The sequence below is a fragment of the Leptolyngbya sp. UWPOB_LEPTO1 genome, from assembly GCF_017302695.1.
GTDB lineage: Bacteria > Cyanobacteriota > Cyanobacteriia > Leptolyngbyales > Leptolyngbyaceae > Leptolyngbya > Leptolyngbya boryana.
The window spans coordinates 1-115,343 of sequence record NZ_JAFLCJ010000008.1; the positions used below are offsets into that span (position 1 = coordinate 1).

Genomic DNA, 115,343 nt, shown 5'->3' on the forward strand with positions numbered 1-115,343 from the left:
CAGCAAGGTGGGGATCATCAATACGCCGAACCAGCCTACATACAGGCGGTTTTCGGTGGAGGTGACCCAGTTGCAGAACTGCGCCCACAGGTTTGCGCTTTCGCGTCTCTGTAAGGTCGTTGTCATGGTTTGATAATTACGTTTGAGAAGATATATGAAGTGGTTGTGTTAACCACACTTTACATATTAAGGGGAAGATTGAGATTTGTAAAGAGTGTTAACAATTATTTCAGAATTTTCTTTCCGAAGGCACGCCGATCGCATGAAAAAACCGCCTGTTTGGGGCTGGAAACCCTGATACAGGCGGAGAATTTGGGGAATGAAATCAGTTTGAAGCGCTCGCTGAAGTGTCGAAACCCTGGCGGTGCAGGTTTGCACGAGTCGATAAGCCCATCTGTTTTAATAGGCGATTAATATGTCGATCGCTAATCGCGACTCCGGTTTCTTGTAACAAATGTTTTCTGAGCCACTGGGCTGTCCAGCGATCGAACGGATAGCCGAACTGTTTTGGGCTATGACTGACTAATTCCTTTAAACGATCTAGATATTGATCATTGATCGTCTTTGGACGACCGACAGGCTGATTAATCCAATCGTCTTGCTCAATTCGCTGCAAACTTTTTGTCATGGAACACACTCCCTAACAGGTTGTTCCGCCTTCATCGACGGAGAGTCAAACTCGATCAACGATCGATATGCGTTAGGTAGATTGCCCTGATGATGATGCTATTTAACAGTGAGTAGATATCAGATGTGAAGTGGTGAAACTACTATTATTTCGTCTGCACTTGTGTCCAAAAAAGCACTTTCTAAATAGGAGGTAATTCTATTCCTGAATATGACGATCTGAAGATCAAACCAGCTTCTAGAGATTCGATCGATATCAGGAAGAATCTTAGCTGATGGATTAAAGTTTTAGCACGAAGCTTTCTCGAAGATGGAAGTCTGCTTCGGTTCCACAGTGCTGAAGTGCCCAATATGTAATATTTTGAGGCGATGTTTCAATGACTGTAGTAATTGAAACATCCAGAGGTTGATCGGGCTGGATGATCGAATTAAGATCAAGTTCAATTGTGAGTGAAACTTGCTTGGCTTTCACATTTATCTCAAAGGGAAGTGATGTAAATTTGAGTTCTTCTTGCATTCCTGTTCGATAATTTTCAAAGCGATAGATATTCCAATCGCCGCTTGGAGAAAGGTTAAATTCCCAATATTGTGGGGAGTTCTGGACACCGAGAAAAAATTCAAAGCAGGTGGTTTGCCATAGATTATTCTGACGGGTTGGCGATTTTGCAGCTGGAATTAACACTTGAGAGCGTTCGTCGAATAGATCGTAAGTCAGGCACAATCGCTTGTTCGATCGAGAAATGCTCCCTGACAGTTTGAGATCCGAGTCTGCATCAAAAGGGTGGAGAGTAAAGTTCTTCATCTCAAGCCCTCCACGATCGCAGAAATGGCTGCTTCTTGAGATTCAATGCTCTCTACTAACTTGAACTGAACCAAGGCACGCACTAAGTTATGGTCTGGATAGTTCACCTTGAAGTAACGATCGCCCATCAGATAGTCGGTGAAGAATCTTAGCCCTAATTCAAATGTGATTAAGCGAATGGCATCAAACAAATAGGCATAGTCCTGTTCTGTGAGAAACGTTTTTGCAATCCTGACATAGCCTCGTAAAATTCCCTCGCATAGATCAGGTTCAAATCTTACCGTCTCCCAGGCTTGGGTTTCTTCGCCGATCGCATTACAGCCTGAGCGCAGACAATCGCCAATATCGTAGTGAATCAAGCCAGGTTTTACAGTGTCGAGGTCAATCACACTCACGGCTTGGTTTGTTTGGGTGTCGAACATGATGTTATTGATCTTAGGATCGCCATGCATCAGTCGCAGTTTTAATTTTCCTGAGTGTTTCGCATTTTCTAAAACCTGTGCCCAAGCTTGGCGATCGCTGACAAATTTCAAACAATAGTTGACTTCTGGCGTGCGAGAAACGGTGGAATTTGATAAGGCTTGATCGTACTGTTGCAAATAAAGCGGCGTGATGTGGAATCCTTCTAGCGTATCTAAGAGCTTTTCAGGAGGTAAATCACTCACCAAGCAATGAAACAGTCCTAAAGCATAACCAATCTCTTCGGCTTGATTGAGATTCTGAATGGTGTCATACGATCGAGAATTTTCAATAAAACTAATGGCTCTCCAAAACGAGTCCTCTTCTAAATAATGATCTTGCTTCTCGTTGGTGAAAATCACTTGTGGCGTTTCCCAACGTCGATCTAGATTCAGCGTGGGAAGTCGATCGCAAATGTGTTGAGTGCAGACACACATATTCTGCATCACCCATTCAGGCTGGCGAAAGACTTGCGTATTCATTCGCTGCAAGACAAATTGCGACGTTTCCAGTGCAACTAAAAAGGTATCGTTAATATTGCCGTTTCCCAATGCTCGAACTTCGCGAATCGATTGCGATGTGAATTTCTGTGCAATCTTGAGCAGATGTTCGGGGGAGTAATGATTTACCATTCTGAGAGCATTGAGAAGATTTCCTCGACATTCTACTATGACGATCGAACCTATAACCGCCCCAGACGTTCACCCGATTCAAGAGGTCTTGAATCAGGTTCATGAGAAGTATCGATCGCTCAATTTAGGAACTCCAGCGACCTATATTCCTGAACTGGCAAAAACAGACCCAAAGTTGTTTGGAATTTGCATTGTCACTGTGGATGGAGAGCAGTTTTCGGTAGGCGATGCCGAGCAATTGTTTACGATTCAATCAATCTCTAAGGTATTTGTGCATGGGCTAGCACTCGAAGATCATGGGAGAGAACAGGTACTTTCTAAAGTTGGAGTAGAACCTACGGGCGATGCTTTTAATGCGATCGTGCTAGATGAACAATCGAAGCGTCCTTACAATCCAATGGTGAATGCAGGCGCGATCGCGACGACGAGTTTGATTAAAGGTCAGGGTGCATCAGAACGTCTCAATCGAATGTTGGCAATGTTTGAGCGCTATATCGGACATGAGAGCTACATCGATATGCCAACGTTTATGTCTGAGCGAACCACGGGATTTCGGAATCGCGCGATGGCTTATCTAATGCGGAACTTTGGCATGATTGACGATCGCATTGATGAGTCTTTGGATCTCTACTTTCAGCAATGCTCTTTGATGGTGAATTGCTGTGATTTAGCTACGATGGCAGCGACTCTAGCAAATCAGGGAAAAAATCCGCGCACTGGAGTTCAAGCTGTGCCGTCTTGCTATGTTCGGGATATGCTCAGCGTGATGTATATGTGTGGAATGTACAACTATTCCGGAGAGTGGGCATATCGAGTTGGATTGCCTGCCAAAAGTGGGGTAAGCGGTGGATTGATGGTGGTCGTTCCGGGGAGGTTAGGGCTTGGGATTTTTTCGCCTCCGTTAGATGAGCGGGGAAATAGTGTGCGGGGAGTTAAGGTGTGTGAGGATCTTTCTGAGCAGTTTGGATTACACTTGTTTGAGTGTGAAGAGAGATCGTAGAGTCTACAGAAAATCTATATGAATTGCCCAGTTGCTACTTTGGAAGGAGATCCAAACAAAGCCTCTAATGAGATCGCTTGTGCAGATTGCATTTGCCCATAGCTAAACACATAGGGAACATCAGATGGTAACTGTAGAATAAAACGATCGAGGACATAAGGACTGCCATAAACTACGATCGCATAAAGTTGATCAGTATTGAGCAAGTAAGTAAACCAATCTTGTGCTGCTTGTGTTAGTCCAGCAATCCCTCGAAATGGATTGCCTCGAATGAAGAGCTGCAAGACAGTTGGACTTGCATCGCGAGTACTTAAATCAATGTACGGCGTATGTCGATCGATAATCTGAGTTTGAGTGAATCCGAACTGAGACGGAACTGCGATCGCGGGAGCTGTTCGACCTAAGAACTCACAATCGAGAATGCTATCTACGACTACAATGTTTTGCCCCACACCCGACAAAGTTACTAATCGCGATGGATTCGGCTGATAGACTCGCATCGAATCTCGAAGTAACTGAGCATTAGTTGCTAGCATCTCAGGCTGAGCAATCTTTTGAGTCAGATCATTCGTCTCTAAAGGCAATGAAGCAAGATTTTCCCAAGCATGACCTTCTTCAGACGGAATCTCTGGGATACAAGCTTTCTGCTTCGCTCGCCAGATCCTTTCAACAGATGCACGAATGCGATCGCGATCAATCCGTCCTGCTTCGACTGCTTCACAAACAGCATCGATCGCTTTTTCTGGCTCTAATGGCATCAGCATAATATCGGCTCCAGCTTCGACGGCTAAAACGCACGCTTCTGCTGTTCCATAGCGATTCGCGATCGCACCCATAACTAAAGCATCTGTGACAATCACACCTTCAAATCCTAAATTCTGCCGCAATTCATCTGTGAGAACTTTGGGCGAAAGTGTAGCAGGATAGTTCGGATCGAGTGCGGGAACCTGTAAGTGAGCACTCATCACAACATCGACACCCGCAGAGATTGCATTCCTAAACGGCGGAAATTCAATTGCTTCTAATCTTGCTCGATCGTGCGGAATCAGTGGCAATTCGAGATGCGAATCAACGGCTGTATCGCCATGTCCGGGAAAATGTTTTGCAGTCGTCAGAATCGGATGTTGATGTGCGCCTCGAATAAATGCTTTTGCTAATTCACTGACAATTTCAGGCGTTTCACCGAATGCCCGCACATTAATCACCGGATTATTCGGATTGTTATTGACATCTACTGTAGGAGATAGCAGCCAATTTAAGCCGATCGCTAAACTTTCCTCTGCAGTGATGCTTCCCATCTGTTCGGCATAGTGACCGGCGAGTGGAAGATCGCGTTTGGCAATTTCAGCGATCGACATGGGGGGCGGAAACCAAGTTGCACCTGAGAATCGCTGTCCGACTCCTTCTTCTACATCGGCACAAATCAGTAATGGCGTTGATGCCCAGTTTTGAAGCTGCTGAGTTCTCAGAGCAATTTCTCCAGCACTCGCACCCAATAAAATCACACCTCCCACACCCAAATCTTTGACCCAATGTTCTAGCATGGCGGCGGGGGGTTCCCAGATTGGATATTGGATTTGGTGATCAAATAGAAATCCGGATGCTCTGACAACTACCATCTGAGCAACTTGCTGAGGCAGGGTAAGTGTGTCGAGATTGGGAAGAAAAGAAGCCATGATTTCGCTCTTTCTGAAAATTCAGCTAGTCACTAAGCTTACAAGAGTTTGCTTCCGTTCTGTCTCAAATGGTTGAGCGCGATCGCAGGGCATTCCTTGATAATCATCCCTGAAGAGTTTGGACTGAATCAAAGCCGAGCGTGTCGATACACATCACTCGCAGCACGATGCACGATCGAATGTCGGTAAACCAAAGCATCCATATCCTCAGCATATCCACCTCCAATCACACAAGCGACCGGATAGCCTCGCCCTACACAAGTCGTTAAGACCTGCATTTCCCGGCGATACAATCCAGAATCCGTCAGGGCTAGCTTGCCTAATCGATCTCCGAAATGCGGATCAACACCTGCATCATAAAAAACTAAATCCGGCTTCACTTCAGAAAGTAAATCAGGAAGATACTGATCCAAAACTTGCAAATATTCGTCATCTTCCATTCCTTCTTTTAGAGGAACATCTAAATCACTCTGCTGCTTCGTTCCAGGAAAATTAATTTCACAATGCATCGAGAACGTAAATACACTCGGATCAGATTGAAAAATAAACGCCGTTCCATCTCCTTGATGCACATCGAGATCAACAATCAGAATTTTTTCAACTAACCCTAATTTCTGCAGAACGCGAGACGCGATCGCTAAATCATTAAAGATACAAAATCCCGATCCATAGCTCGGAAATGCGTGATGAGTTCCCCCCGCCGTATTGCAAGCAAGACCACATTTCAAAGCAAGCTGCGCTGTCAAAATTGTTCCACCGACTGCCGTGCAAGTTCGATTCACCAATTCTGAACTCCAAGGCAAGCCAATTCGTCTTTGAGCCTTTGCATCCAGCGTTCCAGAACAATACGCATTCACATAATCGGCAGTATGAACAAGCTCGATCCAATCTTGAGCAGGACGATCGGGAACATGAAACTGATCGAGATCAGCCACTCGATCGCTTAACAATAGCTCGTAAAGTTTCTTAAATTTCTCCATGGGAAAGCGATGACCCAGTGGAAGAGGTGCAACGTAATTAGGGTGGTAAATTAGCGGCAAATCCATCAATCTTTTAATCTGATTACTGTCTGTAGTTTTGTGAATAAAGGCGCTTGAATATTGCTATTTGTAAGACTTTCTAGAGGATTACACCCCTCATCCTTTAGACTGATTCGAGACTTAAGAAACCCGCTGACATCGCACTATGGCTCATTCCACTTGGCACGAATATCTCAATCTCGCTTCATTCTTCGCAAGTGTTGCTGGACTTTATCTTTTGTTGAATCAGAAAAAGGCGCAGACTCAGCAAGAAGAGAACGAAGTTGCCGATCAAGTTTTGTTTTCGATGGCATTTGCCTACTGGATTGTACATTGCATTGCAGTGGGAGCACAGAAGTGGGTTTGTCCAGATTGGACGACCTGTATGTTAAGCCTCAAATGGACAGCCGTGATTTCTTACCTCCTCACTTTCTCCTGCGCATTAAGCTTGCCCCTGCACCGTATTGCTTCCACTCAGCAGCCTGTTGAGTAATTTAGAAGGCGAATCCGAGCCGATCGAAGTTCGCTGCCTCATTTCAAAAGTTGAGCGATCGCGTTTTCAAGTTGCTCCTGTGCCAGTGTCGTCAGAATAAACACCTCTTGCACGGTTTTGCCTTGACGCGCGATCGCTTTAAATCCACCGCGAATCGGTACAGAAATCTTCAGCTTAAATTTGGGTGAATGAGCGCGCACAGAGCCAATGACTCCGGGCGTAATCGTCTGAATTCCCTCAACTTTAACCAGCTTTTCAAGCAGGGCAATCAGCCCTGGAATATGGGTGGAATGGTTGAGAACCAGTCTTCCCTGCTCATTTTTCATGCTTGCTCCAAGGGAGCCATCGTTAAGCCCTCCATGCCAAGCTGCATGTGATAAAGCTCCGCCTGCTCTAGCGGTCCCGTCCAAACGATCGCCTGTCCCTCAAAATGCACCTGATTCGTCAATTTCCAAGCCAGATCAGCAGTCATCTTCGGAATGTACTGCATCAGACACCGGGCAACATGCTCAAACGTATTGAAATCGTCATCAAGCACAATGACTTTGTAATTCGGGTAGGTTTGGCGGGTTGTCTGACTTGTTTTTTCAGGAGTGGTCACACTTCCAGCCATTGAAATAGCACTGATAGAAACGCGCTTCATGATGCTGGCAAAATCTACAAAATTTCCTAACAAATTCTAATTCACTCTTCGCCAAGTCGGGCAGTTCTCAGTATAGTAATCTTGTACGATAGCATGTAAACGAAGATCTCTGCTTAAATTACGGGTGCAGCACTGAAATTCAGACGATGCGAAGAAAAAACCGCCAAAAACGAGAAGGCAGCAGCGTGTTTAAAAACTTAAGTTTAATGTTGGCGGGGAGTGGATTGCTGCTCGGGGCAGTTCTGCTGGTTGGGTTTGCACGATCGGGCAATCAGTTCTTTGATCACTTGCGATCGCTCATTGCCTCAAACTCACCGGAACCGAAGGTCGAAACGCGCTCGGTTGTCATTCAACAAGTTCGCCAAGCCAGCGAACTGACCACAGCGGTTTTTACAATGGAGGCGGTCGTTCCCACTCAGCAAGATGCTGCGATCGCAGGGGTCGTCATTGGGACAACTAAGCTTTTGTATATTGCGCGGGGAGAAGTGCGAGCAGGCGTCGATCTCAGCACGCTGAAGCCTGACAATGTGCAGATTGTCGGGGATACAATCCGATTGCAACTGCCCGCACCAAAAATTTTAGACAAGAAAATCGATGTGACGCGTTCGAGTGTCTACGACTACAATCGCGGCCCGCTTGGGTTAGGCCCTGATGTTGCACCAAATTTACAGAAACTCGCTCAAGACGAAGCTTTAAAGAAAATTCAACTAGCTGCGTGTTCAGATGGCATTTTAGACAAGGCAAACGATCGAGCAAAACTAGTCGTTACGTCTTTAATTCGGGTATCTGGTATCAAAGACGTAATTGTCGAACCGCAACCCGGAAACCCTCAACAGTGTCTTGCCTCTTAAGCATTTAAGTAATAGAAAGAACGCTGAAACTTGAGAGAAAAATCAAGCGTTCTATTACTAAAGTTGTAAACTCAGCTTCAAAAACTTCGTTTGCCGCCTTCAAATCACAATTTAATTTGAGATTAATTTATAAACAGCGTAAAGTCGTAGGGAGAGGCGGGATCACCCTACGGATAGGTGATCCCCAAGTTGAAGAAATTTAAAATAAAAATGAATTCTGAACACACTCAGCATGTTTGCTGTCCATAATAGAATCAGATTCTTCTCAATGATTTGAGAAATTTAGTAACGGTAGATACAAAATTCCATTAGCGCAATATTTGTTCAGAACTACCTAATGTTCGCTCTTTAAATTGTTTGAATTTAGTGCCAAGATTGAGGATTTTTAAGATGCAAGTTGTTCAAACCGTTCATTGTCCCAATTGCGGTAGCCATGCAGAACGATATCGAATTGAACCAGGAGCCTTGACTCGGACGCAATGCCCGGAATGTGATTATCTAATGATCACCTGCTCAAAGTCTGGTCGTGTCATCGAAGCATATGCGCCTGGAATTTATGTTCGTCGATAATCTGTAGCCGTGTTTTGGCTGCGCTCAACTCAAGGATATCTGTTCTTCAAGTTGAGCGCAGCTTAAAACCAAACTCCACGCTCAACTTCCAGCAAACGATGCGCGCAACTGCCCGCAAGCCGCATCCGCTTCCAATCCGCGCGTCCGCCGCACACTCACCGCGATTCTCCGATCTTTCAACGCCTTCACAAACCCATCAATCCGACGCTGATCTGGTCGTTGATAATCCGCTTCGCTAATCGGATTGTACGGAATCAGATTCACATGGCTCTGGAATCCCCGTAAATGATCTGCAAGCTCGATCGCATGTTCAGCACAATCATTGACTCCAGCCAACAAAATATACTCAAACGTCACTCGCCGTCCCGTCAGACGCACATACTCGCGACATTCTTCTAAAAGTGCTTCTAACGGATATTGACGTGCACTCGGAATTAATTGCTCTCTCACCTGCTGATTCGACGCATGTAAACTTACCGCCAGCGTCGCCTGCAAGTGGTGATCCGCAAGTTTGCGGATTCTCCCAGGAATCCCGACCGTAGAAATAGTGATATAGCGCCGACCAATGCCAATATCTTCATTAATCGATCGCACTGCCTCTAAAACATTTTCCGCGTTCAGCAAGGGTTCGCCCATGCCCATAAACACGATATTGCTAACCCGTTGCTGAAAAACTTCTTGCACTGTTAACACTTGATCCACAATTTCATGGCGTTCCAGATTGCGCTTAAATCCGCCTTTACCCGTCGCACAAAAATCACAAGCCATCGGACAACCGACTTGCGAAGAGACGCAAACCGTTAACCGCTGCTCACTCGGAATTCCAACGGTTTCAACAATTTGACCGTCGCTTAATCGCAACAAGAATTTCACCGTGCCATCTAAAGCGGTCGCTTGGTGATGAATTTCCGATCGCCCAATCGACCAATCCGCTACCTGCGATCGCCATTGCTTCGGAAACACAGAAATTTCAGCTAAAGAGCGGATGCCCCGCTGATAGATCCACTGATGTAATTGTTGTCCCCGGTATGCGGGTTGCTCTTGCGTTTTGACCCATTCCGTTAACTCTGGTAAAGACGCTCCAATTAAGGCTTTCATAAAACACTCGATCGCGAGAAGAAGGAAAAATAATATGTTGCTGGCAAACAACTTCACTCAAACTTTACGGAAATTACAGAGAGCCGATGAATAGAGAGATTAGGTCTGTTGGTTCTGAGGCAACCCGCTCTCTCGTTTTAATTTGTGAAGTTAGAGAGTTCTATCTTAGACTGTTCAGCCAACCAACTGAGATAAAGCCGCATTAAATTACGTACTCTCATTTAGCCATTTGTAAAAATACTTACTTACTTTTAACAAAAAAGAAAATTAGTTGGGACAATGATCCGTAGAAACCCCGCTTTATGTTTTTTAATCCTGGTACAAACTTCTATGAGGATTTCAGAGATTGAACTTTTGTCCAACCTTCTATCGAATTCCACCGCTGGAAATGAAAGATCACTCATTTGGGTGAAACGCTTTTTCAGCGTTCATTTGATTAAATTGCTAAATATTTCCTTTTTGTTTAAATCTTTTTCTTTTCATCATGCGCGTTGTCAACTTAGCACGTCTCACCTCTACTTCATCCAATTTCTTCGCCTGCTAGGACATCAACGATTCACTTCAAAAAGCTTCTATCCTCATCTGTCCATCCGCTTCGATCTGGTAACCTTGTGGAAATGTCGAATCATACACTTCCTGACAAACTCGTACGAATTGGCTCCGTGGAAATCAGCCTGAGTCAATCGGAAGAACTGTTCCGAGCTTATGTCGAAACTGCCAACGATATGGTTTACACCGTTGACTTGACAGGAACTCTGACCTACATGAATTCCTATGGTCAAAAACTGCTGGGATGTCCTAGAGACGAAATCTTAGGACGATCGTATTTAGATTTTGTCTCCCCGCTTTATCGCGAAAAAACAATGCAAGCGTTCGCGAATTTAATGCAGACCGGAGAGTTGAGAGATTTTGAGTTTGTGCTGACGACAGCAGTGGGCACAGAGATTTTTCTAGAAGTAAATGGAAAACTCCTCTGCCGCGATGGCGAACTCATCGGCGGTATAGGAATTGGGCGAGATGTGACGGAAAGAAAGCGGATTGAAAAACAGTTAAAAATCTTTTCTCGCGCAGTTGAATCCGCCTATGACAGTACCGTAATTACGGATTTGAACGGAGAAATTATCTACACAAATTCTGCGGCGAGCCGAATTTTTAACTGGCAAACCGACATGATGATCGGGGCACATGCTGCAATTTTTTACCCCGAGAAAAAGCAGACCGAAGAGTTAATTAAACAAGCAATCTCAGGCGGTTGGAGCGGTGAAGTCATTTGTAATCGTCGCAACGGCGAATCTTTTCCTGCTCTGGTTTCCGTCAGTCCGGTCTTGGATGAACGTAATCGCCCAACCGCAGTTTCAATGATTACCCGTGACATCACGGTGCAGAAACGAACAGAAGACGAACTTGCCACAAAGAACGATGAGTTAGAACGGGCAAGCCAGATGAAGTCGGACTTTTTGGCGAACATGTCACACGAGTTGCGCACTCCACTGACTTCGATTTTGGGCTTTTCGTCGATTTTGCAAAAACAAATCTTCGGCGGTCTGAATTCAAAACAACAGATCTACATTCATCAGATCTATCAAAGCGGTCAGCATTTGCTAGGCTTGATCAATGATGTCTTAGACTTGTCGAAAGTCGAGGCAGGACAGTTGCGCTTAGAACTCGCGCCGCTCGTCGTCGATGAAATTTGCGAGAAAACCTTGGGGTTTGTCAGTGAACAGGCTCGCATAAAAAATTTGACCGTGAACTATGAGATCCAGCCGGATCTAGAACCCTTGATGGCAGACGAATTGCGGCTGCGCCAGATGCTACTGAACTTGCTCTCGAATGCGATTAAGTTCTCGAACGAAGATCATGAAATCGGACTGAGCGTGAAACTCAATGGCGAGTTTCTAGATTTCACCGTTTGGGATCAAGGGATTGGAATTGCAGAAGACAAACAGCATCTCTTGTTCAAACCCTTTCAGCAGGTCGATGGCTCATTGTCTCGTAAGCACGAAGGCACAGGTTTAGGGTTAGCGTTGACCAAGAAACTCGCTGAACTTCACGCTGGAACGGTGCTCATGCACTCGAAGGAAGGAGAAGGAAGTCAGTTTACGATTCGCTTACCGATGAATCTTCAGCATCCGGCAACGGTTGGAACGATTGCGATCGAACCCAATCGTCGCTGATTCAAATATCCGTTCGGCATTCTGCATCTTAATGGTGGAGAGATCGCGCAAACTGTGCGAATCGATGGAACGGAGCAAAACGGTATTCCAAAGTACGAATCGCCCTCAACCAAATGTGATAAAGCTGACAATCAGTTGAGTCTTGAGGGCAAAGTGCATGAGTGGTTTAGGTGGATTGAATAAATCTCCAAAGGGTGTTGTATTGGGACTGGTGCAGCTACAGCTTCCAAATGTTGTCACGCCCGACGATCTTGCGGCTCAGACCGATCGCATTTGCCAAATGGTCAGCAAAGCCCGTCGTAATATGCCCAGTATGGATTTAGTCGTCTTTCCAGAGTATTCCCTACACGGACTCTCGATGGACACAAATCCAAAAATTATGTGCCGAATCGATGGTCCAGAAGTTCAAGCCTTCCAAGCCGCCTGCCGAGAAAATCGCATTTGGGGATGCTTCTCGATCATGGAGTACAACCCACACGGCAATCCCTACAATAGCGGCATCATTATCGACGACCAAGGCGAATTGAAACTCTACTACCGGAAACTGCATCCTTGGGTTCCGGTTGAGCCTTGGGAACCTGGAAATCTGGGAATTCCGGTCTGTGAAGGACCGAATGGCAGCACGCTTGCGTTAATTATCTGCCACGACGGCATGTTCCCAGAAATGGCGCGCGAATGTGCTTACAAGGGTGCGGAAATCATGATTCGTACCGCAGGATATACCGCTCCAATCCGCCACAGTTGGCAAATTACCAACCAGGCGAATGCGTTTTGTAATCTGATCTACACCGCATCTGTGTGTATGTGCGGCACAGATGGCACATTTGACTCGATGGGCGAAGGTATGTTTGTCAATTTCGACGGAATGCCCTTAGTGATGGGCAGCCATCGACCGGATGAAATTATCACAGCCGAATTGCGTCCCGATCTGGTGCGAGAAGCTCGGAGACACTGGAGCGTCGAAAACAATATTTACCAATTTGGGCATCGCGGCTATGTCGCGGTGAAAGGCGGAGCACAGGATTGCCCCTACACCTACATGAAAGACTTGGTGAATGAATCGTATCGCCTGCCTTGGGAAGATGAAGTGATTCACACCGATGGCACAAGCTGCGGATTTGACGCGCCAACGCGATCGTATCAAGGCGAAGAATTACCAACTTCAGTCACCAGAGGTTAAATCATGGGACGGTATGTAGAGGCTGAGCCTTATCAATATCCATTCAATGGCGATTTACGCCCTGAGAATACGGCTCTGATTGTGATTGATATGCAGACAGATTTCTGCGGTAAGGGCGGTTATGTGGACAAGATGGGCTATGACCTGTCTCTGACGCGCGCTCCGATCGAACCGATTCGCAACCTCCTCAAAGTGATGCGAGACTTGAATTACACAATTCTGCACACTCGCGAAGGACATCGCCCGGATCTCTCAGATTTGCCAGAAAATAAACGCTGGCGATCGCAACAAATCGGAGCCGGAATTGGCGATCCGGGACCTTGTGGGCGAATTTTGGTTCGAGGAGAGTCAGGTTGGGAGATTATTCCTGAACTCGCTCCATTACCCGGAGAAGTGATCATTGATAAACCCGGAAAAGGATCATTTTATGCCACTGATCTCGATTTGGTTTTGCACCGTAAAGGCATACAAAACTTGATCCTGTCCGGCATTACCACTGATGTCTGTGTGCATACAACCATGAGAGATGCCAACGATCGAGGATATGAATGTTTGTTACTGTCCGATTGTACGGGTGCAACGGACTATGGCAACCATCTAGCCGCGCTGAACATGGTCAAAATGCAGGGCGGTGTGTTTGGGGCGGTTGCCGATTCGACAGCATTGATTTCTGCGATCGCGTGAGCCTCTGCTCAGGCATCGCAAGATACGTGTTGAACAATACAAAAGCGAGTAGAAAAATCGATTTCAATACGATGGCAATTAACTTCTGTGAGGAGGAACGATGAGCAGTCAGGATTCACCGCGATCGCGCATTTCCCGCCGTCAAGTCATACGCGGATTGTTAGCGACCGGGGCATTTGGTGCAACTTCAAAGCTCTGGGTTGGCTGTACCCCAGCGAACGATTCTTCAACATCTAGTAGCAGCCCCCCCGCAGGCAAAGAACTTGTAATGGGGTTTATCTACGTCGGTCCTAAAGACGATTTTGGCTATAATCAAGCCCACTTCCAGGGAAAAGAAGGTGTCCAAGGTGTGAAAGTCGTCGATCAAGCCAGCGTGCCTGAAACGACCGAAGTACAAGAAGCAATGCGGAACATGATCGAGCAGGACAAAGCAACCGTTCTGTTTCCCACCTCATTCGGCTATTTTGACCCGCATATTCTTAAACTCGCCACCGATTATCCAGAAGTACAATTTTTCCACTGTGGCGCAATGTATGATGCAGCCAAGCATCCCAAGAATGTCGGCAGCTATTTTGGTTACATTGATGAAGCGCAGTATGTTGCAGGCGTGGTTGCCGGGCATATGAGCAAAACCGGAAAGTTAGGTTTTGTGGCAGCAAAACCAATTCCACAAGTGCTTCGCAACATCAATAGTTTTACCCTGGGAGCGCGAAGCGTTAAGCCAACAATTACAACCCAGGTGATTTTTACCGGGGACTGGTCTTTGCCAGTAAAAGAAGCGGAAGCGACCAACAGTTTGATTGACCAAGGGGCAGATGTGATTACTTGCCATGTAGACAGTCCGAAAGTTGTGATAGAAACGGCAGAGAAACGCGGGGCGTTTACATCTGGCTATCACGCCAATCAGGCAGCACTTGCGCCGAAAGGCTATCTGACGGGTGCAGAGTGGGATTGGACGAAGGTGTATTCCGATTACGTCAAGATGATTCAAGAAGGTAAAACCTTGATGAATGGAGGGATTCCGCATTTGCTGCGCGGCGGATATAAGGATGGATTTGTGAAGATTTCGGCATTTGGACCGGCGGTATCTGAGACTGCGAAGAAGGACGCAGAAGCCGCGAGGGACAAAATGAAGGCGGGTTCGCTAGTCATTTACAAAGGCGGACTCAAAGATAATACGGGTAAAGAGGTTGTCCCTGCTGGAAAAGACTATGCGACAACTGCGATCGAGCTTGAATCGATGAACTGGCTCGTAGAAGGGGTCGTTGGTAAAACGGCTTAGCAGTCTCGCTCAAGCTAGAGATTTGTTAGATCTGCGACGTTTCTAGAAAAAATGAGATCCTGATACTAAATTGGTTTGATTTGGTTACAAATCAATTCGGTGTCAGGATTTCGAGTGCAATGGGTGAAGTCGTTTAGAGTGATAAAGACTTTCTTTTTGCAATCCAGAACGATGAGTTGGATGAATTTGGTTTGGCTAGCTGGCGGCTTGGGAATTGGATTTGTGGGGGGTTGGTGGGCGAAGCGATCGTCTAAAGTCGCATCCTCTACTCCCGATCGCACATTGGAATTGGCGTATCAATCCGCACTCGAACTTGCGCAATTCAAGGCAGGATTTTTAGCCCGCACTTCCCACGAGTTACGATCGCCCTTAAGTGGATTAATCGGTTCGCAGCAATTAGTTCTAGGCGATCTCTGCGAATCGCCTGAAGAGGAGCGCGAATTTATTGAACAGGCGAACCTATCCGCTTTAAAGCTCGTGAAATTATTGGATGAAGTCATCCATGTTTCTAAAGTCGAATATGGAACCAGCCCATTAGACTTTCAGTCTGTTTCCGTCAGTGATGTGTTTGACAATGTATTTTCTTTAACGCATCTATTAGCAGAGAACCGGAATTTGCGATTTCAAATCGTGTTACCAGAACCCGATCTGGATGTGTTTGTCGATCGCAAAACGCTAGAGCAGATTTTAGTCAGTTTGATCAGTAGCGCGATCGCAACAATGCAGGAAGGCACGCTCAAGCTCTCAGCTCACATAGAATCCGAATTTGCAGTGATTGAGCTAGAAGATCAGCGACCGATCGAGGTATGGCGAGAAGCGATCGATCTGCTCAAAGCCGAAGCTCCAAAAGATTTAGACCCACCTTCTCTGGGATTTCGCCTGCTGATGAACCAAACTTTGGTCGAGGTGATGAACGGTCGGTTAGAGTTAGGAAAGTTGAACGAAACCGTCACACAACTGCGGTGCGTTCTTCCTCGAAATGCGGTTCAATCTTAGGCATGGATTCACTCATCGGTCAGACAATTTCAAACGGCAAGTACACCCTGCAAGAAGAGATCGGGCGGGGAGGATTTGGCATTACCTTCAAAGCCGTTCATCACTTTTTGGATCAAACCGTCGTGATCAAAACGCTGAATGAAGCTTTGAAGGCAGAGAAAAACTTTGCCGATTTTCAGCGCAAATTCCAAGATGAAGCCCGACGGCTTGCGACTTGTATTCATCCCAATATTGTCCGGGTCAGCGACTTTTTTGTTGAAAACGATCGCGCTTACATGGTGATGGATTACATTCCAGGGCAGACCTTGGAAGACTTAGTCTTTCCTGATCGACCGCTGCCCGAAGCGATCGCAATTCGCTACATCCATCAAATCGGCTCAGCCCTTGAAGTCGTTCACCGCAACGGTCTGCTGCATCGAGATATCAAGCCGCAAAACATCATTTTGCATGAGAAAACTCAAGAAGCAATTCTCATCGACTTTGGAATTGCACGAGAATTTACACCGAATCAAACCCAAACTCACACGCAAATGATGTCGGTCGGATATGCACCAATCGAACAGTATTTTGCTCAAGAAAAACGCAGTCCTGCTAGTGATGTTTACGGTTTAGCAGCAACCCTGTATGCATTAGTCACCGCCAGAATTCCGACGGCATCAATTTTACGCGATCACGAACAGATGCCCGAACCCAGAGAGTTAGAACCTTCGATCAGCCCAGGCGTGAATCAAGCCATCCTGCGCGGAATGGCGATGAATGCCAGCGATCGACCTGCGACGATCGCGCAATGGCTAGAGCTATTGCCCCTGTCTAGCCCAACGGTGACTCAGCTTAGCTCAACGGTGACTCAGCCCCCTAAACCGGGAACTGCTGCAACCGTTGTCGTGCTGCCTGCGCGTGAACCGATGACGACGATCGCGAAACCGGGATTGCGAGTCGTTTGGCTCCTTGCTGCTTTATCAGGATTAACGCTCACTGGAGTCGCGATCGCGATTCTCTGGTGGCAATCCCGCCAAACCCCGGCACCACAACTTACGCTCAATTCCCCAAGCCCCTTGCCCTCGGTTTCTCCTACCCCTTCTGCACCACCGAAACCTACGCCTTCTGAAACACCAAAACCCAAACCGAGCGTTGCTGCATCGCCCACTCCGACACCCGCACCCCAGCCTGTGCGGATCGATCCATCCCTGCCAGCGCCGATTACAGAAGAATCTCCCACTGCCTCTCGAGCCAATCCGAGTCGCGTTCCAGGCTTTGCTGTTGGCACTTCAGAACGAGAGGTGCGAGCCGCACTAGGAGAGCCTGCCCAAACGAAACCGGGCTATTGGCAAAATACTCGCAGCGTTTTGTATGAGGTTGTTCCCGATCGCATTACCTTGGCATATTTATACGATCGCAATAGTAACCAAGTCAGACAAACTGAAGCCTCCTTTGCTCAAGCTGTGGATAATTTGACCATGCAAGTCACAGTCAATGGCATGTTAGGCAGTGAAGCAAATCCAGAAGTGATTGAGGCGTTGAAGCGAGTGTATCGCAGACAGAGCAATCTCCATAATTTCCAACAGGGCAATCTGCAAGGAGTCATTGCCCGGAATGAACAAGATCGGATTTATGTGGGCGTTTGGGAGGCAGGCTTGCATGACTAATATCCGCTTTTGTGAGCAACAGAAAAAATTTGTTCTGCTCTTGCACTCCCGACATACCGCCAGTGCCAAGGTTCAAAGCTCACGCCCTGCTTGTTATTGCGTGGGAAGGAGAGCTCAAATCCATATTGATCAGCCATCGCAGCTAACCATTGATACGCCCGAGTGTTTGCAAAGCTGATTTGTAAATCCGTATCGGGGCGTTGCCGATCAGCAATATCGATTGCATAGCCTGTATGATGTTCGCTGTATCCGGGTGGAGCGCTCCATTTTGCCGCTGCTTGTTTGCTGCCTCGACGGGCAATCTGTTGCTTCCATAATCCAGTCTGCACCGAGACAGACCGAAATCCAGAAATTGGCATCAGCGACACACCTGATTTTCGAGCCGCGATCGCCATCTGCTGAAAAGCTTGAACGGCTTCAACATCCATCGATTCAGACCTCGAAGAGCGGCTACGGACAAACTGACCGACCGTTTTCAATCGCGATGGATCGTCTTCTCGATAAGGAAAGTGTCCGTAGGAAGGTCGCATCGTGCTAGCTGGTACAGTTCGTACCGGAATCTCTAGCGTTTCTGTCTGTGAAACAACGAATTGTGGAATCAGTCCAACAATAGTGCTGGTTGTGAGAGCCGCGATCGCCAAAAATCGCAACAGCTTTAGAGATATCCAAGAGAGTTTCATCCAACGTCCTCGCGCAACCTAAGATCAAGCCTATGGTCTTCTTCGATAGCATCATTCATGGTTTCAGCATAATTTCCGCAAAAAGTAAGAAATGTTCAGCAATCTAGCGGAACGGGTACTTGAAAATACACCCGTCTAAAATTTCAGTTGTCCTTGATGAATGAAGCCTGGAGTTCCGCACACATCTGTTGTGTACCAATCTCCTTTCCGTTCATAAACGTTAATTTCTTGCTTTTCTCGCACGGCACAAAGAATCGCTCCATTCGGCGAAGCTCTGACATTCGAGGGTGGATCAATTACAGTGGCAACGTCTGCTTTGGAGACTGAATCTTGCGGTACTGTTTGACCACAAATGCGCGCTAGCATTTGCTCAGTTGCAGCAGATTGAGGACGATTCACCTGTTGTTCTGGCAAGCTTTTCCAAGTCCCGCTCGCACAGTCGGTTTCTGCTCGAACTTGTTCGGCATCGAGATAGTAAACAAAGCGAATCACCGCAGGATTACTGGCATCGATCGAACAAGTATCTAAGGTCAACGTTTGCGATCTCAATGTTGTTCCTGTTTGCAATCTGCACGATGCGTCGATCGCGGGTACAGGTTTAGCAGGCGGCTCAGGAGGCTTTGCGGGTTGCTCAGGAATTGGAGAAGGCTTTGACTGCGGCGGTTCGCTGGGTAAAGGTGCAGGAGATGGGTCGAGAGATGGCTTCGGAGACGGAGATGCGATCGCGTTCGCGACTGGCGAGTTCGATACGATCGGAGTCGGTCGGCTTGTGAAGTAGGCAATCAGCCCAGCGATGCCCGCTAGAGAAGCCACTGCCACGCCAACAAATGCCCATTGCCAAGTCCAGGGAGATCGTGCCACAGAGGGCGGTTGGGTTAGAGGTGTTGGCGCAATCTGTATCGTATCGTTAGGGATTTGAGAGACAGACGGCAGGATCGTCGAGGGTGGAACTGCACCGGGCGTTAATGCGATCGCCATGTCTTCTGCGCCTGCAAATCGTTGATTGGCGTAGGGCTGAATTGCTCGATCGAGGACTGCTGCAAAGTCAGGACTCCCATTCGGAGCATACTGCTGCCACAATACTTTTCCGGTCATCGGATCATTATCTAGCTGTTGTGGCTGTCTGCCAGTCAGCAGATAGATTGCAGTTAATCCCAAACTATACAAATCACTGGAAAATACGGGACGACCTGCCATCTGTTCCGAGGGTGTATATCCAGGGGTTCCAATCACGATCGAATGGGTTGGATTCCCGCTAGCACTCATTACCGTATTGATCGTTTCTTTGACGGCTCCAAAGTCAATCAGAACGGGTTTTCCGTCCGAATGCCGCAGAATGATGTTGTCGGGTTTGATATCGCGATGGACAATGCCTTGACGATGAATATCTGAAAGCGTGGGTAAGAGATCCAGTAAGAGCGATCGTGCTTGCCTCTCACTAAACACGCCTCGCGATTCGACGCACTGTGTCAAGGTTTCGCCTTCGATCCATTCTTCTACCAGGTAGAACTCTTCTCCTTCGGCAAAGTAAGCATAGAGCCGTGGAATTTGATGGTGATGTTCCCCTAATTGTTCGAGAATTGCGGCTTCTCGTTGAAATCGCTCTTGGACGAGTTGATGAATTTGGAGATTGTCATGAATGGGTTTGAGTTGCTTGAGAACACATTTTCGTCTCGAAGGCATTTGAGTATCTTCGACCAGGTAGGTTTTGCCAAATCCTCCCTCTCCCAAAACATTGAGAATGCGATATCGATTGCTCAGAAGATTGATCGGACTACTCATGCATCAAATTTCTCGAACTGAGGAATATCTCATTTTACAGTCTGAAATTTTGCTTCGTATAGTGCTTACTTTTCTTGCTATTGAACAGCACGAGATTGCATCAAAGCTGAGCTTTAAGTCGGTATCTGGATGTTGTGAATCAGCCCTATCAATTTAAAAAACTCCGAGCTTCTGCAAGCCCGGAGTTCTGGAATATCCCGAAGTTCTGGGATACGTTTAGTAGCGATCGCGGGTACTCGATACATCAGCAGGATCGCGATACGCTGTTGCCGACGATGACGACGAGTACTCATCGCGACTGCTCTTGCGTCCCATCAAACCAAACAGACCCAACAACCCTAACAAGCCCCAATAGCCATTCCGACCTTCTTGATGATAATCAGCATCAACCGCAGTCGTTCCAGTTCCAGTTCCCGGTTCGCCAGGAGTGGTTTGGCTCATCGCTGGCAGAGACAACGGAGCAAGAATCAAAGCAGATACAATTGCAAACTTTGCAGCAAAATTAGACATGATTTATAAACCTCGTTTCACCTTGAACGACTCCAGCGTAGAAATTTTGAACCCCCGTTAAATCTGACTAAAGCTTGAGATCCCCTCTGTTAATAGGGACATTTCGTGGTAAAGAACCCTCTTCACTTAGCAGCATGAATATTTCAAAACCGTTACATTGATTGGGTTTGCGGCGCAACGCGATCCCGTCCGGTGATAGGCTAAGAAACGTAGAAAACAAAAGGATTTATTAAGAGGCTTCTCCATGACGGGTTCTTCGCACCTTCCACTTTTGTTACGGGCAGCACGAGGCGAGGCGTTGGATCGTCCGCCAGTTTGGATGATGCGACAGGCTGGTCGCTATATGAAGGCATATCGGGATTTGCGCGATCGCTATCCGTCATTCCGGGAGCGGTCTGAAATTCCAGAAGTCGCGATCGAAGTCTCGCTGCAACCGTGGCGCGCATTTAAGCCCGATGGAGTGATTTTGTTTTCAGATATTGTGACTCCTTTACCGGGGCTAGGTATCGAAATGGATATCGCTGAAGGAAAAGGACCCATTATCGCGGATCCGATTCGCTCTCAGGCTCAGGTGGACAAGCTCCATCCTTTGGTTCCTGAAGAGACGATGCCGTTTATTAAAACGATTTTGAATTCATTGCGCGAGGAAGTGAAGAACGAGGCAACCGTTCTTGGTTTCGTCGGTGCGCCTTGGACGTTGGCAGCATATGCGGTGGAAGGAAAAGGGTCGAAAACCTATTCGGTGATTAAGAATATGGCGTTTTCTGATCCAGCCATTCTGCATCAGTTGTTGTCGAAATTGGCAGATGCGATCGCAACGTACGCTTGTTATCAAATCGATTGCGGCGCGCAAGTGATTCAGATGTTTGATTCTTGGGCAGGTCAGCTTAGCCCCCAAGATTACGATACGTTTGCATTACCGTATCAGCAACAAGTCTTCCGCAAGATTAAGCAGGTTCATCCGGAGACTCCGTTGATTCTGTTAGTGACCGGAAGCGCAGGTTTGTTAGAGCGGATGTCGAAAGCAGGCGCGGACATTTTGACGATCGATTGGACAGTCGATATGGCAGATGCGCGTGCCAGATTGGGCAAAGATGTGAAAGTGCAAGGAAACCTTGATCCAGGCGTATTGTTTGGCTCGAAGGAATTTATCCGCGATCGCATTCTCGACACGATTCGCAAAGCAGGCAACCGAGGACATATTTTGAACCTGGGTCATGGCATTTTGCCGAATACGCCTGAGGAAAATGCAGCTTACTTCTTTGAGACTGCAAAACAAGTTGATCAACTCCTGAGCGCTGTCTAATCGCTTTGATTCGAGAGTTTAGCCCCCTAAGTCCCCCAATCTGGGGACTTTGAGCAAGAGAAATTATTCTGACTTGAGAAATTTCTACCGTTCAAAGTCCTGCAAATTTGGGAGATTTAGGGGGCTGGATCTGTTTTAAACGTCGCGAAAACACTGACCCTACTGATTCACTGAAAAGACAGGTGAAAGGATCAGAAATAGGCAGAAGCGTTTATTCTGTTTATTCATAGGGATTTCCTCACACGTAATCATGTCTTTCATCCATCATCACCTCCCCCAATGACCAAGCGAATTTTTGTGACAGGTGCAACAGGTTGCATTGGTCACTACCTTGTTGAAACCCTGATCCAAGAGACTGAGCATGAATTATTTTTGCTAGTTCGGGATGCCCGAAAGCTCAAGATCGATGTGACTTTCAGACCGAATGTGACTGTGATTCAATCTGATATGCAGGAGATTGAGCAGCATCGGGATTTGTTACAGACGATCGATTGTGCAATCTTAGCGGCAACCGCTTGGGGTGGAGATGCTGTTTATGACGTGAATGTGGAGCGGAATCTGCAATTGATTTCCATGCTTGATCCCAATCGGGTGGAGCAAATTCTCTATTTTTCGACTGCGAGTATTCTCGATCGTCAAAATCAACTCTTGCCTGAAGCGAAGGAAATGGGCAATGAGTATTTGAAGTCAAAATATCTTTGCTATGAGCAATTAGAGCAGTTAGAGATCTCTAAGAAAATCACCAAACTCTTTCCAACTTTAGTGATTGGCGGTGGAGATCGATATCCTTATTCAGCCATCACTGCCGGGATTCCCGGCGTCGCGAAATGGGCGAAATTAATTCGGCTGTTTAAGGCGGATGGAAGTTTTCACTTTACACATGGACATGATATTGCCCAGGTTGTGCGATACTTGGTCGATCATCCCGCACCGGGACAAAGTTTAGTTTTAGGCAATGCAAAAATTACGGTAAATCAAGCGATCGAGGAATTGTGTGATTACCTGAAATTACGCCCCTTGATGAATATTCCGCTCTTGTGGATGGCGGATATTATCATCTTTCTGTTTCGGATTCAGGTGGGCGAATGGGATCGGTTTTCGATGAAATATCGCCACTTTACACATCTGAATCCAGTGAGTCCGGCATCCTTTGGGATGGCGAATTATTGCTCGACGATGGAGGATGTGTTGAAGTTGAGTGGGGTGAAGAAAAGGTTAGGGAGATAGAGGAGTAGGAACTGGAAAAGTGGAAGATGGGGAGAATCGTGTGCGATGTTTCGCAACAGGCAACAGAAGAAATTGTTTTAACTCTCCCCATTCCCCCATCTTGCCTAGATGAGCTTGATCGAGCGGAAGGCGAGAAATAAGCCATAAGCAACCGCGATCATGCTGCCAACTAATGCAAAGTAAGTGACTACTGCCATAAATTTTGTCTCCTAAGACTCCTAACAAAACTATACAGAATATTGCGATCGCTTGGATCGGAGCTTGTATATCTGATGAGTGCAACGCAATCAAGTGAACTGCTGCCGGAATTAGGTCTGCGATCGTTCGAGTTTCACTCCCGCATAGCAAACCAAGACGATGTGGTTAGTGCTTCCCTCGAAACACTTCAGGAAAAGTAATGTCACTCCACACTTTCATTGACCGGGAAGCGATCGAGTAATTGAATTGCCCGTCCCGCGTTCGCCTTCAAAGCATCGGAAACGTGGGGCGTATGCGGAATCTGCGACAGAAAATCCAACGTCCGCCGCAACAATCTCACTACATCTCCCTCATCCAAGCTCGTATTCTTACACAACTCCAACCAATCGACTCCTAAAGCCCACTGCTCGACCAATCCCACCATTTCATCTTCTAGCCACACCGGAAGCACGACCTGATACCGCCGCTGCACCTGAAACAGTTGCCGTCGCACCCGTCTTAACTCGCTCAACGCTTCTAGCACAGGTTCCGACACATCATAGCGAGTCCAACTATCCGGACGCGAAACCTCGGTTACTAAGGCAGCACAAGCGGTCGCCAAGTGATGCGGATCAAGATGATCCAAATCATGGGACATCAGCGCCAATCCTAACCACAGTTCGTTATCTCCGCGAATTGCAGCCGTCGCTTCTCCAAGAATTGTCGGAGTCAAATCATCCAGACATCCAAACTTCCTGAGTACCTCGATCAGCGCCACAAATTCTTCCCAGTGTCGTTGAGATTGACGATCGAGTTTTTCTTGTCGATCGTCAATCTCACTTTGCAGCATTTCTATCCGCTTCTGCCGCTTGATAATTTGGGGACGATCGCCCCACTGATGCACTGGATGCGCCTCAAGCTGAGCCTGAACAGCATTCAACCTTTGCTTCTGCGCGTAAACTTCCGGCGCATCATCTGGCAATCCGGCGGGGTCGGGAATCATTTGTGCGATCGCTGCACTTTCTTCTGTTCCTCGACGCGCCTGTCCTGGTTTAAATACCAACTCCGGAGGTGGGGTCAACTCATCGACTTCCTGCAATCGCGGAATCTCACCTCGAAGGGCAACCACATCTGCAACGCTTGCCACATACCAGCGATTGTTCTGCCCCAAACATACAAAGTAAGGAAACTGCCCAGAACCAGGAGCCTTCATCACCAAAACGGCTGGAATTAGTGTGGAGCCATCTCCTTTCAGTGTTAAAGCAGTTCCTGCAACGGCAAAAGAAAGTGCGATCGCCCGTTCCCCTGCTTGCATATCATCTGCTTGACTTTGCAACGTTTTCAGCAAGCGCTTCTCTTCTTTGATTCGCCCTTGTAGCTTTTCGTATTGCGTCAAAAGCTTCCAATCAATGTCAGAAACGATCGTTTCAAGTTGTTTTAATTCGAGCTTACAGCGATCGAGCTCTTGCTGTTGCGGGCGTAAATAAAGCGTTGACAAATATTGTCCAAAACTGCGTTCGATCAATTCTTTTACTTCTTCGATCGAATGCGTTTGCAACAAATTCAACACCATCCCATAACTGGGTGTGAACTGGCTGACTAATGGATCGGCTCCAGACGTTGCTAAATACGCCGCTTCTTTTGCCCCTTCAAACGGCGTTTGTACCGTCACAACATAGCCTTGATCGTCCATGCCGCGTCGTCCTGCCCGCCCTGACATTTGCAGAAACTCGGAAGGATTCAGCAATCGATGCCCTGCATCTGTCCGCTTAGAAAGACTGGAAATCACCGTCGTTCTCGCAGGCATGTTAATCCCCGCTGCCAGTGTTTCTGTAGCAAATACGACTTTAATTAAACCCTCTTGGAACAGTTCTTCGACTAGACCTTTCCAAGCCGGGAGAATTCCAGCATGGTGAGCGGCAATGCCGCGATACAGCGGTTCAACTTGTCCTGCCCGTCCGGCTTCAGGATTACGATCGAGAAAATCATCAATCCGTTTTTTTAACCTTGCCGTTTCCACGTCATTCACCAAGGTTAAAGCACCCAGTTCATTGACCGCTTTATCACAACCCCGGCGACTAAAGATGAAATAAATCACCGGGAGCATATTCTTCGCGCTCAGTTGGCTAATCGTAAATGCCAAACTGGGCGGTTCTGGGCGAGTTGCTCCGCGTTGATTTGCCCCTCTTGGACGGTACTGAGCACGCTTCGGCTTCAGTTTTGGACTCATTTTCTTGCCCGTCTCATCCAACAGTGGAAACAGTCCCTTCGGAGTGCAGAATGAGAATTGCAGCGGAACCGGACGAAAATCTGAATAAATTAACTCCGTCTCACCATGAACTTGCGAGATCCAATCGGTTAATTGATCACTATTTGCTACGGTTGCCGAGAGTGCGACGAGTTGGATCTCAGGCGGACAGTAAATAATCGACTCTTCCCAAACTGTGCCGCGCTGGCGATCGTTCATGTAATGACATTCATCAAGCACAACCGCCTCTACGCCAATCATTGAAGTCCCGACTTCCCCGATCGGCGTGCCATACAGCATGTTGCGAAAGATCTCAGTTGTCATCACCACAATCGGTGCGTCTCGATTGATTGAAATATCTCCCGTCAGCAACCCGACATTTTCGGCTCCAAACGTTTCTCGAAAATCCCGTAGCTTTTGGTTTGAGAGGGCTTTGAGCGGCGTGGTGTAAAACACTCGTTTCCCACCAGCGAGCGCACGATGAATCGCATATTCCCCCACTAACGTCTTTCCTGATCCGGTCGGGGCGCAGACGACAACGGATTTTCCGGCATCCAGTGCAGCGATCGCGCTCAATTGAAATTCGTCGAGTTCAAACGGGTAGAGCTTAGAAAGATCAACTCTGGAAGGGGAAGTGTTCACCACGGAAAGCCAAAAGGTAAGGACTAAAAATCAGATAAAAGTCTTAAATGATTTTACGCTCTCATGCTAACGTAAGCGATCGATATTACCGCAGAATGCGGTTTTGATCGAAAAAAAGTTCGCTTGATCGCTTCGAGGCAAAATGCAATAGAGTAGATTATTCTATGCTTTGGTCTGGGGTTCGGAGCGCAACTATGGCGGTAGACAGTTCGATCGATAGAATGTGGTCTGAAGTTCTGGACGTTTTGGCCCTCAAGTTCAGCCGCCCAACGTTTGAGGCGTGGGTGAAAACGGCGATCCCTGAAGAGCTGACAGAAACTTGTTTAACGTTGAGAACCTCGAATCCATTTGCCAAGAACTGGATTCAGAAGTACTACATGAAAACGATTCTCGAAGTCGTTCACCATGTTCTCGGTCGTCCGGTCGAGGTGCAATTTCGGTTTGTGCCTGATCCGGATGCGGTGGTCGAGGAGGATGCCGATTTGTTTTATCCGTTCATGACGGAACCTCCGCCGATTAATAACCAGTTACCTGCTCAGGGTCAAGCGAGCAAGTCTACTGACCTCAACTCGAAATACGTCTTTTCTCGTCTCGTTGTCGGGCCGAATAACCGCATGGCACATGCCGCGTCGCTGGCAGTTGCCGAATCTCCCGGACGAGAATTCAATCCTTTATTCCTCTGCGGTGGGGTCGGACTGGGCAAAACTCATTTGATGCAGGCGATTGGGCATTACCGTCTTGAGATTTCTGCGGATGCGAAAGTGTTCTACGTCTCAACTGAGAAATTTACCAACGATTTGATCACAGCCATTCGTAAAGACGATTTGCAGAGTTTTCGAGATCGCTATCGTGCTGCTGATGTGCTCCTCGTCGATGACATCCAATTTATCGAAGGCAAGGAATACACTCAAGAAGAGTTCTTTCACACCTTCAATACGTTGCATGAAGCAGGCAAACAGGTTGTGCTCGCTTCGGATCGCCCCCCGAATCAGATTCCTCGCCTGCAAGAGCGGCTCTGTTCTCGCTTTTCCATGGGCTTAATCGCCGATATTCAACCGCCTGATCTCGAAACTCGCATGGCAATTTTGCAGAAAAAAGCGGAATACGAGAACATGCGACTGCCGCGGGAAGTGATCGAGTACATCGCCTCTAGCTATACCTCGAATATTCGAGAATTAGAAGGCGCACTGATTCGAGCGGTGGCATATATCTCAATCTCTGGGTTGCCGATGACCGTTGAGAATATTGCTCCGATGCTGAATCCACCGATCGAGAAAGTTGAAGCCTCTCCTGAAGCGGTTTTGAACTCGGTTTCAGAGGCGTTTGGGGTGTCGATCGAAGATCTCAAAGGCAACTCTCGCCGTCGAGAAATCAGCGTTGCTCGACAAGTTGGGATGTATTTAATGCGTCATCACACTGAATTGAGTCTGCCAAAAATCGGTGAAGTGTTTGGGGGCAAGGATCATACGACGGTCATGTACAGTTGCGAAAAAATCGGACAATTAAAAGAGAAAGACTCCAGCATGGCGCAAACCTTACGGCAACTCAGCGATCGTATTCAGCTTGCCAGCCAGGGGCGAAAATAAGGGTATCGAGAATGCCAATGATCCTGTCTTGAAACTGTCCATCACCCATGACAGATCAGAAAAAAGCCACTAGAGTGTAGTGGCACAAACTTTAAGTTCTTGTTTTTTACGTAAAGTGTCTGATGTTCTGACTCAGCTTAGCCACGGGCAATCGCTGATAGTGAATAGCCGTAGACGAAATGGATTAATTATTTATAAGCAGTTTCATGCGGAGTTTGCAGGTCCAGGTGCAGCGGTCGGAAATTTATTCGATCGAGATTGCAAAGGGGTGTTGGCAGTCGGAGATCTGTCATTAGTGTATCCAAAAGCTCACGATGAGCGGCAGAAGGCTTATTTAATTCGTCGGCAATGGATTCGTTTAACGCAGCAGATTACAGATAATGCGCTGCCGTTTCAGCGCGCGCAAATGATTCTGAATCAATTTGAAAATTATTTTGGAGCCGAATTAGTGTCCCGCTTACCGAGTGAAGCGTTTGCGCTAATGGTCGGCGTATTGCCTCAAACGATCGAAATCGTCCGCTACTGCCCTGATCACCCATCCATAAAAGGGCGCAACTAAAACTTCTCCCCTTGCATCCTTACAATGATGTGCAACCTTTAGCTTTGTCCTCAAGGGTCTAGTAATTGGCGAAGAGAAAATTCCAATGAAACAAGGTCTTCTTGAATCGTTTGCCAGATGATAGACAAATTCACTTGAAAGTACTCGTGAATCACGATATTCCGCATTCCGCGCATGTCGTTCCAGGGAATTTCAGGGTGTGAAGCTTCTAAGTCAGGTGGAATGATACGAACTGCTTCACCAATCATGGCAAGGTTATACAAAACGGCACTGATCGTCTTTCGATCGGCTTGGAACTGTTCAAACGTGATCCCGTTTGTAAACTCTCGGATCTCCACGATCGCAGTTAGCACGTCTCTGACTCTATTTTGCCAATCTCTAGAAGGCACGGATCGCCTCCCGAAAAACGGGTTCTCGCAAGTAAGGTTTGAGAGAGTCAGGCGTGCCCAGATCAACCGGGCACTCTAAAATCTCTTCCAGATATCGCTTCAAGCGTACAAACGTGAATAACCCGACCGGACGATCAAACTCTACTAGCAGATCCACATCGCTGTCTGTTCGCCCTTCATCCCGTGCCACTGAACCGAACAGCATGAGAGACTTCACGCCAAAACTCTTCAGCGTTGTTTGATGGTTTGCCAGTACTGCAAGGGCTTCTTGTTGACGCATAATCCAAGCTGTAACGAAAGGAAAACCTACCGAGAATTCTATCTCACCTCCCGATGACTTCTCTACTCGACGACATCCTCCCGCTCAATTTCATGTTCCTCTTGCTGTCGCGCCCGACTTCCCGCCAGCGCGACACTGATCGCATCCAAAACCCGCGACACTGGGATCACTTCCATCCCGACATCTCCATAACTCGCGCCCTTGGGAACGATCGCTTTTTTAAATCCCAATTTCGCCGCCTCCTTCAGTCTTAATTCCGTCTGCGAAACCGGGCGCACCTGCCCCCCCAAACCGACTTCACCGATCAAAACCGTGTAGGGATCAACAATACGATCGCGAAAACTCGCTGCCACCGCGACTGCTACGCCCAAATCCGCCGCAGGTTCCCCAACATTCAACCCACCCGACGACGCAACATAGGCATCTAACTTGGATAACGGAATTCCAACCCGTTTCTCTAGAACTGCCAGAATTTGCAGCAATCGATTGTATTCAATCCCTGTCGTCGATCGACGAGGTGAACTATAACTCGTCGCACTCACCAAAGCCTGCAATTCCACAACGATCGGACGAGTCCCTTCACACGCAACGATTGTAGCTGTTCCGGTCGCCGCTTCGTCTCGACTGCCTAAGAACAATTCCGACGGATTCAGAACTTCTTGCAGCCCTTGATCAACCATTTCAAATACGCCGATTTCATGAGTTGCGCCGAATCGATTCTTCACCGATCGCAATAATCGATGACTTGCAAAGCGATCGCCTTCAAAATACAAAACAGTATCAACCAAGTGTTCTAAGACTTTTGGACCCGCGATCGCGCCTTCTTTGGTCACATGCCCGACGATAAACAGCGTAATATTCTGCCGTTTTGCGACCTGCATCAGCACCGAAGTACACTCACGCACCTGTGAAACTGATCCGGGAGCCGAAGTCAACGCACTGTAATACAACGCCTGAATACTATCGATGATCGCCACTCTTGGCTTCAGCGATTCCAACTCCGCCAGAATCGTATCTAAATCAATCTCTGGCAATAAATGCAGACTGCCTTGCTCCTCAGAAGGCTCTAGCAGTTCAGTTGCTTCTCCCTGCTTGCCAACGCCAAGCCGTTGCGCTCGAAGTTTCACTTGTCGCCCAGATTCTTCCGCACAGACATACAGCGTCCGATATTTTGTCGCTAATCGATTGGCTGTCTGAAGCAGCAGCGTCGATTTTCCGATCCCTGGATCCCCCCCAATCAGCACCAGCGATCCCGGTACGATTCCGCCCCCTAAGACGCGATCGAGTTCCACATATCCTGACCCTAATCGATCCTGCGCCGTATCCGAAATTTCATTTAGTTTCAACGATGCGATCGCGCGGGCGGGAGAGTCAGAGTGCGATCTCCCTTTCGTTGCGCCTCGTAACCGGGTCATCTGAGCCGCTGCAGGTGGGGCAGTTGGACGAGAAACCTGTTCCTCTAACGAATTCCATGTGGAACAGCTCGGACAGCGCCCAAAATGTTGAGAAAATTCAGCCCCACATTCATTGCAAACAAACGTCGATCGTACTTTAGGCATTCGTAAAAATTAATGATAAATTGCGTGTAGACATTAGCAAAGCTTAAGAAAGCTTGAAGCTCAGACATAATCAGGATTTGATGCCCTGAAAATTAAAAAGTGAGCTACTATCTCCATAATAAAAGTTGGAAAAATTAACGACTACGGATTTGACTTAAGGAGTATTACAAATCGTGGAAAGTCATAAAGAAAAAATTCTGGTTGTAGACGATGAAGCAAGCATTCGTCGTATTCTAGAAACTCGGCTCTCAATGATTGGTTACGATGTCGTGACGGCTGCTGATGGGGAAGAAGCCCTTGATACATTCCGCAACGCTGATCCCGATCTCGTCGTTCTCGACGTCATGATGCCAAAGCTGGATGGCTACGGTGTCTGCCAAGAACTCCGTAAAGAATCCGATGTCCCGATCATCATGCTCACTGCTCTGGGTGATGTTGCCGATCGTATTACCGGACTCGAATTGGGTGCAGATGATTATGTCGTCAAGCCATTCTCGCCTAAAGAACTCGAAGCTCGCATTCGTTCGGTGCTGCGTCGGGTAGACAAAACGGGCGTAACCGGAATTCCCAGTTCTGGCGTCATCCACATTAACAGCATTCGTATCGATACCAACAAACGCCAAGTTTACAAAGGGGACGAACGGATTCGCTTAACGGGCATGGAATTCAGCCTGCTCGAACTCTTAGTCAGCCGATCCGGCGAGCCATTTTCGCGATCGGAAATTCTCCAAGAAGTTTGGGGCTATACGCCTGAGCGCCATGTCGATACCCGCGTTGTAGACGTACATATCTCCCGCCTGCGCGCCAAACTGGAAGACGATCCGAGCAATCCAGAACTGATCTTGACGGCTCGTGGAACAGGCTATCTCTTTCAGCGCATTCTCGAACCCGGTGAAGAACTTTAAGTAAAGTGTTGGCGAGGAATGTCCCCGCCCCACTAACGTTAAATCCATGAGCGTGAGACCCATTGACGTGAAACCAACTGATATTCAAACAGTGTGCTGTTAACGAGCTTGGGTCTGCATCGGTTGAACGGGGAGCAATTGATTGAGTAACTGTTGTTTCGGTTGATCGATCGCGACCCAATCATCCTGCAAAATCCCACCTGTATCCTGGCTATTCGGATTCCAACTCCAATACGCGAATCCTAATTGGTTGCGCTTCAAATAATCCACAAATCGGCGCTGCCAAATCCCTTCTTTAGATTTTTCGTCAACTTGCCGACCGCCGAACTCTCCAACAAAGATCGGCGCAATCTTTTGTCGGACAATATAAAAAAATCCTTGCTCCCATCGGGTGGTCAGATTCCGCGGAAAATCGATCGCAGAGAACCAAGGCTGCTGAAAGACCCCTGCACCATATTCATGCGGCGAGTAAACCACGCGATTCTGCACGGCTAAACGAACCGGGAATCGCTTCACCCCTTCAAGATTGCCGCCCATCCAGTGCTTCAGTCTCTGCCCTGGCACATTGTTCTCAACCCCTTCGACCACAATCAGCCAATTGCGATTTACTCTCAAAATGGCATTTCCAGCCCGTTCTGCCGCCAATCGCCAATCTGTTGCTCGATCTCCAGTACCCCAACTTGCTTTGCCATGCGGTTCATTTTTCAAATCAGCCCCAATCACATGCGGCTGATTCTTATATCGCTCTGCCAGCATTGTCCAAGTGGAAATCCAATCCTCTTCTGTAAATCCATCGCCATACCAAAGTTCAGGAATGCGCTGATTATTCAAGCGATGGCTATCCAGCAACACCATCAATCCTTGCCGTCCTGCCTCTTGGATCACTGCATCCATTACCTCGATCGGCTTTTTCCCCTGTAATTCCTGATTGCTCCCGATCGCAAAATTGATCCCGCTTACCTCAGCCGCCCGCAATCCTTGCACCGAATACGGCAATCGAATCACGTTGTATCCCAACCCCTTGATCTGCCCCAACATTTCTTTATAATCACGCGCCCAAAGCCCATGCGGCGAATTCGTCTCTGTCTCCAGTCCGAACCAGTTCACCCCTCGCAGCAACACAGGTTGTCCTGCCGCATCTACAATCTCAGATCCCCGTGTCGAGAGCGGAAGTTGAATCCGCACGGTCATTTGAGCCACAGAAGGCAAAGATTCAGGTGCAATGAAATTGAAAAGAATTGCGGCGATCGCGGCGACAAACAGAATTGGATAGAACGGTTTACGGCTCAAGTGCCGATGCAAAATTGATCGAATCAAGAATTCACGTAGCCTATTTACAAAGCAATCAATTCGCTGATTGAGTCTCATGATTTCGGGAATGTTTGAAAGAGAAACCTGAATAAAGCAGAGGAATCTTGCGCTATTAAACCTGAAGCAGTGATCGCGAAAATGCTCATCTAAAATACTCTTCCATCCTTGACGTAACCCTCAGACAAAAGTCTCATCTTCATTGATGAAACTTTTGTGAATTCCTGAAATCGCGACAAACCTCTGCGATTTCGCCTCTACAGATCTAACCCCTGTTAGCCGTTGAATTTCGTGAATCTTGATAAAAACAACCGCATTTTTACAGAAACTTTTCTGTGATTTGGCGATTCTTCATCAGATTTACACCTGTTTTCCCTCTTAAACAGATTAAGGTTAGTAGCAATAAGTAATCCTTCCGAGTGCCGTCGGTTGTCTTGATTCCGTTTCCATTGTGAATCCTGGCCGCGATCACTCAAAGAAATTACTGCTCTAACCCGGTTTTCTAACCAAGATACTCAGAACAGTCACTTATGTCTTCACTTGCAAAACTCTTTGTGCCTGCTGCCCTCAGTGCTGGAGCGGTCTTCTCAGCCTCTGCTGTCCCTCTTACGCTATATGGTTCTCAGCCGCTCGCGGTTCAATTTAAGGAAGAGCGTATATTTGAGGGACAATTGAGAGAGGTTGCAACTCCTTATCTCGCGATCGCCGGCTTTCTCAGCTTGGGAACTAGCCTAACGATCTGTGCGGCTCTCGGTTGGAGACGTGCTGCCCAAAACTCAGAATTCGCTGAAGCGCAACTTCTAGAAGTAGAAAAGCAGCTGAAGCAGAAAGAAGCTCAGTTGCAGAACACGCTGATGTCTGAAGCTTATCTAGCAGATTCTAACTTGAAGTTTTTCCTCGATGAAGATGTGCCGCTCCCTACTCCTGGCGTTCCTAAGTTGGTCACGCCTCAACCTGCTGTCAGGTCAACTCAAGGGACTCAACCTGTTGCGGCTCAAATTCAAACTGCCGTACCTCTTCATGCAGCCCAACCCTATCTGGGATTTTCACGCTCGACTGCGGTAGCTCAGTCTACTACTGCTCCCAATGAAGCGGATGCGATCGCAAAAATGCAAAAGCTCCAAAGCCAACTTCAGCACATCATGACTGAGATTGAAACGATCCAAAGCACGCTGCGCGTCGAGCCTGCATCAACTTCAACTCCTGTCTCTGATGCTCCTCTGAATCATCTCGCTCAACGCTTTCAAGCACTTGATCCAGCTTGGGTAGTCCAGAAGTAATCAAAAAAGCACTCAAGCTCACCTGCTCAAGTGCCCCATCATTGCTTCAATTCAAAGTCCCGCATTTGGGAGCCTGCAAAATCTATCTTGTGTCAACGCATAAATGCGTTTACAGGAAGTGCAGCATCAATCTGCTCTTTCACATCGTTTACTTTATTGACAGGTTGAACTGAAACTTTCACCACAGTTGTACCGGATTTCTGACTCGCCACTTTCGCAGTTGGCGGCTCGATCGACATCCACTGTTCTGTCTGTAAGTAACTTTTCCCATCTGCAGTGAATTGAACACTGGTTGCTTGATTCTTTTGGGCTTGTGATTGCACTGAGATCGAACTTCGAGTTGGATCAGTCAGTGCTAGAAATCTCACCTGATTATCTGGCTGAAATTTCAAAGCCAATTCTTGATTGCTCTGCTGCCAAGTTTCTAAAGCCCCATTCTGACCAGGTTGCAACAGATTCAGCGAGGTTTGCCATTTGCCTTTCTCAACACTCACTTGAGTCTTTGCCAGGATGGAGTAAGACCGCTCAGCAGCGATTTGTACATCTCGTCCCGGAATTTGCAGCGCTCGGATTGCTTGAACGGTAATCTGAGTCTGTTCTGGCAGATTTGTTTGACCGGAGATTTTGTAAACGCCTGTTTCTCCAGTTGCCTCAACTTGCATGGATAAAGTCGTCGTCTGTTGAGAACTACTCAGAAATGGCATCTGGGTACAGCCTGTGCAGAGAATCAGAAGCGAAATCAGGGTACTACTCGCAAATTTACGGAGAAATTGCTGCAAACTTTTCATAACTCATCACGGGTAGAGGGTAGTCAATTTGTCTAGCGATCGCAAATGTCAGACAACACCCTTATTCATTCCCTGACAGCTGAACTGACTCACATTTCTAATTTTCAAGGACACTTTGCCCACCGTCCAAATAATTGTGTCATTTTTTACCAGGCAAGTTAAAAGAGTAATAACCAGAGAAAATTTGAGGTTTCATTCCGAGATTTCGCGGGAACTCTAGGCATGGGAAATGCTGGCGCAAGTTGTAGTACTGAAATTCAGCTTTCCAGAAGCCGTAGGGTCATCAAATTAAGTATTTAAAAGCACGAGTTAATTCGTGAGATTACTTAGAACAGGCTTCGCAGTTCGTCCAAGTCCAAACAGTAAAAACCTGTCTATCGAGTCAATATGGTGTGGGTGAAGCATGTCAGATGTATCCCGGTTTCCTAAATTTATCTCTCTCATTTCTTGGGTTGCCTTCTCGTCAGTCTTAACAGTCCTGACGACTCAGGCAAGTTTCGGTAATTCAGCCCAAGCAAACCCCTTAAATTCCAAATCTCCTGAAAAGATTGCTGCTGTTTCCCAACCCAGCAACCCAGCTTTGCTGATTGAGAAATCGCAACCCGTGAATCAGAGCGAAGCAGATTTAATTCAACAATTATCCGGTCAAGCGACCTCTGTGCAGCCTGTAACTGCTGCGATGCCCAGTTTCGCTCCGCCTGCTGCTACAGTTCCAATTGCTGCTCAAAGCGTTCAACGTCCTGAGCCAGATTCTCCATCACTAGTCGCTTCTACCCTCTCTGGCAGTGATGTCGGTACGAATCTAGTCCCCACGCCCCGTTTTAAGGCTTCGACTGCATCGATTCGCGGCATTAACCCAGACGCATTCAACTCTACGATCGCACTGCAATCTCCGACAACATCGACAGAAGCTCCATCGATTGCCGCCCAAAATAAAGCGAACTTCTTGGCACAATCCGGACGCGATGCGGAGATGCTAGGAAGACCCAATCGTCCGTTCATGCGAAGTACAGCCTTAACACCTCCAAGTTTGACCTTTCAAGGTGTTTTTCTTTATCAAGGTGATGAAACCTCGGCACGGGCAAGACTTTACGGCATATACCCTCTTAGCCCAAGTGCCTTAGTGGGAGCAACTTTAGATGTCACGACTGGAAAAGGTTTCACAGATACGCCCGACAACGGCTTTAATGTAAACGAGCTGTATTTTGCAACGTCTCCGCGTGACATTCCCAACCTGCGCTTTGTAGTTGGACAAATCGATTTTACGTCCTACTTCGATCGCAATAGTTTCGCAAAAGACGGTGCAACTCACTTCTTCAATCCGATTTTCCAAACGAACCCTGCTCTCAGCGCAACGGGTATTGCATCTCGTCCTGGCGCACTTGTTAATTTCAGCTTGACGGACAACATCGAAGCAAAAGCTGCGGTCTTCTCTTCTTCAAAGGGATTAAGCGACTTTGCCTTAGACGGTTTTGCGGGTGAGTTGGGGATGCGCTACGGAAACTTGATCGTGCGTGGAACCTACGCCACTGATCGAGATTCTGGCTCAAACAGCGGCTTCCAAGAAATTTTCCAGCTGAGCCGGGGCGGAGGTCGTACTGGATTATTAAAAGGCGATCGAGAACAAGCTTATGGTGTCAATGCAGAAGTTTTCATTCCTAACTTGAAGATGGGAATCTTCGGGCGATATGGACGCTATAACAATCTTGATCTAGACGAAAGTGGCGACACCTTCAGTGGGGGCATCACCTTCCTCGATTTATTTAGCCCTGACGATCGTTTAGGACTCGCTTACGGTCGCGCGTTGTCAAATGACAAGCTCAGACGGAACAGTGGCGAAAATGTACCCGATGCTTTGGAGTTGTTCTACGACTTCAAGCTTCTGTCGAACTTGCGTGTGGGCTTCTCAGTCCAACAGCGCAATAATTTCTCGGAAACCATCGCGGGCGTTCGTCTTAGAAGCGAATTTGATGTCACACCCAGAGGAAGACTGGTTCAATAATTCACCTGCATCATGAGTACACGGAAACACCCTGCTAAGATGTCTCGCGTTAAGAAACAGTTCACGCTCTCTCTTTGCCTTGGATGGCTACTTGCCGGAACACCTCTGCTGACTCTTGCAGAGGCACAAATGGCAATCGCTCAAACGCAAAACATCCCTGCGGATGTCCGTCAAGCTTATACGCTACTCGGCAAAGGTTGGGTAGACGATGCAATCCAAGCATTCCAGCGATCGATTCAACGCTATCCAGACTCAGTTGAAGCGAAGCTAGGATTAGCGATCTCGCTGCGTCGAGCAGGTCGTGATTCTGAGGCGTGGCAAGCCTATCAACAAGTGTTGCAGCAAGATCCGAACAATCAATTAGCGCTGAAAACAGTTGGACTTTTAGCAAGCTTTAAGCCGGAGTGGCAGAAGCAAGGGATCGATGCCTTGACGACGCTGCTTCAACTCAACGCAGGGGAAACTGAAGCACGTGCCCAACGTGCCTTGCTGTATGGCTATCAAGGTCGTTTTACCGAGGCACTTGCAGATTATGAGATGGTCTTAGCAACAAATCCAACGCCAGAAGTTCTGTTAGGAGCCGCTCAAATCTATACCTATGCTGGAGATAGCCAGAAAGGACTGGAGTTATTTGAGCGATATCGTTCGCGCACTCGTACTCCAATTACGGGCAATGCAGCGATCGCCTATGCCCGTGCTTTGCGTGCAGCAGGAAACAATACTCAAGCTATTCAAATTTTAGAAGGGCAACTTCCAAAGCAAATGAATGCGTTTGGAATTCAAGTACGCTCTGAACTCTCTCAAGCTTATTTGGCAAATCGGCAGTCGGCGCAGGCACTCGCAATCCTTGATCCATTACGCGATCGCACTGATTCTCGGTTGCCGTTAGCACGTGCATTGAATGAACTGGGCAGACAGGAAAACCGCCCAGAACTTCTAGCACAGGCAGGAGCCTTGTACAGACAGGTCTTAGCATCAACATCGAACCCTTCTCCAACGCTGCTTCGAGAGATTGCAGATGTCTTGGGTGGAATTTCTCAAGAGCGCCAAACGGCTCTACAGATCTATCGTCAACTCGTTCAGCAACAACCGAACAATCAGACTTTAGTCATTCAGCAATTGGCATTAGAGAGCCAGCTTGGCACGCTGAATCAAAGCGAAATTCGGCAACGTTTAAGACCGATTTTACAAAGTTTGCCGAACGAGCCTGCTCAACAATTTGCGATCGCTCAAGCACTGGTTCGATTAGAACCCGATCCTGAGTTCTTCGACATCTATGAGACATTAATCCAGAAAGAAGTCAGTGAACCGTTCTTGAACTTCCGTTACGCGCAGCTTTTGATTGAGCGTAACGAATTTGAAGCGGCAAGAGCGGCTTTATCTCGCTATCAATCTACTCTAGTTGGCGCACGCGACCAAGCTCCAGAACTGCTATTTGCAGAACTCGATCGCCGACAAGGTAACTTAGAAGCTGCCGCAAAACGCTATGAAACTTTAATTGCGAGTGCCTCAGCAAATGATGAGTTGAAAGCAGGGGCAGTTCGTTCTCTCGCAGGCTTGAGACTGTCTCAAAACCGCTTTGACGATGCCTTGAGATTGTACGATCGCTTAATTGCAGACAACCCTGACGATTTACAACTTCAACTCGGTCGCACTTCTGTTGCTTATCAGGCAAAGAAAATTTCAGAGCGTGAAGCAGAAGTTGTGCTGGCTCGATTCTTGCAGTCACGCCCTTCCGAAACACCTGCTGAGTTGTATACCTTAGTTGGGATTTTACCGAGTGATACCAGCCGTGAAGCTTTATACAACGCTCTCATTGAAGCTGATCCCACAAATGTTCCAGTTCAGGTGCGGTTGATTCAACTGTTAGCCAGTCGCGACCCGCTGCAAGCGAGAGCGCAGGCAAATCGGCTGATTGCGAAAGTGCGGCGAACTGCATCAGACGATCGCACTAATCTCTCCCTGTTATTCCTCAAAGCTCAATTAGAGCAAACACTCGGAAATAGTAATCGTGCAGAAGATGCTTATCAAGCAATTTTGAAAGTTGAACCCGAGAATTTAGACGCACTTTCTGGTTTAGGAGGAGTGAAGTTCCAACAGAGACAATTTACATCAGCCGAAAATATCTACACTCAAATCCTGGAAATGAATCCAGACAATTTGATTGCTCAGCGATCGCTGGCTGAACTCTCTGCGGCTCAAGGTCAACCTTTGGCAGCACTAGATCAATTTGAACGGCTGAAAATTCAACAGGCCGAGCAAGGAGCATCAGATTTAGAACTGGAGCAACGAATTCAGAAACTCCAGGAAGGAATGTTGCAACAACGCGGTTTCCAGCCGCCTTGGGAACGTTATTAACTTAACGGTGACTTAACTGTATGCTGCGATTGCTTGTCCCGCTCACGATTATCGGATGCATTAGCATCGGTGGCTTAGTGTCTTGCACCGTTCCACCTCCGCGATCGACATTGGCTTCTAGCGTGGAAGTTTCTGACCATCGTGCCTTACTTGCTGAGAGTTGGACAGCTTATCGAAAGCGATTTATTCAAGCCGATGGTCGCGTGATCGACTGGGAAGCGACGGGTCGCTCGACTTCAGAAGGTCAAGCCTACGCCATGCTTCGAGCCGTGATTGCAGACGATCCCGAAACATTTGAACGAACGCTACGCTGGGCAGAAACCAACCTGCGACGACAAGATCAATCTCAGACTCCGATCGATTCCCTCTGGGCTTGGAAATGGGGACAGGACGCTGGAGGCAAGTGGAGAATCCTCGATCCAAATGTTGCGAGCGATGCTGATATTGATGGAATTACCGCATTAATTTTGGCATCGCGACGATGGCAGCGATCGGACTACCTCACCCTCGCGCGCCGTAAATTAAAAGATCTTTGGGCAAAAGCAACCGTCACGCTTCCAGCCGATCAGAAACGATATCTCCTCCCTGGCGCTGTGAATCTATTTCAGCGCAACGAAAAGCTCAAAGCGAACCCCTCATACCTTGCCCCTTATGCCTTTCGTCTCTTTGCCCAAGTTGATTCAGAGCGAAATTGGCTGAGTCTAGTCGATAGTAGCTATCAGATGTTAGAGCAATCCTCGAAAGTCTCCCCTGTCGGCTTACCGAGCGATTGGATTGCCCTCGATCCGAAAAATGGACAGTACAGTGCATTAGATCCAGGCAGTCCACTGATTACCCAATATGGTTTTGATGCGAGTCGAGTTTGGTGGCGGGTTGCCTTGGATGCGACCTGGTTTAATGAGCCAAGAGCGAAGTCATACCTTCAATCAAATCTGGGACATCTCAAACAGATGTGGCAAGCTCAGCGCAAAATTCCTGCCAAACTCGATTTACAAGGACAGGCTGTTGTGGATTACGAAGCCACCTCGCAATACGGCATGTTATATGCTGCCTTCCGAGTGATTGATCCCGCGATCGCTGAGGAAATTCTCACCGAGAAGCTCCTACCTGCATATCGCAACGGATTCTGGGATAACGATTCCGCTTATTACTCTCAGAATCTCGCCTGGTTTGGACTGCTCCCTCCAAATGTCATGGCGGCTTATCTTACAGATCCTACTCAAGCTGCAACTATATCCCTCCCATGAACAAACGGTTTTCAGATCAGTCCTCTCATTCAGGACATCCACGTCGATTTTCTAAAACACTGCTAAAACGGGCATTAATTCTCTGCTGTGCAGGTTTAGTCACTGGGCTTGCGATCGTGCTGCTGCACGCCCCGCAACCTATCTCAGCTCAAGGTGTTCAAAGACAGGAAGATCAGCTCATTCGGGACTTTAAGCTCCCATCCACGCCAGTTGAGGCACCTGTCTATCGCCCACAAGCCCCTGTCTATCAGCCTGAACCTGCTCCTATCGTTGAAACACCACCAGCAGCAGAGCCTTACTACGAGCCTACACCGTCACAACCTGCGCCTGTAGAATCGGCTATACCCGCACCGTCGCAATCTGCACCCAAAGCCGAGCCAAAGTCTGAGCCAACGAAAGCTGCCAGCGCTGAAGCATTGAGCCGATACGTTTTAGAATTCAACCGGAGTCCAGCGATCGGAAACCGTTTCCGTTTACAGGGAACTTACGCTGAAGCGCGGATTGGCTTCACACGACCCAAAAACTGGACGGTCAAAACGGCAAAAGTTGTCGTTCGATTTCAGCATTCTCCCGCGATCGTGGCAGACAAATCGAATCTGATTGTCCGCGTTAACGATACCAGCATCGGCAGCGTTCCATTGAACTTGAAGAATGCTCAAATCGGTGAAGCAGTGGTGAATATCCCAGCTAATCTGATTCAGGATTACAACGAAGTCACCTTAATCGCTCAGCAATCTAATTCCCCAACTTGTGCAAATCCTGACGATAAAGCCCTCTGGTCAGAAGTTCTGCCTGACTCGAAAGTGGTGCTAGATTATCAGCCTCAGGCACTCGCATTAGATTTCAGTCGCTATCCATTGCCGTTCTTTGACAATCTCGGCTTGGATACAACCCGGTTGAACTATCTTCTGCCTGGACAAGTGAATGAAGCTTGGCTCACTGCTACGAGTCGTTTTCACGCGCATTTCGGACGGTTAGCTGATTTTCGATCGCTAGAAACCAGCCTCGTAAAAGACACGAAGAAGTTTCAGTGGAACGATCGCTTAATCATCATCGGCACACCCAAAGACCAACCAACTCTCAAATCGATGAAGTTGCCTTTGAACATCACGAACGATCAGATCGTAGATGGGAATAAAACGGCACTTCCTGACAATGTCGGTGTATTGATGCTAGCAACGCTCAACAACGGTGGTATTCCGGTTCTCATTGCTTCTGGAAACAGTCCAGAAGCAGTTGCGAAAGCAGTTCAATTCCTGGTGCAACCGAGCAATAGCCAGATTGGGGCAGGGCAAGTTGTCTTAGTTCAGAATGTTGCGGAAGTCGAAAGCCCGAAACCTCGCAGTTGGGAACGCTACTTGCCACTTGAAGATTCATTCCAATTGAGCGCTTTGAAAGGATTGGATAACAAGCCATTTAAGGATGTGACAGTCCGTGGAACTTCTGCGCCACCTGTTCAGTTTCAGTTCCGAGCGTTGCCCGACGATCGCATGTTACGGGGTAGCTCAATGAATTTGAAATATAGCTACAGCGCTCAAGTCAACACCCGCAAGTCTTCGCTCTCTGTACGAATTGATGGCGTTACAGTCGGAAGCAAGAAACTGACTTCTGATAATGGCGCAAGTAATGAAACGTTCAACGTTGATTTGCCGCCCAATTTGATCAAGTCGGATTCTGTAATTGATGTTGCTTTCGATCTCTATCCCAAAGAATCTTTGAAATGCGGTCAGGTCAGCGATCAGCAGCTTTCGGGAACCGTCCACAGTTCAACAGAGTTCAAGATCAACCGTGAAAACTCCGTTGAGTTACCAGACCTGAAACTGCTGACCACGGGTTATCCATTTGCCGCGCCGCAAGATCTTTCCCAAACGGCGATCGTGGTTCCTGACGCTCCGACTGAAGCAGATGTGATGACGCTGCTGAAATTTAGTGAGCGTTTAGGGCGGCTCAGCCAAGCTCAATCCGTCAAGCTCGATGTCTACAAGCCTGGAAGCCTGACTGAAGCAGTGAAAAAAGATCGGCATTTAGTCGGAATTGGGACACGCGATCGCTTCCCCATTCAGGAAATGCTGCAAGCCAATAGCGGTTTTCGTCTGATGGATTCTTTCACAAGAGAATCAGGCAAAGAGAAAATTAACGTCTTACCCGATCAAGGCGGTGTGATCAAGAGCATGATGTCGCCTTGGAATCGCGATCGCGTTCTACTAGCACTGACCGCTCAAACAGATTTCGGCTTGAAGCAAGTTCAAGATGTCTTCAGCAACGACCTTTGGTTCTACCAACTTAAAGAAGACACGGCTCTCATCAGCACGAATCAAACGAATCCTTCACCTTTCGATTCCAACGCTTATCAAATGCAGTTTGTGAGCCAATCGGAGCGCCGTCGAATTGAAGACACAAGCATTGTGAGCAAGGCAAGGCAATTCCTGCAAGAACAGTGGTATCTGCTTCCGGTCGGCATTGTCGGCAGCTCAGTCGTGCTCTATGGCATCAGTCAGCTTTTCTTGAAGCAAGTTGGAGGTTAATTGATCATGGCAAATTCATCTCCAAGACGCTACCAAAGTAAAGGACAAAGAGTTCTAGCTTGGTTTGTCGAACTCATTCCAAATTTCTTCGATCGACTTTTTCAGAGAAATAGCGCTCCTCAGCTTGTCTTCCTGATGGTGCTGCTGCTCGTACTCGCAATTCCTCTCATCATCACTCCGCTTGAAATTTGGCAGCAAGGAATTGTGGCGATCCTTTTAATCGGATTGGGCTGGGGCGTCACAGACATCGAGCACAAGCACGCAAAAGGACAGACGAGCGAGTATCTACACCTTTTCATGGTGTGGCTCAGTCTGATTACAACGTTTCGCTATCTTTACTACCGCACCAACTACACCCTCAATCTGACAAGTGGGTGGCTTGATGCAGTGTGTAGTGTGCTGCTCTTTTTAGCAGAACTATATGCCATCATGACGCTCGCTTTAGCGTTCTTCCAAACCCTAAAGCTCAAAGAGCGCAAGGCTGTTGATCTGGCAACGATTCCCGAGAATCAATGGTTTAAGGTTGATATCTACATTCCAACTTACAGTGAGGATGTGGAGATTGTTCGCAAAACCGCACTCGGAGCATTAGCGATCGACTATCCGGCTGACAAGAAACGAGTTTACATTCTCGATGATGGTCGTGCAGAGAAGTTCCGGGCAAGACGTGAGCAGTTACGGCAAATGTGTGCTGAGCTAGGATGCACGCTGCTCACGCGAGATAACAACGACCATGCGAAAGCTGGAAACATCAATACAGCGCTGCGTCGGACAGGCGGCGACCTTGTTCTCATTCTCGATTGTGATCACATTCCAGTCCGTCACTTTTTGAAAGACACCGTTGGATTCTTCTACAGTCCTAAAGTTTCTCTCGTTCAAACCCCTCACTGGTTCTACAACCCTGATCCCTTTGAACGGAACTTGCAGACAGGCGGAAAAATTCCAGTCGGGAATGAATTGTTCTACAAGGTGCTACAAAAAGGAAATGATTTTTGGAACGCAGCATTTTTCTGCGGTTCTGCGGCAGTTGTCCGAAAATCGCACTTACTAGAAGTGGGTGGAATTGCAGTAGAAACGGTGACGGAAGATTGTCATACCTCGTTGAGATTGCATTCTTTGGGCTATGAGTCGATTTACTATGACAAGATCATGGTAGCTGGACTTGCACCAGAGAAATTTTCAGCTTATGTCGGTCAACAAATTCGATGGGCGCGAGGAATGGCACAAATTCTTCGGATTGAAAACCCTTTGTTCAATCCGAAGTTGAAATTGTCGATCGGGCAAAGAATCTGTTATTTCAGTGCAACGTCTCACTTCTTCTATGGATTTCCTCGATTGATGTATGCGCTTGCGCCTGCACTGTTTCTCGTGTTCGGGATTAATCCAATCCGAGGTTTAGGGTTAGAGACGCTGGCTTACGCACTGCCACACTTCTTTGTGTCAACTTACGCAAACTACATTACTTACAAAAATGTTCGATTCTCGTTCTGGAATGAGATCTATGAGTTTGCCATGTCATTCCACGCTGGAATTGTGACATTCCTCGCATTGGTCAATCCGAAGTTGGGAAGCTTCAACGTCACAGATAAGGGGTTATCGGTGACAAAACGCAGTTTCGATTGGGGTTCAGCAAGAGCGCTAGCGGTCGTCACGTTGCTAGTTATCGCTGCGATCGCGGCAGTTCCGTTCTGGTTGATTTTGCGCCCTCAAGATGCGGAAGCTGTGTTAGTCAACATGGCTTGGAGTATTTTCAACCTGCTGCTGATTGTTTCGGCATTATTGGTTGCATTAGAACAACCCCAGTTGAGACGGGCGCATCGACTCGATCGCAAGTTGCCTGCAACCCTTTACAGCAATGGGGCAGCCGTTCCTGGTTATACTCAGAATGTGAGCGAAACGGGTTGCCAGTTGATTGTTGAGAGTTGGGCAGATTTTCTCGAAGATGCAGAAATCGAACTGGTGGGAGACTACGGTGCGCGCGCGTTTGTAAAAGGTCAGATTATTCGGATCGTCCCGGTCAGTGAAACGCAGTCGATGTTATCGATCGAGTTTATTGATCTCACCCGCGCTCAGCTGGATGCCCTCAGTATTGTGATTTACTCAGATGTGCGGGAATGGTACTCGCAGCAACGGGAAAACGTGGACGATCCGTTGCAGTCTTTCAAGTTCATTGCAGGCAGCTTCTTTCGATCGTTCCAGCAGCGCAATGCTGAGCCAAGCAATGTCACGAGAGTGCGGAAACAGATTCATGCCCATGCTCAACTTTATTGGAGAGGGCAATTCTACTCAGGCATTGCGACTCAAATTAGCAATCGCAGTTTGAGATTAGAAATTCAATCTGACGCGATCGAAGATGTCAGGCTCTTAGAGTACTATCAGCCTTTGGTTGGAGTGCTCTTGAGTCAGACTGCGGATGAATCTTTGCCAAATCGACTGCTTGCAAAGGTAGAACAGGTAGACCTGATCATGGGCGATCGCACAATCGTTGAATTGCAGTTTCCCGAGCAAGTGATGCAACGACAAGAAAGCAAAATTAAGCAGCTTGTCGATACGCTGAACTAGCAATAATCTGGAATTGTGCAAAGAGGGCATATTAGCATGCCCTCTTTTTATTTTTCTAGCTGCCTAGGAAAGCGAGTAGACATAGGATCGAAACTGAGATTGCCTTTCAGGTGTGCGGTTTACAAGTAACCTTTCGCTCTTAGAGTTTTTCTAACTGTCTGCCTCGCCAAGTCCAACCCCAACCCGTCTCGGTTTTAATGATCGAGGTCAAGACGATCGCACAGACCACTAATCCTCCGGCTCCCATCATCCACCAGTTTTGCAGTGGGATAGTAGTAAAGGGCGCGCTCTCGCGTCGAACTCGATATTGCAGAAAAATGCCGATCGCGCTGATGCTCAACGCGATTGCATTCCAAATCGTGAGCGAGGAGAGCGCCAGATCAATCAGTCCACTCACTATCCCAATCCAAGGCAGCGCAAAAATCATGAATGTGACAAATACACAGTACAAGGCGGCTTGATAGTTGCGATTTGACCCCATAAACCAATTTTTCGTCCAACCTTCCCACAAAGCCGAAAAAGATTGATACATCTGCGCTTCAGCCAGATTAGCTCCCAAACCGTACCACAGTTTGAAATGTTGTTGTTTAATGCGACGGCTCAATTCGACATCTTCCACCACTTGATCGTGCACGGCTGCATGTCCGCCGATAGCGTCATAAGCGCTACGACGAAATAGCATGAATGGTCCTGCCGCAAACGCGGTGTCCGAAGTCGGATCATTGACAGGAGCAAAATCAAATCCGACCCCTAGTAAAAGCACAACAATCGGCTGCACTAACCATTCCGACCAATGACGACACAGAATCACAACGGCAAGCGAAAGCAAATCGATTTTTTCCTGTTGAGCATACGCGATCGCCGTTTCAATACTCTTTGGCTTCAATCGCACATCCGCATCGATAAACAAAAGAAACTCGCTTTGAACCTGCTGCACGGCTTGAGTACAGGCCCAATTTTTGCCGACCCAAATCTTCCCTCCTGGGCGGGATTTTCCCGATAAAAGTTTCAATCTGGGATCTAGACGGGAGCCTTGTAGAAGTTCAACGATCGCAGCCGTTTCATCCGTCGATTGATCATCCACAACCCAAACTTCAATCTCTAAATCTGTACTTTCTAAAACAGATATGACACAAGCCTCGATATTTGCAGCTTCGTTATATGCAGGAATGATGACGGATACCGAGAAAGAAGAATCAATTGAATCAGGATCAATTGAAATCTTTGGGGCGCTATTTAAGGCGCGGCTAAGCTTGCCAGAAAAAATAATGATCGCAATGATAGAAACAACTAAACCCAAGACAAGAATTATCACAATGAATGGCTGCCGAGAAGAGACAAATAATGTTCCTTACCTTATCGCATCAACGGCAGCACGCTTCTACTAGACAGAGTATCCTGAGACGGTTAGATACATTTATTTACAAATAAATCACAAAGAATTTAGATTTGAAAAAAAGTCTTTTTTGCTCTATTTTTTCTATGAGACTAACTTTATATATCGAAGGAATTAAGATCCTTGCGTATAATCTGAACAAGGTTCTTAACTATTTTTGAGCCTCGACTTCCGCGATCATTCAACCTCCTTTAGTTAGAAGAGATTTAATCATGCCGCGTATCCTTGTAATCGACGATGATCCTGCGATCGCAGAACTCGTCGCTGTCAATCTAGAAATGGCAGGCTACGATGTGAACCAAGCGTCGGACGGCATTCGTGGACAAGCCCTTGCTCTCCAAATTCAGCCTGACTTAATCATGCTGGATCTCATGCTGCCTCAAGTCGATGGATTCACCATCTGCCAGCGCATTCGCCGAGATGAACGAACGGCTGACATTCCCGTCCTGATGCTGACTGCCTTGGGTCAGACCCAGAATAAAGTGGAAGGCTTTAACGCTGGCGCAGATGACTATTTAACAAAACCGTTTGAAGTTGAAGAAATGTTGGCGCGGGTGCGGGCGTTGCTGAGACGGACGGATCGCATTCCTCAAGCGGCGAAACACTCAGAAATTCTCAGCTATGGACCCCTGACCCTCGTACCTGAGCGGTTTGAGGCGATCTGGTTTGCCAAAACTGTAAAACTGACGCATCTAGAATTTGAGTTGCTCCATTGCTTACTTCAGCGGCATGGACAAACTGTTTCACCGAGCGAAATTCTCAAAGAAGTCTGGGGTTATGATCCTGATGACGATATTGAGACGATTCGCGTTCACGTTCGCCATTTGCGCACCAAGCTTGAACCAGATCCCCGTCATCCTCGCTATATCAAAACCGTCTATGGTGCAGGGTACTGCTTGGAATTGCCGAGTGAAAGTGTTGCGATCGAAGACGTACAAATGGCTGGATAACGGCTCATTTCTCCAACCGCACCGCATACCACTGTAAATACTCGCCCGGCGCCATATCCAACTCGCAGGTCGTATCTAATAGATATCGAATCTGGTTGTCGATTGTGCCTGCTTGTTGAAGGTCTGGGGACAAAGTGTCTTGACGAGTTGCGAGAATTGATCGCAGTTTTTCGCTCAGTTCGGCTGCACTTAGAATTGCTTCAGGCTGGTTGGTTTCAAGAACAACGAAGTGTTCTTCTTCGTACATGGATGCCGCAGACATAAGGTTTTGGAGATTGAAGATCTCTCTCATCTTGCCATTTAAATCTCCCGCAGGTCAGAACCAGATGGCTTCGTAGCCATGATATCCAGAAAGTATCTCTATACCCGAATTGTATGCAAACGGCACATTTGATCTTTAATCCCGTCGCGGGTCAGGGGAACGCTGAACAGGAACTTGCACTGATTCAAAAGCTTCTGAGTCAGAAGTTTGAGTTTGAAACCCATTTCACAACACCTGACATTGGAGCAGACGACTTGGCAAAGCAGGCGGTGCAACAAGGCGTAGATGCGCTTTTTGTATCTGGCGGAGATGGAACGGTTTCGACCGCAGCGACAGCCGTCATTCGGACAGGAATTCCTCTCGGTGTGATTGCCCGTGGGACTGCAAATGCGTTTGCAAATGCGTTAGGGATTCCAACTGGAATCGAGGCTGCCTGTGAAACGATCCTGAAACAGCAAACCAAGATTGTAGATGTCGCATTCTGTAATCGTTTACCGATGGTCTTGCTGGCAGGCATCGGATTTGAGGCAGAAACCGTTCAACTTGCGAGCCGAGAGGCGAAAAATCGATTCGGAATTTTAGCGTACATTTTAGCGGGTCTGCGGAAGTTACAAACGCTAGAACAGTTTGAAGCGGAAGTGGAGACAGACGATCGCGTAATTTCTTTTACGGCATCGGCGTTGACGATCGCCAACGCAGCGCCTGCCACTTCAGTCTTAGCTCAAGGACCTGCCGGATTAGTGATCGATGATGGATTATTGGATTTGACGATCGTGGCTCCCGCCAATCGAACCAGCGCGATCGCGGCAACTTATCATCTGCTTCAGTCCGCCCTCAGCGGCAATCCAGCCGATCGAGATGATGTTGGCTATGTCCGATCCAAACGTTTCAAAGTTACAACCCATCCCCCTCAGAAAGTAGTAGTTGATGGAGAAATGATCGGGACAACCCCGATCGAGGTGGAATGCGTTCCCGCCGGACTCACCGTGTTTTTACAAGATCCAGAAGCCGAAATTCCAACAGAAAAATTGGAAGGATTACCCGACCTAGTCATTGAACCTAAAGATTCCGAGAATTAACGATCGAGGAATTTTTCCATAGACTATAAAAAGAAAAACTGAGAACAGTGTTCTCAGTTGAGGCGTGACCAAAATGTTCGTGATTTTGGCTGTTTTGTCAGCTAAATGTACGAATTACGAATTGTGGAATTGGCAGGCAAAATGGCGGTGAGTCTCGAATGGGTCTTTGGAGGGGCGGCTTTCTTCGCCGCGATCGCAAATGGCGTTGGGTTTTGGTATTATTGGCGATCGTCTCGTGTCGAAAGTTCGGAACAAGAGTTGCAAGCCGCACTTTGGCGGCAATCGATCGCAGTTGAAGCTGCTTTAGATGGAATTGCGATTCTCAGCGATGCCGGAAAATTGCTGTATCTCAATGATGCTCATCTAGAAATGTTTGGCTACAGTCGGACAGAACTGATTGGGAAAAGTTGGAAAACGCTGTACTACCCCGAAGAAAGTCAGCGTATTGAGCGGGAAATTCGCCCGATTCTGCAACAGACAGGACAATGGCGCGGACAGGTGATCGCAAAGCGCAAAGACGGCAGTACTTTCTTTGAAGAAGTTTCCCTGACACAAACTGAAAAAGGGGTCGTTTCCGTCTGTCGAGATATTACTGAAACGAGACAGACTGAGATTCGCCTCAAAGTTCTAGAACGCGCGATTAGTGCGAGCAGTAACGGGATCATTATTACCGACCCAACTCAGTTGGATAATCCGATGATCTACGTCAATCCAGGATTTGAGCGAATGACAGGCTATGCTGCGGTCGATGTTCTTGGCAAAAATAGCCGCTTGCTGCAAGGCGCTGCAACAGAAAAGGATGCGCTCGAGCGGTTACGTCAAGCCTTTAAAGAAAACGAAGACTGTACGGTTACGCTTCGCAACTACCGGAAAGATGGAACCGTGTTTTGGAATGAGTTATCGATTTCACCGATTATGAATGAGCACGGACAGGTGACTCACTATATTGGAATTCAAACTGATGTAACCGAACGTATTCGCACAGAAGAAGCGCTGCAACTTCAGATCCAACGCGCTCATTTATTAAAGCAAATTACGCAAGAGATCCGCCAAAGCCTCGATACACAAGAGATTTTTCAAACCACTGTGACTCAGATTGGCAGAACGTTTGGGGTCGATCGCTGTTTGCTACATGCCTATATCGAGCGTGAAGAAGATGCGATCGCGTCCGGCTTTGCCATGTCTCAGCTCGATACAGTCTTTCCAAAAATTCCAGTGGTGGCGCAATATCTGGAGCGAGGCTGCGATTCCATGCAGGAGGTTGAAGTCCCAATTCAAGGCAATCCTCATACCCAGAAAGTTCTAAACTGCGATCGGGCAATTTCTTCCCCAGATGTGCAACGCGATCCATTGCTTCGCTCTACTCTACCGCTCTGTGAGCGCGCCCGCATCAAATCAATGCTTGCCGTTCGCACCTCTTATCAAGATGTCCCCAATGGGCTGATTTGCTTACATCAATGTGAAGGATTGCGCGCTTGGAAAGACGACGAAATTGAACTGCTCGAAGCCGTTGCCGACCAAGTTGGCATCGCGATCGAACAATCTCGACTCCTTAAACAAGAACGACTGCAACGGGAGCAACTCACGAAACAAAATTTAGCCCTAGAACAAGCGAAACAGATTGCCGAGACCGCAAACCGTGCAAAAAGTGAATTTCTAGCAACGGTGAGCCATGAGATTCGGACTCCGATGAATGCCGTCATTGGCTTGACGGGCTTACTGCTAGAGATGGAACTGACCGAGCAGCAGCGAGATTTTGTGGAAACGATTCGCAACAGTGGCGATTCTCTGCTGACGATTATCAATGACATTCTTGATTTCTCCAAGATCGAATCTGGCAAACTCGATTTTGAGCAACAGCCCTTTGATTTGAAAGCTTGCGTCACCGAATCGATCGACTTGCTGAGTCCTAAAGCGATCGAGAAAAACTTGACTTGCACTTATCAAATTGCACCCGATGTCCCCAAGATGGTCGTGGGAGATGTCACCCGCCTGCGCCAAATTCTCGTCAATCTGCTCAGTAACGCCGTTAAATTTACGCAGCAAGGTGAAATTACCGTTTCAGTCACACTTGCACCCCCTTGTAACATGGCATCTGTCTGCAAGACGACTAGAATCGTTCACTGTGCTCAACTTCCTAGTGAGCAATCGTTGGGATTGCAATTTGCCGTCAGGGATACAGGGATTGGCATTCCACCGGAGCGGATGACACGACTCTTTAAATCATTCAGCCAAGTCGATTCCTCAACCAGTCGTCAATATGGTGGAACGGGCTTAGGATTGGCAATTAGTCGGCGTTTGAGTGAAATGATGGGGGGATGTATCTGGGTCGAAAGCCAAGGTGCGATCGGAGGATGTCCTCCTCAAAACTTTGTTGCCACTCAACATTCATCTCAACCGGGTTCAACATTTTACTTCACGCTTTGCACACGTGCAGCTGACTCCAATGCAACTCAATTGATCGAGCCAATTGCCAATGTCGAATTCACGCAAGAATCTCCGCAGGTCACACCGCGATCTCAACCGCTGAGAATCCTGCTGGCAGAAGATAACGTCGTCAACCAGAAAGTGGCCTTACATTTACTATCCCGATTAGGATATCGCGCAGACGTGGCAGGCAATGGGCTAGAAGTCTTATCTGCTCTGGATCGTCAAGTCTATGATGTCATTCTCATGGATGTGCAAATGCCGGAAATGGACGGCTTAGAAGCGACCCGGAAGATTGTATCGGGTGCATTTCCAGTTCAGCCCTATATCATTGCCATGACTGCAAATGCGATGGAAGGCGATCGCCAACTCTGTCTAGATGCAGGAATGAATGATTATTTAAGCAAACCGATCCGGGTTGATGCGTTAAAATTTGTTCTCAGCAAGTGTATCCCTGTTGCACGATCAGTACTCAAGCGGAGCAATCTCGATTCCACAGAGTCTCCCCCTGCTTCTGTGCCATCTTCTCTCTCAATTGCTCCCTCAGATCCAAACCCTGATCCTGCTGTTCTGCTGTCTCGTGACTTGACCCACGATTCCGGATCGACTCTCTCTTCTGATTTGATCAATCAGTATCTTAGCGATACCCGACTTTGGGTTGCTCGGCTCCAGCAGGCCACTCAATCAACGGATGTGCGAACCCTACATCAGATGGTTCGCCGTTTGCGATCGAGCAGTCTGCGTGTTGGAGCAACGGCAATGGTTGAGCAGTGCGATACGTTGGAATCCTGCCTGAGTCTGGGAACGCTAGAACAGGTCGCTTTTCGAGTCCGCCAATTAGAAGCCGAGTACGATCGTGTCCAGGCTTCGCTACATTTGGAACTTCAGCAATGCCAGAAATGATGCCCTCTTTCCATAATCCCCCGCTAATCTTAGTCGCAGATGATGATAAAACCATGCGGCTCGGTGTGCGTCAAGCGATGGAGCAAGATGGCTATCAAGTAATTGAGGCACACGATGGCAATACCTGTCTGAGTGTGTTCGAGCGGGTTCGCCCGGATGTGGTCTTGCTCGATGCCATTATGCCTGCGATCGATGGCTTTACCTGCTGCCGCCGCATTCAAGAAATGAGTGGAATACGTCGTACTCCGGTTCTGATGATCACAGGACTGGAAGACCAAGATTCAGTGGATAAAGCCTTTTCAGTTGGAGCGGTTGATTACATCACGAAGCCGATTCACTGGGCAGTATTGCGGCAGCGCGTGAAACGATTGATTCAGCAAGTTCGCCTTTATCAACAGCTTGAGACGGCGAATCATGAACTGCAACGATTAGCCGCGATCGATAGCCTGACTCAGGTCGCAAATCGCCGCAGATTTGACGAGTATTTGCAGCAAGAATGGCAGCGAATGTTGCGCGAACAGTTGCCGTTGTCGTTGATTTTGTGCGATATCGATTGCTTTAAGCTCTATAACGATACGTATGGGCATCAAGCGGGCGATGATTGCTTACGCCAAGTCGCACAGGTCATTCAGAATGCGGCAAAAAGAGCGATCGATTTACCTGCCAGATACGGGGGTGAAGAATTTGCCGTCATTTTGCCTAATACGGATCAAGAAGGCGCAATTTTAGTTGCACAGGATATTCAGACCGGGGTGAAGAATTTGCAAATTTCTCACACGGCTTCCAAGGTCTGCGACACGGTGACAGTGAGCCTAGGAGTATCCAACACGATTCCGAGTGTGATTACGTCTCCAGAGTTGTTGATCAATGCAGCAGATAAAGCGTTGTATCAAGCAAAGGCGGAAGGACGCGATCGCTATTGCACGTGTCTGAGCTAGAGCGGAATCAATCGGAACAAATTCAGAGTTAGGCCGGTCTGAAGCTGTATTAGGGTGAAATTTATCTCAATACAGCTGTGGAAGCATGTGCGCATTTTCTAAAAATCTGCGTCTTGTTCGGCTCGACTTCGCTCCATCGTTCAAATTAGGGAACTTGGTGCAGTTAGAGCTGAACTGATTGAAAGCAATACATCTGTGAAAGTCTCGCTCGAAAAGTATACCAATGCAATCAATCTGAGTGTTCTTCTTAGCAGCAGACAGAGCATTCATGAAAAAAGACTACTACAACTTTCCGAAATCACCCGAGTGATGAGCGTAGTTATCTTCAGCCTTTAAGGTTAGGAATCTTCTTCAAACGTACAACTTATGTATGAGGATAACCGAACTTCAACGCTAAATATTTACGCCTATAACTTCTAATAGGAATGCTTTATTCAGTTAAAAACCTGACAGCATTCCTATTTTTTTTGTTCCTTAAAAATTGTCATATTCTATTATGTGACAGTTGAAGAACAGACCATTATTCTAGATAATCTAAGCGCCCTAACGATACAAATTAGATATGAGAAATCGATACGGTTTGTACACGATAACTCACCGTTCCTCTAAAGACAAATCAGCAAATCAACCGCTTGTAAATAAAGACAAAAAGTTGCTGAGTTTCTAGGAACAAAAACACTCTTTCTTACGACTATTAAAGTAAGAAATCTGAGAAAAAAGCTCTCAATCAAATCTTCAGTTACTCTAGGATATAGTCATGAAACTCTCTCTTAAGTCGGTTGCAACTCTCTCTGCCCTTTCCGCACTCGTTCTCTCGCCTTTGTTTGTTGCTGGTGCTGCTTCTGCTCAGCCTGTTCGCTTCGATGGTAGCTACGTTGGTGCAGGGGTTGCAGCAGGTATTACCAATGGTGGACGTGATAATGATGCAGCCACATTCGGAGGTAATATTCAAGGACGATTTGCAGTTCCGAATGCTCCTGTTTCTGTTCGCGGCTCTGTCTTGTTTAATGGCAACAACAGTGTGATCATTCCTTCCTTAACTTACGACCTTCCTGTTGCTAAAAACACAAACGTTTATGCTGGCGCAGGCTACGGTTTCGTTCAGAAAGATGGTCAAGCTTCTCAAATGGGGAACAAAGATGCAGCCGTTCTTTCTGTAGGTGTTGAATCGGAAGTTACGAGAGGCGTAGTTGTCTACAGTGATGCAAAATATGGCATCAATGCTTATCAAGGAAGTGGCGCTGGTTCATTGAGCTTACAGGGTGGCGTTGGGATTAGATTCTAATTGCAATTCTGCAATCTCAATCTGTTTGTCTCTCTGATCTAAAAATTAGCTCCTAGCAATGCTAGGGGCTTTTTTATTAGCCCTAAGAAAGAGGGTGTTTTAAAACTGCTTCGTCAATATAAAGACAGAGATTTGAAAAAGTTTTTAATTAGAGGATGGTATGACTAATTCTGCCAAAGGAAAAATTTCAACAGATTTGCAACAAGCCAAAGAAGTTGGACAACTGCGTGCTGATCGGATTCGGGAAATCATGCGCAACGCGATCGCTCAGGTCATGTCAGAACTGAAATCCGGTACAGGAGATATTCGATCGCTGGTGAAAGACGCCTTCTCCAGTGCTGCAAGCAGCCTGCAAGAAAGCGGAACTCAAGTCAAAGAAGACATTACTGCATCTGTTGAAGGCGTGATTGAAGGGATTAGTCGCACTCGGCAGCAGCAAATTGCAGAAACCGAAGCTCAAGTGAAGCAATTACAATCGCAATTATCCGAGCAAGAAGAGGAACTTGAGCAAGAAGTAGAAGCGGGAATGCATGGACTGAAAGACGCAGCGAAAGATATGTCAGCCGAAGTTCGAGAGCAGATTGAACAAACCATTGAATCGATTCGCAATAGCGAGGAAGCGACTTTGTTGAAGAGACGATATGCTCAGGTTCAAGCGCAATTGGCAATTCTCAGAGCAAACCTGGCAGCGCGGACAGAAGATTATCACGATCGGGCACAAGCTCATCTCGATGAAGCGAGAGAGTGGTACGACAAAGCACGCCCGCAAGCTGAAGCTGCAAAGACTCAAGCTGATCAGAAGATGGCTCAGCTAGACCAAAAAATGGGAGAGGCAGGAATAGCTTTGGCTCAGAAGGAACGGCAAGTCAAGCAGTTGCTGAAAGATCTTCTGAAACAGGCAACGGATATGGTGAAGGATGCGAGTGAATCTCGCAAAGCCCCCAAATCTTCAGAACCAAAATTGCCCCCGACTCAAATCGAAATCGAGGACAGTAAAATTCGTTAGAACCGTTGTGAGATTTAGTTTCGGCTTTACTCAATCCGCGACGCTCTTAGAGTTATAGGTTGAGCGGAGCCGAGACGCATTCTTCCGGTTGCTTGCTGTGATTGATCCAGCACGATCGAGCAGCCCGATCGTGCATTCATTTAAGATCGTCTTGTTTGCTCGATTGCATCTTCTGCACGTTTCGCATCTTCTGCTTTGCCCTGCTCCTCAAACAGTGTTTTAGCGCGTTCAAATGCCTCGATCGCGTCTCTTGGAAAATCACGCGCCTTCAACGCAGTGCCTAACTGGAAATAGGCACTGGCATTATTTGGATCTAGCTTGATGACTTCTCGAAATACCATAATCGACCGCATCGTTTCTTTCTGTTCTAAAGCTGTTTCTGCTAGAGCAAATTGTGCTTCAACAGAATTTGGATCCAAATTGACCGATCGCTGAAACGCGGCTAAAGCTGCTGCATTATTCCCGACTTCCCGAAGAATCTTGCCGATTTGAAGATGCAGCTTTGAATTATTCGGATCTAATCTGACTGCCCGATTGAATGCAGTCAAAGCAGCCGTCGAATCTCCCTTACTTAACAAAGCAATCCCTATACCAATTTGAGTACTGGTTCGTCTTGGGTCAAGCTGAGCTGCCCTTTGAAGTGTAGCGATTCCTTGATCAATCTGCCCTTGTTGAATCTGGATTAGCCCCATTGATTCTTGTGCATCTACATTTCGACTATTGAGCCTTATAGCCTGCTGATAGGCTGCCAAAGCTTGCGACAAATTCCCCTGACGTGCGAGTACCGTTCCCAAACCCAAAAACGCGTTGACATTGCGAGCGTCTAATTCTGTCGCCCGACGATAAGCAGTTGCCGCCGCACTATCATTGCCCAAATTCGCCAGGCTAAATCCCAATGCATAAACAAAATCTGCATTTGCAGGTTCTAGCGTAATTGCCTGCTGATAAGCATCTGCGGCTTCCTGAAACTTTCCTTGCTGAGCGTAAATGTAACCCATGCCAGAAAAGATTCGAGCATTACGATTATCGATCGACGAAGCTCGCTGAAAGGCATCGATCGCCTCAGTCCACTTCTTTTGATCGACTAACTCTCGCCCTTGTTCGAGGAGCTTATCGAGTTCAGTATCTTGAGACTGGGCAAACGCCAACGAAGGCATCAATCCTGCCCAAAGCAAGACAGTCAGTGGCAATATTGATCGACGAATTCGAGTCATTGTGAGCATACGAGAATCTATAAAACAATTACGAGGAACGTCAAGTCGATCAGAAACTAGCGTGTTCAGATGTTCGATGAAACATTGCAATTATTTGCGAGCACTTCTATCAAAGGACAGTCTTCACCTGGATAAATTCTATGATCTTACCTACACCAGATGTGCTTAGAAATCTAGTGATCGGATCATACCTTGCGATTGTCACAGCTGACATCGGGTACGCGATAAATGCGTGAAACACCCTCTTGATGGTATTCAAAGACTGATAGGAAAAGGACTACAAGCTACAAATGCAGATTTGCACAAGAACATCCACCCTAGACAGGTAGAACTTCAGCAGTAGGCAAAACTCTAGCTACACCTGCTGTAATAGGGTATCGAGATGAATACTGAGACGATTAATCTTGTTCAATCTGGCGTTTTTTTTCTGATCACTGCAGTGTGGACTACCGTAAAAATTTGCTGATCCCGCAGAATTTCTTTCTAATGATGGATCAAGGTCATCTCACTCTCGATAGAGTGATTTCCATTGAGCAGCCCATATAGTCTTAGGCAAGCGTAATTTCTTTGCAAATGACTATTTTGTTCGAGGAGCAAATTTACAATGGCATATACTAATCGTCCTGTAACTGAAGCGGCTGTCATTCCTGTAGCAGCTGATTATCATGATCGGGTTCGTTGGGGTCCGATTCTCGCTGGCTTATTTGTCGCGCTGGTTTCGCAGTTGATTTTGAGTGCACTGGGTGCAGCAATTGGGGCAACCTCGATCGCAAATTCGGGCGCACCCCGCTCTGACGCAGGTGGAGTCGGTACAGCAGTTGGCATCTGGGCAACGATTAGCTTACTGATTTCTCTGTTTATTGGAAGCTGGATTATGGCACGGGCTTGCGGTCCGATGACCCGAAGTACAGCTTTGCTGAATGGGGCAATTCTTTGGGCAACGACCCTAGCGTTGAGTGCTTTTCTTTTAGCGAGTGGTGTATCAGGCGCGTTTGGCTTAGCAGCTACAACAGCGGCAAATGTTGCAGGGGCGGCTTTGCCTCAAACTGGAGTGCCGAATGTCGATCCAAATGCAGCGCCCAATATCAGCGCTCAAGATGCCCGAAACATCGCAGGTACGACTGCAACCGCAGGTTGGTCATTTGTGATTGGTTCACTTTTGGGCTTAGCGGCATCTCTTGCAGGCGCAGCAACCGGCACTCGCAGACCGCGGGCTGCTTATGTTGAACCAGGTCGTGTCGCGCAGTAATTGTCGCAACAGCGATCGTTGAAAACCCCTCACAGCAGTTAGGGGTTTTTATTTTGGATTTTGGATAAAAAGTACAAGTCAGAAAATAGAATAGTGTGGAACAGGAAAATTGCCTTTAAAACATTGAAGGGGTGTCTCATCAACACCCCTAAAATATTAAACGGGCTAGGAGGGATTCGAACCCCCGACACCGTGGTCCGTAGCCACGTGCTCTAGTCCACTGAGCTACAAGCCCTTGTCAGCACTTATTCAATATACAACAATCTGCTCCAAATGACAAAAAATTCTGAAAATTCCTCAACACTTTCTCATCTTGATGCTCAAGGACAAGCGCAGATGGTTGATGTATCAGCTAAATCTGCAACGATAAGACAAGCAACAGCGATCGCGCGGGTGCGGATGAAGCCCGAAACTTTACTGGCGATCGAGTCGGGTAATAGTCCGAAAGGGGATGTTCTAAGCACAGCCCGAATCGCCGGAATCATGGCAGCGAAGCAAACATCCAATTTAATTCCACTGTGTCACCCACTCCCGATTCAAAAAGTCGAAGTCAATATTATTGCCGTGCCCGAACTTCCCGGATTTGAGATTCAAGCCACTGTGAAAATCAAAGCAGAGACGGGCGTTGAAATGGAGGCTTTGACAGCAGCCTCTATTGCGGCTTTGACGCTCTATGACATGGCGAAAGCGCTCGAGAAATCCATTACGATCGAACAAATTTGCTTGCTGAGCAAAACGGGAGGAAAATCGGGAGATTATCAGCAATCACCAAACCCGTAATTCCTCTTAAATTTTTTGTAAAGCGGGAACTATTTGAAGGCGTTCCCCGTGAAATTGCTTATACTCAGGAAATGCTCCCTTGACATCGCCCCCTCATTTTTCCATTGGCAAATCCAAGGTGGTATTCCCGCAATGAATGAACCGAACGAATTAGAACTGACTGAATCGCTCTTTAATGCGATCGCACAAGCTTTAGAGGCGTGTTGCCACTCCGGACATTTATCGGCAGATGAATACATCTCACTGCTTGACTCTGTATGGTTTACGCTCGACTTCGGCACGCGTCGTCCGAGATGAATCATCAGCCAGGTTGCGGCTCTGCTCAGCGTGCAATTCTAAAATTTCTGCGAGTTCAGCAAAACCCAAGCCCAGATCTCACGATCAGTTGAATTGAGTTCTCTTATATTAAGGTGGATTTTGGATTGCAGAATTGATAGGGACAGGACGATTGCTGAAGCCGTCCTTCCTCAATCCAAAATTCACCATTAAAAAAGCGCGGCTTAGCCGCGCATATTTGAGATCCTACAATGAGAGATGAGGGAGACACTTTATCTCAGATAACTTGCTTCTGCTTCCAACATCCGCAGCAGAGCTTGATCGCCACGTGCTCTTGCTGCTTCCATGCGGCGTTGTAGATTTCGTTGTAAGTTTTCGCGGTGAACGCGGGTAACTTCGGCTGCGTGAAGACGATTTCTATTCATATGTAGGGTTCCTAGAGGTTAGTTTTTCTTATCACCATGATTTGATATTAGCATTGGCAAATTAAAACGGTAGCTTATGCTACTAAAAATTCATACTTGAGATGTAGTTTTTTGACAAAACAGATGATTGTTACCCTGATGACAGACTTTGGATTAAGTGATGCTTATGTCGGAGTGATGAAAGGTATGATCGCTCAAATTAATCCAAGGCTGCAAACTATTGACCTTACGCATCAAATTCCTCCGCAAGATATTACTTCTGCCCGTTTTCAACTTATGACTGCCTATCCGTATTTTCCGGACGGGACAGTTCATGTTGTCGTGGTTGATCCAAGCGTAGGCAGTTCGCGCAGAGCGATCGCAGTGCAGCTGAAAGCTGGATTTGTGGTTGCGCCAGATAATGGTTTGGTGAGCGGCATCTTAGAACATGCAGTGGCAGCGGTCGAGTTAACGAATCGAAAATATTGGCGATCGCAAACTCCCAGCGCAACATTCCACGGGCGCGATATCTTTGCCCCGGTTGGAGCACACCTTGCAAGTGGCGTTCCCTTGAAAGAGTTAGGGGATGAAATTGATTTGAATTCGATCATCAAATTGCCAATTCCTGATGCGATCGCAACCGAGAATGGCATTCAAGGAGTAATTCAGGCGATCGATCATTTCGGCAATTTGATCACCAATATTCCGGGGGAAAGGTTTTTCAATTGCTCTTGGTCAGTCCAGATTCATCAATCGATTTATGCAGGTCATACAACCTATGCTGATGCGAAAGTTGGCGAGATCATCGGACTGATTGGAAGTCACGGTTGGGTTGAAATTGCGATGAATCATGGCAATGCTCAGAGCTATTTGAAATTGGGGATTGGAACGTCGATCGTGACTGTTATTCAGTCAAATTAGTCCGAAAACTTTAAGACTTCTGAGTTCACCATCCAATCATTGAAAGAACCATGAAGCGTTGAAGGCTTGTAGATTGTTCAAATCACCGCTATTTAAATTTACCGATCGCCCGAACCAACGGCTCAAAAACCTCGATCAACTCTTTGCGACTCACGACTAACGTGGGATATGATCGTGCTCCATAATCTTTCCCAACCTCTAACGGAAAAATCGGGGTTAACTCTAGCGAATACCAAACGGCTCCTGATGCTTGCACGATCGCCCAAACTGCTGCAATATCCCAAATTTTTGGAGTCGCCTCAACTCCGCCCATTGTTGACCCCGCCGCAACGGTCAGCAAATTGTAAGTCGCTACTCCCAACATCCGAATTTTCGCAGGAAACGGCTGCTGCAAAACCGAAGTACTTCTTGCACAGAGATTAAAAAAGTGATTTTTCGTTAAAGCTTCTTGGCTCGATCGAATCGGTTTGCCATTGAGAAAAGCCCCCGACGGCATCTCTAGCCCTGATTCACCCTGCCAATATCCATAAAAAGACTGCCCCAATGGGGGCAAATGTACCAATCCAAAAACCGGAGTGCCCTGATAAAGCAATCCGATCGAGATTCCCCACAGCGGCAACCCTCGTGCAAAATTCGTTGTGCCATCGACTGGATCAATAATCCAGCACCATTCTCGATCGGGAAAAATATGCTCGACTTCTTCGCTCAAAACCCCGTGATCAGGAAAAGCTTGAGCGATCGCGCTCCGAATCCGCTCATCCGCCCATTGATCCGATTGTGTCACCAAACTGCCATCGGCTTTTTCGGCTACCTGAGCTTGTCCAAAATCCTTGAGCAATTGTGCACCAACTTCTGTGGTGATTTGCTGAGCAAAAGAGAGAACCGTATTCCAAAATTCAGACATATCGAAATCCCAAAGCAGTGCGGGAGATAGAGAGCAGGGAGTATTCTTCCATCATCCTGCAAAATGCTCCTGATCTTTTCATCCTGCAAAGTCAGACTCTCACATCTTAGAACAGGCTATCTTCTTAAGCTGCGTTGCCATAAAGGAATCAACGACTGTGCCTGGTCGTAAGCATTCGTGCCGAGTGGAATTCTTTGAGCGATCGCGATCGCGCCCGCCGGATCTACACTCGCTTGTGACATTGCCGTTTGCAGCAATTGCTGACTCAGATCATTCATCAACGTCTGAGCTTCTGGGCGGAGTGGGCTAGCTATGGGTACAGTATCTGCAATCTGAATTCCTTCTGTGACCGAATCAACCGTACCACCATTCGCCGCCGCTCTTGCTTTCTGCAACGTGAGTACAGCATCCCCACCCTGTAGCGGAGTTGCTGAATCAGGGACAGGACTAGACACAGGTTGAGCCAACGCCTGTTCGCGATCGCGAATGGCTTGAAGTTGCTGAGCATACTGACCGCGTTTATCGGCTGCTTCTGCACCGAGCGATCGCCGGGAAGAAATGCGACCCAGCAAATAGATCGCTTGTTGCAACGATCCTGCATCGCCTCGACTCGCAATTTGCTCTGCTTGCTGAATGAGTGGACGATCCTCTTGATTCTGCATTTCACTGGTGACTCGCTGAATCAACTGGCGAGCTTCCCGAGACTTCGGATTAGAACTAGAAACCTGAGATGCAGCGTCAATCGCCGCTTGCAAATCTTCAGGTCGGTTGGATTGCGCAAGCTGCTGTGCTCGATTCAATTGCGCCATATCTCCTTTTTCTGCTTGCCAACGCGCAATTAACCGCTGCGCTTTTCCAAAAGTCGGACGATCTGCACCAATTTTCTGCGCTTGGGCGGTCGCGGCATCATAGTCTTCGGGCAACCCATTGCCGATTCGATTGATCGCACTTGCTAATGTTTCGTAGTCTTCGATCTCTTGCTTCAAATTTGCAGCTTCTGGAATCTGCCGAATAATGTCTAATGCAGCCGTTGTGTCTCTACGATCGAGTGCTGCATCAGCTAACGCCAACATCTTCTTCCCAGCATCGACCAGGGTTTCCTGCGCACCTTGGTAGACATAGCTCTTATTGTTGATGCTAGCCAGCAGTTTGATTGCTTCTTGAAAATTCTGTATCCCGCCGGACTCGATCAAACTTTTTGCTTTCGTAATCTTGCTGATGTCGTCGCGGGTTGCAGCAATGATGCCGCTAATCTCTTGGTATTTTGTAGTTTGCCAGAAGGTATTGTCGATCGACAATAACCGTCCTGCTTCTGTCATTGCTAACCGCCAATTTTGCTGCCGTAGCGCCTCTTCAGCTTTGCGGTAAAGGGTTTCGGCAGATGACCAAATACTCTGCCATTTTTTAATTCGCTCTTCGACTTGAGTATGAGCAGTCCCAACTCTTGGAACCCTTCTTGCTGTTTTAATGGCAGCATCGAGTTTTCCAGCTTGGAATGACTCTTCACTCAAGTCCAAAATCTCTTGTGCCCAAGCTTCAATCAACCGAGTCGCTTCTGCATAAAGCGGATGATCGGAGGGAAGATTTTTGACAAGCTCGATCGCTTCTAATAAATCATTTGGAGTCCGCTTATTTGCTGCGAGCTGAGCACAATGGAGTCTTAGAGAAGCTGAAGCGAGCGGCCAGAAAATTGAAGGACAATTGGGAACGGCAGGAAGCTTGAACAAAAATGCGAGCGAGAGCGCAGTTGTGCCCCCTGTGATTGCGAGTGACAATGCGATCATTGCCCGCCAATCACTGAACAGCCAGGTTCGCGCTTGATTGAGGCGATCGAGCACAGCAGCCAACTTAGTCGGAGACTCTTTCGGGGAAGGGAGTTCTTGAACCGCTTGGGTCGATCGCGAAGAAGCTGCCACGCTTCGGTGAGACGGCGATGACTTACGGTTCCGACGATTAGGAATGCCGCGTTCTCTGGTCATAGGTGAGTGTAAAACTGCAAGAGAGCGATCGATACAAATTGAGAGATCGCAATAGAAGCCATCCTACTCCTCAATGAGGGGAAAAGACCATCTAGCTTCTGCGAGTTAATCATCTTTTCACCAAATTTTCAAGCTATCCGGGATCAGTCCTGGCAGATTCACTGATCTGCGATTCCCGCTTCTCGATATGATCAGATTCGCATATTTACATCGGATTAGACCTCATGGAACTGCAAGGAAAAGTCGCGATCGTCACGGGCGCATCACGAGGAATCGGACGGGCGACCGCATTGGCATTGGCAGAAGAAGGCGCAACAGTCGTTGTGAATTACGCGAGTTCTAGTGGTGCAGCAGATGCAGTAGTAGCAGAAATTGTTGGAAACGGCGGAAGTGCGATCGCGCTGCAAGCTGACGTGTCAAAGGCAGATCAAGTCGATGCCTTAATCAATTTCACCATGGAGAAATACGGCAGAATTGATGTCTTAGTGAATAATGCAGGCATTACACGCGACACGTTGCTGCTAAGAATGAAGCCTGAAGAGTGGCAAGCCGTCATCGATTTGAATTTGACGGGCGTATTTCTCTGCACGAGAGCCGTGAGCAAAATTATGCTGAAGCAGCGGAGCGGCAGAATTGTGAATATTACTTCTGTCGCTGGGCAAATGGGCAACCCAGGTCAAGCCAATTACAGTGCAGCCAAAGCGGGTGTCATTGGATTTACGAAAACTGTTGCGAAAGAGTTGGCAAGTCGCGGAATTACTGTCAATGCAGTTGCCCCTGGATTTATTGAGACCGATATGACGCATGATCTCAAAGCAGATGAAATTCTCAAATTCATCCCGCTCAATCGGTATGGCAAACCCGAAGAAGTGGCAGGACTGATTCGCTTTTTGGCAGCGTCTCCCGCGGCTGCCTATATCACCGGACAAGTCATGAATGTCGATGGTGGAATGGTGATGGCTTAGTTGAATGCAAAAACCTCGCTCACGAATCGCAACTTTGAGCGAGGTTTATTGTTGTACTGAATTGCAAATGTCTGGGTTAGCGCAATCGGTTGAAATCGCAAAATCGAATCGTAGAGAGATTGAACCAAAAATGGGCAAGTTCGCGATCCGCCTATTTTGGTTTCACCACTAAGACAGAACACGGTGCATCTTCTACAATCTGACTGCTAACAGAGCCAAGCAAAATTCGCTTCATCCCAGTCAAACCTCGACTTCCCAGCACAATCAGATCCGCGTGATGAATCTTTGCGAGCCTCAAAATTTCTTCGGCAGGATCACCCGTGACAATTTCAACTTCGCTCTTACAAGCCAGCGAGTGTTGATAGGTTTGTAACTGCTTTTCAATTTCAGCGTAGGGAAAGCTTTCTAAATCAGCGCTCGGTCGATCGACGACGATATCCACTTCAGATTGATTCGTTGGCACGACATGCGACAACACAACTTTTGAGCGCGGTTCGAGTTTCAACTCCTCAACTGTATTGAGCACCTGTCTCGCAGAAGACTCTGCGACATCGATCGCGACTAATACCGTATTTAGCATCAGGTCTGCCTCCCATAGAGCGCCACACTTTGACTGTAGCGCTCTATCTTTAGAGTTCTAAAAACTACCGGAATCCCTTAATCTTCAATCGAGTATTTCTACGGTTCAGGATTGAGCAGCGAATCTTTGCGAACTCGGATCGAGTTTGCATGAGAGTGTAAGCCCTCAGCCGTCGCTAAGATATCGACTGCACTCGCAACCTTTTGCAGCGCGATCGGCGAATACTGAATCACACTTGAGTGTTTCAAAAACGTTTCAACACCCAGAGGCGAAGCATATCGAGCCGATCCAGACGTTGGCAATGTGTGATTAGGTCCTGCCAAATAATCTCCGACTGCCTCAGGAGTCGAATCTCCTAAGAAAATCGCTCCAGCATGACGGATATTTTGCATCAACTCCCAAGGATCAGCGACTTCGAGTTCTAAGTGTTCTGGCGCGAACTCGTTAGAAAGCTCGGCTGCCGCTTCTAAGGTTTCTACAACAATAATCAAGCCGTAATGCGCGATCGCTTTTTCGGTCAAGGTTCGACGCGGATGATCGACTAACTGCTGCTCAACTTCATCCACAACCTTCCGCGCCAAAATCGCATCGGTTGTAATCAGAATCGACGCTGCCATTGCATCATGTTCCGCCTGCGCCAACATATCCGCTGCCACATGAGTCGGGTTTGCGGTGTGATCGGCAATGATCAACACTTCAGACGGACCTGCTAGAGAATCGATGCCAACGGTTCCGTAAACTAATTTTTTTGCCAAGGTCACATAGATATTGCCGGGACCTGTGATCACATCGACTTTCGGAATCGTCTCCGTCCCATACGCCAAAGCACCAACGGCTTGCGCTCCACCTACCCGATAGATATCTGTCACTCCTGCTTCTTGAGCCGCAACCAGAACGGCTGGATTGATGGCTTTATCTTTTCCAGGTGGAGTCACCATGACGATCTTAGGCACTTGCGCCACGATCGCGGGAACCGCATTCATCAAAACCGTACTTGGATACGACGCTTTTCCGCCTGGAACATACAGCCCAGCACGATCGACCGGAGTGTAGCGTTTCCCCAGAACAACATCATCGTCGCCAAAATGCACCCAGCTTTTCGGCACACGCTGACGGTGAAAGGCTTCGATTTGTTTGCGGGCAAGGCGAATTGCATCAATCAGCTCACCAGAGACTTGGCTATAAGCAGCTTCAAGTTCTAGGGGACTAACTTTTAATTCTTCAGGAGCCAATTCTTGTTGGTCAAACTCTAAGGTATATGCCAAAAGCGCACGATCACCTTGACGTTTGACAGCTTGCAGTACCTCCCGGACTGTCGCTTCTTTGTGTACAACTTGATCGTCATGAGTGCGATCGCAAATGCGTCGCAGTTCAGATGTTGCCTCAGACCACTGAGTAATGATTCGCAGCATGGAGTTAGGAAGTGTCAGTCTCTAAAAGAACCCGTCCGAGATATGCAGGGCTTGAACGATTCTAACGGTCTTGACCCGAATTGGGGAGCGTTTGTCGTTTCTTTATCTAGCTTAACCTGGATTTCTGAAGGAATACACAGATCGAGCGATCCTGATGTTATAGTATTTTATCTGACTATTTTTCTGTCCATCTAGAACAAGCTTTCTAAGACTCACCGTGGCAAACATCAAATCTGCTAAGAAGCGCGTCCAAGTTGCAGAGCGTAATCGCCTGCGTAATAAATCCTATAAATCAGCGGTAAAAACCCTGATGAAGAAGTATTTTGCGGCTGTCGATCAGCTTGCCGCAAATCCGTCAGATTCGGAAGCTAAGAAAGCAGTCGATGAGGCAATGTCGGCAGCTTACAGCAAGATCGATAAGGCTGTAAAACGTGGAGTTCTCCATCGCAACACTGGCGCACGTCGCAAAGCTCGGTTGAGCCGCGTGCTGAAGCAAAAGACCGCAGTCGCTTCGTAATTCATCTCTGAATGCAACTGATCGATACTCACGTTCATATTAATTTCGACGCATTCGAGCCTGACTTGGATGCGATCGCTGAGCGTTGGCGTGAAGCAGGCGTGGTTCGATTAGTCCATTCCTGCGTGGAACCGTCGGAATTTCCGCAAATTCAGAATCTAGCAAATCGTTTCCCCGAACTCTCGTTTGCGGTCGGTCTTCATCCGCTCGATGTCGAGGAGTTATGGTCGGCGAATTCAGAACAGGAAATTCTCACCCTGGCGCAATCGGATTCGCGGGTTGTGGCGATCGGGGAAACCGGGCTAGATTTTTTCAAAGCAGAAAATCGATCTGAGCAGATTGCAGCATTTCGGACACAGTTAGCGATCGCGAAGCAGTTAGATCTGCCCGTGATTATTCACTGTCGAGACGCGGCTGAAACGATGGCAGAAGTGGTGCAAGACTTTTGGCGCGAGCAAGGACAAGTCAAAGGCGTGATGCACTGCTGGGGCGGGACTCCAGCAGAAACTCAGTGGTTTCTGGATTTAGGCTTTTATGTCAGCTTCAGCGGTACGGTTACGTTTAAGAACGCGAAGCAAATCCATGAATCCGCCAAACTTGTTCCGAGCGATCGCATCTTAGTCGAAACCGACTGTCCGTTTTTGGCTCCGGTTCCAAAACGGGGGGAGCGGCGGAATGAACCATCCTATGTTCAGTACGTGGCTCAACACGTCGCAGCACTCCGTGACGTTTCGATCGAGCAGCTTGCAAAACAGACGACAGAAAATGCTTGCCGACTGTTCGGGCTGACGATTTCTGAATCGCTTGCTCCGAATTGAGCAGCGATCTCTAATCGACGTGGGAGGTATGCAGTTTCAGCCGCATCCGCTAAGCCTGCATCTCACAAGTTCCTCGAATCGTCAAGGCACAAAATGAAAAACTTGCGCCATAATGAGAAGAGTGCGAAAATTACTAGGCTAATTTTCATTGACTTGTTGAATTCAGCTTTTCGGGGTTGAATTCTATGAGCTTTTCGCACCGCCAACGAATCAAGGCTACGCGGCTCACCTTTTTCGTTCCACCTTCATTGGCAACCTTGGAGGCTTAACTGGCTAACTCACCCGTTTCTCAACGTCCAACAATCTAATATTCCGTTGTTTTGGGGTTCTTTAGAAGCCCAAACTTTTTGCATTGACATATTTTTGCAATTACCGTAAAATCTGGGATTCGCGATCGCAGCGCGACCCTGCAGAGGAGACGCATGACTGAGCAGCAGACCTATACCACTCCCGCCTTCGTACTACCGGATTTAGTTGAAATCCAGCGGGCAAGCTTCCGTTGGTTTCTGGAAGAAGGGCTTATCGAAGAACTCGACAGCTTTTCACCGATTACTGATTACACCGGGAAGCTAGAACTTCATTTTATCGGCAAAAACTTCAAACTGAAACGTCCGAAGTATGATGTCGATGAAGCTAAGCGTCGAGACAGCACTTACGCCGTTCAGATGTATGTCCCCACTCGCCTCATCAACAAAGAGACTGGGGAAATCAAAGAACAGGAAGTGTTTATTGGTGACTTGCCGCTGATGACCGATCGCGGAACGTTCATCATCAACGGTGCGGAACGTGTGATCGTCAATCAGATCGTTCGTAGCCCTGGCGTCTATTACAAATCAGAAACCGATAAGAATGGTCGTCGGACTTACAATGCGAGTTTGATTCCCAACCGAGGCGCATGGTTGAAGTTTGAAACCGATAAGAACGACTTGGTTTGGGTACGGATCGATAAAACTCGGAAACTGTCGGCGCAAGTGCTCCTCAAAGCGTTGGGTCTGACCGATAACGAGATTTTTGATTCGCTGAGACATCCGGAGTATTTCCAGAAAACGATCGAGAAAGAAGGTCAGTACGGCGAAGAAGAAGCGTTGATGGAGCTTTACCGGAAATTGCGTCCGGGTGAGCCTCCGACCGTTTCAGGTGGAGCACAACTTTTAGAGTCGAGATTCTTTGACCCCAAACGCTACGACTTGGGCAAAGTGGGTCGCTATAAGTTGAACAAAAAATTGCGCCTGAACGTACCGGAAGCGACCAGAGTTCTGACTCCGCAGGATATTTTGTCGGCGATCGACTATCTGATCAACCTGGAATTCGATATCGGCATGATCGACGATATTGACCACTTGGGAAATCGTCGCGTTCGTTCGGTTGGTGAATTGCTGCAAAACCAGGTGCGAGTTGGGCTGAACCGTTTAGAAAGAATCATTCGGGAACGGATGACTGTTTCTGATTCGGATTCATTAACTCCTGCATCTTTGGTCAACCCGAAACCGTTGGTCGCTGCAATCAAAGAGTTCTTTGGTTCGTCGCAGCTATCCCAGTTCATGGATCAAACCAATCCTCTCGCCGAGCTGACCCACAAACGCCGGATCAGCGCACTCGGTCCAGGTGGCCTGACTCGTGAGCGTGCAGGTTTCGCGGTGCGTGATATTCACCCATCGCACTATGGACGGATCTGCCCGATCGAGACTCCTGAAGGCCCGAACGCGGGTCTGATTGGTTCACTTGCAACTCACGCACGCGTTAATCCGTACGGATTTATCGAAACGCCTTATTACAAGGTGGAAAACGGTCGGGTTCGCAAAGACTTGCCTGCCGTCTATATGACTGCGGACGAAGAAGACGATCTGCGGGTGGCAGCAGGTGACATCAACACCGACGAAGACAACAACATCATCGGAGAATCGATCGCAGTTCGATATCGCCAAGACTTTACGACTGCTGCACCTGAAGAAGTGGACTATGTTGCCGTTTCTCCGGTACAGATCATCTCGGTTGCAACTTCGCTGATTCCATTCCTGGAACACGATGACGCGAACCGAGCATTGATGGGATCGAACATGCAACGTCAGGCAGTTCCTCTGCTGCGTCCAGAACGTCCTTTAGTGGGAACTGGATTAGAAGCACAGGCAGCGCGTGACTCTGGGATGGTCGTCGTCAGCCGAACTGATGGTGAAGTGACTTATGTCGATGCGACAACGCTGCGCGTGAAAGATGCTGCAACTGGTAAAGAAATTGAATACCAGATGCAGAAGTATCAGCGATCGAACCAAGATACCTGCTTAAACCAACGCCCGATCGTCTTTGTCGGCGATAAGGTGAGAGCTGGGGAAATTTTGGCAGACGGTTCTGCGACTGAGCGAGGCGAATTAGCGCTAGGTCAAAACATCCTAGTCGCATACATGCCTTGGGAAGGCTACAACTATGAGGATGCGATTCTAATTAGTGAACGCCTCGTTTACGACGACGTTTATACCTCAATTCACATTGAGAAATATGAAATTGAAGCGCGTCAAACCAAGTTAGGGCCGGAAGAAATCACGCGTGAAATTCCCAACGTTGGGGAAGATTCTCTGCGTCAACTGGATGAAAACGGCATTATCCGAATTGGAGCCTATGTCGAAGCGGGCGATATCCTCGTCGGTAAAGTGACTCCGAAAGGGGAATCTGATCAGCCTCCTGAAGAAAAACTCCTGAGAGCGATCTTCGGTGAAAAGGCGCGCGATGTAAGAGACAACTCTTTGCGTGTACCAAACGGTGAGAAAGGTCGGATCGTTGACGTGCGGGTGTTTACTCGTGAGCAAGGAGACGAATTGCCGCCGGGTGCAAACATGGTTGTTCGTGTTTATGTCGCTCAGAAACGGAAGATCCAAGTCGGCGACAAAATGGCGGGGCGACATGGAAATAAAGGGATTATTTCGCGGATTTTACCGATCGAAGATATGCCCTATCTTCCCGATGGCACACCCGTTGACATCGTTCTGAATCCACTCGGTGTACCAAGTCGGATGAACGTGGGTCAGGTCTATGAGTGTCTCTTAGGCTGGGCAGCTCAATGTCTGGAAGCTCGATTCAAAATCGTGCCATTTGATGAAATGCACGGCGAAGAAAAATCGCGTGAATCGGTGCATGGCAAATTGCAGGAAGCTCAGGACACGCGGATCAAAGCAACCGCAGATGGTTACTGGCTCTACAATCCAGACGATCCAGGTAAGATTCAGGTCTATGACGGACGAACGGGTGAAGCCTTCGATCGACCGATCACAATCGGTAAAGCTTACATGCTGAAACTGGTTCACTTGGTTGACGACAAGATCCACGCGCGATCGACTGGTCCGTACTCGCTCGTTACTCAGCAACCGTTGGGTGGAAAAGCGCAGCAGGGTGGACAGCGATTCGGAGAAATGGAAGTGTGGGCGCTCGAAGCATTTGGAGCTGCTTACACCCTGCAAGAATTGCTGACGGTGAAATCCGACGACATGCAAGGGCGAAATGAAGCGCTCAATGCGATCGTCAAAGGTAAAGCCATTCCGCGACCTGGAACACCAGAATCCTTTAAGGTCTTGATGCGCGAGTTGCAATCTCTCTGTCTTGATGTGGCAGTCCACAAGGTTGAGACCAAAGACGATGGAAGCAGCCGAGATATGGAAGTTGATTTAATGGCGGATGTCAATAGCCGTCGCGCGCCGTCGCGTCCAACTTATGAGTCGATTTCGCGTGAATCGCTGGAAGAGGACGACGATTAAGCCTAGAAGTTAGAACGCTGTAAATTAGCATCTATCCTTATCCAGGCAAGATGTCGCCTTCACAGCGTTCTGCTTCGTACCCCTCACACATTTTTGTCGCTACACCAACTCAAGGACAACACGATGCCAAAGATAGAACAGCGGTTTGACTATGTGAAAATCGGTCTGGCATCTCCGGAACGCATTCGCCAATGGGGAGAACGGACTTTACCGAATGGGCAAGTCGTTGGAGAAGTCACGAAGCCAGAAACCATCAACTACCGTACACTCAAGCCTGAAATGGACGGCTTGTTTTGTGAGCGGATTTTTGGACCTGCAAAAGATTGGGAATGCCATTGTGGCAAATACAAGCGGGTTCGCCATCGCGGAATTGTCTGTGAGCGTTGCGGAGTCGAAGTAACCGAGTCGCGCGTTCGTCGTCACCGGATGGGGTATATCAAACTGGCGGCTCCTGTCGCTCACGTCTGGTACCTCAAAGGGATTCCAAGCTACATGGCGATCTTGCTCGATATGCCACTGCGCGACGTTGAGCAAATTGTTTACTTCAACGCTTACGTTGTTCTCAATCCTGGTAATGCTGACAATCTGACCTACAAGCAATTGCTGACCGAAGATCAGTGGATTGAGATCGAAGATGAACTCTACAGCGAAGATTCTCAGCTGAGCGGAATCGAAGTTGGCATCGGGGCAGAAGCACTGAAACAGCTGCTGCAAGACATCAACTTAGACGAAGAAGCGGAAAGACTGCGCGAAGAAATCGCAGTTTCCAAAGGTCAGAAACGCGCCAAATTGATCAAACGTCTGCGCGTCTTAGATAACTTCATCGCGACAGGCTCACTGCCTGAGTGGATGGTGTTAGATGTCATTCCGGTGATTCCGCCTGACTTGCGCCCGATGGTGCAACTCGATGGTGGACGGTTTGCGACTTCCGACTTGAACGATTTGTATCGTCGCGTGATCAACCGCAACAATCGTCTGGCTCGTCTGCAAGAAATTCTCGCCCCTGAAATTATCGTGCGGAATGAAAAGCGGATGTTGCAAGAAGCAGTAGACGCATTGATCGATAACGGTCGTCGGGGTCGAACGGTCGTCGGGGCAAACAACCGTCCGTTGAAATCGCTCTCCGACATTATCGAAGGGAAACAAGGTCGATTCCGTCAGAACTTGCTCGGTAAACGGGTTGACTACTCCGGTCGTTCTGTAATCGTAGTTGGGCCGAAGCTGAAAATTCATCAGTGTGGACTGCCGCGAGAAATGGCGATCGAGCTTTTCCAACCGTTCGTGATTCATCGCCTGATTCGTCAAGGCTTAGTCAACAACATCAAAGCCGCGAAGAAACTGATTCAGCGTAACGATCCGACCGTTTGGGACGTTCTAGAAGAGGTGATCGAAGGACACCCTGTATTCCTGAACCGAGCTCCGACGCTGCACCGTCTGGGGATTCAAGCCTTTGAACCCATCCTCGTCGATGGTCGTGCCATTCAACTGCACCCGCTTGTCTGTCCAGCCTTTAACGCTGACTTTGACGGTGACCAAATGGCGGTTCACGTACCGCTCTCGCTCGAAGCTCAGGCAGAAGCGCGCCTCTTAATGCTGGCATCGAATAACATTCTTTCGCCTGCAACCGGTCGCCCGATCATTACGCCTAGCCAAGATATGGTCTTAGGCTGCTACTACTTGACCGCAGAAAATCCAGAAGCGACAAAGGGCGAAGGACGCTACTTTGCGAATCTCGACGATGCGATCACCGCTTACGAACAGAACCAAATTGATCTGCACTCCTACGTTTGGGTGCGATTTGATGGCGAAGTCGAGGGTGGCAATGGTGACTTGATCGAGCAACAAGAAGCCGAGGGCATTGTGACCAAAATCTATGAGTCTTGCCGTCGTCGTGAAGATGCAGATGGGAATTTGATTTCGCAATACATCAAAACGACAGCAGGGCGAATTATCTACAACAAGACAGTGTTCGACGCATTGGTTAGCTAGTCGGGAGCTAGGAGCTAGGGAGATTGGAGGAAGCTTTGAGAACACTTCCCCACTCCCCACTCCCCACTCCCCCACAAAAACTCACGGCAAACATGGGGCACAGCATGGCAGAGCAGAACTCAGAAAAGCAAGTTTTTCGTAATCAAGTTGTCAACAAAAAAGAATTGACTAACTTGATCGCGTGGTCATTCACCCACTATGGAACTGCCCGCACCGCACAAATGGCAGACTTGATCAAAGATCTTGGCTTCCGATATGCAACGCGCGCAGGCGTTTCCATCAGTGTCGATGACCTACAAATTCCTCCGACAAAGCGAGCGCTACTCGATGCCGCGACTGAAACGATTCGCGACACCGAAGAAAAATATACTCGTGGGGAAATCACAGAAGTCGAACGGTTCCAAAAAGTAATTGACACTTGGAACGGAACTAGTGAAGAACTTAAAGACGAGGTGGTTCGACATTTTCGATCGAATAACCCGCTCAACTCGGTTTACATGATGGCATTCTCCGGAGCACGGGGAAATATCTCACAGGTTCGTCAGTTGGTCGGGATGCGGGGCTTGATGGCAAACCCACAAGGGGAAATTATTGACTTGCCAATTAAGACCAACTTCCGAGAAGGCTTAACCGTAACCGAGTACATTATTTCCTCCTACGGTGCGCGCAAAGGTCTTGTCGATACCGCACTTCGGACAGCAGACTCTGGATACCTCACCCGTCGATTGGTGGACGTCTCTCAGGATGTCATCATTCGTGAACTCGACTGCGGCACGACCCGAGGCATTCCAGCGCGTCCCATGATGGATGGCGATCGCGTTCTCATTCCGTTGAAAAATCGTCTGCTCGGTCGCGTTGCCGCTCAGGATGTCCTGCATCCTGAAACCGGAGAAATCATTGTGGCTCGCAATGAAGCCATTTCAGATGACATTGCTCAACTGATTGGGAAAGCGAAAGTTCAAGAAGTCGTCGTGCGATCGCCGTTGACCTGTGAATCTGCGCGATCGGTTTGTCAGCATTGCTATGGCTGGAGCTTAGCCCATGCTCACATGGTCGATATTGGAGAAGCAGTCGGGATTATCGCGGCTCAATCGATCGGGGAACCCGGTACACAGCTTACGATGCGGACATTCCACACCGGTGGGGTGTTTACCGGAGAAATGGCGCGTCAAGAACGGGCAAACTTTGATGGAACAATCAAGGTTCCCAAACGCTTGAGAACTCGTCCCTACCGGACTCGTCATGGAGAAGATGCGCTGATTGTTGAGAGCGCAGGATCTGAACTGAAAATCACACTGGAAGGCTCAGGCGGACAGCAACAAGCCTTCACCGTTTCACAAGGGGCGACGCTCTTAGTGAAAGATGGGATGAAGGTGAAAGCTGGACAGACTCTCGCAGAAGTTCCTTTAACCGGACGCGGACGCAAGACGACTGAGAAAGCCTCGAAGGACGTTGCCTCTGACTTAGCTGGAGAAGTTCGGTTCGCAGATGTCGTTCCCGAAGAGAAAAAAGACCGTCAAGGTAACACCACTCGAACTGCACAAAGAGGCGGTTTGATGTGGGTACTCTCGGGCGAAGTGTATAACTTGCCGCCGGGTGCTGAACCTGTGGTGAAAAACGGCGATCGCATTGAAGCCAATAGCACGATCGCTGAAACGAAGCTCGTCACTGAAAATGGTGGGGTCGTTCGTCTACCTGAGAACGGAGTCGAAAATAGCAAAGGCGGGCGCGAGATCCAAATCATCACGGCATCCGTCATGTTGGATCAAGCGCGAGTTCGGGCTGAGACCTCTCAAGGACGGGATCAGTACTTGCTGGAAACCGCTGGAAATCAAACGTTCTTGCTGAAAGCGACTCCAGGAACTCAGGTTACAAACGGTCAAGTCGTCGCTGAACTGAGAGACGATCGTTACCATACTCAAACTGGAGGAATCATCAAGTACTCCGGCGTTGAGATTGGCAAGAAAGGCAAGGCAAAACAAGGCTACGAAGTCATCAAAGGTGGAACCATTCTCTGGATTCCCGAAGAAGCGCATGAGGTGAATAAAGACATCTCGCTTCTGATGGTCGAAGACGGTCAGTATGTCGAAGCCGGAACCGAAGTTGTGAAAGACATTTTCTGTCAAAGCAACGGAGTTATCGAAGTCACGCAGAAAAATGACATTCTGCGCGAAGTGGTGATCAAGCCGGGCGATCTGCACATGATCGATAGCTTGGATGAGGTGATCACTCGTGAAGCAACGCTCGTCAATCCAGGGCAGCAAGTCATGCCTGGATTAACCGCGAGTGAACTGCTGTATGCCGAGTACGTTGAAACACCGGAAGGTCCGGCAATTCTGCTGCGTCCGGTGACTGAATTTAACGTACCAGATGATCCGGCGGTTCCAAGCCAAGAATCTGCTAAGGAAGAATCGGGTCGAGCAATTCGTCTGAGAGCTGTTCAACGCCTGCCTTACAAAGATGGTGAGCGGGTCAAATCCGTTGAAGGTTTGGAATTGCTCAGAACTCAACTCGTTCTCGAAGTCGATCAAGACGCGCAACTCGCTGCTGATATCGAATTGATTCCTGATGAGACTGATCCTGAAGTCATGCGGCTTCAGTTGGTGATTCTCGAATCGCTGGTGATTCGGCGTGACATTGCCGCTGACGTGACTCAAGGCAGCACTCAGACTCGCATCATGGTCAAAGATGGCGACCAGATTACCGCAGGAGCGGTTGTTGCTCGGACTGAAATTCTCTGTAAAGAAGCAGGGGAAGTTCAAGGGATTCGCCAAGGGGCTGAATCGATTCGTCGGATTCTCGTCGTTCGTGAAGTCGATACAGTCACCCTGACCGCTAGTAACCCGAGTGTCAAAGCAGGCGATCTGTTGATTGCTGGCAGTGATATCGGTGGAACTGTTCTTGAAGAATCTGGACAGATCTTGAGTGTCCAAGGCGATCAAGTTGTTGTGCGGATTGCTCGTCCGTATCGAGTCTCTCCGGGTGCAGTACTGCACGTCGATGATGGCGACTTGGTACAACGGGGCGATAATCTCGTGCTGCTGATTTTTGAGCGCACCAAGACGGGAGACATCATTCAAGGTTTGCCGAGAATTGAAGAACTTCTAGAAGCTCGTAAGCCAAAAGAAGCTTGTATTCTGGCACGTCGCGCGGGAACGGCTCAGGTCGTTTATGGAGAAGACGATTCGGTTGAAGTGAAGATCGTCGATCGAGAAGGTCTGATCACCGAATACCCAATTGGTCCCGGACAGAACGTGATCATCGGGGATAGTCAAGAAGTTGCGGCTGGAGAACGGCTCACCGATGGACCTGCCAACCCGCACGAATTACTCGAAGTGATGTTCCGAGCTAGGAACGAAGAAGTCAGTCTGCATGATGCGGCTTTGTTTAGCTTGCGGGAAGTTCAGACCTTCTTGGTAAACGAAGTGCAATCGGTGTATCAATCTCAAGGGATTGATATTTCTGACAAACACATCGAAGTCGTCGTGCGTCAGATGACCTCAAAAGCACGAGTCGAAGACGGCGGTGATACAACCATGCTGCCTGGTGAGTTGGTAGAAATTTACCAGATTGAACAGGTAAATGATGCCATGTCGATCACAGGGGGCGCACCTGCTCAATATGAGCCTGTATTGCTCGGGATCACGAAAGCTTCGCTCAACACAGATAGTTTCATCTCTGCAGCAAGTTTCCAAGAAACGACGCGGGTACTGACTGAAGCTGCGATCGAAGGAAAATCTGACTGGTTGCGCGGTCTGAAAGAGAACGTGATCATTGGTCGTCTCATTCCTGCGGGAACGGGCTTCAATGCTTACGAAGAAATGGGTAGCCCAGCCGACATTGATCCAGTTTATGATCCGATGTTCTTGGATGAGGATACTGATTTCTCGGATGTCGTTCTTGACGATCGTACGGCGCGCTCTTATGGCTTAGAAGCAATGGACGATCGTCCTAGCTTTAGCTTTGAGAGTTTTGGCAACTCGGATGAAGCAGATTCAGATTCGATCTATTCGCCGATTATTGATGATGATGATGATCTGATCGCAGATGATATGGATGACGATCTGTAATGGTTAGGGAGAGCCGGATGTTGAGGAATTGACCCGCATCCGGCGATTCATGCAAACCGTCGAATGACTCGATCCATAGTTCATATAAAAGCCTCCGGCTAGACACCGGAGGCTTTCTTACTTGAAGAAATAAAATTCTAAGAAAATAGCACTTACTACAGATAGTACCTATACAGGTGGAGAGGTGAGAGGAGTTTTAGGAGAAGTACGATTCACTAGGTCGGGTAGGATTGTTCCTTTCAGATAGGTCTGCCTGAAATTCGCCTGATTCGGATTGGTATCGCTTAGATTGGCATTAGTAAGGTTGGCTTGAGTAAAATTCGTGCCTGTTAACGTTGCTCCAGTCAGAATCGCATCTGTGAGGTTGGCATGACTGAGGTTAACTTGAGTCAGATTTGCCTTCGTTAAGTTAGCACCACTCAGATTGATGCCCGCTAGATTCAGATTTCTAAAGTTAACAGCAATCAGATTCAGATTGCTAAAGTCTCGTTGTCCTGCCGCATATCGACTGATAATTTCTTTGATATTCATTGGGATGAGGATAGAGAAGAACATGCCTTGCAACAGCGCATCATAAGAAATGAGGCAGACTGTTAGCCTGCCTGCAAGACTTTATAAGATGCGACTGAATTAAGAATTCAGAAGATTCAACACTCTAATAGCGCCGAGAAGAGCCACCTTTACGATCGAAACTGCCGCCACGAGAAGAGCCTCTGTCTTCACGGGGTCTTGCTTTATTCACTGTTAAATCGCGTCCCATCCATTCCGCACCATTTAAGGCTTCGATCGCGGCATCCTCTTCCGCATCGCTCGCCATTTCAACAAATCCGAATCCGCGTAAGCGTCCTGTTTCGCGATCGGTCGGAAGCTGAACACGCTTGACTGTTCCAAATTCAGCGAAAATCTCAGCAAGATTTTCTTGTACAACCTCATAAGAGAGGTTACCAACATAAATTGACATACAATTGTTGCCCCAGAATTACAGTGTAGAGAGAGTTAGATTCGGAGCAACATTTGATAGAGGAGATCACATTGCCGAAGATAGTCTCTTCTATAAGAAGTTTAGCATAATCTTGACCCTTAGGTGCGATCGCACAAATCAATTTCCCCGCATATTGCTCTCTCTATGCTAAACTTCCTGATAAGGTTTATCTTCGGGCGTGTAAATCGTTCCAGCCTAGCGTTTCTCCGAACATACCTCTCTTCATTGATGATTCTGGAGAATCTTTATGTCAGTTTACGTTGGTAATTTGTCCTATCAGGCAACACAGGATGGTTTAACCCAGGCTTTCTCAGAGTATGGAACCGTGAAGCGGGTGCAACTGCCGACCGATCGCGAAACGGGTCGGATGCGGGGATTTGCTTTTGTCGAGATGGGAACCGATGCAGAAGAAGACGCTGCGATTGAAGCACTCGATGGAGCCGAGTGGATGGGGCGCGATCTCAAGGTGAATAAAGCGAAACCCCGTGAAGACCGCGGGTCGTCTCAGGGGGGGTGGGACAATCGAGGCGGTTCTAGACGTTACTAAACTTAAAGACTGGAGCAGATGCGCAAATTTCGCTGTGCGTTAATGGCAGCTTGAATGCTTACAGTCAAAGTTGGTCAGAGGCTACTCAGTCATGGGTAGCCTTCTTCATCAGCTTTCATCACATTTCATGTTCGGGAGGAGAATGAATGCCCCAAGTTATTCCAGGTGAGAATGAAGGAATCGAATCTACATTACGTCGATTTAAGCGAGAAGTTTCTAAGGCAGAAATTTTTCCAGATATGAGAAAGCATCGCTATTTTGAGACACCAATCGAAAAACGCAAGCGTAAAGCATTGGCGAAGCATAAACAGCGGAAGAGAAAATTCCGGCATTAGCCTGGTAAAAGATGAAAAGCCGAGCTGTTTCGTTCCTGTGCCGCTTAGAACTCAAGTTCAGGATGGGTAAACACAACATTTTTCAATCACCCTACTGAGCGAACTGAAAGCCTTAGGCGCAAACGTTTTAAACCTACGTTGGGGATTGGCTATCGGATTGGGGGAGCGTTACAGTAACAGTTGTTCCCTGGTTTACCTGACTGTCAACTTGAATGTGTCCATGATGGTTTTCAACAATGGCGAGCGCGATCGCGAGTCCCAATCCTGATCCTCCCGTTGCTTTTGTTCGAGCTGGATCAACTCGATAGAACCGATCGAACAATTTCGCGATCGCGCCTTCTGGAATTCCAATGCCCGTATCAATGACTTTGGTTTGTAATCCAGCTTTCGTTGCGACTAGCTCAACTGTGATTTCTCCCTGCTCGGGAGTGTATTTGATCGCATTACTAATCAAATTTGTAAACAGTCGAGAAAGCTGATCCCGGTCACCCTGTAACCAATATTCTGACGTGCGATCGACCTTAAATGACAATTCCTTGTCTGCGGTCGTAATGCCTTGTTCTTCTAAAACCTCATCGAGTAAATCATTGAGCGCGAGCGCAGTTCTCTGAGGTTGAACAATCCCACTATCCTGTCTCGCTAAAAATAGTAAATCATCGACTAGTTTGCCTAGTCGCTGAGTGAGCCGTTCAATCACTTGCAAATATTGCTGCTGAATCTGAGGGTCAGGATCGGACAGTGCCACTTGTACATTCGTTTGAATGACAGCGATCGGGTTTCTCAACTCATGCGATGCATCAGCGGTAAACTGCTTCAACCGTTGATAGGATTCGCGAATCGGTTGCATGGCAATTCCCGACAGAAACCACCCGATCGCAGCAACAATTCCCACCATGATCGCCGTGCCAACACTCAAGTCCAATACTAATTGACGAGTTGGCTTTGTGACTTCAAACCAAGGATGGCTCACGCGCAAGTATCCTAATACCCGATTGCCAATCTGAACTTTCTCAGTCACCTGCCGCAAGAGTTGTGTGTCGGAGACATGAACCGTCTCGCCATCGTGATTGACATGCATGGGAATAGAAAGGGGTTCAGCAAAGGTTGACCACAGTTGTTGCCCCTTCGCATCAAACCACTCCAAATCGATGTGATCGTCTTCCAAAGAAATGGAATTATCCCGAAAGCTCGCTTCAACATTGACGCTCACCTGATCCCCGATCGCTTGGATCACCAGCGATCGCTGAACGACTTCTGCCACATGATTTAAGGTGTCATCAATGCGCTCGATTAATGTCGATCGCACATAGAAATAAAACCCACTTGCAAACACTAACAACAACACAGCGGTGACTGTGGTGTACCAAAGTGCTAATCGTCGTCGTGTCGCTTGAAACATAGGTTTAATGACTGCGAGGAGGTGTGAATTAACCCCTTCCATTTGATAGAAGTTGCAGAGCTTTCTACTCGTTAATTTAGCAGAAACTTCTGGGTGCACTCCTTTAGTTTCAGGTTCCGATTACGATCAATTTGATTGATCTTGTATTCATTTGACCAGACGATGCAAAACATTCAAGCCGTTCATCACATTGCAATTATTTGCTCCGACTACGATCGCTCAAAGCATTTCTATGTCCATTTACTAGGCTTTTCAATCATTCGTGAGGTCTTTCGAGAAGCACGCCAATCGTACAAGCTCGATTTGCAAGTTGATTCTCAGACTCAAATTGAATTGTTCTCTTTTCCGAATCCGCCTGAGCGACCCTGCTATCCCGAAGCTTGTGGTTTGAGACATCTCGCTTTTTCGGTGGCAGATTTGGATCTCGCGATCGCTGACCTCTCTGCAAAAGGAATCGAAACTGAACCTATTCGAGTCGATGAATGGACGGGTAAGCGATTTACTTTCTTCAAAGATCCAGATGGTTTGCCATTAGAACTCTATGAACGCTAGTGAACCTGAATTTGATGCAGAATTGCCTGATCAAAAAATTCAAACTGCTCATCCATGATTTTTGGGTGAATTTCTTCGATCAAGCCGTGCATCTCTATCGGCGAGACTGAAGCTTGCGATAAACATCTTTCAAATCCACACCATGATGCGCGATCGCGACTAATGAATGAAAGAACAAATCCGCCACTTCACCCGCGATCGCATCTTTGTCATCATCCTTACAAGCCATCACCACTTCTGCCGCTTCTTCCCCAATCTTTTTGAGAATCTTGTTATCTCCGCCTTCAAATAATGTCCGAGTGTAAGACTTCTCAATAGGGTTATCTCTGCGATCGCAAACCACAGCAAACACTTGCGACAAGGTATCAGCAAGCGGAGGCGTAACGCTGCCATTCACTTGATGAAAGCAGCTTCTTTCGCCTGTATGACAAGCAATATCACCAATCTGCTCAACTGAAATTAACAGCGCATCACTATCGCAGTCGTATCGAATCGCCTTCACCTTTTGCGTATGTCCAGACGTTGCCCCTTTATGCCAAAACTCTTGCCGCGATCGACTCCAAAACCAAGTCTCACCAGTTGCTAGCGTCTTTTGCAGAGACTCTTGGTTCATCCACGCCATCATCAAAACCGCGCCATCCAAATAATCCTGCACGATCGCAGGTACTAAACCGCGATCGTCATATTTAATCTGGTCAGTAGGGATGGAATCAGCAGAAACAAGTTCGATGGAAGCCATAACAATCGGTGTTTATTCAGGGCAGTTCTCAATGTAACGTGAATTGAGAGCTAATTTTGCAGCCCCAATCATTCCAGCGCAATTCCCTAACTGAGCAGGAATGATCTGTAATCCTTCTCGCGAAGTTGGCATGACCCGTTGTTCGATTTCTGCGATCGCGCTCGGTAAGAAGAATTCTGCACTCGCACTGATTCCCCCACCAATCAAGATCGCTTCTGGAGTCAGGACATAAATCAAACTCGTCAAACCCAGTCCCAAATCGCGTCCATAGGATCGCCAAAATTCTAAGGCTGCTGGATCGTGCGATCGCGCTAATCTGCACAATTCATCCGGTTCTTTTCCCGTCCGTCGTCGAATTGCTTGAATCGAGGTATGCTGCTCCAGAGAGCCGCGATTTCCACTCTTACAGGGCGCACCATTCGCATCTAAGCTAATCAGCCCTAATTCACCTGCTGCGCCCGTATGTCCGATAAACAGTTCCCCGTTCAAAATAATTGCCCCTCCGACCCCGGTTCCCAGCGTCAGAAGAATGAAATTTTGAAAGGCTTTGCCAGCACCGAGCCACGCTTCTCCTAAACCTGCACAATTGGCATCATTCGACAAAATCGTCGGTCGTCCTGTTTTTTCTTCGATCCAATCGGCTAAGGGAATCTCAATCCAATCCGGCAAATTGATTGCGATTCGGGCGATGCGTCCTCTAGCATCGGTTGGTCCTGGCATACCAATTCCGATCGCACAAGCTTCGCGCTTCGGATCAAGGTCAGCGATCGCATCAACGATCGTCATCAGCACCGCTCTAGGCAAAGCGGGTTGAGGCGTTGGAACCGTGAGTGCTTGAAGGCACGTTCCATCTGGAGTAAACCGTCCCAATTTAATTGCTGTCCCACCTAAATCGATGCCCAGAACTTGAATTGCAGCCTTCATCACGTTGCCTGAAAAATAGGATCAATCAAGAGCCTACCGGATAAACTGCAAAACTGGCTCAACCTCGGTAAGCCGCATCCGACTTTTCAAAGAAAGTTTCGGATTTCGCACATACCATGTCCGCTTTAATCACTCCTACACAGACTTCGGCAACCCCCAAATGAAGGTGATTCCGGGATGGACTTCTCATAGAAATTGATCGCTTAGAAGTGTAATTGATAGCTTCTCAACTTAGACATTTCAGCATGAGTGCGGAAAATCCTGCCAAGCTTGCGTCACAATATCGCTGAGCCATTGCCGCTGTTGGGCATCTAGAATTGCGTCGTCGGCTAGGACTTCAGCTTTGATTTCTTCTAAAGACTGTCCCTGAGAGCGAGCGGTTTCGATCACAACAGCGATCGCGTTGAGAATAAGTTCTTCAGCCCCAGGAGACCGTACTGAGATAGATTCAGAAGCGCGCGGTGAAATAGGATAATTCATAGTGCTGATCTGATCCGAGTCCTCGATAATAATGAAAATGATGTAAAGAATTTAATTTGGTATCAGGAGTAGCTTGTTTTTTATTGGTTTGTCAACCGTCTTGCTGAATTGATCGGAGTTTAGATCTTACTCATGGAAGAAATCCTTTACCTAGAAGTCCCCACCCCCGATACGGCTGCGGTCATTTCATGGCTGCATGCTGACTATGCTCCTGAACAAGGCGAGAAAGTCCTCATGCCTGCGGGGATTCGGCTAGGTGAACTTTCGATATTTGTCTGGTCAGTTCAGCGATCGACCTATCTGAAAGTATTTCGCTGGGCAGATCGCGCTGGAGCAGATGAAGCAAAAATTCTCCGAAAATTAGTGGCGAATTTGAGAGAAGAATTTCCGCCAGTCTATCCTGCTCCTCCAAACATTGATTTATCGCAGCAGTCGATTTTTGAAGCATTAGCGGCAGATTATCCGAAAACGGTTGAGTTTTTCAAGAAAATACCGAATGGCGAGTATGACTTAAATCGCGTGTACTGGTGGGAACAACGCTGGCGTGAGAGTGTCCAGACTCCTCAAACTCCGAAGCAAGTTGTTTTCCGCACGGATGATGGCAATATCACGCCAGCGAAGCCAGCTTATGACCTCATCTACATTGGAGGGGCGTTAGGCATTGTTCATGCGGCTGTGATGGCAAAATTGGGCTACCGGGTGCTACTGCTGGAGCGGATGCCGTTTGGACGGATGAATCGGGAATGGAATATTTCACGCAGTGAGTTTCAGAGTTTGATCGATTTGGGATTGTTTACAGTCGCCGAATTCGATCGAGTGATTGCGGCTGAGTATGTCGATGGCTTCCACAAGTTCTTTGATGCAAACAATCCACCGCAAGCTAAGGCGAAGATTCTGCATACGCCGACGGTCTTGAATATTGCGATCGATGCAGAAAGATTTCTCAAACTCTGCGGGGATAAGTTCCGCGAAGCAGGCGGCGAAATCTGGGATGAGACTGAGTTTGAGCGAGCCGATATTAATCCAGATAAAGCGACGATTTACGCGAAACATTTGCCCACTGGAAGCGATCGTCAAGTCACAGGGCGGTTGCTCGTAGATGCAATGGGAACGGCTTCACCGATCGCGTGGCAACTCAATTCAGGTCGAGCCTTTGATAGTGTTTGCCCGACAGTTGGAGCAGTGATTTCTGAAGGGTTTGAGCCGGAAGTTTGGGATGTGCAATATGGCGATGTACTGAATAGCCACGGAGACATTTCTCGCGGACGGCAGTTGATCTGGGAACTTTTTCCCGCTGAGGGCAAAGAACTGACGTTTTATCTGTTCCACTATCATCAAGTGCATCCTGAAAATCCAGGTTCTTTACTTGAGATGTACGAGGATTTCTTTACGATCCTGCCCGAGTATCGGCGTTGTGATATGGAGAAGTTGGTCTGGAAGAAGGCAACGTTTGGCTACATTCCAGGGCATTTCAGTATGAGCAGTCGCGATCGCACCATTGCATTCGATCGCTTAATTGCGATTGGCGATGCTGCTTCGTTGCAATCTCCGTTAGTGTTTACAGGCTTTGGGTCATTAGTACGGAATCTATCTCGTCTGACTCATTTACTAGATACAGCACTGAAGCATGATTTACTCGATCAGCGATCGCTGAATGCAATTCGGGCTTATCAAAGTAATGTCTCTGTGACTTGGATGTTCTCAAAAGGCATGATGGTGCCAACCGGTAAGATTTTGCCGCCGCAGCAAGTCAATTCGATGCTGAATACCTTCTTTGATGTCCTTGCTGATCAGCCGCCAGCGATCGCAGATGCATTTATCAAAGATCGGGTGACTTGGACAAGATTTAATCGCATGGCACTCGTTGCTGCTAAGAAAAATCCGCGTCTTTTACTCTGGATCTGGCAAATGGCAGGCGCAAAGGATCTGACCCGCTGGCTAGGGAATTACTTGAACTTTGCCGTCAGTGCGTTGATGAGTTGGATCTTTAGCGGCTGGTTTCCAAAGCTGCTTTATCAGATGCAGCCTTGGTTAGAGCCTCGATTGCCTTCAGTATGGCTGTGGGGATTATCACAGAGCTATGCACTGACCTATGGGCTAGGAAAACCACATTTGATGCCGAAGTTTCAGCTTACAAAGCCGAGAGCGAAGGTGGAAGTGCGATCGCGATTAGGTAGTCAGGAACCAGAAATCGGATAAGTCCGCGCGGAATCAGAGCTCGAAGTTGTCAGACAACTTCGAGCTCTGGTCAATCAGGGTTACAAAGAGAAAAAGATGCCAACAGCATTAGAATACGAACGCAGAATCACCTGCTACGACTGGGACGAACTCTTAATGCTATGGAACCAAATTCAGTTGGGTGATACTCCTGATTGGGAACGTGGGAAAGCAATGGAATACCTAGTACTCAGGGCATTTCAGTTGGAAGGTGCAGAAGTTATCTATCCTTACAGTGTGGTCATTGAGGAAGAAGAATTAGAGCAAATTGATGGTGCAATTTATTCCAATGGGCTTGCTTGCTTAATCGAATGCAAAGACGTAGCAGAGCGTGTCAATATCGAGCCGCTGGCTAAAATGCGAAACCAGCTATTGCGCCGACCTGCATCAACGATCGGGATTTTGTTTAGCCGGAATGGATTTACGTATGCTGCAATTTCTCTTGCTCGGTACATTGCTCCTCAAACAATTTTGCTGTGGACTGGAGACGAGATTGAATATGCGCTACAGTCAAGACAAATGCAACAATCGTTGCTGAAAAAGTATCGATTTTGTGTGCAGCAAGGAATTCCAAACTATCGAATTCAAGCGGAGGAAGGGGGATGAATCGAGTTTATTTGATTACAGAACGTCCTTCTGATGCAGAGATTCTTAGAAAAGTGCTGCCAAAATCGGCACAAGAAAGAGTTCAGTTTGTTGAAAGCAAAAGCGATTATGATGCAGAATCTCGGGCAATGTCTCTGCTTGCCGAGAAGCGTCTACCTGTAGTCTTGGTTCTGAATTCGAGAACAAATGATGAGTCAGCAATTCAGCAAAGAAAAGCAGATTTAGGGTACTTGCTTCGGACTTATTCTGGCTCTGTGCCATTCAAATTAGCGATCGCTGTTCCAGAACTAGAAGTTATCTTTTTCCAAGATCGATCGCTTATCGAAACTCTCATTGGCAAAGCCTTGACTGATCTAGAGTGGAAATTTGCTCAGCGGCATCCTCAAGAGCTATTAGACACTCTAGCAGAAGACAAGACAGCCTTGTTAGCAGAAATCTTGAGACTCCTCTCTCCAGAGACACGTCAACTTTTACAACAGTATCCCTTGATTCATGAAATCACAACATTTTTGCTAGAAATTAGCATTCATCAGAAATCGATTGAAGAAAGCGCAGTTCCAGGTTGACACCAATGCATTAGAGCGTGTCATCAATTAGGCAAATCGTAGATGGGCGTTCAATCTGAGTGCTTATCCCAATTCCAGAGTCGTCGCACCAAAAATACGATCGACAGGCAAGGTTGGAACTTGTCCCCAATACATTCGCACACAAGTGAACATTGGTTCTAATGCATATCGTTGCTTTAAGCTCGGCAAAGCAGGATGAACATCTGGAATATCGATAAACACAGGCTCTGTTCCCGCTTTAACGATCAAGGCTTGCAAAATAGCTTCTGCAATTTCTAGCGAATCTGCAAATAGCGGACAGACTTTAAATCCCTGCACACAGCGGCGAATTACACCATATCCAACTAATCGATTCTGTTCCACAACTCCATACGCTGCACTTTCTGGCATCTGAAGCCATGATTCTAGAAATTGCGAACGGGATGCCGGAAATAGTTCAGCGTCATATCGAAGAATCTCTGCTAATGGAAGTTGATTGAGAGGAATTACCCAGTCAGGATGCTGAGCTGAACCATCGGGTTGATGCTGATGCCGGATATGACGGTAAGCTGGAACGAATCCAGCCTGGCGATAAGTGGCTTCTCGATCGAGAACTCCATCTAACCCAATACTGGCATCAGCATCGAGTCTTGATACGAATTGCTGCCATGCCGTCTGCCATAATTTCAAACCGTAGCCTTTCCCTCTCCATTCAGGTTGAACGATGTACAGCCCAATGAAACCAAACTTCTGGCTGTAGCGAACGACAGAGATACAGCCAATCGGTTGTTCATCGAGTTCTGCAAGTAAAAATCCATCGGGGTCAGCTTTGTAGAAAGGTTCTGCATCATAAAGTCCTGGATTCCAGCCTTCTTGGGCTGCCCAGTTTAAGGCAATTTGAACCTCTGCCAGGGTCATCGATCGAATCTTCAAAGTCATCGCCAACCTCTCAAAATTGATCCATCTATACCAATTAACAGTAAAGGTAGAGTTCTCCAAGCGGATCAGAACAATCGATAAATCCTACTTTACACAAAGATTCTTATGTTAAGATTTTCGCGTCTAATTGCGAGAATGAATGCATGTACGCGGATACCGAATTTGGTGGAACCACAGGTTTAATGGATGTCGAAGCTGTTCAGAAAACTCTGAATCGATCGCGAGCTTCGGTCTATCGCTATGCCAATACTGACCTTGAACAACTCAATCCTCCGTTCAATCCCAAGCGTCTTAATCCTGAACTGCGGCAATCTCCGAACGATCCATTGATGTTTCACTCAAATGAAGTCGCTCGATTTGCCAAAGAAGTTTTGAAAATCAAACAAGTGACGATCGAGATTCAAGAGCCTCAACCGAATCACACGCAAGAAGTTCTCGAAGCCATTCTCGTTGAACTCAAGAGTATTCATGAACTGCTCAAATCTCGATCGTCTTAGGCACTCAACTGTCAGACCACCTTTCCTGCTACACTCAAAAAACTCATTTTTGGCACTCGACAATGCTGAGAAAAATTGGGCGATCGCTCTTCTTAATCTGTCTTTGTTTCTCACTGGTGGTTGGTTGTACTCGATCGACATACGAACCTCCTGCAAATGCAGATGGACAAATTACGATTGGCTCAACTGCTAGCATTAACACGATCGATCCGGCTGATGCTTATACGAATTTTGCAGGCAGCTTGTTGTACAACTTAGGCGATCGACTTTACGGATATAAGCCTGGCACGAGTGAATTACAGCCTCAATTAGCAACAGCTTTGCCGAAAGTCAGTGCAGATCGATTGACCTATACGATTCCGATTCGTCAAGGCGTTGTGTTTCATGATGGCGAACCGTTTAATGCCAAAGCCATGGAGTTTTCGCTGAAACGGTTTATCGAAAATGGCGGCAGTCCTTCGTTTTTACTAGCAGATGTGATTGATTCGATCGCGGCTAAAAGTGAAGGTGAGCTTGTGATTAAGCTGAAAAAACCCTTTGCAGCATTTCCTTCGCTACTCGCATTTTCAGGTGCTTGTGCTGTTTCTCCTAAAGCTTACGAGATTGGTCAAAATAAGTTCAATTCCGAAGTATTTGTAGGAACGGGAGCTTACAAGCTAGTAAAGTATGGAACAGATTCGCTGAAGCTCGAAGCGTTCGATCGCTATTGGGGAACTAAACCTGCGAATCCAGGGATTAATATTCAATTTTTCTCAAGCTCTGCGAATTTGTTTAATGCCTTTCGCACAGGCGCGATCGATGTTGCTTATCAAGGTCTAGCCCTCGATCAAATTCGGATGCTCAAAGATGGAGCGAAAAATGCGGCTTGGAAAATGCTGGAACAGTCTGGTAGTGGCATTGATTATTTAACGATTAATTTGAAATCTCCGCCCTTAGATCGCTTAGAAGTTCGTCAAGCGATCGCGGCAATGATGGATCGTCCGTTGCTAGAAAGTCGAGTTTTTCAGGGCCAGATTGAACCGCTGTATAGTCTGCTTCCGAAAACCATGAAAGAGCAGAAGCCTGTGTTTCAAGAATTGGGCGACCGCAATGTCGAGAAAGCTAAATCATTACTTGCCAAAGCAGGCTACAGCGAATCGAATCCGCTGAAAGTACAACTCTGGTATCGATCGAATGTCTCAACTGATGGCATGGCAGCGATTACTCTCAAAGAGTCTGTACGTAAGAGCTTGGGCAATTTGATGCAGATTCAGCTAGACAGTGTGGAGTCTACTACGGCTTATCGAAACATTGATAAAGCTGCTTATCCGATGTTTCTATTTGACTGGAATCCTGATTTTCTCGATGCTGATAACTACATTCAGCCGTTTATGGAGTGTACTAAGGCAACAGCAGAGCAGCGATGTGAGAGTGGTTCAACCGTGTCTCAAGGGTCGTTTTACTTTAGCGATCGCGTCAATCAATTAATTGATCAAAGTCGCCAAGAGCTAGATCCAGTCAAACGCAAAGGATTGTTTGAGCAGTTGCAGGCTGAATTGGTCAAGGATGTGCCGTTTATTCCATTGTGGCAAAACAAGGACGTTCTGTTTGTGCAGAACAACATTCAGAATGCTAGCTTGGAAGTAACGCAGAAGGTTCCGTTTGGACGAATGAAGAAAGCTTAGAACAATCAAGCGGTGGCTTTCTGCAAGAAAACGCCTGCTATGGAGAGCTATCTTGTGGCAAGCGCTTCTGTCTTTGCCTCTTCCCGATCGAGTTCTATGTCCTAAGCATCTCTAAGTCAATACAAGTTTCTAAGATTCAACTTGAGACAAACTGTAATCTGAGCCTCAAATCACTGCGCCTGCTTGGAATACTCGCCCAATGACTTCTTCGATCGGAGGATCACTCACTGCTAAATCAACCACTTGCAACTCGGCTAGGATTCTCGCGATCGCTTGTGTCAAGTCCTCTTGCTGCACTAAAAAGCGCACGGATTGTTTCTCAACCTCTTGTACATACCCATAAGCTGAAAGTTCCGACTCAGTGTACGTGCGATTAAATTCTACTTTGACCTCGCGACAGGGAGAGAAGCGATCGACTAAGCCATCCAAACTGCCGTCATAAATTAGCTGTCCCTGATGAATCATCAACACCCGCTCACACAAAGCAGTAATATCTGCCATGTAATGACTAGTTAGTAAAACGGTTGCTTTGTATTGAGCATTATATTCTTTCAAAAACTCTCGAACAGAGACTTGTGCATTCACATCTAGCCCTAAAGTCGGCTCGTCTAAAAACAAAACTTGGGGTTCGTGAAGTAAAGCGGCTAGCAATTCGCATTTCATGCGTTCACCGAGCGAAAGTTTGCGGACAGGCTGAGTCAGTTTGCCTTCTAGAGACAGCATCTCTGAAAGTTCGCCGATCCGAGCTTTTAGCGTACGATCGCTAATTCCATATACCGCAGCATTGATGCGCAAAGAATCAGCAGCAGGCAAATCCCAAATCAACTGCTGCTTTTGTCCCATGACTAGCGTGATTTTTTGCAAAAAGCTCGATCGACGCTCAAAAGGCACATGTCCTGCAACGGTCACTTTGCCAGAAGACGGATGAATCAATCCGGTGAGCATTTTCAACGTCGTCGTTTTTCCTGCTCCGTTTGCCCCTAAAAATCCGACCACTTCGCCCGGTTCGATATGAAACGAAACATCCTGAACCGCTTTCACCTGGCGATAAGTGCGTTTGAAAAAATGGGTCACCGTTCCTTTGAACCCTGCCTCTTTAACAGCGACAGGATAGACTTTCGTTAAGCGATCGACGGTGATGCTAGACATAACAGCAGAGAAAAACACTAATTCTGTTTATTCTAAGACGGCTTGCCATGAATCGAATCTACTTTAGGGATTGTGACAAACAGGATTGCTCAATTCGCAAGAAGATCGATCGGTCAGCCCGATAAATTCGGCAAGAAACTATCCCTTACGTGCCCCAAGCGGCTGTAAGTTCCAATCATCCTCGGTACGTTGTGCCAGTTGCCAGGTTTGCGTTTTGCCTTCGGTTTTCCGTTGGAGATAGAGGTCGAACGGATTGTCACTTTGGCTTTCTTGACGTTTCGGGAGTTTGAGCGTGAAATCATACACGCCTTTGACGTGGAAGCCGTCCGATCCTTGAATCTTTAGGGGCGATTGTTCGGTAATTTTGACCCGATCGATACTCACCTTCGGATCGGCTGACAATTTCAATTCTTGGCTAATCTGTTGTTCGGTTTGATTGACCGAAATGGCGATCGCATTTTTCAACACATTGTCTGGAACCGAATATCGCCCACCGCACGCAACTAAGCCGATTGCTAGGACAATAGATAAGATAATTTGTAGTGATTTTCTCAACATGTTTAAGCAGGCATTTGGTGTAGACGAGTCTCTATACGCCTATATTCTCTCAAACTCGCTGCACGAATCCGACATTCTCGCCCAACTTCGTCACGAAACCAGCGAAATGCCTCAAGCCCGAATGCAGATTTCGCCGGATCAGGGTCAATTCATGGCGCTGTTGGTGCGATTGATGCAGGCAAAAAAAGCGATCGAAGTTGGAGTCTTTACCGGATACAGCTCGCTGTCTGTAGCGATGGCAATGCCGGAAGATGGAAAATTAATCGCCTGTGATGTCAGCGAAGAATATACCGCGATCGCTCGGAAATATTGGAACCTTGCAGGCGTGACAGACAAAATCGATCTGCGAATTGCTCCCGCGATCGAGACGCTCGATCAATTACTTCAAGACCAAGCTGGAACCTTCGATTTTGCATTTATTGATGCAGATAAAGGAAACTATGCAAATTACTACGATCGTGTGATTCAATTGGTGCGCTCAGGTGGATTAATTTTGATTGATAACGTGTTGTGGTCAGGTCGAGTGGCAGATGCCAGCGATTCCGATAAGATTGTCAATACAATTCGCGCTTTCAATACAAAACTTGCTCAAGATGAGCAAGTTTTGATCACAATTTTACCGATCGCAGATGGATTAACGTTGGCGTTGAAAAAATGAGTTGTCTTTATTAGTTCGAGCGACTACTAGAAACTACAACTTTATCCGTTCTGACTGGGGAAAGACTGGGCTGTTTGAGCAGTGAGATACCATACCAACACAACAGGCTCATAACAATCATTTCACCCCCATCCTCTGCCAATTCAAATGCAAACCCCAGGGGAATTCCAGGTCGATTAATGACCTCAATCATGATATGCAGCGCATCAACTACGACACCAAAAAAAGCAAGACAGCCAAGTAATACGAAGAGACGTTTGCAGATCCAACGAAACTGTTGTGTGCCCAACCAATAGGAAACACCAATGAGCAACAGAAAAACTAGACCCGTACTAGCTGCAACAACTAACTCGCCCAAATCAATTGCTCTTAATCCCAAGACTGGCTGAAAATTTTGAGTCGTTGCAATCCACTCCCCAACTCTCTCATGGACAAGAAATGCATCATCGATCAGCAGATAACCGAATAGCAAGGAAAAAGACAGGTATGACCATTCCGCCCGACTGCTCGCCAAAATTGCAAAGCTACAGAACAGCCAAAACTCCTTGACGTATTGAAACGTTTCCCCAAATCCGCGATCGGTAGTGATTGTCCAATAAGTAGAATTAATCTGAGGCGAAAGACGGAGAGCGAAATGCGCCAAGATGGATAAAAAATCAGTTAGCAGCAGTAGCAGGAGAATTTCAGCAGCGGGTTGAAATTTTAGTTTCTTCATGAAGTTTTCAGGCTTTAGGACTTGGGATTGAAGAATGGAGTGTCATAAATTACACTGATTGCTTTCCTAGAGATCAGGAGTAACACATAAAATTTAACCTCTTTTTATTCCAAAATTAATACTCGCTTAACCTAAAGAACGCATGTAACTTAAGACATACATCTGAACAGTTAGGAGTTAATTCTTAAGAGAATTTCTATGAGATCTGGTTATACACTTCCTGTTTTCGCTTGTGCTTCCGCGATCGCTGCCGTGCAACACTTAAAACATCAATCTGCAATTTCTGAAGTGGAAGTGGATCTGATTAATCCAGTTGCACAGGTGAAAATCCCGATCGAACAAGTCGCCAAATTAACACCCCATTCAGCACTAGCAATTACTCGCAGCGATCCCGGCGATAATCTCGACTTGACTCGCAACACCCCAATTTGGGCAATGGTCGAACTGACTCAAGGACAAGGGATTGAAATCATCGGCGGAGAAGGCATCGGACAAAAAGCCGACCAGCAAGCCGCAATTTACGCTTACGCTCAGCAATTAATCCAAACGAATCTCGAACGCCTTTTAGAACCGCATGAAGCGTTACGTATCACCTTGATTTTGCCCGAAGGTCGTCAACTTGCAAAACGCACATCCAACGAAGCATTTGGTGTTGTCGAAGGCTTATCGCTGCTCGGTACCTCTGGCATTGCTCACCCTCTCAGCGCACCGGATCAGTTAGAACTGTTTCGAGCCGAGCTACAAGAAAAAGCGCGGCGATTCGACACCCTCGTTTTCTGCATTGGTGAAAATGGATTAGATTTGGCAGCCAAGATGGGAATTGAGCGAGATCGCACGCTCAAAACTGCCAATTGGATCGGCTCTCTCCTCGTCGAAGCGGGAATGCAGCGAGTCAAATCGATTCTGCTGTTTGGCTATCACGGGAAACTGATCAAACTTGCAGGTGGCATTTTCCACACGCATCATCATGTGGCAGATGCTCGGCAAGAAATCCTAACAGCACATGCGGCAAAAGTCGGTGTCTCAACTTCTGATCTACAATCAATCTTTACCAGTTCTACGGCTGAGGACGGATTGACATACTTGAGAACCTTGGGCAAAGAGATTGCGGTTTACGATTCGATCGCGGCTGCAATCGAAACTCGCGCTGAAGAATATATTTATACCCACAGCGAAGCAAGCGTTGAAATCGGCGTAATTTTGTTTGATCGATCGCGTCAAGTTTTAAGACAAAGTAGAAAAGCAGAGAAACTGCTTGAGTCGGTTCGAGAATTGTGATTAAAATAGCCAGAATATTCAAAACCCTTGCTTTTTTATTCCGCTTCAAAAGTTCGTTTAACCTCGTTTGACCTTCGTTCTCTCTCATCAGGACACACTCTCGTGACTCCACCTATTGAACCGTCTGTTTTGGATGCACCCGCATCTACTTCGCAAGGATTTGATGCACTCGAACGCCAGATGATTGTAATTCTCGATTTTGGATCGCAATACTCAGAACTGATTGCCCGTCGCATCCGCGAAACGCAAGTTTATTCTGAAGTGTTGTCTTATCGCACAACGGTTGAACAACTCCGCCAACTCAATCCGAAAGGCATTATTTTGTCGGGTGGCCCTAACTCGGTTTACGACCAAGGCGCACCTCAGTGCGATCCAGGGATTTGGGAGCTTGGCATTCCTGTTTTAGGGGTTTGTTACGGGATGCAGTTGATGGTGCAACAGCTTGGCGGTAGCGTTGAGCGCACCGATCGCGGTGAATATGGAAAGGCAAAGATTGAGATCGACGACCCCACCGATTTGCTGACGAATGTCGAAGATAACTCGATCATGTGGATGAGTCACGGAGATTCTGTGACCAAGTTGCCAGAAGGATTTGGCTTACTCGCACATACGACGAATACACCTTGCGCGGCGATCGCAGAACACGATCGCAATCTGTACGGCGTGCAGTTCCATCCCGAAGTCGTGCATTCGCAATTTGGACAAGCGCTGATTCGCAACTTTGTCTATCACATCTGTAAGTGTGAGCCGACTTGGACAACGGAAGCATTTGTTGAAGAATCGATTCGAGAAATTCGCGCCAAAATTGGCGATAAGCGGGTGCTGCTGGCTTTATCGGGTGGCGTTGATTCTTCGACGCTGGCATTTTTGCTGCATCGCGCGATCGGGGATCAACTGACTTGTATGTTCATCGATCAAGGCTTCATGCGGAAGTTAGAGCCAGAGCGCTTGGTGAAACTTTTCCATGAGCAGTTCCACATTGATGTTGCGTATGTGAATGCGCGGGAGCGATTTGTTGACGCGATCGCAGGCATCACCGATCCAGAGGAAAAACGCAAACGCATCGGACATGAATTTATCCGAGTGTTTGAAGAAGAATCGAAGCGATTGGGGCCGTTTGACTATCTGGCGCAAGGAACGTTGTATCCAGACGTGATCGAATCTGCGGATACCAATGTTGATCCGCAGACTGGAGAACGAGTCGCTGTTAAGATCAAGAGCCATCACAACGTAGGTGGTCTGCCGAAAGATCTGCAATTCAAGCTGGTTGAACCGTTACGGAAGCTGTTTAAGGATGAAGTGCGGAAAGTTGGGCGATCGATTGGTTTGCCTGAAGAAATCGTCAATCGTCAACCCTTCCCTGGTCCAGGTCTAGCGATCCGGATTTTGGGAGAAGTGACGAATGAGAAGTTAAATATCTTGCGCGATGCAGATTTGATTGTGCGGCAAGAGATCAATCGGGCTGGCATCTATCACGATGTTTGGCAAGCCTTTGCTGTGCTGCTTCCTGTCCGCAGTGTCGGTGTAATGGGAGATCAGCGCACTTATGCTTATCCGATCGTGCTGCGCTGTGTGAAGAGTGAAGATGGCATGACAGCAGATTGGGCACGCATTCCTTACGATTTGTTAGAAACGATTTCTAACCGAATTGTGAATGAAGTGAAGGGTGTGAATCGAGTTGTGTATGACATCACCTCGAAGCCGCCTGGAACCATCGAGTGGGAATAGTTTAGAGACTTGCCCTGATTCGCTCCGAAAGCCCCCGGTTTTACTGGGGGTTTTCCCATTGGTTCAGACCCCCAATTATTGCAGTCACACAGAGGGGGAATTGTTATGTCTAAGTTGATTCGACGAGTCGCAATTGTCGGCGGAACGCATGGAAATGAATGGACAGGCGTTTATCTCGTCAAAAAGCTTCAGCAGTTTCCAGCATTGACGACTCGATCGAGCTTTGAAACCATCACACTCTTGGCAAATCCAAAAGCGATCGAACTAAATCGCCGCTATATCGATCAAGACTTGAATCGAAGCTTTGCCAGCGAGGATTTATTGAATCCCAAATTGATCAACTATGAGAATCAACGTGCGCGGGATATTGTCGCTCAACTTGGTTCTAGAGATCAGCCTCAAGTAGATGTGATTATCGATCTGCATAGCACCACGTCGAATATGGGGCTGACGATTCTTCCTTCGACTCCTGATCCCTTTAATCTGCGACTCTCTGCTTATTTGAGCCAGATTTATCCGGATGTGCGAGTGGCTTTAGGAATGAATTGTACGCAAGATGCGCCGTTATTGCGATCGCTCTCGCCCTTGGGCTTCACGATTGAAGTTGGAGCAGTAGCTCAGAGTGTTCTCAACGCTGATCTATTCCTCAAAACCGAGCAACTCATTTACGCCGTTTTGGATTACATCGAAGCTTTGAATCAAGGAAAACCACTGGATGTGCCGCCTCGTTTGACGTTGTATCAAGCGATCGAGGCTATCGATTATCCCAGAGACGCGATCGGGAATCTACAAGCTTTCATTCATCCTGATCGCCAGTTCAAAGACTATGAACCGTTACAGCCTGATGAGCCGATCTTTCTGACTTTTGCGGGAGAATCGATTTGTTATCAAGGCAATTCTACAGTTTTTCCAATCTTTATTAACGAAGCTGCTTACTACGAAAAACAGATTGCGATGATTTTGACTGAAAAGCGCGAGATTGAGCTAGATAAAGAATATTAAAAAACGCTTAATTGATGTGTTTCTCAGTGTTTTTTCGAGCGTAATTTTAATGACAGACTAAAGTCTTAAATTATAAAATTCAAATTGTGGAAAACCGGTGAATAAGCTGTGGAAAATCTGTTTCGCTTGTGGAAAACTTGCGTTTTAGTCGGAGTAATTTGGCTTTTTGTCTCGACTTCTGCATTTGCTTCGATTCATACTTATTCGGATCAAAATAGCGTATTGTATCGATCGCTATCAAGATTACAAGATGACTCAAATCGAGCCTGGCAAGTGGTTTTTTATAAACGATTTCCGATTGGACAGCCCAATTCAGTTCATTTAAGATTAGTGGGATTTCCTGGAGCGGTGACGATCGATCATCCGCGATCGTTAGAACTTGAAGCCAATCGATCGCTCTTGAGCATTGAGGATGTGACCTCGAAAGATTTCCCGATCGCTCATGTAGGCGAATATGATTTCAAACCTATCTTGAACCAGTTAGATACCGATACCAAGCTCACTTTGATTCTGCCCTTGAAATCTGGAGAAGCGCGGTTAAAGGTTCCCCAAGACACGGCATTGGAATGGTGGCGAGTGGCAAGTTGGCAGCCGGAGCAGTAGAGGAGATTAACGACTCCCATAGATCAGTAAAGGAGCGATCGACAAAAACTCGATCGCTCCTTCAAACTCAAAGAAAAATTCTCAGACTTACGCCGCAATCACTTGAGTCAGTGGTGACCAGCGGAAATATCGCTCTCCACCGACTTCAATCACAACCTTCACTCGCGGCTCAATCTTCGGCAAGTTCGCTAAATACTCAAGCTCTTGATTCGACAGAATATGTCCCTCAATAATCCAAAGCAATAATCCCTTCGACTTCGGCGGCAAGTGAGCAATTTGACTCGTCACGATCGGCGGAACGAAATAGGTATATCCAACCGCTGCACCCGATCCGGTGCTCTTTTTGCCCAAATGCGGAGGACGAACGCCATGAACTCCCGTCAGATAAGCCGCCACATCCCCTAAACCTCTTGCCGTAATGCTGAGCGACTTGTAACCTGCTGACCGAATTCGACGGCGATAGCGTCCTTCAAATCCGCCTTCGAGGGGAACATAGGCAGCGATCGCGCCGTGGGTTTCAAGATCTTTAATTAGCTGTCCGCCTGTGGTGAGAAGTGCCATGCCGCTCGAACCTTCCTAAATTTAACGGTAAACATTTCAGAGATGCTCAGCATCCCTACTTATTCTAAAGGGTTATCTTCTTCTAAACCTTCAAGAATCTCTATTCCATTCATAATTTTCTCCATCGATTGAACTCAATGGGTCTTTCTCAAGATGGGTGAAAACTAATATGAAAAAGATTATTTGTATACAGTATGCGATTTTACAAACTGAGTGCCTTAGTATACTTCATACTTCAGTGGTGCAATTTATCCTAACCTTATGAAACACTCTGCCCTATGGTTAATGACGATCGCCTGTACGATCTCGATTGGCAGTCTTTACTATAACCAGCCAATGCTGGGATTAATTAGCACGCATTTCCAGGTGTCAATTACGGATGTGAGTGCTGTCCCAACCCTGACTCAGATTGGATATGCGATCGGGATGCTGTTCTTTGTCCCCTTAGGGGATCGGCTGGATCGGCGGAAATTGATTGTTTGGCTGAGTGGATGCAATGCGATCGCGCTGCTGTGTGCCGCGCTGTCTCCTGGATTTTATTGGTTAATTGCTGCAAGCTTCATGATTGGACTCACAGCGGTCGTGCCTCAATTATTGATTCCTTTTGCTGCTCAGTTGGCAGATTCGGAGCAGAGAGGACGAATTGTGGGAACTGTGATGAGCGGCTTGCTCGTTGGGATTGTATTAGGGCGAGTTGCAGGTGGGTTTTTCGGAGGAGAATTCGGCTGGCAGTCCACATTTTTGATTGCGGCAGGATTGATGGTGGGATTAGGCATCGTCTTGGTCAAGCAATTGCCGAGCACGTTGCCTGCTAAAACTGAGATTTCTTATTTGGAATTATTGCGATCGCTGCCTGTTTTATTCGCAGAACATTCAACCTTGAGAAAGAGATCGATTGCGGGAGCAATGTTCTTTGCCGCCTATAGTGGCTTTTGGGCAATCCTGCCCTTCTTATTGGAACGTCCGCCGTTTGAATTTCAAAGTGAGATGATTGGGCTGTTTGGATTAGTTGGGATCATGAGCGCAGGAGCTTCTCCCCTGTTAGGAAAGATGACCGATCGCACCAATCCAAGAGTGATGCTGAGAATTGCGATCGGGCTATTTCTCGGCGCACTTCTCGTTTTATTTCAGTTTCACAGTACGCTTTGGGGATTGATTGTCGGCGCAATCCTACTGGATCTCGGAACACAAACAGGTCAGATTTCTAACAAGGCAAAAATTTATAGCTTACCGATTGAAGTTCATAACCGTCTCACGACAGTTTATATGGTGATCTTCTTTACAGGTGGTGCGATCGGCTCGTGGTTGTGTGCCTATGGATGGAAGTTTTCGGATTATTAATTTAATTGGGGTTTAGAGCAATTTTGTAGTTCAACATACAATTTTGATCCGGCTAGATTGATAAACCTAGAATCTGCCCTAGCTTTGATATACGGTATACGCGATTCATCCGTTTGGACAGTACAAGGATTCAATACGGAGCAAATTACTGTATGTGCAGATGGGTGAACCGTAAGCTCAACGCCCTGAAAAACCCGAAAAACCATGACAATTACTGCACCTGAGAAAGAGCGATTTAGCCTAAGTGCGTTTCTAATTCGTGATGCTCCTGCTCGATTTTTGCTCAGTTGGGTTGCAGGATTTGTCGATACGGCGGCTTTTATTGTGCTGTTCGGTATTTTCACAGCTCATGTGACAGGAAATATTGCACTCGCCGGTTCAGCCTTTGCCAGTTCTGATCCTCAGACGACCTTACTCCGGCTCTCCATGCTTCCCGTTTTTATGCTATCGGTGGCTTTTACGTCACTGTTAGCAAATTTTGCTCGAAAGATCGGATGGGCAGTGTTGCCTGTGTTGTTGAGTGCAGAAGCGATCGCACTGGGGATCTTTATGGTCGTCGGATTGCAGTTCTCAGCGACCTTGCTTGTCGATGTGCAAGATGAGTTGATTTTCCCGATCGCAGTTACGGGCGTTATGGCAATGGGAATTCAGAATGCGCTGATGAAGGAAGCGGCTGCTTCATTTACGGGCTATTTTCCGACCACGGTGATGACCGGAAACTTTACACAGTTCACGATCGATTTAGTTCACTACATCAGTGCGAAGTTTGTCAAACAGACCGAGGAAACAAAGTCAGAAGCAGCAGAAGCAATGAGAAAGTTAAAACTGACTTTGCCCTTGCTGACTGGCTTCTTTTTGGGTGGGACAGGAGCCGCTTACTTTGTGCCTTCGGCTGAATTTTGGTGTTTATCAATGCCATTGTTTGCAGTCAGCCTGCTAGCAGTTGCTGCTTACATTCAGGCAGGAGTAACAAAGACTGTTTAAGAGATTAGGAAATCAACCATGCAACGGACATTGATTACAATTTTTGCTTGTGTGATGTGCTTATTGGCAGGTCTGAGTTTTGCGAATTTAGTGCAGGCGGCTCCGATGCTTGTTGCTGATGTGACTTCGGCAAGCGATCCATTTACTGCGTTGAAGGCAAAGATTGTTCCAGAGCTTGAGAAGATTTTGACTCCGGATCAGAAGACTCAGTTTGAAGATGCGATCGCGAATGGCGTGACTTTGAAGAAAGCGTTTAAGTCGATTACGCTGACTCCTGCACAGAAAAGCAAAGTTGGAGCGATGCTGAAATCGGTTCCTAAAGATTATTTTGCATCGCTGTCTCCGGCTCAGAAACGGGAGCTTTTTATGCAAAAAAAAGACTTCTATATGGAAAAAGGCAAGGAGAAGGCAGCAGAAGCAATCGAAATCGCCAAGGACGTGATAGAGAAAGTTAAGGATGCTGTAGCAAACTAGCAAGATTCTAAACGTCGGACAAGCCGAACTCAACTAAATCGCAAAATGCTTCATGCTTTAGAGCAAGTGGTGGTTTCAAACATGATTGAAAATCATCACCATCAAGCCAAGAGTCAGAAGCACGATCGCGCTTCCAAGCCAATCTGTCTTGGGATTGCTCAATCGAAATGCAGGCTGTAACCAAAATCGTAATGCGTTACTAATTTGAGGCATCACAATCCAGGTGAGTAAGGATGACACTACGAAATTACTGATTAGAGTCACGAAAGCGGGCGACCAAGACTGCAAAAAACCAAGTGTCGGAAGAATTTTGGTTTGGATCATGACCAGTGGATAGAGTCCCAAAACTACTGACATGACTTGTTTCCAGGGAGGAGTCCCTAAACTGGATCGCTCTTGTCCTGCCGCAGATGAAAACCATCCTTCTAACCCTGTCGTGAAAGATTTGAACTTGTAGTTATCAAAGATATTGTGTCCAGACTCAACGAGTGTGGCGCGATCGCGAGAATTCAGCCAATCATTCAAATGATCAGGTGTATCAAAATGCACGATCGAGTACCACTTCATCACACCGTCTACGCACTGCAATGGTAGACAAGAATCTGTTCTGATATAGCCTGGAAATCGCTTTGCAGAGCACATCAGAGTATTATGCCACTTGCGAAACATGGCGCGATTTTGATTTGGAACGATATACTCTAGAACAACGGTGGAGTAAAAGACGCGATCGTTAATTTCAGGATTCAACATTACTAAAAGTTTTAACTAGAACTTCATCGATAACACATTTCTGTGATTCATTAAATCAACATCAAGAGACATATCACTCCTGTCACTTAGGTTACAGAATGTGGAATTGAGCAGGAATTCAAGCAATCTTTTTGCACGAAACTTCTGCCTGGGACACAATCCCCCTCAAGGTATATTTATTGCCAAGATTTTACGCATAGCCTAGTAAAGCGCTAATTTAAGAACAAATCTATATTTCTTCCTAGAAAAACCAGAGTGAATCATTTCACAGTGATATGAATTTTCTGAGTTCAATTTCTATACTTTAGGCTTTGCATGAGCGACGCTTTTTCGATTCTGACCTTTGATCATTTAGAACTTTATGTCGGGAACGCAAAGCAAGCAGCGATGTTCTACGATCGCGGTTTTGGCTTCTCGACGATCGCATATCGAGGACTTGATACCGGAGAACGCCATGTTGCGTCTTATGTCATGCAGCAGGGCGAAATTCGCTTAGTCTTAACTTCTGCACTCAACCCAGATCACCCAATCGCTTCAAGAGCGGCGAAGCATGGAGATCATGTAGCAGTGATTGCTTTGGGTGTTAGAGATGTCGATCGTGCATTTCAAGTCAGTACCTCCCGAGGTGCATTAGAAGCGGTTGCACCGAATGAGGAGCAAGACGAAGCGGGAAAGTATCGTTACGCAATGATTTATGGCTATGGCAATACTTTAATCAAGTTTGTGCAACGCGATCGCTATCAAGGTGTTTTCGCGCCAGGATTTGTCCCCCGCTCGATTCCGTCTCGCGCCAATGCCGGATTGATTCAAATCGATCACGTCGTTGGCAATGTTGAAAAAGGACAAATGAACCACTGGGTGGAGTTTTTTCAGAAGACGTTGGGATTGGAATTACTCGTTAAATTTGACGATCGAGCAATCTCGACCGAATATTCTGCGCTTACGTCATCGGTGATGCAAAGTTCAACAGGAAGGGTCAAACTTCCGATTAATGAACCCGCGATCGGCAAAGGCAAATCTCAGATTCAAGAATTCCTGGAATACAACTACGGTGCGGGTGTACAGCATGTTGCTTGTCTGACTCATAACATTGTTGAAACCGTCACCGAATTGAAAAATTCAGGAATTGAATTTCTCAGTGTCCCGAGTTCTTACTATGCAAATTTAGAAGCTCGGGTTGGCAAAATTGATCAATCGATCGAGCAACTGGCTCAACTCGGAATTTTAGTCGATCGCGATCGCGAAGGATATTTGCTGCAAATCTTTACGCAACCTGTTCAAGATCGTCCGACTTTATTTTTTGAAATCATTGAACGACACGGATCACAGGGATTTGGAGAAGGAAACTTTAAATCTTTGTTTGAAGCGATCGAGCGAGAGCAGCTAATCAGAGGAAATCTTTAAGTCTAAGCAGATCACAGGATCGCTTATGCTATGACAGATTCATCGCGAGACTGTTTTGAATATGGATACCCGCCTTACGCAAGCTCAACTTTCTCAAGTCATAGCTGAAATCGATCGCTTATCTCAACTTCGCGACAACGAACTCGATCGTGAGCAAGTCAAACAGATTTTACAAGAGTTAAATTTGCCCGACGATTTACTCGATGACGCGATCGTGCAATTGCGCCGACGAGAAGCTCTAGCTCAGCAAAACCAGCGCCATAAAATTGTCATTTCAACCGTTGCAATTATGATTGTTGGCCTGATTGCAACCGTTGCTGTCGTTCAGCAGAAACAGCACAATAAGATTGCTCGCATTGCTGCGATTCAAGACATTGTGACGTTAAAAGATTCAACTAATTCAGTCACCCAGTTCGATCGCACAAAAGACGCACAAGTGTTTTACCGAGTCACATTGAAAAATCCCCCGATCAACGATCGCTTAGCTGTCAGTTGTGATTGGTTAGATTCAACAGGTGAGAGAATTCATCAGAGTCGTTTCCAGACTCAAGAAATTACACGATCGCCCTGGACAACGTTTTGCTTTGCTCCTTTATCGTCGCAGTCCAAGCCTGGAAATTGGACGGTGAAAATGTCGATCGCAGAACGTCCCATTAGTGAAGAAACGTTTGTGGTGAAGTAATGTTGGGATATTGGGGCTATGGTGATCAGCCCAAACTGATACAGAGACTCTCTGAACTCAGTGATGCAAAGATAGCAACTCAATTCTGCACTGATCAGTGGGGATTTGCAACGACTCAAACTCGGCTCAGTGCTTGCGGAAGAAGCACTATCAATGATGTGTGGGTCAATGCAACTGAAGCGTCTTTAGAACTAGGTCGAGACGCATTTGGTCGAGTTCCACTTTACTGGATCAAAATTGAATCGGTTATCTGGTTCTCAACCCAGTTGAAATCCCTGCTCAAACTCGCTCAACCAACAGTAAGCCATGCTGCACTGTATGCTTATACTTGCTTTTCTTATGTTCCAACACCGCTAAGCCCGATCGCAGAAATCGCTTCTATCTCTGCTGGCACGACGCTGACTTGGACAAAAGATTTTACTTGCACCATTTCTGAGACTGAAGACTGGCGCGAATCCAGCACAATGATTCACGATGAAGCTGAAGCCGTCAGACAGCTTCAAGAACTGTTGAAATCTGCGATCGCACATCAAATTGAAGATTTACCTGATGAGCCTGTTGGTATATTTCTATCTGGTGGGATTGATTCCTCGATCGTGGCTGCTTTACTAGTTCAATCTGGGGTTAAAGTTCGAGCTTATGCTCTTGATTTTGGCGTAGAAGATTCAGAGCTACCTTACGCGCAGCAAGTTGCACACTATCTCAACATTCCATTGACTCTAGTTCCAGCCCAAGCGAGACAGATTATTCAAGCTATTCCTGAAACGGCTAGAGCTTTAGATGCACCGTATGGAGATGGTGTAACGGCTCCACTATTGTTGCTCAATCAAGCTGCATCTCAAGATGTTCGCGTTGTATTCAACGGGGAACACGGCGATCAGTTATTTGCAGGCTGGACGAATAAGCCTTTAATTGCGAATCAAGTATACGACTCAGAAAATTTCACGTTATCAAAACAGTATCTCAATACATTTGGCAGATTGTACGGTTGTGAATCTCGAATCTTTTCTAATTCTGTTTACCAAAGTATTCGCGAACTTGATCTCCAAACTTATCTCGGTGATGCTTTGAATCCTGAAAAATGTGGTTCTCTTCTGGCTCAATTAAGGCGTGCATCGCTGATGTTAAAAGGCGCACAGAATATTCAACCACGTGCGACTGCCTTGGCACTTTCACAAGGATTGCAAGTACGATCGCTATTTTGTGATCCCGACTTGACTCGCTGGACATTCAAAATTCCTGGCGAACTGATGTTACAAGGAGCTTGCGAAAAGTACATTCTCAAACGTGCGGTTGAATCTTGGTTGCCCTCAGAGGTCGTTTGGCGAGAGAAACGAGGCATGCGAGTGCCGTTGCGTCCTTGGTACTATGGCGAGTTTTGGCGTGAGATTGGTAAATGGTTGAATCCGGGCGTGCTGCGTGCTGAAGGGCGATGGCAGCCCCAGATTGCAGAACAGATGATGTCAGGACAGATGGGAGCGAATTTACGCGATCGCTATTTAGGCAACAATCTTTGGCTTCTGATCATGTGGCAAGCTTGGCGAATTGAAGTCTTGGGAGAATCAGTTGGGGCATCTTCTTGGGATCATCCATTTTGGCTGCCACCGCAAGTCTGGCAGAGAGTCAGAAAAGTTCGGCAAGTTTTTGAGAGGTCGTTCTAGCGTTGCGGAGACTTAGCAGTAGCTCCGCTAAAAATCGCTCATTCTTTTGTGAACATCACTTCAAAACTGGCGACTCGTCTTTAAAGAGACGATAAAGTTAGTTAGATACAGTAATTACACTGAAATTAGTAATGTAAGCTCTCTGTATTCTTAAGTGAAATTAGGGATATAACAAGCGCTGTTAGATGCCGATCTCGCTCCTAAGTCGCAATTAACACGATTCCTGGCTGTGTCTCATCCGGGCGCAGTGGTTGTTTTAAAACTTGGTTTAATCATGCATCATGAGAAATTTTACGTCAGGACGGTCGAGCGCCCCACGACCGCTTCTAGAGACAACTAACCCCATACAAGAAGATCGTTACTCCTCTCAGAGAGCGATTCTTTACGTCCTGTTAAAGTCCACGATCGCGATCGTGTTATCACTTTTTGCTTGGGAAATCATTGTCCGAAATACAATCGAGCAGTCCCCAGGAACCACAAAACATCCAAGCCTAGGAAGAATTTATAACCCTGGTGACAGAATCGAATCGGGTGAAGGCTTCAGCCGCACTAGAATGAACAGCTTAGGAATGCGCAACGACGAGATTCTGCCCAAAGCTCAAGGCGAATTTAGAGTTTTGTCGATCGGGGATTCGTTTACGAGTGCAGAACAAGTCGAAGATGCCAAAACCTACAGTGCGCGAATTGGATCGACTTTCAAGCAGCAGAATTCGCCTGTCACGGTTATCAATGGAGGTAGAACCGGGGCGACACCTGCCTACTATTTGCACTTAGCAGATTTCTACAAGACTCAATTGCAGCCTGACGCTGTGATAGTTCAAATTAACGATTCTGATTTTACTGAAGAAGGCTTAGATCCCACAAAAGAGTTCTACATTCGTGCTCAAGGCAACACATTTCAAGCTATTCACAATCAGGATTTTGCTAGTGATGATCGCTTATCTCAACTCTTTCAGCAAAAGTTTCCGCAGTTGAGCTTTATGTTGCAAATTTCGACACTACGAGTCGGCGGAAAGAACCTTCAAGCGATGCTGAAAAAACAGGCGAAACCGACTGAAGCAGCACCGACAAAATCGCAGGGCAATTACGATCGCTTGATTGAATGGACAGTTGTGAATTTGAAAGCGAAGTACCCGAACTTGGTGATTCTGCATATTCCCTATGTCACTTTCAACAATCCAAATGAGCCACCTAATCCGGCTGAAGCAGCTTTGATCGAAATCGCAGAAAAGCACAAGGTTCCGATCGTGGCAATGCGGCGCGATTTTGTGAACTATCATCAAACGTTCCATCAACCGACCAGCGGGTTTAACAATTCTATCCCTGGCACAGGTCATATCAATGAAATTGGGCATGAACTGATTGCACAACGGCTCGTTCCCCTGCTCGAAGCAATGCGCAAAAAGACAAATTAGTCACTCATGATGTCTGAGGCTGCTGAACCATGATTTTCTCAAGCTTAGAATTTTTTGTCTTTTTTAGCGTTCTGCTTGGAATTTTATTGCTTGCGAGATCGCAGGGATTCAAAAAAATCATTTTACTCGGTGCTAGCTACTTTTTCTACGGCTATTGGGACGAACGCTTTGTTTTTCTGCTTGCTGCACTGACGATCGTGAATTACGCGATTGGTTTCCAGATTGAATCGACCCAGAATCCAGAGAAGAAGCGATGGCTGATTGCAGGGATTACTTTCAATCTGATCGTGCTAGGGTTCTTCAAATATTTCAACTTTTTCATCGATTCGCTCAATCTAGGTCTGAATGTTCTGAACCTGAATTTGTCCAACCTCCGGATCATTTTGCCGATCGGCATTTCGTTCATCACTTTTGAAGTCATTAGCTACCTAGCAGATATCTATCGTGGAACGAGCAGACCCGCAAAAACGTTTTGGGATTTTGCGCTTTTGGTTGCGTTTTTTCCACATTTGATTTCGGGACCAATCCTGAGATCGAGTCAGTTCCTTGGCGAAATTCAGAAAGGCATTCACTTAAACCGGGAGAATTTCAGTCAGGGTGCTCAACTTTTCTTACTGGGCTTAGTCAGAAAAGTGATTGTTGCCGATCGCTTAGCTCTGTTTGTGAATGAAGTGTTTAAGCAGCCTGCTGATTACAGTGCAATGACGCTTTGGCTTGCGGTGATTGGATACGCGATTCAGCTTTATTGTGATTTTTGCGGCTACAGTGATATGGCGATCGGGACTGCAAAAATTCTCGGCTTTGATATTCCCAAAAACTTTGCGACACCTTATCTCTCACGCAGTATTACCGAGTTTTGGCGACGCTGGCATATTTCGCTCTCGAATTGGCTACGCGATTATCTCTATATTCCTCTGGGCGGCGATCGACGTGGGAAAGTTCAGCAATATGGCAATCTGATGATTGTGATGCTGTTAGGTGGATTATGGCATGGAGCAAGCTGGAACTTTGTGGTTTGGGGTGGGCTACATGGTGGAGCGCTTGTGGTGCATAAACTGTATGCAGACAGAATCCCAAAAAGCAGCGTTACACAAGCATGGGACTATCAGCTTTGTGCAAATTTTGTCACTCTACTCTTTGTGTGTCTAACTTGGATCTTTTTTCGATCGTCAGATTTCTCGACCTCTTTGTTCATTTTGCAGAAGCTATGGGGTGTGATTGATCCAACGGGCATCAATTGGTTTGCAACTGCACTGGCGATCGCAGTTCCAATGTTCATTCTGACGGACTATGCAGGTCACCAGCTAGCTCAAGGAATGCGCTTGAGATTAAGTTCACTTCCGGGTCTATGTGCCTTCTTTTTTGTCATGTTTGGCGTACTTTTTCTCGCTCCAGCTCAGCCTGCACCATTTATCTATTTTCAGTTCTAGGATGATCTGAGTTCTCTACATCCGAAGCACGACTATAGTAGAGAATGAGTACACCAAAAATTTCAAGGTGAGGCTATGCTGGCAAAGATTTTATTCCTTGTCGGATCGTTAGTTGCGATCGCATTGATCGCGCTACTCATCATACAAGCAAAAAATAATGCAGAGATTGCACAAATTTGGCAAACCTTAGAACCTAAAACACCCGCAGTCGAACCATTTAGCCAAGACCTAATTGCAGATCAACCGGAACCTGTACAGCGATATTTTTTACATGCGATCGCGCCTGGAACGCCTCTAGCAAACGCTGTCTACCTAACAATGAAAGGTACAATTCGACTTGCACCCAATCAAGACTGGATGCCTCTCCAAGCAGAAGAACTGCTTTCTACTACAGGATTTGTCTGGCAAGCGAACGCAAGACAAGGAATTATCCAGATGCAAGGAGCAGACTACTACACTGCTAGTACTGGACGAATGCGGTTTTCGCTCTGGGGGGTGATTCCTGTTGTCAATGCTCAAAGTCCTGATCTGATGCGCTCGGCAATTGGGCGCTCTGTAGGAGAGTTGTTCTGGTTGCCGTCTGCTTTACTGCCTCAGCGAGGTGTGAGTTGGCAAGTCATTAATGACAACACAATTCAAGCGAGCCTGACGCTCGACAATGAGCCGATTACTCTGACTTTTGTGATTGATAGCCAGGGCAGATTACTCAAGAGTTCTTTTCTTCGTTGGGGGGATCAAACCGAAGATAAACAGTATGCCAAGATTCCTTTTGGTGGGGAATACCAAGCAGAACAGACCTTTGGCGGTTACACAATTCCCTCGCAGATGGGCGCAGGCTGGTGGATTGGCAGCGATCGCTACTTTGAATTCTTTCGCGTCACCCTTGAGCAAGCAGTATTTCAATGAGGTTACAGAGCTTGAATCGTTGAAAAACTGTCCTCCCTCACAACTTCCTCAACTTTTATCTCTACGCTTTAGATATCAATCATGATGGAGATCTATATCTATGAATACTCCTCTCGACGAACCTAAAGAAGTCATCGAAACAGTTCCAACCGAAGTGGTTCCTCCAGAAACTGAAACTCACTTTGAAGAGAAAGGAACGATCGAGGAATTTACCATTAGCGGCGATGCTTTAGTCGCGAAAGTCAGAGAACTGATTCATCAAGGCAATATTCGCCGGATTATTCTCAAAAACGAAGAGCGAACACTCATCGAAATTCCACTCACGGTTGGGGTTGTCGGTGGTGTTGTCAGTGCAGCTTTGTTTCCGGTGATTGCGGCTGTCGGTGTGATTGGAGCAATGGTGGCACATCTGACGATCGTGATTGAGAAAAAAGAATAGCTTTACTTGCCTGTATAGATGCCTAAAGCCCTTGCAGTCTGTACCAGATCACTTGCTGGATCAACAGAACACGGACTCTTTGCTAAAACTGCATCAAGCGGAACGGTTTCAGCATGACCATTCTGCCAGGCAACCATTTTTTGCGACTCTCCATTCGCAATTAAATCGACGGCGGTTTTGCCCAAGCTCGCTGCCACTAGGCGATCGAGTGCTGAAGGAATGCCACCTCGCTGAATGTGCCCTAGCACCGAGACTCGGCAATCGACAGGGTAAGGGCTACATTTTGCGATTTCATTCGCAACATATTGTCCCATGCCACATTTTATGGCTTCGCAAGATTGATTTGCGCTTTCTAAACTCCGATGGGCGCCTTCCGCAACGACCACGATCGCAAATCTTCGTCCCCAGCGATCGCGCAATTCGGCAAGATGTTGACAGACTTGCTCGATCGAGTAAGAAATTTCAGGAATCAAAATCACATCCGCTCCGCCTGCAATTCCAGAGTGCAAGGCGAGATGCCCCGCTTCTCGTCCCATCACTTCGACGATCATGACGCGATCGTGACTCGCAGCAGTAAAGGTTAATCGAGTCAGTGCTTCTGTAATCGTATTGACTGCGGTATCGAATCCAATGGCTCGTTCAGTGCAAGCAACATCATTATCGATCGTTTTTGGAATGCCAATAAACTGCCAATTTCCCTGAGTTGCGAGTTGATTGAGAATCGCTAAACTCCCATCTCCACCAATTCCAATCAACGCATCAAGCTCTAAGGCAGCATATCCATCTAAAACTTCCTGGATTCTACTCAGGGTATCTCCTTTGTTAATGCTGCCAAGAATCGTTCCGCCCATTGTCAGCAATGGATCAATTCCCTTTAAATCTAAGCCGTGTAAGCTCAGTGGCATCATTGCTCGATCGAGCAAGCCTCGGGTTGCATAAGGAATCCCCACAACATGCCAACCGTAAGTGAGCACGGCATGGCTGACGACCGCCCGGATGACTGCATTCAACCCTGGGCAATCTCCTCCACTGGTTAAAATTCCGAGTCGTTCCAATGTCTTCATATCTGGCAGTAATTCACGATGCTCGAAGACTAAATCAAGAATCTGAGGATCTCGTGAAGATTAACTTCTCTCCTAACAAAATCGCTGTGTTCTTATCATGATGTGCTTCGGATGCGGGTTACAGACTGAAAATTGCGTGAAGATTGCAGTGGCACGGTAAACTGATGAGATTGATTAATTCGCTCATTTCGATCGTCCCCAGTCATGCCGTCATTTTTACTAGAAGTTGGAACTGAAGAACTACCCGCAAGTTTTGTCGATGAAGCGTTGTCACAATGGCGATCGCGGATTCCGAAACAATTAGCGGAGTTAAATTTGACGACTGACGCAATTCAGTTTTATGGAACGCCGCGACGATTAGCGATCGTCATTCAAGGGTTGCCTGCTCAACAGCCGGATCAAGAGGAAGAAGTCAAAGGACCGCCTGCACAAGCAGCTTTCAAGGATGGACAGCCCACCAAGGCAGCCGAAGGATTTGCCCAAAAACAAGGCGTCTCGATCGCGGATTTTGAAATTCGTCCAACCGAGAAAGGCGAATTCATTTTTGTCAAAAAAACAATCAAAGGCAGAGCGATCGCGCAAATCCTAACGGAATTGATTCCGCAATGGATCACACAATTGGAAGGAAAACGCTTTATGCGTTGGGGAGATGGCGATCTGCGCTTTTCTCGACCGATTCGCTGGTTGGTCACGTTGCTCGATGGAGAGGTTTTACCGATCGAGATTACGAGTAATTCGATTGCATACAAGAGCGATCGCATTTCTTGGGGTCATCGCGTTTTACATCCTGATCCGGTTTCAATTCCGAATCCAGAATCTTATGTTTCAACCTTGAAATCTGCATTCGTTGAAGTTGATCCCGAACAACGTCAGATTGTAATCAAACAGCAAGTCGAAGCAGCAGCAAAACAGTTGAATGGAGTTGCCATTATCGATGCTGATTTGCTGCGCGAGGTGACGAACTTAGTCGAGTATCCTTCAGCGGTTGTGGGCAAGTTTGATGCAGAATTTTTAGAACTTCCGGCGGAAGTAATCACAACCGAAATGGAAAGCCATCAGCGGTATTTCCCGGTGCAAAAAGCAGGCAGTTCTGAACTATTGCCGAACTTTATTACGGCATCCAATGGCGATCCTCAAAAAGCAGCAATCATTGCATCCGGAAATGAGCGAGTGATTCGGGCGCGGTTGTCCGATGGGAAGTTCTTCTTTGATGCCGATCGTAAAATTCCTCTAGAAGCCTATTTACCCAAACTCGAAACGGTGACTTTTCAGGCTGATTTGGGATCAGTCCGTGCAAAAGTCGATCGCATTGTGGCGATCGCAGGTCAGATTTGCACTCAACTACAAGTTGGGGATCGCACTGAAATTGAACAAGCAGCACTCTTATGCAAAGCTGATCTCGTGACTCAAATGGTAGGCGAATTCCCAGAGCTTCAAGGGGTGATGGGACAGAAATACGCGATCGCAGGGGGACAGTCCGAAACGGTTGCGAATGCAATTTATGAGCATTATTTGCCCAGAGGTGCAGGCGATGATTTGCCGCAATCTTTAGCAGGTCAGATTGTCGGAATTAGCGATCGCTTAGATACCTTAGTCAGCATTTTTGGATTGGGATTAATCCCGTCTGGATCGTCTGATCCATTTGCGCTGAGACGAGCAGCAACCGCGATCGTCAACATTACTTGGGCAGCAAACTTAAAGCTGGATCTCAATTTACTTTTAGAACAGTTAGTTAAGGGTTTTAGTGAAAACTACGCGCAAGTCCAGAAATTAGCGACGGCTGATTTGCTCAAGCAGTTGAAAGACTTTTTCTTACAGCGCGTTGAAACATTGCTGAAAGACGAAAAAATTGACTATGACTTAGTAAATGCTGTGTTGGGTGAGAATGACCCAGACTACGCAGCGCGGGCATTGCAGAACTTATTAGATGTCCGCGATCGCGCGAATTTCTTACAGACGATTCGCAATGATCAGCGTCTAGCAACCATTTACGAAACTGTGAATCGTGCGTCTCGACTCGCCGTTCAAGGCACATTAGATCGGCAACAGCTTGATCCCGTTCCCGTCATTCGTTCTGAACTGTTTGAAAAGAATTCTGAGAAAGCTTTCTTTACTGCCCTGCAACAGTTGAATCAAACCCTGCAAGGCAAGACTGATTACACGAAGCTCGTTGAGGCTTTAAGTCAGATTGCTCCAACCGTGAGTGCCTTTTTTGATGGAGAAGATAGCGTGTTGGTGATGGATTCTAATCCAGACATCAAGCAAAATCGTTTGAATTTGTTGGGGATTTTGCGAAATCATGCGCGATCGTTGGCGGATTTTGGCGCGATCGTCAAATCCTAGCGATCCGGTTAACCTTGCAATTCAACCCTCGAATCGTTATCGTCGGGATTGAGTTGCTCCCATCAAATCTATGCCTATCCAACAGAATCAACATGCGATCGTCATTGGTGGCAGTATTGCTGGATTGCTTGCAGCGCGTGTGCTATCCGAATACTTTCAGCAAGTGACGATCGTCGATCGCGATCAGCTCCCCCTGACGGCTGAACCGCGACGAGGCGTACCGCAATCTGTTCAACCGCATGTTCTATTTACCAAAGGCTACCGAATCTTAGAAGCACTCTTTCCTGGCATTGACGATGCACTTGCAACGGCTGGAGCTATTCCGTTTGATTGGGGAAAAGACTTCCTGTACTTTCAAGCGGGTCGTTGGTCACCCACAACTGAAACACCCGTCGGGCTAGAATCTTACACCTGTACCCGCCCATTGCTCGAAAGCGTAATTCGACAGCAGGTGAGTAAAATCGCCAATATTACTTTTTTACAAGAGCAACGAGTGATTGGATTGTTGTCTACTGGAACTGCAATTCAAGGGGTCAAACTTCCAAACGGCGAACTTACTGCCCAACTTGTTGTAGATGCCAGTGGTCGCAGTACTCATGTTCCTCAATGGTTAGAAAGTCTTGGAATCACTCCACCTCCTATAACTGTGATTGATCCAGGATTAGGCTATACAACTCGTCGATACCGCATTCCCTCTCAGTTTCAGCCGGATGGTAGGGTTTTGCTGATTAGCCAAGTCCCCCCTGATCAAACTCGTTTGGGATATTTAGCTCAAGTGGAAAATGATCAATGGATTGCTACCTTGGGAGGATATGCACATGATTATCCGCCGATCGAGGAACAAGGTTTTTTACAATTTGCTCAAAGTTTAGATCATCCTGCTTTCTATCAAGCGATCGCGCAAGCAGAACCCGTGTCTGATATTCAAGCCCATCGCGCCACAATGAATCGACTGTATCACTACGAAAAAATTGCGATGCCAGAAGGGTTAATTGCGATCGGAGATGCGGTCTGCGCGCTTTGTCCCATCTATGGACAAGGGATGACCGTAAGTGCATTAGCCGCGCTGGTTTTACAACAATGGTTAGCAAAATCGCAGAAACCAAATTTTCAAAAGCAACTGGCTCGCAGTAATGCTTTTGCTTGGTCACTAGCAACCGGATCTGATTCTAAATTTCCAACTACGAAAGGAGCGATCGCACCGAAACAAGGAGCAAAATTATTCCAGGTTTATCTCGATCGATTGATGGCTACTGCACAAAAAGATGTTGAGGTACATTTGGCTTTTTTACAAATGGCACATATGCTGAAGCCTCCGAGTATTGTGTTTCATCCCAAATTGGTGCTGAAAACATTGTTCTAATGTGAGGTGAATCTGACAGAATGATGCGAAAAGTATCTGTTCTCTCTGAAAGCTAAATTCCACAAATTTGGGAATTGAGGGGCGCAAATCACTGGAAATAGCACCCCTCATCGAATTGACGTTAAGCCTCAATTACCACGCGCAAATTCCCTCGTTTCTTCGACACCCGACAAGACGTAGAAGACCCCGATCGCTCAAATTCGAGATCCAACAATGTTGGACCCACCCGTAAGTTCTGCAAGGACAGCGAATTAATCGACTCAGGCAAAGCTGGATCAATTACCCGCAGACAGTTTCCAGGCGCATCTGGAACCAAGTTCACAATCATATGCACCAATTGAAAAATGCTTCCCGTCGCCCAAGCTTGCGGTGTACAAGCAACTGGATATTGAACTGGCTCATTATCATCTGTGCGATCGTAGCCGCAGAACAATTCCGGCGGACGTTGATACGGCTGATAGCGTGTCATATCGAGCAAGCCTTTACACAGTTCTAACGCTTGGTCAATTAACCCAAGCGAACGTAGCCCGATCGCAATTAAAGCATTGTCATGAGGCCACACTGAGCCAACGTGATAGCCCATCGGATTA

General features: G+C 47.1%; 102 protein-coding genes, 1 tRNA gene and 1 pseudogene (1 of these 104 running past the window's edge). 62 read left to right on the top strand and 42 right to left on the bottom strand.

Annotation, left to right across the window (positions count from 1 at the left end; translation table 11 throughout):
* The 4 genes and pseudogenes from J0L70_RS13590 to J0L70_RS13605 form a co-directional block, all read right to left on the bottom strand.
* Positions 1–126, bottom strand: a pseudogene (locus J0L70_RS13590) (photosystem II q(b) protein); the annotation flags it as partial.
* Between the two features lie 199 nt (positions 127–325).
* Positions 326–628: a helix-turn-helix domain-containing protein gene (locus tag J0L70_RS13595; RefSeq protein ID WP_287454999.1), complete on the bottom strand. Its 303-nt coding sequence runs from the start codon at positions 626–628 to the stop codon at positions 326–328.
* A 279-nt stretch (positions 629–907) separates the two neighbouring features.
* On the bottom strand, positions 908–1,429 hold the full coding sequence (locus J0L70_RS13600) for a DOMON-like domain-containing protein (protein WP_287455001.1): 522 nt from the start codon (positions 1,427–1,429) through the stop codon (positions 908–910).
* Complete coding sequence (locus tag J0L70_RS13605; protein ID WP_287455003.1) at positions 1,426–2,520, bottom strand: phosphotransferase enzyme family protein; 1,095 nt, start codon at positions 2,518–2,520, stop codon at positions 1,426–1,428. Before J0L70_RS13605 ends, J0L70_RS13600 begins: the two co-directional genes overlap by 4 nt.
* A 37-nt stretch (positions 2,521–2,557) precedes the next feature.
* On the opposite strand from J0L70_RS13605, the gene glsA reads away from it, so the two are divergent.
* Complete coding sequence (glsA, locus tag J0L70_RS13610; protein WP_287455004.1) at positions 2,558–3,520, top strand: glutaminase A; 963 nt, start codon at positions 2,558–2,560, stop codon at positions 3,518–3,520.
* A gap of 14 nt (positions 3,521–3,534) precedes the next feature.
* Here the strand turns inward: glsA and J0L70_RS13615 are convergent, their stop codons facing one another.
* Positions 3,535–5,196, bottom strand: coding sequence for a glycoside hydrolase family 3 N-terminal domain-containing protein (locus tag J0L70_RS13615; protein WP_287455006.1), 1,662 nt, complete (start codon positions 5,194–5,196; stop codon positions 3,535–3,537).
* Positions 5,197–5,324: 128 nt separating this feature from the next.
* Positions 5,325–6,242 carry a histone deacetylase family protein gene (locus J0L70_RS13620; RefSeq protein ID WP_017291423.1) on the bottom strand — a complete coding sequence of 306 codons (918 nt, stop codon included), beginning with the start codon at positions 6,240–6,242 and terminating at the stop codon, positions 5,325–5,327.
* A gap of 139 nt (positions 6,243–6,381) precedes the next feature.
* Here J0L70_RS13620 and J0L70_RS13625 point away from each other — a divergent pair, with 139 nt between their 5' ends.
* Entirely contained in the window at positions 6,382–6,708 is a 327-nt protein-coding gene (locus J0L70_RS13625; RefSeq protein WP_017291422.1) for a hypothetical protein, read from the top strand.
* 38 nt (positions 6,709–6,746) lie between these two features.
* Here J0L70_RS13625 and J0L70_RS13630 read toward each other — a convergent pair whose 3' ends face one another.
* Positions 6,747–7,034, bottom strand: coding sequence for a DUF2103 domain-containing protein (locus tag J0L70_RS13630; RefSeq protein ID WP_287455010.1), 288 nt, complete (start codon positions 7,032–7,034; stop codon positions 6,747–6,749).
* Positions 7,031–7,351 carry an ATP-dependent Clp protease adapter ClpS gene (gene clpS, locus J0L70_RS13635; RefSeq protein ID WP_144056301.1) on the bottom strand — a complete coding sequence of 107 codons (321 nt, stop codon included), beginning with the start codon at positions 7,349–7,351 and terminating at the stop codon, positions 7,031–7,033. The genes J0L70_RS13630 and clpS overlap by 4 nt, the downstream gene beginning before the upstream one ends.
* Positions 7,352–7,497: 146 nt before the next feature.
* Between clpS and J0L70_RS13640 the strand changes: the two genes are divergently transcribed.
* Positions 7,498–8,202, top strand: a complete 705-nt coding sequence (locus J0L70_RS13640) for a DUF4230 domain-containing protein (protein WP_287455013.1) — start codon at positions 7,498–7,500, stop codon at positions 8,200–8,202.
* 390 nt (positions 8,203–8,592) lie between these two features.
* Positions 8,593–8,772: a hypothetical protein gene (locus J0L70_RS13645; protein WP_017291418.1), complete on the top strand. Its 180-nt coding sequence runs from the start codon at positions 8,593–8,595 to the stop codon at positions 8,770–8,772.
* An 81-nt stretch (positions 8,773–8,853) separates the two neighbouring features.
* Here J0L70_RS13645 and rlmN read toward each other — a convergent pair whose 3' ends face one another.
* A complete protein-coding gene (rlmN, locus tag J0L70_RS13650; RefSeq protein WP_287455015.1) occupies positions 8,854–9,870 on the bottom strand; it encodes a dual-specificity RNA methyltransferase RlmN in 1,017 nt (338 codons plus the stop codon).
* A 617-nt stretch (positions 9,871–10,487) separates the two neighbouring features.
* On the opposite strand from rlmN, the gene J0L70_RS13655 reads away from it, so the two are divergent.
* The 6 genes from J0L70_RS13655 (at position 10,488) to J0L70_RS13680 (ending at position 17,832) form a co-directional block, all read left to right on the top strand.
* Entirely contained in the window at positions 10,488–12,044 is a 1,557-nt protein-coding gene (locus J0L70_RS13655; RefSeq protein ID WP_017291416.1) for a sensor histidine kinase, read from the top strand.
* 157 nt (positions 12,045–12,201) lie between these two features.
* Positions 12,202–13,224, top strand: a complete 1,023-nt coding sequence (locus J0L70_RS13660; protein ID WP_017291415.1) for a formamidase — start codon at positions 12,202–12,204, stop codon at positions 13,222–13,224.
* Positions 13,225–13,227: 3 nt separating this feature from the next.
* On the top strand, positions 13,228–13,908 hold the full coding sequence (gene biuH, locus J0L70_RS13665; protein ID WP_017291414.1) for a biuret amidohydrolase: 681 nt from the start codon (positions 13,228–13,230) through the stop codon (positions 13,906–13,908).
* A 100-nt stretch (positions 13,909–14,008) separates the two neighbouring features.
* Positions 14,009–15,190, top strand: a complete 1,182-nt coding sequence (locus J0L70_RS13670; RefSeq protein ID WP_287455017.1) for a BMP family ABC transporter substrate-binding protein — start codon at positions 14,009–14,011, stop codon at positions 15,188–15,190.
* Positions 15,191–15,361: 171 nt separating this feature from the next.
* Positions 15,362–16,186 (top strand): sensor histidine kinase, encoded by an 825-nt coding sequence (locus tag J0L70_RS13675; RefSeq protein WP_287455019.1) that lies wholly within the window; start codon positions 15,362–15,364, stop codon positions 16,184–16,186.
* A gap of 2 nt (positions 16,187–16,188) precedes the next feature.
* Positions 16,189–17,832: a serine/threonine protein kinase gene (locus tag J0L70_RS13680; protein WP_287455021.1), complete on the top strand. Its 1,644-nt coding sequence runs from the start codon at positions 16,189–16,191 to the stop codon at positions 17,830–17,832.
* Here J0L70_RS13680 and J0L70_RS13685 read toward each other — a convergent pair.
* The 3 genes from J0L70_RS13685 to J0L70_RS13695 all read right to left on the bottom strand — a co-directional run bounded on the left by J0L70_RS13685 (position 17,829) and on the right by J0L70_RS13695 (position 20,804).
* On the bottom strand, positions 17,829–18,512 hold the full coding sequence (locus J0L70_RS13685) for a M15 family metallopeptidase (protein ID WP_287455023.1): 684 nt from the start codon (positions 18,510–18,512) through the stop codon (positions 17,829–17,831). The two genes, J0L70_RS13680 and J0L70_RS13685, sit on opposite strands and share 4 nt — an antisense overlap.
* 135 nt (positions 18,513–18,647) lie before the next feature.
* Entirely contained in the window at positions 18,648–20,294 is a 1,647-nt protein-coding gene (locus J0L70_RS13690) for a serine/threonine-protein kinase (RefSeq protein WP_287455024.1), read from the bottom strand.
* A 216-nt stretch (positions 20,295–20,510) separates the two neighbouring features.
* Entirely contained in the window at positions 20,511–20,804 is a 294-nt protein-coding gene (locus J0L70_RS13695) for a WGxxGxxG family protein (protein ID WP_017291408.1), read from the bottom strand.
* Positions 20,805–21,048: 244 nt separating this feature from the next.
* Between J0L70_RS13695 and hemE the strand changes: the two genes are divergently transcribed.
* Positions 21,049–22,110 (top strand): uroporphyrinogen decarboxylase, encoded by a 1,062-nt coding sequence (gene hemE / locus J0L70_RS13700; protein ID WP_017291407.1) that lies wholly within the window; start codon positions 21,049–21,051, stop codon positions 22,108–22,110.
* A gap of 279 nt (positions 22,111–22,389) precedes the next feature.
* Positions 22,390–23,337, top strand: a complete 948-nt coding sequence (locus J0L70_RS13705; protein ID WP_017291406.1) for an NAD-dependent epimerase/dehydratase family protein — start codon at positions 22,390–22,392, stop codon at positions 23,335–23,337.
* Between the two features lie 104 nt (positions 23,338–23,441).
* On the opposite strand, the gene petL is transcribed toward J0L70_RS13705, so the two are convergent.
* Positions 23,442–23,534 (bottom strand): cytochrome b6-f complex subunit PetL, encoded by a 93-nt coding sequence (petL, locus tag J0L70_RS13710; protein ID WP_017291405.1) that lies wholly within the window; start codon positions 23,532–23,534, stop codon positions 23,442–23,444.
* 203 nt (positions 23,535–23,737) lie between these two features.
* Positions 23,738–26,404 (bottom strand): DEAD/DEAH box helicase, encoded by a 2,667-nt coding sequence (locus J0L70_RS13715; protein WP_287455026.1) that lies wholly within the window; start codon positions 26,402–26,404, stop codon positions 23,738–23,740.
* A gap of 194 nt (positions 26,405–26,598) precedes the next feature.
* Here J0L70_RS13715 and dnaA point away from each other — a divergent pair, with 194 nt between their 5' ends.
* A complete protein-coding gene (gene dnaA, locus J0L70_RS13720) occupies positions 26,599–27,990 on the top strand; it encodes a chromosomal replication initiator protein DnaA (protein WP_026149035.1) in 1,392 nt (463 codons plus the stop codon).
* Between the two features lie 79 nt (positions 27,991–28,069).
* Positions 28,070–28,549, top strand: coding sequence for a hypothetical protein (locus J0L70_RS13725; protein ID WP_144056300.1), 480 nt, complete (start codon positions 28,070–28,072; stop codon positions 28,547–28,549).
* 50 nt (positions 28,550–28,599) lie between these two features.
* Here J0L70_RS13725 and J0L70_RS13730 read toward each other — a convergent pair whose 3' ends face one another.
* From J0L70_RS13730 to radA, 3 genes are all read right to left on the bottom strand, one after another.
* A complete protein-coding gene (locus J0L70_RS13730; RefSeq protein WP_026149034.1) occupies positions 28,600–28,938 on the bottom strand; it encodes a HepT-like ribonuclease domain-containing protein in 339 nt (112 codons plus the stop codon).
* Positions 28,928–29,218, bottom strand: a complete 291-nt coding sequence (locus tag J0L70_RS13735) for a nucleotidyltransferase family protein (RefSeq protein ID WP_017291400.1) — start codon at positions 29,216–29,218, stop codon at positions 28,928–28,930. The genes J0L70_RS13730 and J0L70_RS13735 overlap by 11 nt, the downstream gene beginning before the upstream one ends.
* Positions 29,219–29,280: 62 nt before the next feature.
* Complete coding sequence (radA, locus tag J0L70_RS13740) at positions 29,281–30,777, bottom strand: DNA repair protein RadA (protein WP_287455030.1); 1,497 nt, start codon at positions 30,775–30,777, stop codon at positions 29,281–29,283.
* Positions 30,778–30,950: 173 nt separating this feature from the next.
* On the opposite strand from radA, the gene rpaB reads away from it, so the two are divergent.
* Complete coding sequence (gene rpaB / locus J0L70_RS13745) at positions 30,951–31,682, top strand: response regulator transcription factor RpaB (protein ID WP_017291398.1); 732 nt, start codon at positions 30,951–30,953, stop codon at positions 31,680–31,682.
* A gap of 99 nt (positions 31,683–31,781) precedes the next feature.
* Here the strand turns inward: rpaB and J0L70_RS13750 are convergent, their stop codons facing one another.
* Positions 31,782–32,999 carry a glycoside hydrolase family 5 protein gene (locus J0L70_RS13750; RefSeq protein WP_287455032.1) on the bottom strand — a complete coding sequence of 406 codons (1,218 nt, stop codon included), beginning with the start codon at positions 32,997–32,999 and terminating at the stop codon, positions 31,782–31,784.
* A 521-nt stretch (positions 33,000–33,520) separates the two neighbouring features.
* Here J0L70_RS13750 and J0L70_RS13755 point away from each other — a divergent pair.
* A complete protein-coding gene (locus J0L70_RS13755; RefSeq protein ID WP_287455033.1) occupies positions 33,521–34,270 on the top strand; it encodes a hypothetical protein in 750 nt (249 codons plus the stop codon).
* Positions 34,271–34,362: 92 nt separating this feature from the next.
* Here the strand turns inward: J0L70_RS13755 and J0L70_RS13760 are convergent, their stop codons facing one another.
* Positions 34,363–35,058: a hypothetical protein gene (locus J0L70_RS13760; RefSeq protein ID WP_017291395.1), complete on the bottom strand. Its 696-nt coding sequence runs from the start codon at positions 35,056–35,058 to the stop codon at positions 34,363–34,365.
* A 403-nt stretch (positions 35,059–35,461) separates the two neighbouring features.
* On the opposite strand from J0L70_RS13760, the gene J0L70_RS13765 reads away from it, so the two are divergent.
* Genes J0L70_RS13765 through bcsA form a run of 5 tightly spaced genes read left to right on the top strand, consistent with a single transcriptional unit; the run spans position 35,462 to position 45,752 of the window.
* Positions 35,462–37,060 carry a hypothetical protein gene (locus tag J0L70_RS13765; protein WP_287455035.1) on the top strand — a complete coding sequence of 533 codons (1,599 nt, stop codon included), beginning with the start codon at positions 35,462–35,464 and terminating at the stop codon, positions 37,058–37,060.
* A gap of 12 nt (positions 37,061–37,072) precedes the next feature.
* Entirely contained in the window at positions 37,073–39,418 is a 2,346-nt protein-coding gene (locus tag J0L70_RS13770; protein WP_287455037.1) for a tetratricopeptide repeat protein, read from the top strand.
* 20 nt (positions 39,419–39,438) lie between these two features.
* A complete protein-coding gene (locus J0L70_RS13775) occupies positions 39,439–40,665 on the top strand; it encodes a family 8 glycosyl hydrolase (RefSeq protein WP_268242151.1) in 1,227 nt (408 codons plus the stop codon).
* Positions 40,662–43,190 carry a cellulose biosynthesis cyclic di-GMP-binding regulatory protein BcsB gene (locus tag J0L70_RS13780; protein WP_287455040.1) on the top strand — a complete coding sequence of 843 codons (2,529 nt, stop codon included), beginning with the start codon at positions 40,662–40,664 and terminating at the stop codon, positions 43,188–43,190. Before J0L70_RS13775 ends, J0L70_RS13780 begins: the two co-directional genes overlap by 4 nt.
* A 6-nt stretch (positions 43,191–43,196) precedes the next feature.
* Positions 43,197–45,752, top strand: a complete 2,556-nt coding sequence (gene bcsA, locus J0L70_RS13785; RefSeq protein ID WP_017291390.1) for a UDP-forming cellulose synthase catalytic subunit — start codon at positions 43,197–43,199, stop codon at positions 45,750–45,752.
* 139 nt (positions 45,753–45,891) lie between these two features.
* Here the strand turns inward: bcsA and J0L70_RS13790 are convergent, their stop codons facing one another.
* Positions 45,892–47,067 carry a glycosyltransferase family 2 protein gene (locus tag J0L70_RS13790; RefSeq protein ID WP_287455041.1) on the bottom strand — a complete coding sequence of 392 codons (1,176 nt, stop codon included), beginning with the start codon at positions 47,065–47,067 and terminating at the stop codon, positions 45,892–45,894.
* Between the two features lie 293 nt (positions 47,068–47,360).
* On the opposite strand from J0L70_RS13790, the gene rpaA reads away from it, so the two are divergent.
* Positions 47,361–48,098, top strand: coding sequence for a two component system response regulator RpaA (gene rpaA, locus J0L70_RS13795; RefSeq protein WP_268242155.1), 738 nt, complete (start codon positions 47,361–47,363; stop codon positions 48,096–48,098).
* A 4-nt stretch (positions 48,099–48,102) separates the two neighbouring features.
* Here rpaA and J0L70_RS13800 read toward each other — a convergent pair whose 3' ends face one another.
* On the bottom strand, positions 48,103–48,360 hold the full coding sequence (locus J0L70_RS13800) for a CRR7 family NDH-1 assembly protein (protein WP_017291387.1): 258 nt from the start codon (positions 48,358–48,360) through the stop codon (positions 48,103–48,105).
* 113 nt (positions 48,361–48,473) lie between these two features.
* Between J0L70_RS13800 and J0L70_RS13805 the strand changes: the two genes are divergently transcribed.
* The 5 genes from J0L70_RS13805 (at position 48,474) to J0L70_RS13825 (ending at position 55,998) form a co-directional block, all read left to right on the top strand.
* A complete protein-coding gene (locus tag J0L70_RS13805) occupies positions 48,474–49,439 on the top strand; it encodes a YegS/Rv2252/BmrU family lipid kinase (protein ID WP_268242156.1) in 966 nt (321 codons plus the stop codon).
* A 105-nt stretch (positions 49,440–49,544) separates the two neighbouring features.
* On the top strand, positions 49,545–52,769 hold the full coding sequence (locus tag J0L70_RS13810; protein ID WP_190652536.1) for a PAS domain-containing hybrid sensor histidine kinase/response regulator: 3,225 nt from the start codon (positions 49,545–49,547) through the stop codon (positions 52,767–52,769).
* The gene (locus tag J0L70_RS13815) at positions 52,766–53,707 is read left to right on the top strand and encodes a GGDEF domain-containing response regulator (protein ID WP_225885669.1); all 942 of its coding nucleotides are present in this window, start codon (positions 52,766–52,768) and stop codon (positions 53,705–53,707) included. The genes J0L70_RS13810 and J0L70_RS13815 overlap by 4 nt, the downstream gene beginning before the upstream one ends.
* A gap of 757 nt (positions 53,708–54,464) precedes the next feature.
* Positions 54,465–54,992 (top strand): outer membrane beta-barrel protein, encoded by a 528-nt coding sequence (locus tag J0L70_RS13820; protein WP_017291383.1) that lies wholly within the window; start codon positions 54,465–54,467, stop codon positions 54,990–54,992.
* Between the two features lie 160 nt (positions 54,993–55,152).
* Positions 55,153–55,998, top strand: coding sequence for a histidine kinase (locus J0L70_RS13825; protein WP_287455044.1), 846 nt, complete (start codon positions 55,153–55,155; stop codon positions 55,996–55,998).
* Between the two features lie 140 nt (positions 55,999–56,138).
* Here J0L70_RS13825 and J0L70_RS13830 read toward each other — a convergent pair whose 3' ends face one another.
* A complete protein-coding gene (locus J0L70_RS13830) occupies positions 56,139–57,212 on the bottom strand; it encodes a tetratricopeptide repeat protein (RefSeq protein ID WP_026149033.1) in 1,074 nt (357 codons plus the stop codon).
* Between the two features lie 604 nt (positions 57,213–57,816).
* Between J0L70_RS13830 and J0L70_RS13835 the strand changes: the two genes are divergently transcribed.
* A complete protein-coding gene (locus tag J0L70_RS13835; RefSeq protein WP_017291380.1) occupies positions 57,817–58,461 on the top strand; it encodes a hypothetical protein in 645 nt (214 codons plus the stop codon).
* A gap of 161 nt (positions 58,462–58,622) precedes the next feature.
* Here the strand turns inward: J0L70_RS13835 and J0L70_RS13840 are convergent.
* Positions 58,623–58,696 (bottom strand) — tRNA-Arg (locus tag J0L70_RS13840).
* Between the two features lie 38 nt (positions 58,697–58,734).
* Between J0L70_RS13840 and moaC the strand changes: the two genes are divergently transcribed.
* Positions 58,735–59,241, top strand: a complete 507-nt coding sequence (gene moaC / locus J0L70_RS13845; RefSeq protein ID WP_017291379.1) for a cyclic pyranopterin monophosphate synthase MoaC — start codon at positions 58,735–58,737, stop codon at positions 59,239–59,241.
* Between the two features lie 132 nt (positions 59,242–59,373).
* Positions 59,374–59,538 (top strand): hypothetical protein, encoded by a 165-nt coding sequence (locus J0L70_RS13850; protein ID WP_154660841.1) that lies wholly within the window; start codon positions 59,374–59,376, stop codon positions 59,536–59,538.
* Between the two features lie 251 nt (positions 59,539–59,789).
* Here J0L70_RS13850 and pirA read toward each other — a convergent pair whose 3' ends face one another.
* The gene (gene pirA, locus J0L70_RS13855) at positions 59,790–59,942 is read right to left on the bottom strand and encodes an arginine synthesis PII-interacting regulator PirA (RefSeq protein WP_017291378.1); all 153 of its coding nucleotides are present in this window, start codon (positions 59,940–59,942) and stop codon (positions 59,790–59,792) included.
* A gap of 123 nt (positions 59,943–60,065) precedes the next feature.
* On the opposite strand from pirA, the gene J0L70_RS13860 reads away from it, so the two are divergent.
* Positions 60,066–60,842, top strand: coding sequence for an SAM hydrolase/SAM-dependent halogenase family protein (locus tag J0L70_RS13860; RefSeq protein WP_287455045.1), 777 nt, complete (start codon positions 60,066–60,068; stop codon positions 60,840–60,842).
* Positions 60,843–60,930: 88 nt separating this feature from the next.
* On the opposite strand, the gene J0L70_RS13865 is transcribed toward J0L70_RS13860, so the two are convergent.
* Entirely contained in the window at positions 60,931–61,746 is an 816-nt protein-coding gene (locus J0L70_RS13865; RefSeq protein ID WP_287455046.1) for an inositol monophosphatase family protein, read from the bottom strand.
* Positions 61,747–61,862: 116 nt separating this feature from the next.
* Complete coding sequence (locus tag J0L70_RS13870) at positions 61,863–63,725, bottom strand: hypothetical protein (protein ID WP_287455047.1); 1,863 nt, start codon at positions 63,723–63,725, stop codon at positions 61,863–61,865.
* A gap of 224 nt (positions 63,726–63,949) precedes the next feature.
* Here J0L70_RS13870 and fabG point away from each other — a divergent pair, with 224 nt between their 5' ends.
* Positions 63,950–64,690 carry a 3-oxoacyl-[acyl-carrier-protein] reductase gene (gene fabG / locus J0L70_RS13875; protein WP_287455048.1) on the top strand — a complete coding sequence of 247 codons (741 nt, stop codon included), beginning with the start codon at positions 63,950–63,952 and terminating at the stop codon, positions 64,688–64,690.
* Positions 64,691–64,841: 151 nt separating this feature from the next.
* Here fabG and J0L70_RS13880 read toward each other — a convergent pair whose 3' ends face one another.
* A complete protein-coding gene (locus J0L70_RS13880) occupies positions 64,842–65,270 on the bottom strand; it encodes a universal stress protein (protein ID WP_017291372.1) in 429 nt (142 codons plus the stop codon).
* Positions 65,271–65,368: 98 nt separating this feature from the next.
* Positions 65,369–66,682, bottom strand: a complete 1,314-nt coding sequence (hisD, locus tag J0L70_RS13885; RefSeq protein WP_017291371.1) for a histidinol dehydrogenase — start codon at positions 66,680–66,682, stop codon at positions 65,369–65,371.
* Positions 66,683–66,899: 217 nt separating this feature from the next.
* Here hisD and rpsT point away from each other — a divergent pair, with 217 nt between their 5' ends.
* The 5 genes from rpsT to J0L70_RS13910 all read left to right on the top strand — a co-directional run bounded on the left by rpsT (position 66,900) and on the right by J0L70_RS13910 (position 77,819).
* Entirely contained in the window at positions 66,900–67,199 is a 300-nt protein-coding gene (gene rpsT, locus J0L70_RS13890; RefSeq protein ID WP_017291370.1) for a 30S ribosomal protein S20, read from the top strand.
* Between the two features lie 11 nt (positions 67,200–67,210).
* Positions 67,211–68,017, top strand: coding sequence for a TatD family hydrolase (locus J0L70_RS13895; protein ID WP_287455049.1), 807 nt, complete (start codon positions 67,211–67,213; stop codon positions 68,015–68,017).
* Between the two features lie 422 nt (positions 68,018–68,439).
* Positions 68,440–71,760: a DNA-directed RNA polymerase subunit beta gene (rpoB, locus tag J0L70_RS13900; RefSeq protein ID WP_017291368.1), complete on the top strand. Its 3,321-nt coding sequence runs from the start codon at positions 68,440–68,442 to the stop codon at positions 71,758–71,760.
* A 123-nt stretch (positions 71,761–71,883) separates the two neighbouring features.
* Positions 71,884–73,749: a DNA-directed RNA polymerase subunit gamma gene (locus J0L70_RS13905; RefSeq protein ID WP_017291367.1), complete on the top strand. Its 1,866-nt coding sequence runs from the start codon at positions 71,884–71,886 to the stop codon at positions 73,747–73,749.
* Between the two features lie 104 nt (positions 73,750–73,853).
* Positions 73,854–77,819 carry a DNA-directed RNA polymerase subunit beta' gene (locus J0L70_RS13910; protein WP_017291366.1) on the top strand — a complete coding sequence of 1,322 codons (3,966 nt, stop codon included), beginning with the start codon at positions 73,854–73,856 and terminating at the stop codon, positions 77,817–77,819.
* Positions 77,820–77,987: 168 nt separating this feature from the next.
* Here J0L70_RS13910 and J0L70_RS13915 read toward each other — a convergent pair whose 3' ends face one another.
* Positions 77,988–78,350 (bottom strand): pentapeptide repeat-containing protein, encoded by a 363-nt coding sequence (locus J0L70_RS13915; RefSeq protein WP_017291365.1) that lies wholly within the window; start codon positions 78,348–78,350, stop codon positions 77,988–77,990.
* A gap of 124 nt (positions 78,351–78,474) precedes the next feature.
* On the bottom strand, positions 78,475–78,780 hold the full coding sequence (rbp, locus tag J0L70_RS13920; protein ID WP_017291364.1) for an RNA-binding regulator: 306 nt from the start codon (positions 78,778–78,780) through the stop codon (positions 78,475–78,477).
* Positions 78,781–79,048: 268 nt separating this feature from the next.
* Between rbp (J0L70_RS13920) and rbp (J0L70_RS13925) the strand changes: the two genes are divergently transcribed.
* Both rbp (J0L70_RS13925) and rpsU read left to right on the top strand, forming a co-directional pair.
* Complete coding sequence (rbp, locus tag J0L70_RS13925) at positions 79,049–79,348, top strand: RNA-binding regulator (RefSeq protein ID WP_017291363.1); 300 nt, start codon at positions 79,049–79,051, stop codon at positions 79,346–79,348.
* A gap of 146 nt (positions 79,349–79,494) precedes the next feature.
* Positions 79,495–79,683: a 30S ribosomal protein S21 gene (gene rpsU, locus J0L70_RS13930; RefSeq protein WP_017291362.1), complete on the top strand. Its 189-nt coding sequence runs from the start codon at positions 79,495–79,497 to the stop codon at positions 79,681–79,683.
* A 133-nt stretch (positions 79,684–79,816) separates the two neighbouring features.
* Here the strand turns inward: rpsU and J0L70_RS13935 are convergent, their stop codons facing one another.
* Positions 79,817–81,082, bottom strand: a complete 1,266-nt coding sequence (locus tag J0L70_RS13935) for a sensor histidine kinase (protein WP_287455050.1) — start codon at positions 81,080–81,082, stop codon at positions 79,817–79,819.
* Positions 81,083–81,244: 162 nt separating this feature from the next.
* On the opposite strand from J0L70_RS13935, the gene gloA2 reads away from it, so the two are divergent.
* Positions 81,245–81,634, top strand: coding sequence for an SMU1112c/YaeR family gloxylase I-like metalloprotein (gloA2, locus tag J0L70_RS13940; protein ID WP_287455051.1), 390 nt, complete (start codon positions 81,245–81,247; stop codon positions 81,632–81,634).
* Between the two features lie 94 nt (positions 81,635–81,728).
* Here gloA2 and hisIE read toward each other — a convergent pair whose 3' ends face one another.
* The 3 genes from hisIE to J0L70_RS13955 all read right to left on the bottom strand — a co-directional run bounded on the left by hisIE (position 81,729) and on the right by J0L70_RS13955 (position 83,777).
* Positions 81,729–82,373: a bifunctional phosphoribosyl-AMP cyclohydrolase/phosphoribosyl-ATP diphosphatase HisIE gene (hisIE, locus tag J0L70_RS13945; RefSeq protein WP_287455052.1), complete on the bottom strand. Its 645-nt coding sequence runs from the start codon at positions 82,371–82,373 to the stop codon at positions 81,729–81,731.
* A 12-nt stretch (positions 82,374–82,385) separates the two neighbouring features.
* Positions 82,386–83,297: an ROK family protein gene (locus tag J0L70_RS13950; protein ID WP_287455053.1), complete on the bottom strand. Its 912-nt coding sequence runs from the start codon at positions 83,295–83,297 to the stop codon at positions 82,386–82,388.
* Between the two features lie 240 nt (positions 83,298–83,537).
* Positions 83,538–83,777 carry a hypothetical protein gene (locus tag J0L70_RS13955; protein ID WP_017291356.1) on the bottom strand — a complete coding sequence of 80 codons (240 nt, stop codon included), beginning with the start codon at positions 83,775–83,777 and terminating at the stop codon, positions 83,538–83,540.
* Positions 83,778–83,909: 132 nt separating this feature from the next.
* On the opposite strand from J0L70_RS13955, the gene J0L70_RS13960 reads away from it, so the two are divergent.
* The 3 genes from J0L70_RS13960 to J0L70_RS13970 all read left to right on the top strand — a co-directional run bounded on the left by J0L70_RS13960 (position 83,910) and on the right by J0L70_RS13970 (position 87,166).
* Positions 83,910–85,976 (top strand): NAD(P)/FAD-dependent oxidoreductase, encoded by a 2,067-nt coding sequence (locus tag J0L70_RS13960; RefSeq protein ID WP_287455054.1) that lies wholly within the window; start codon positions 83,910–83,912, stop codon positions 85,974–85,976.
* A 75-nt stretch (positions 85,977–86,051) separates the two neighbouring features.
* Positions 86,052–86,600, top strand: coding sequence for a restriction endonuclease (locus J0L70_RS13965; RefSeq protein ID WP_287455055.1), 549 nt, complete (start codon positions 86,052–86,054; stop codon positions 86,598–86,600).
* Positions 86,597–87,166, top strand: coding sequence for a hypothetical protein (locus tag J0L70_RS13970; protein ID WP_287455056.1), 570 nt, complete (start codon positions 86,597–86,599; stop codon positions 87,164–87,166). Before J0L70_RS13965 ends, J0L70_RS13970 begins: the two co-directional genes overlap by 4 nt.
* Positions 87,167–87,229: 63 nt before the next feature.
* Here J0L70_RS13970 and J0L70_RS13975 read toward each other — a convergent pair whose 3' ends face one another.
* Positions 87,230–88,084 carry a GNAT family N-acetyltransferase gene (locus tag J0L70_RS13975; RefSeq protein ID WP_287455057.1) on the bottom strand — a complete coding sequence of 285 codons (855 nt, stop codon included), beginning with the start codon at positions 88,082–88,084 and terminating at the stop codon, positions 87,230–87,232.
* Between the two features lie 143 nt (positions 88,085–88,227).
* Here J0L70_RS13975 and J0L70_RS13980 point away from each other — a divergent pair, with 143 nt between their 5' ends.
* Positions 88,228–88,581, top strand: coding sequence for a DUF8631 domain-containing protein (locus J0L70_RS13980; protein ID WP_017291351.1), 354 nt, complete (start codon positions 88,228–88,230; stop codon positions 88,579–88,581).
* A gap of 62 nt (positions 88,582–88,643) precedes the next feature.
* Entirely contained in the window at positions 88,644–90,245 is a 1,602-nt protein-coding gene (locus tag J0L70_RS13985) for an ABC transporter substrate-binding protein (protein ID WP_287455058.1), read from the top strand.
* Positions 90,246–90,410: 165 nt separating this feature from the next.
* Here the strand turns inward: J0L70_RS13985 and J0L70_RS13990 are convergent, their stop codons facing one another.
* Positions 90,411–91,394, bottom strand: coding sequence for an ABC transporter ATP-binding protein (locus tag J0L70_RS13990; protein WP_287455059.1), 984 nt, complete (start codon positions 91,392–91,394; stop codon positions 90,411–90,413).
* 138 nt (positions 91,395–91,532) lie between these two features.
* A complete protein-coding gene (locus J0L70_RS13995) occupies positions 91,533–91,952 on the bottom strand; it encodes a hypothetical protein (RefSeq protein ID WP_287455060.1) in 420 nt (139 codons plus the stop codon).
* On the opposite strand from J0L70_RS13995, the gene J0L70_RS14000 reads away from it, so the two are divergent.
* Complete coding sequence (locus J0L70_RS14000) at positions 91,951–92,610, top strand: class I SAM-dependent methyltransferase (protein WP_287455061.1); 660 nt, start codon at positions 91,951–91,953, stop codon at positions 92,608–92,610. The two genes, J0L70_RS13995 and J0L70_RS14000, sit on opposite strands and share 2 nt — an antisense overlap.
* Before the next feature lie 10 nt (positions 92,611–92,620).
* Here J0L70_RS14000 and J0L70_RS14005 read toward each other — a convergent pair whose 3' ends face one another.
* A complete protein-coding gene (locus tag J0L70_RS14005; RefSeq protein WP_268242171.1) occupies positions 92,621–93,325 on the bottom strand; it encodes a DUF8692 domain-containing protein in 705 nt (234 codons plus the stop codon).
* Positions 93,326–93,523: 198 nt separating this feature from the next.
* Here J0L70_RS14005 and cbiD point away from each other — a divergent pair, with 198 nt between their 5' ends.
* The 4 genes from cbiD to J0L70_RS14025 all read left to right on the top strand — a co-directional run bounded on the left by cbiD (position 93,524) and on the right by J0L70_RS14025 (position 97,936).
* On the top strand, positions 93,524–94,603 hold the full coding sequence (cbiD, locus tag J0L70_RS14010) for a cobalt-precorrin-5B (C(1))-methyltransferase CbiD (RefSeq protein WP_287455062.1): 1,080 nt from the start codon (positions 93,524–93,526) through the stop codon (positions 94,601–94,603).
* 102 nt (positions 94,604–94,705) lie between these two features.
* Positions 94,706–96,331 (top strand): glutamine-hydrolyzing GMP synthase, encoded by a 1,626-nt coding sequence (gene guaA / locus J0L70_RS14015; protein ID WP_316429013.1) that lies wholly within the window; start codon positions 94,706–94,708, stop codon positions 96,329–96,331.
* 105 nt (positions 96,332–96,436) lie between these two features.
* A complete protein-coding gene (locus J0L70_RS14020; protein ID WP_287455063.1) occupies positions 96,437–97,333 on the top strand; it encodes an aspartoacylase in 897 nt (298 codons plus the stop codon).
* A 108-nt stretch (positions 97,334–97,441) separates the two neighbouring features.
* Positions 97,442–97,936: a DUF3122 domain-containing protein gene (locus J0L70_RS14025; protein WP_287455064.1), complete on the top strand. Its 495-nt coding sequence runs from the start codon at positions 97,442–97,444 to the stop codon at positions 97,934–97,936.
* 87 nt (positions 97,937–98,023) lie between these two features.
* Here J0L70_RS14025 and J0L70_RS14030 read toward each other — a convergent pair whose 3' ends face one another.
* Positions 98,024–98,497, bottom strand: coding sequence for an NAD(P)H-quinone oxidoreductase subunit N (locus tag J0L70_RS14030; RefSeq protein ID WP_071596195.1), 474 nt, complete (start codon positions 98,495–98,497; stop codon positions 98,024–98,026).
* A 261-nt stretch (positions 98,498–98,758) separates the two neighbouring features.
* Between J0L70_RS14030 and J0L70_RS14035 the strand changes: the two genes are divergently transcribed.
* The 3 genes from J0L70_RS14035 (at position 98,759) to J0L70_RS14045 (ending at position 101,296) form a co-directional block, all read left to right on the top strand.
* Positions 98,759–99,838, top strand: a complete 1,080-nt coding sequence (locus J0L70_RS14035; RefSeq protein ID WP_144056297.1) for an MFS transporter — start codon at positions 98,759–98,761, stop codon at positions 99,836–99,838.
* A 204-nt stretch (positions 99,839–100,042) separates the two neighbouring features.
* A complete protein-coding gene (locus tag J0L70_RS14040; protein ID WP_017291340.1) occupies positions 100,043–100,822 on the top strand; it encodes a YoaK family protein in 780 nt (259 codons plus the stop codon).
* An 18-nt stretch (positions 100,823–100,840) separates the two neighbouring features.
* Complete coding sequence (locus J0L70_RS14045) at positions 100,841–101,296, top strand: hypothetical protein (protein ID WP_017291339.1); 456 nt, start codon at positions 100,841–100,843, stop codon at positions 101,294–101,296.
* A gap of 75 nt (positions 101,297–101,371) precedes the next feature.
* On the opposite strand, the gene J0L70_RS14050 is transcribed toward J0L70_RS14045, so the two are convergent.
* Positions 101,372–102,046, bottom strand: a complete 675-nt coding sequence (locus J0L70_RS14050) for a putative antibiotic biosynthesis monooxygenase (protein WP_017291338.1) — start codon at positions 102,044–102,046, stop codon at positions 101,372–101,374.
* Between the two features lie 315 nt (positions 102,047–102,361).
* Between J0L70_RS14050 and hppD the strand changes: the two genes are divergently transcribed.
* The 7 genes from hppD to J0L70_RS14085 all read left to right on the top strand — a co-directional run bounded on the left by hppD (position 102,362) and on the right by J0L70_RS14085 (position 109,983).
* The gene (gene hppD / locus J0L70_RS14055; RefSeq protein WP_017291337.1) at positions 102,362–103,450 is read left to right on the top strand and encodes a 4-hydroxyphenylpyruvate dioxygenase; all 1,089 of its coding nucleotides are present in this window, start codon (positions 102,362–102,364) and stop codon (positions 103,448–103,450) included.
* Between the two features lie 61 nt (positions 103,451–103,511).
* On the top strand, positions 103,512–104,132 hold the full coding sequence (locus tag J0L70_RS14060) for a hypothetical protein (protein WP_287455065.1): 621 nt from the start codon (positions 103,512–103,514) through the stop codon (positions 104,130–104,132).
* Complete coding sequence (locus tag J0L70_RS14065; RefSeq protein ID WP_287455066.1) at positions 104,132–105,793, top strand: asparagine synthetase B family protein; 1,662 nt, start codon at positions 104,132–104,134, stop codon at positions 105,791–105,793. Before J0L70_RS14060 ends, J0L70_RS14065 begins: the two co-directional genes overlap by 1 nt.
* 281 nt (positions 105,794–106,074) lie before the next feature.
* Complete coding sequence (locus tag J0L70_RS14070) at positions 106,075–107,208, top strand: SGNH/GDSL hydrolase family protein (protein WP_287455067.1); 1,134 nt, start codon at positions 106,075–106,077, stop codon at positions 107,206–107,208.
* 29 nt (positions 107,209–107,237) lie between these two features.
* Positions 107,238–108,638, top strand: coding sequence for an MBOAT family O-acyltransferase (locus J0L70_RS14075; RefSeq protein ID WP_287455068.1), 1,401 nt, complete (start codon positions 107,238–107,240; stop codon positions 108,636–108,638).
* A 75-nt stretch (positions 108,639–108,713) separates the two neighbouring features.
* Positions 108,714–109,544 (top strand): DUF6920 family protein, encoded by an 831-nt coding sequence (locus tag J0L70_RS14080; protein ID WP_190652599.1) that lies wholly within the window; start codon positions 108,714–108,716, stop codon positions 109,542–109,544.
* 100 nt (positions 109,545–109,644) lie between these two features.
* A complete protein-coding gene (locus J0L70_RS14085; protein ID WP_190652598.1) occupies positions 109,645–109,983 on the top strand; it encodes a DUF4342 domain-containing protein in 339 nt (112 codons plus the stop codon).
* 2 nt (positions 109,984–109,985) lie between these two features.
* Here the strand turns inward: J0L70_RS14085 and J0L70_RS14090 are convergent, their stop codons facing one another.
* The gene (locus J0L70_RS14090) at positions 109,986–111,047 is read right to left on the bottom strand and encodes an ATP-dependent 6-phosphofructokinase (RefSeq protein WP_287455069.1); all 1,062 of its coding nucleotides are present in this window, start codon (positions 111,045–111,047) and stop codon (positions 109,986–109,988) included.
* A gap of 204 nt (positions 111,048–111,251) precedes the next feature.
* On the opposite strand from J0L70_RS14090, the gene glyS reads away from it, so the two are divergent.
* Positions 111,252–113,390, top strand: coding sequence for a glycine--tRNA ligase subunit beta (gene glyS, locus J0L70_RS14095; protein WP_287455070.1), 2,139 nt, complete (start codon positions 111,252–111,254; stop codon positions 113,388–113,390).
* Positions 113,391–113,460: 70 nt separating this feature from the next.
* A complete protein-coding gene (locus tag J0L70_RS14100; protein WP_287455071.1) occupies positions 113,461–114,753 on the top strand; it encodes an FAD-dependent oxidoreductase in 1,293 nt (430 codons plus the stop codon).
* A 121-nt stretch (positions 114,754–114,874) separates the two neighbouring features.
* On the opposite strand, the gene J0L70_RS14105 is transcribed toward J0L70_RS14100, so the two are convergent.
* Positions 114,875–115,343: the final stretch of an amylo-alpha-1,6-glucosidase gene (locus tag J0L70_RS14105; RefSeq protein WP_017291327.1), read on the bottom strand. It continues 1,796 nt past the right edge of the window; the window shows 469 of its 2,265 coding nt (coding positions 1,797–2,265); its start codon lies off the right edge, out of view; the stop codon is at positions 114,875–114,877.

What these genes read in the sequence shown, in the direction of transcription:
- J0L70_RS13595 (WP_287454999.1), bottom strand. Translation starts at nt 628, where the DNA reads ATGACAAAAAGTTTGCAGCGAATTGAGCAAGACGATTGGATTAATCAG.
- J0L70_RS13600 (WP_287455001.1), bottom strand. Translation starts at nt 1,429, where the DNA reads ATGAAGAACTTTACTCTCCACCCTTTTGATGCAGACTCGGATCTCAAA.
- J0L70_RS13605 (WP_287455003.1), bottom strand. Translation starts at nt 2,520, where the DNA reads ATGGTAAATCATTACTCCCCCGAACATCTGCTCAAGATTGCACAGAAA.
- glsA (WP_287455004.1), top strand. Translation starts at nt 2,558, where the DNA reads ATGACGATCGAACCTATAACCGCCCCAGACGTTCACCCGATTCAAGAG.
- J0L70_RS13615 (WP_287455006.1), bottom strand. Translation starts at nt 5,196, where the DNA reads ATGGCTTCTTTTCTTCCCAATCTCGACACACTTACCCTGCCTCAGCAA.
- J0L70_RS13620 (WP_017291423.1), bottom strand. Translation starts at nt 6,242, where the DNA reads ATGGATTTGCCGCTAATTTACCACCCTAATTACGTTGCACCTCTTCCA.
- J0L70_RS13625 (WP_017291422.1), top strand. Translation starts at nt 6,382, where the DNA reads ATGGCTCATTCCACTTGGCACGAATATCTCAATCTCGCTTCATTCTTC.
- J0L70_RS13630 (WP_287455010.1), bottom strand. Translation starts at nt 7,034, where the DNA reads ATGAAAAATGAGCAGGGAAGACTGGTTCTCAACCATTCCACCCATATT.
- clpS (WP_144056301.1), bottom strand. Translation starts at nt 7,351, where the DNA reads ATGAAGCGCGTTTCTATCAGTGCTATTTCAATGGCTGGAAGTGTGACC.
- J0L70_RS13640 (WP_287455013.1), top strand. Translation starts at nt 7,498, where the DNA reads ATGCGAAGAAAAAACCGCCAAAAACGAGAAGGCAGCAGCGTGTTTAAA.
- J0L70_RS13645 (WP_017291418.1), top strand. Translation starts at nt 8,593, where the DNA reads ATGCAAGTTGTTCAAACCGTTCATTGTCCCAATTGCGGTAGCCATGCA.
- rlmN (WP_287455015.1), bottom strand. Translation starts at nt 9,870, where the DNA reads ATGAAAGCCTTAATTGGAGCGTCTTTACCAGAGTTAACGGAATGGGTC.
- J0L70_RS13655 (WP_017291416.1), top strand. Translation starts at nt 10,488, where the DNA reads ATGTCGAATCATACACTTCCTGACAAACTCGTACGAATTGGCTCCGTG.
- J0L70_RS13660 (WP_017291415.1), top strand. Translation starts at nt 12,202, where the DNA reads ATGAGTGGTTTAGGTGGATTGAATAAATCTCCAAAGGGTGTTGTATTG.
- biuH (WP_017291414.1), top strand. Translation starts at nt 13,228, where the DNA reads ATGGGACGGTATGTAGAGGCTGAGCCTTATCAATATCCATTCAATGGC.
- J0L70_RS13670 (WP_287455017.1), top strand. Translation starts at nt 14,009, where the DNA reads ATGAGCAGTCAGGATTCACCGCGATCGCGCATTTCCCGCCGTCAAGTC.
- J0L70_RS13675 (WP_287455019.1), top strand. Translation starts at nt 15,362, where the DNA reads ATGAGTTGGATGAATTTGGTTTGGCTAGCTGGCGGCTTGGGAATTGGA.
- J0L70_RS13680 (WP_287455021.1), top strand. Translation starts at nt 16,189, where the DNA reads ATGGATTCACTCATCGGTCAGACAATTTCAAACGGCAAGTACACCCTG.
- J0L70_RS13685 (WP_287455023.1), bottom strand. Translation starts at nt 18,512, where the DNA reads ATGAAACTCTCTTGGATATCTCTAAAGCTGTTGCGATTTTTGGCGATC.
- J0L70_RS13690 (WP_287455024.1), bottom strand. Translation starts at nt 20,294, where the DNA reads ATGAGTAGTCCGATCAATCTTCTGAGCAATCGATATCGCATTCTCAAT.
- J0L70_RS13695 (WP_017291408.1), bottom strand. Translation starts at nt 20,804, where the DNA reads ATGTCTAATTTTGCTGCAAAGTTTGCAATTGTATCTGCTTTGATTCTT.
- hemE (WP_017291407.1), top strand. Translation starts at nt 21,049, where the DNA reads ATGACGGGTTCTTCGCACCTTCCACTTTTGTTACGGGCAGCACGAGGC.
- J0L70_RS13705 (WP_017291406.1), top strand. Translation starts at nt 22,390, where the DNA reads ATGACCAAGCGAATTTTTGTGACAGGTGCAACAGGTTGCATTGGTCAC.
- petL (WP_017291405.1), bottom strand. Translation starts at nt 23,534, where the DNA reads ATGGCAGTAGTCACTTACTTTGCATTAGTTGGCAGCATGATCGCGGTT.
- dnaA (WP_026149035.1), top strand. Translation starts at nt 26,599, where the DNA reads ATGGCGGTAGACAGTTCGATCGATAGAATGTGGTCTGAAGTTCTGGAC.
- J0L70_RS13735 (WP_017291400.1), bottom strand. Translation starts at nt 29,218, where the DNA reads ATGCGTCAACAAGAAGCCCTTGCAGTACTGGCAAACCATCAAACAACG.
- radA (WP_287455030.1), bottom strand. Translation starts at nt 30,777, where the DNA reads ATGCCTAAAGTACGATCGACGTTTGTTTGCAATGAATGTGGGGCTGAA.
- J0L70_RS13755 (WP_287455033.1), top strand. Translation starts at nt 33,521, where the DNA reads ATGTCTTCACTTGCAAAACTCTTTGTGCCTGCTGCCCTCAGTGCTGGA.
- J0L70_RS13760 (WP_017291395.1), bottom strand. Translation starts at nt 35,058, where the DNA reads ATGAAAAGTTTGCAGCAATTTCTCCGTAAATTTGCGAGTAGTACCCTG.
- J0L70_RS13765 (WP_287455035.1), top strand. Translation starts at nt 35,462, where the DNA reads ATGTCAGATGTATCCCGGTTTCCTAAATTTATCTCTCTCATTTCTTGG.
- J0L70_RS13770 (WP_287455037.1), top strand. Translation starts at nt 37,073, where the DNA reads ATGAGTACACGGAAACACCCTGCTAAGATGTCTCGCGTTAAGAAACAG.
- J0L70_RS13775 (WP_268242151.1), top strand. Translation starts at nt 39,439, where the DNA reads ATGCTGCGATTGCTTGTCCCGCTCACGATTATCGGATGCATTAGCATC.
- J0L70_RS13780 (WP_287455040.1), top strand. Translation starts at nt 40,662, where the DNA reads ATGAACAAACGGTTTTCAGATCAGTCCTCTCATTCAGGACATCCACGT.
- bcsA (WP_017291390.1), top strand. Translation starts at nt 43,197, where the DNA reads ATGGCAAATTCATCTCCAAGACGCTACCAAAGTAAAGGACAAAGAGTT.
- rpaA (WP_268242155.1), top strand. Translation starts at nt 47,361, where the DNA reads ATGCCGCGTATCCTTGTAATCGACGATGATCCTGCGATCGCAGAACTC.
- J0L70_RS13800 (WP_017291387.1), bottom strand. Translation starts at nt 48,360, where the DNA reads ATGTCTGCGGCATCCATGTACGAAGAAGAACACTTCGTTGTTCTTGAA.
- J0L70_RS13805 (WP_268242156.1), top strand. Translation starts at nt 48,474, where the DNA reads ATGCAAACGGCACATTTGATCTTTAATCCCGTCGCGGGTCAGGGGAAC.
- J0L70_RS13810 (WP_190652536.1), top strand. Translation starts at nt 49,545, where the DNA reads ATGTACGAATTACGAATTGTGGAATTGGCAGGCAAAATGGCGGTGAGT.
- J0L70_RS13815 (WP_225885669.1), top strand. Translation starts at nt 52,766, where the DNA reads ATGATGCCCTCTTTCCATAATCCCCCGCTAATCTTAGTCGCAGATGAT.
- J0L70_RS13820 (WP_017291383.1), top strand. Translation starts at nt 54,465, where the DNA reads ATGAAACTCTCTCTTAAGTCGGTTGCAACTCTCTCTGCCCTTTCCGCA.
- J0L70_RS13825 (WP_287455044.1), top strand. Translation starts at nt 55,153, where the DNA reads ATGACTAATTCTGCCAAAGGAAAAATTTCAACAGATTTGCAACAAGCC.
- J0L70_RS13830 (WP_026149033.1), bottom strand. Translation starts at nt 57,212, where the DNA reads ATGACTCGAATTCGTCGATCAATATTGCCACTGACTGTCTTGCTTTGG.
- J0L70_RS13835 (WP_017291380.1), top strand. Translation starts at nt 57,817, where the DNA reads ATGGCATATACTAATCGTCCTGTAACTGAAGCGGCTGTCATTCCTGTA.
- moaC (WP_017291379.1), top strand. Translation starts at nt 58,735, where the DNA reads ATGACAAAAAATTCTGAAAATTCCTCAACACTTTCTCATCTTGATGCT.
- J0L70_RS13850 (WP_154660841.1), top strand. Translation starts at nt 59,374, where the DNA reads ATGAATGAACCGAACGAATTAGAACTGACTGAATCGCTCTTTAATGCG.
- pirA (WP_017291378.1), bottom strand. Translation starts at nt 59,942, where the DNA reads ATGAATAGAAATCGTCTTCACGCAGCCGAAGTTACCCGCGTTCACCGC.
- J0L70_RS13860 (WP_287455045.1), top strand. Translation starts at nt 60,066, where the DNA reads ATGATTGTTACCCTGATGACAGACTTTGGATTAAGTGATGCTTATGTC.
- J0L70_RS13865 (WP_287455046.1), bottom strand. Translation starts at nt 61,746, where the DNA reads ATGTCTGAATTTTGGAATACGGTTCTCTCTTTTGCTCAGCAAATCACC.
- J0L70_RS13870 (WP_287455047.1), bottom strand. Translation starts at nt 63,725, where the DNA reads ATGACCAGAGAACGCGGCATTCCTAATCGTCGGAACCGTAAGTCATCG.
- fabG (WP_287455048.1), top strand. Translation starts at nt 63,950, where the DNA reads ATGGAACTGCAAGGAAAAGTCGCGATCGTCACGGGCGCATCACGAGGA.
- J0L70_RS13880 (WP_017291372.1), bottom strand. Translation starts at nt 65,270, where the DNA reads ATGCTAAATACGGTATTAGTCGCGATCGATGTCGCAGAGTCTTCTGCG.
- hisD (WP_017291371.1), bottom strand. Translation starts at nt 66,682, where the DNA reads ATGCTGCGAATCATTACTCAGTGGTCTGAGGCAACATCTGAACTGCGA.
- J0L70_RS13895 (WP_287455049.1), top strand. Translation starts at nt 67,211, where the DNA reads ATGCAACTGATCGATACTCACGTTCATATTAATTTCGACGCATTCGAG.
- rpoB (WP_017291368.1), top strand. Translation starts at nt 68,440, where the DNA reads ATGACTGAGCAGCAGACCTATACCACTCCCGCCTTCGTACTACCGGAT.
- J0L70_RS13905 (WP_017291367.1), top strand. Translation starts at nt 71,884, where the DNA reads ATGCCAAAGATAGAACAGCGGTTTGACTATGTGAAAATCGGTCTGGCA.
- J0L70_RS13910 (WP_017291366.1), top strand. Translation starts at nt 73,854, where the DNA reads ATGGCAGAGCAGAACTCAGAAAAGCAAGTTTTTCGTAATCAAGTTGTC.
- J0L70_RS13915 (WP_017291365.1), bottom strand. Translation starts at nt 78,350, where the DNA reads ATGAATATCAAAGAAATTATCAGTCGATATGCGGCAGGACAACGAGAC.
- rbp (WP_017291364.1), bottom strand. Translation starts at nt 78,780, where the DNA reads ATGTCAATTTATGTTGGTAACCTCTCTTATGAGGTTGTACAAGAAAAT.
- rbp (WP_017291363.1), top strand. Translation starts at nt 79,049, where the DNA reads ATGTCAGTTTACGTTGGTAATTTGTCCTATCAGGCAACACAGGATGGT.
- rpsU (WP_017291362.1), top strand. Translation starts at nt 79,495, where the DNA reads ATGCCCCAAGTTATTCCAGGTGAGAATGAAGGAATCGAATCTACATTA.
- J0L70_RS13935 (WP_287455050.1), bottom strand. Translation starts at nt 81,082, where the DNA reads ATGTTTCAAGCGACACGACGACGATTAGCACTTTGGTACACCACAGTC.
- gloA2 (WP_287455051.1), top strand. Translation starts at nt 81,245, where the DNA reads ATGCAAAACATTCAAGCCGTTCATCACATTGCAATTATTTGCTCCGAC.
- hisIE (WP_287455052.1), bottom strand. Translation starts at nt 82,373, where the DNA reads ATGGCTTCCATCGAACTTGTTTCTGCTGATTCCATCCCTACTGACCAG.
- J0L70_RS13950 (WP_287455053.1), bottom strand. Translation starts at nt 83,297, where the DNA reads ATGAAGGCTGCAATTCAAGTTCTGGGCATCGATTTAGGTGGGACAGCA.
- J0L70_RS13955 (WP_017291356.1), bottom strand. Translation starts at nt 83,777, where the DNA reads ATGAATTATCCTATTTCACCGCGCGCTTCTGAATCTATCTCAGTACGG.
- J0L70_RS13960 (WP_287455054.1), top strand. Translation starts at nt 83,910, where the DNA reads ATGGAAGAAATCCTTTACCTAGAAGTCCCCACCCCCGATACGGCTGCG.
- J0L70_RS13965 (WP_287455055.1), top strand. Translation starts at nt 86,052, where the DNA reads ATGCCAACAGCATTAGAATACGAACGCAGAATCACCTGCTACGACTGG.
- J0L70_RS13970 (WP_287455056.1), top strand. Translation starts at nt 86,597, where the DNA reads ATGAATCGAGTTTATTTGATTACAGAACGTCCTTCTGATGCAGAGATT.
- J0L70_RS13975 (WP_287455057.1), bottom strand. Translation starts at nt 88,084, where the DNA reads ATGACTTTGAAGATTCGATCGATGACCCTGGCAGAGGTTCAAATTGCC.
- J0L70_RS13980 (WP_017291351.1), top strand. Translation starts at nt 88,228, where the DNA reads ATGTACGCGGATACCGAATTTGGTGGAACCACAGGTTTAATGGATGTC.
- J0L70_RS13985 (WP_287455058.1), top strand. Translation starts at nt 88,644, where the DNA reads ATGCTGAGAAAAATTGGGCGATCGCTCTTCTTAATCTGTCTTTGTTTC.
- J0L70_RS13990 (WP_287455059.1), bottom strand. Translation starts at nt 91,394, where the DNA reads ATGTCTAGCATCACCGTCGATCGCTTAACGAAAGTCTATCCTGTCGCT.
- J0L70_RS14000 (WP_287455061.1), top strand. Translation starts at nt 91,951, where the DNA reads ATGTTTAAGCAGGCATTTGGTGTAGACGAGTCTCTATACGCCTATATT.
- J0L70_RS13995 (WP_287455060.1), bottom strand. Translation starts at nt 91,952, where the DNA reads ATGTTGAGAAAATCACTACAAATTATCTTATCTATTGTCCTAGCAATC.
- J0L70_RS14005 (WP_268242171.1), bottom strand. Translation starts at nt 93,325, where the DNA reads ATGAAGAAACTAAAATTTCAACCCGCTGCTGAAATTCTCCTGCTACTG.
- cbiD (WP_287455062.1), top strand. Translation starts at nt 93,524, where the DNA reads ATGAGATCTGGTTATACACTTCCTGTTTTCGCTTGTGCTTCCGCGATC.
- J0L70_RS14020 (WP_287455063.1), top strand. Translation starts at nt 96,437, where the DNA reads ATGTCTAAGTTGATTCGACGAGTCGCAATTGTCGGCGGAACGCATGGA.
- J0L70_RS14030 (WP_071596195.1), bottom strand. Translation starts at nt 98,497, where the DNA reads ATGGCACTTCTCACCACAGGCGGACAGCTAATTAAAGATCTTGAAACC.
- J0L70_RS14035 (WP_144056297.1), top strand. Translation starts at nt 98,759, where the DNA reads ATGAAACACTCTGCCCTATGGTTAATGACGATCGCCTGTACGATCTCG.
- J0L70_RS14040 (WP_017291340.1), top strand. Translation starts at nt 100,043, where the DNA reads ATGACAATTACTGCACCTGAGAAAGAGCGATTTAGCCTAAGTGCGTTT.
- J0L70_RS14045 (WP_017291339.1), top strand. Translation starts at nt 100,841, where the DNA reads ATGCAACGGACATTGATTACAATTTTTGCTTGTGTGATGTGCTTATTG.
- J0L70_RS14050 (WP_017291338.1), bottom strand. Translation starts at nt 102,046, where the DNA reads ATGTTGAATCCTGAAATTAACGATCGCGTCTTTTACTCCACCGTTGTT.
- hppD (WP_017291337.1), top strand. Translation starts at nt 102,362, where the DNA reads ATGAGCGACGCTTTTTCGATTCTGACCTTTGATCATTTAGAACTTTAT.
- J0L70_RS14060 (WP_287455065.1), top strand. Translation starts at nt 103,512, where the DNA reads ATGGATACCCGCCTTACGCAAGCTCAACTTTCTCAAGTCATAGCTGAA.
- J0L70_RS14065 (WP_287455066.1), top strand. Translation starts at nt 104,132, where the DNA reads ATGTTGGGATATTGGGGCTATGGTGATCAGCCCAAACTGATACAGAGA.
- J0L70_RS14070 (WP_287455067.1), top strand. Translation starts at nt 106,075, where the DNA reads ATGAGAAATTTTACGTCAGGACGGTCGAGCGCCCCACGACCGCTTCTA.
- J0L70_RS14075 (WP_287455068.1), top strand. Translation starts at nt 107,238, where the DNA reads ATGATTTTCTCAAGCTTAGAATTTTTTGTCTTTTTTAGCGTTCTGCTT.
- J0L70_RS14080 (WP_190652599.1), top strand. Translation starts at nt 108,714, where the DNA reads ATGCTGGCAAAGATTTTATTCCTTGTCGGATCGTTAGTTGCGATCGCA.
- J0L70_RS14085 (WP_190652598.1), top strand. Translation starts at nt 109,645, where the DNA reads ATGAATACTCCTCTCGACGAACCTAAAGAAGTCATCGAAACAGTTCCA.
- J0L70_RS14090 (WP_287455069.1), bottom strand. Translation starts at nt 111,047, where the DNA reads ATGAAGACATTGGAACGACTCGGAATTTTAACCAGTGGAGGAGATTGC.
- glyS (WP_287455070.1), top strand. Translation starts at nt 111,252, where the DNA reads ATGCCGTCATTTTTACTAGAAGTTGGAACTGAAGAACTACCCGCAAGT.
- J0L70_RS14100 (WP_287455071.1), top strand. Translation starts at nt 113,461, where the DNA reads ATGCCTATCCAACAGAATCAACATGCGATCGTCATTGGTGGCAGTATT.